General features: G+C 58.5%; 107 protein-coding genes and 4 pseudogenes (2 of these 111 only partly in view). 51 read left to right on the plus strand and 60 right to left on the minus strand.

The window, feature by feature from the left end:
• Both ACYZTW_RS20020 and ACYZTW_RS20025 read left to right on the plus strand, forming a co-directional pair.
• Window positions 1-575: the 3' portion of a DUF6710 family protein gene (locus tag ACYZTW_RS20020; protein ID WP_462001461.1), read on the plus strand. It extends 277 nt beyond the left edge of the window; 575 of the gene's 852 nt are visible here — the last part of the coding sequence; its start codon lies off the left edge, out of view; its stop codon occupies window positions 573-575.
• Between the two features lie 291 nt (window positions 576-866).
• The gene (locus ACYZTW_RS20025) at window positions 867-1,787 is read left to right on the plus strand and encodes a phospholipase C/P1 nuclease family protein (RefSeq protein WP_462001462.1); all 921 of its coding nucleotides are present in this window, start codon (window positions 867-869) and stop codon (window positions 1,785-1,787) included.
• Window positions 1,788-2,320: 533 nt separating this feature from the next.
• On the opposite strand, the gene ACYZTW_RS20030 is transcribed toward ACYZTW_RS20025, so the two are convergent.
• The 4 genes from ACYZTW_RS20030 to ACYZTW_RS20045 all read right to left on the minus strand — a co-directional run bounded on the left by ACYZTW_RS20030 (window position 2,321) and on the right by ACYZTW_RS20045 (window position 10,149).
• The gene (locus tag ACYZTW_RS20030) at window positions 2,321-2,947 is read right to left on the minus strand and encodes a hypothetical protein (protein ID WP_462001463.1); all 627 of its coding nucleotides are present in this window, start codon (window positions 2,945-2,947) and stop codon (window positions 2,321-2,323) included.
• A 57-nt stretch (window positions 2,948-3,004) separates the two neighbouring features.
• Window positions 3,005-6,829, minus strand: a complete 3,825-nt coding sequence (locus tag ACYZTW_RS20035) for a sacsin N-terminal ATP-binding-like domain-containing protein (RefSeq protein WP_462001464.1) — start codon at window positions 6,827-6,829, stop codon at window positions 3,005-3,007.
• A 312-nt stretch (window positions 6,830-7,141) separates the two neighbouring features.
• The gene (locus ACYZTW_RS20040; protein WP_462001465.1) at window positions 7,142-8,452 is read right to left on the minus strand and encodes a hypothetical protein; all 1,311 of its coding nucleotides are present in this window, start codon (window positions 8,450-8,452) and stop codon (window positions 7,142-7,144) included.
• On the minus strand, window positions 8,449-10,149 hold the full coding sequence (locus tag ACYZTW_RS20045) for a serine/threonine-protein kinase (RefSeq protein ID WP_462001466.1): 1,701 nt from the start codon (window positions 10,147-10,149) through the stop codon (window positions 8,449-8,451). Before ACYZTW_RS20045 ends, ACYZTW_RS20040 begins: the two co-directional genes overlap by 4 nt.
• Window positions 10,150-10,609: 460 nt before the next feature.
• Here ACYZTW_RS20045 and ACYZTW_RS20050 point away from each other — a divergent pair, with 460 nt between their 5' ends.
• The 5 genes from ACYZTW_RS20050 (at window position 10,610) to ACYZTW_RS20070 (ending at window position 19,294) form a co-directional block, all read left to right on the plus strand.
• A complete protein-coding gene (locus ACYZTW_RS20050) occupies window positions 10,610-11,125 on the plus strand; it encodes an Hcp family type VI secretion system effector (protein ID WP_007948242.1) in 516 nt (171 codons plus the stop codon).
• 135 nt (window positions 11,126-11,260) lie between these two features.
• Entirely contained in the window at window positions 11,261-13,303 is a 2,043-nt protein-coding gene (locus ACYZTW_RS20055; protein ID WP_462001467.1) for a type VI secretion system Vgr family protein, read from the plus strand.
• Window positions 13,293-14,036 carry a DUF4123 domain-containing protein gene (locus tag ACYZTW_RS20060; RefSeq protein ID WP_462001468.1) on the plus strand — a complete coding sequence of 248 codons (744 nt, stop codon included), beginning with the start codon at window positions 13,293-13,295 and terminating at the stop codon, window positions 14,034-14,036. Before ACYZTW_RS20055 ends, ACYZTW_RS20060 begins: the two co-directional genes overlap by 11 nt.
• Window positions 14,033-18,940, plus strand: a complete 4,908-nt coding sequence (locus tag ACYZTW_RS20065; protein ID WP_462001469.1) for an RHS repeat-associated core domain-containing protein — start codon at window positions 14,033-14,035, stop codon at window positions 18,938-18,940. The genes ACYZTW_RS20060 and ACYZTW_RS20065 overlap by 4 nt, the downstream gene beginning before the upstream one ends.
• A 3-nt stretch (window positions 18,941-18,943) precedes the next feature.
• Window positions 18,944-19,294 (plus strand): hypothetical protein, encoded by a 351-nt coding sequence (locus tag ACYZTW_RS20070; RefSeq protein WP_462001470.1) that lies wholly within the window; start codon window positions 18,944-18,946, stop codon window positions 19,292-19,294.
• Window positions 19,295-19,680: 386 nt separating this feature from the next.
• Here ACYZTW_RS20070 and ACYZTW_RS20075 read toward each other — a convergent pair whose 3' ends face one another.
• Both ACYZTW_RS20075 and ACYZTW_RS20080 read right to left on the minus strand, forming a co-directional pair.
• Window positions 19,681-21,156 carry a hypothetical protein gene (locus ACYZTW_RS20075; protein ID WP_462001471.1) on the minus strand — a complete coding sequence of 492 codons (1,476 nt, stop codon included), beginning with the start codon at window positions 21,154-21,156 and terminating at the stop codon, window positions 19,681-19,683.
• Entirely contained in the window at window positions 21,153-21,488 is a 336-nt protein-coding gene (locus tag ACYZTW_RS20080) for a hypothetical protein (protein ID WP_462001472.1), read from the minus strand. Before ACYZTW_RS20080 ends, ACYZTW_RS20075 begins: the two co-directional genes overlap by 4 nt.
• A 593-nt stretch (window positions 21,489-22,081) precedes the next feature.
• Between ACYZTW_RS20080 and ACYZTW_RS20085 the strand changes: the two genes are divergently transcribed.
• A complete protein-coding gene (locus ACYZTW_RS20085) occupies window positions 22,082-22,561 on the plus strand; it encodes a hypothetical protein (protein ID WP_462001473.1) in 480 nt (159 codons plus the stop codon).
• 182 nt (window positions 22,562-22,743) lie between these two features.
• Here ACYZTW_RS20085 and ACYZTW_RS20090 read toward each other — a convergent pair whose 3' ends face one another.
• The 5 genes from ACYZTW_RS20090 to ACYZTW_RS20110 form a co-directional block, all read right to left on the minus strand.
• Entirely contained in the window at window positions 22,744-23,613 is an 870-nt protein-coding gene (locus tag ACYZTW_RS20090; RefSeq protein WP_462001474.1) for a hypothetical protein, read from the minus strand.
• Window positions 23,614-24,114: 501 nt separating this feature from the next.
• Window positions 24,115-24,441, minus strand: a complete 327-nt coding sequence (locus ACYZTW_RS20095; RefSeq protein WP_462001475.1) for a hypothetical protein — start codon at window positions 24,439-24,441, stop codon at window positions 24,115-24,117.
• 146 nt (window positions 24,442-24,587) lie between these two features.
• Window positions 24,588-25,277 (minus strand): hypothetical protein, encoded by a 690-nt coding sequence (locus ACYZTW_RS20100; protein WP_462001476.1) that lies wholly within the window; start codon window positions 25,275-25,277, stop codon window positions 24,588-24,590.
• Between the two features lie 288 nt (window positions 25,278-25,565).
• Window positions 25,566-25,763 carry a DUF7740 domain-containing protein gene (locus ACYZTW_RS20105; RefSeq protein ID WP_462001477.1) on the minus strand — a complete coding sequence of 66 codons (198 nt, stop codon included), beginning with the start codon at window positions 25,761-25,763 and terminating at the stop codon, window positions 25,566-25,568.
• 221 nt (window positions 25,764-25,984) lie between these two features.
• Window positions 25,985-27,229 (minus strand): tyrosine-type recombinase/integrase, encoded by a 1,245-nt coding sequence (locus ACYZTW_RS20110; protein WP_462001478.1) that lies wholly within the window; start codon window positions 27,227-27,229, stop codon window positions 25,985-25,987.
• A 414-nt stretch (window positions 27,230-27,643) separates the two neighbouring features.
• Here ACYZTW_RS20110 and ACYZTW_RS20115 point away from each other — a divergent pair.
• A pseudogene (locus ACYZTW_RS20115) lies at window positions 27,644-27,739 on the plus strand (DUF4406 domain-containing protein); the annotation flags it as partial.
• Between the two features lie 275 nt (window positions 27,740-28,014).
• Here ACYZTW_RS20115 and ACYZTW_RS20120 read toward each other — a convergent pair.
• On the minus strand, window positions 28,015-29,382 hold the full coding sequence (locus tag ACYZTW_RS20120) for an MFS transporter (protein ID WP_462001479.1): 1,368 nt from the start codon (window positions 29,380-29,382) through the stop codon (window positions 28,015-28,017).
• A 67-nt stretch (window positions 29,383-29,449) separates the two neighbouring features.
• Complete coding sequence (locus ACYZTW_RS20125) at window positions 29,450-30,646, minus strand: fumarylacetoacetate hydrolase family protein (RefSeq protein ID WP_462001480.1); 1,197 nt, start codon at window positions 30,644-30,646, stop codon at window positions 29,450-29,452.
• Between the two features lie 119 nt (window positions 30,647-30,765).
• On the opposite strand from ACYZTW_RS20125, the gene ACYZTW_RS20130 reads away from it, so the two are divergent.
• The 3 genes from ACYZTW_RS20130 to ACYZTW_RS20140 all read left to right on the plus strand — a co-directional run bounded on the left by ACYZTW_RS20130 (window position 30,766) and on the right by ACYZTW_RS20140 (window position 35,092).
• Window positions 30,766-31,725 carry a LysR family transcriptional regulator gene (locus ACYZTW_RS20130; protein ID WP_462001481.1) on the plus strand — a complete coding sequence of 320 codons (960 nt, stop codon included), beginning with the start codon at window positions 30,766-30,768 and terminating at the stop codon, window positions 31,723-31,725.
• 165 nt (window positions 31,726-31,890) lie between these two features.
• A complete protein-coding gene (locus tag ACYZTW_RS20135) occupies window positions 31,891-33,438 on the plus strand; it encodes a UxaA family hydrolase (protein WP_462001482.1) in 1,548 nt (515 codons plus the stop codon).
• A 73-nt stretch (window positions 33,439-33,511) separates the two neighbouring features.
• The gene (locus ACYZTW_RS20140; RefSeq protein ID WP_462001483.1) at window positions 33,512-35,092 is read left to right on the plus strand and encodes an aldehyde dehydrogenase (NADP(+)); all 1,581 of its coding nucleotides are present in this window, start codon (window positions 33,512-33,514) and stop codon (window positions 35,090-35,092) included.
• 88 nt (window positions 35,093-35,180) lie between these two features.
• Here ACYZTW_RS20140 and ACYZTW_RS20145 read toward each other — a convergent pair whose 3' ends face one another.
• Window positions 35,181-35,582, minus strand: a complete 402-nt coding sequence (locus tag ACYZTW_RS20145) for a YfeK family protein (RefSeq protein WP_462001484.1) — start codon at window positions 35,580-35,582, stop codon at window positions 35,181-35,183.
• 600 nt (window positions 35,583-36,182) lie between these two features.
• Between ACYZTW_RS20145 and ACYZTW_RS20150 the strand changes: the two genes are divergently transcribed.
• Together ACYZTW_RS20150 and ACYZTW_RS20155 are read left to right on the plus strand one after the other, a co-directional pair.
• A complete protein-coding gene (locus ACYZTW_RS20150; protein ID WP_462001485.1) occupies window positions 36,183-36,386 on the plus strand; it encodes a hypothetical protein in 204 nt (67 codons plus the stop codon).
• Window positions 36,387-36,518: 132 nt separating this feature from the next.
• Window positions 36,519-37,232 carry a metallophosphoesterase gene (locus ACYZTW_RS20155; RefSeq protein WP_462001486.1) on the plus strand — a complete coding sequence of 238 codons (714 nt, stop codon included), beginning with the start codon at window positions 36,519-36,521 and terminating at the stop codon, window positions 37,230-37,232.
• A 99-nt stretch (window positions 37,233-37,331) separates the two neighbouring features.
• On the opposite strand, the gene ACYZTW_RS20160 is transcribed toward ACYZTW_RS20155, so the two are convergent.
• Window positions 37,332-37,529, minus strand: a complete 198-nt coding sequence (locus ACYZTW_RS20160) for a YbdD/YjiX family protein (protein ID WP_007900300.1) — start codon at window positions 37,527-37,529, stop codon at window positions 37,332-37,334.
• A gap of 14 nt (window positions 37,530-37,543) precedes the next feature.
• A complete protein-coding gene (locus ACYZTW_RS20165) occupies window positions 37,544-39,601 on the minus strand; it encodes a carbon starvation CstA family protein (RefSeq protein ID WP_462001487.1) in 2,058 nt (685 codons plus the stop codon).
• A gap of 436 nt (window positions 39,602-40,037) precedes the next feature.
• Here ACYZTW_RS20165 and ACYZTW_RS20170 point away from each other — a divergent pair, with 436 nt between their 5' ends.
• The 3 genes from ACYZTW_RS20170 (at window position 40,038) to ACYZTW_RS20180 (ending at window position 42,979) form a co-directional block, all read left to right on the plus strand.
• The gene (locus ACYZTW_RS20170) at window positions 40,038-41,405 is read left to right on the plus strand and encodes a cache domain-containing protein (protein ID WP_462001488.1); all 1,368 of its coding nucleotides are present in this window, start codon (window positions 40,038-40,040) and stop codon (window positions 41,403-41,405) included.
• Window positions 41,406-41,438: 33 nt separating this feature from the next.
• Entirely contained in the window at window positions 41,439-42,071 is a 633-nt protein-coding gene (locus ACYZTW_RS20175) for a response regulator (protein ID WP_462001489.1), read from the plus strand.
• A gap of 86 nt (window positions 42,072-42,157) precedes the next feature.
• Window positions 42,158-42,979 (plus strand): DeoR/GlpR family DNA-binding transcription regulator, encoded by an 822-nt coding sequence (locus ACYZTW_RS20180; RefSeq protein ID WP_462001490.1) that lies wholly within the window; start codon window positions 42,158-42,160, stop codon window positions 42,977-42,979.
• Between the two features lie 52 nt (window positions 42,980-43,031).
• Here the strand turns inward: ACYZTW_RS20180 and otnI are convergent, their stop codons facing one another.
• The 5 genes from otnI to ltnD form a co-directional block, all read right to left on the minus strand.
• Entirely contained in the window at window positions 43,032-43,814 is a 783-nt protein-coding gene (gene otnI / locus ACYZTW_RS20185; RefSeq protein WP_462001491.1) for a 2-oxo-tetronate isomerase, read from the minus strand.
• A gap of 109 nt (window positions 43,815-43,923) precedes the next feature.
• Window positions 43,924-45,384, minus strand: a complete 1,461-nt coding sequence (locus ACYZTW_RS20190) for a GntT/GntP/DsdX family permease (protein ID WP_462001492.1) — start codon at window positions 45,382-45,384, stop codon at window positions 43,924-43,926.
• Between the two features lie 189 nt (window positions 45,385-45,573).
• Entirely contained in the window at window positions 45,574-46,212 is a 639-nt protein-coding gene (gene otnC, locus ACYZTW_RS20195) for a 3-oxo-tetronate 4-phosphate decarboxylase (protein ID WP_462001493.1), read from the minus strand.
• Entirely contained in the window at window positions 46,209-47,507 is a 1,299-nt protein-coding gene (otnK, locus tag ACYZTW_RS20200; protein ID WP_462001494.1) for a 3-oxo-tetronate kinase, read from the minus strand. Before otnK ends, otnC begins: the two co-directional genes overlap by 4 nt.
• 27 nt (window positions 47,508-47,534) lie before the next feature.
• The gene (gene ltnD / locus ACYZTW_RS20205) at window positions 47,535-48,440 is read right to left on the minus strand and encodes an L-threonate dehydrogenase (RefSeq protein WP_462001495.1); all 906 of its coding nucleotides are present in this window, start codon (window positions 48,438-48,440) and stop codon (window positions 47,535-47,537) included.
• Window positions 48,441-48,744: 304 nt separating this feature from the next.
• On the opposite strand from ltnD, the gene ACYZTW_RS20210 reads away from it, so the two are divergent.
• The 7 genes from ACYZTW_RS20210 (at window position 48,745) to ACYZTW_RS20240 (ending at window position 54,143) form a co-directional block, all read left to right on the plus strand.
• Complete coding sequence (locus ACYZTW_RS20210; protein ID WP_462001496.1) at window positions 48,745-49,335, plus strand: amino acid synthesis family protein; 591 nt, start codon at window positions 48,745-48,747, stop codon at window positions 49,333-49,335.
• A gap of 43 nt (window positions 49,336-49,378) precedes the next feature.
• Window positions 49,379-50,212, plus strand: coding sequence for an alpha/beta fold hydrolase (locus tag ACYZTW_RS20215; protein WP_462001497.1), 834 nt, complete (start codon window positions 49,379-49,381; stop codon window positions 50,210-50,212).
• Window positions 50,209-51,690, plus strand: coding sequence for an aldehyde dehydrogenase (locus ACYZTW_RS20220; RefSeq protein ID WP_462001498.1), 1,482 nt, complete (start codon window positions 50,209-50,211; stop codon window positions 51,688-51,690). The genes ACYZTW_RS20215 and ACYZTW_RS20220 overlap by 4 nt, the downstream gene beginning before the upstream one ends.
• Before the next feature lie 12 nt (window positions 51,691-51,702).
• Window positions 51,703-52,188 carry a flavin reductase family protein gene (locus tag ACYZTW_RS20225; RefSeq protein ID WP_033057760.1) on the plus strand — a complete coding sequence of 162 codons (486 nt, stop codon included), beginning with the start codon at window positions 51,703-51,705 and terminating at the stop codon, window positions 52,186-52,188.
• A gap of 146 nt (window positions 52,189-52,334) precedes the next feature.
• Window positions 52,335-52,736, plus strand: coding sequence for a carboxymuconolactone decarboxylase family protein (locus tag ACYZTW_RS20230; RefSeq protein WP_462001499.1), 402 nt, complete (start codon window positions 52,335-52,337; stop codon window positions 52,734-52,736).
• 88 nt (window positions 52,737-52,824) lie between these two features.
• Window positions 52,825-53,577 carry a GntR family transcriptional regulator gene (locus tag ACYZTW_RS20235; protein WP_462001500.1) on the plus strand — a complete coding sequence of 251 codons (753 nt, stop codon included), beginning with the start codon at window positions 52,825-52,827 and terminating at the stop codon, window positions 53,575-53,577.
• Window positions 53,578-53,579: 2 nt separating this feature from the next.
• Complete coding sequence (locus ACYZTW_RS20240) at window positions 53,580-54,143, plus strand: NUDIX hydrolase (protein WP_019690464.1); 564 nt, start codon at window positions 53,580-53,582, stop codon at window positions 54,141-54,143.
• A 118-nt stretch (window positions 54,144-54,261) separates the two neighbouring features.
• On the opposite strand, the gene ACYZTW_RS20245 is transcribed toward ACYZTW_RS20240, so the two are convergent.
• Window positions 54,262-54,558, minus strand: a complete 297-nt coding sequence (locus tag ACYZTW_RS20245; RefSeq protein ID WP_462001501.1) for a DUF1330 domain-containing protein — start codon at window positions 54,556-54,558, stop codon at window positions 54,262-54,264.
• A gap of 71 nt (window positions 54,559-54,629) precedes the next feature.
• Between ACYZTW_RS20245 and ribBA the strand changes: the two genes are divergently transcribed.
• From ribBA to ACYZTW_RS20270, 5 genes are all read left to right on the plus strand, one after another.
• Window positions 54,630-55,739, plus strand: coding sequence for a bifunctional 3,4-dihydroxy-2-butanone-4-phosphate synthase/GTP cyclohydrolase II (ribBA, locus tag ACYZTW_RS20250; RefSeq protein WP_462001502.1), 1,110 nt, complete (start codon window positions 54,630-54,632; stop codon window positions 55,737-55,739).
• A 388-nt stretch (window positions 55,740-56,127) separates the two neighbouring features.
• Window positions 56,128-57,153 carry an ABC transporter substrate-binding protein gene (locus ACYZTW_RS20255; RefSeq protein ID WP_129443529.1) on the plus strand — a complete coding sequence of 342 codons (1,026 nt, stop codon included), beginning with the start codon at window positions 56,128-56,130 and terminating at the stop codon, window positions 57,151-57,153.
• Window positions 57,150-58,094 (plus strand): ABC transporter permease, encoded by a 945-nt coding sequence (locus tag ACYZTW_RS20260; protein WP_462001503.1) that lies wholly within the window; start codon window positions 57,150-57,152, stop codon window positions 58,092-58,094. The genes ACYZTW_RS20255 and ACYZTW_RS20260 overlap by 4 nt, the downstream gene beginning before the upstream one ends.
• A gap of 6 nt (window positions 58,095-58,100) precedes the next feature.
• Window positions 58,101-58,910 (plus strand): ABC transporter permease, encoded by an 810-nt coding sequence (locus ACYZTW_RS20265; protein WP_462001504.1) that lies wholly within the window; start codon window positions 58,101-58,103, stop codon window positions 58,908-58,910.
• A gap of 16 nt (window positions 58,911-58,926) precedes the next feature.
• A complete protein-coding gene (locus ACYZTW_RS20270) occupies window positions 58,927-60,081 on the plus strand; it encodes an ABC transporter ATP-binding protein (RefSeq protein WP_462001505.1) in 1,155 nt (384 codons plus the stop codon).
• Window positions 60,082-60,771: 690 nt separating this feature from the next.
• Here the strand turns inward: ACYZTW_RS20270 and ACYZTW_RS20275 are convergent.
• Window positions 60,772-62,178, minus strand: a complete 1,407-nt coding sequence (locus tag ACYZTW_RS20275; protein ID WP_462001506.1) for a purine-cytosine permease family protein — start codon at window positions 62,176-62,178, stop codon at window positions 60,772-60,774.
• 325 nt (window positions 62,179-62,503) lie between these two features.
• On the opposite strand from ACYZTW_RS20275, the gene ACYZTW_RS20280 reads away from it, so the two are divergent.
• The 4 genes from ACYZTW_RS20280 to ACYZTW_RS20295 all read left to right on the plus strand — a co-directional run bounded on the left by ACYZTW_RS20280 (window position 62,504) and on the right by ACYZTW_RS20295 (window position 64,991).
• Window positions 62,504-62,989 carry a flavin reductase family protein gene (locus tag ACYZTW_RS20280; RefSeq protein ID WP_462001507.1) on the plus strand — a complete coding sequence of 162 codons (486 nt, stop codon included), beginning with the start codon at window positions 62,504-62,506 and terminating at the stop codon, window positions 62,987-62,989.
• A 111-nt stretch (window positions 62,990-63,100) separates the two neighbouring features.
• Entirely contained in the window at window positions 63,101-64,144 is a 1,044-nt protein-coding gene (locus ACYZTW_RS20285; RefSeq protein WP_462001508.1) for an LLM class flavin-dependent oxidoreductase, read from the plus strand.
• Window positions 64,145-64,206: 62 nt separating this feature from the next.
• Window positions 64,207-64,359: a hypothetical protein gene (locus ACYZTW_RS20290; protein WP_462001509.1), complete on the plus strand. Its 153-nt coding sequence runs from the start codon at window positions 64,207-64,209 to the stop codon at window positions 64,357-64,359.
• Window positions 64,360-64,451: 92 nt separating this feature from the next.
• Window positions 64,452-64,991: an isochorismatase family protein gene (locus ACYZTW_RS20295; RefSeq protein WP_462001510.1), complete on the plus strand. Its 540-nt coding sequence runs from the start codon at window positions 64,452-64,454 to the stop codon at window positions 64,989-64,991.
• 217 nt (window positions 64,992-65,208) lie between these two features.
• Here the strand turns inward: ACYZTW_RS20295 and ACYZTW_RS20300 are convergent, their stop codons facing one another.
• The 4 genes and pseudogenes from ACYZTW_RS20300 to ACYZTW_RS20315 form a co-directional block, all read right to left on the minus strand.
• A complete protein-coding gene (locus ACYZTW_RS20300; RefSeq protein ID WP_462001511.1) occupies window positions 65,209-66,555 on the minus strand; it encodes a glutamine synthetase family protein in 1,347 nt (448 codons plus the stop codon).
• A gap of 24 nt (window positions 66,556-66,579) precedes the next feature.
• Window positions 66,580-67,134 carry a helix-turn-helix domain-containing protein gene (locus tag ACYZTW_RS20305; protein WP_140682294.1) on the minus strand — a complete coding sequence of 185 codons (555 nt, stop codon included), beginning with the start codon at window positions 67,132-67,134 and terminating at the stop codon, window positions 66,580-66,582.
• A 25-nt stretch (window positions 67,135-67,159) separates the two neighbouring features.
• The gene (locus tag ACYZTW_RS20310; RefSeq protein ID WP_462001512.1) at window positions 67,160-68,449 is read right to left on the minus strand and encodes an NAD(P)/FAD-dependent oxidoreductase; all 1,290 of its coding nucleotides are present in this window, start codon (window positions 68,447-68,449) and stop codon (window positions 67,160-67,162) included.
• A 160-nt stretch (window positions 68,450-68,609) separates the two neighbouring features.
• Window positions 68,610-68,717, minus strand: a pseudogene (locus tag ACYZTW_RS20315) (hypothetical protein); the annotation flags it as partial.
• A gap of 4 nt (window positions 68,718-68,721) precedes the next feature.
• Here ACYZTW_RS20315 and ACYZTW_RS20320 point away from each other — a divergent pair.
• A pseudogene (locus ACYZTW_RS20320) lies at window positions 68,722-68,967 on the plus strand (RrF2 family transcriptional regulator); the annotation flags it as partial.
• Between the two features lie 3 nt (window positions 68,968-68,970).
• Here the strand turns inward: ACYZTW_RS20320 and ACYZTW_RS20325 are convergent.
• Complete coding sequence (locus ACYZTW_RS20325; RefSeq protein WP_462001513.1) at window positions 68,971-69,306, minus strand: hypothetical protein; 336 nt, start codon at window positions 69,304-69,306, stop codon at window positions 68,971-68,973.
• A gap of 70 nt (window positions 69,307-69,376) precedes the next feature.
• Window positions 69,377-69,595: a hypothetical protein gene (locus ACYZTW_RS20330; protein WP_140682288.1), complete on the minus strand. Its 219-nt coding sequence runs from the start codon at window positions 69,593-69,595 to the stop codon at window positions 69,377-69,379.
• 170 nt (window positions 69,596-69,765) lie between these two features.
• Between ACYZTW_RS20330 and ACYZTW_RS20335 the strand changes: the two genes are divergently transcribed.
• A complete protein-coding gene (locus ACYZTW_RS20335; protein ID WP_462001514.1) occupies window positions 69,766-70,005 on the plus strand; it encodes a hypothetical protein in 240 nt (79 codons plus the stop codon).
• 13 nt (window positions 70,006-70,018) lie between these two features.
• Window positions 70,019-70,372 (plus strand): osmotically-inducible lipoprotein OsmE, encoded by a 354-nt coding sequence (gene osmE, locus ACYZTW_RS20340; RefSeq protein ID WP_462001515.1) that lies wholly within the window; start codon window positions 70,019-70,021, stop codon window positions 70,370-70,372.
• Window positions 70,373-70,430: 58 nt separating this feature from the next.
• Here osmE and ACYZTW_RS20345 read toward each other — a convergent pair whose 3' ends face one another.
• Complete coding sequence (locus tag ACYZTW_RS20345) at window positions 70,431-70,634, minus strand: DUF2188 domain-containing protein (RefSeq protein ID WP_462001516.1); 204 nt, start codon at window positions 70,632-70,634, stop codon at window positions 70,431-70,433.
• 211 nt (window positions 70,635-70,845) lie between these two features.
• Between ACYZTW_RS20345 and ACYZTW_RS20350 the strand changes: the two genes are divergently transcribed.
• Window positions 70,846-71,208, plus strand: a complete 363-nt coding sequence (locus tag ACYZTW_RS20350; protein WP_462001517.1) for an NUDIX hydrolase — start codon at window positions 70,846-70,848, stop codon at window positions 71,206-71,208.
• A 5-nt stretch (window positions 71,209-71,213) separates the two neighbouring features.
• On the opposite strand, the gene ACYZTW_RS20355 is transcribed toward ACYZTW_RS20350, so the two are convergent.
• From ACYZTW_RS20355 to ACYZTW_RS20390, 8 genes are all read right to left on the minus strand, one after another.
• Complete coding sequence (locus ACYZTW_RS20355) at window positions 71,214-71,987, minus strand: 1,6-dihydroxycyclohexa-2,4-diene-1-carboxylate dehydrogenase (protein WP_462001518.1); 774 nt, start codon at window positions 71,985-71,987, stop codon at window positions 71,214-71,216.
• Window positions 71,988-72,199: 212 nt separating this feature from the next.
• Window positions 72,200-73,213, minus strand: a complete 1,014-nt coding sequence (gene benC, locus ACYZTW_RS20360; protein WP_129443492.1) for a benzoate 1,2-dioxygenase electron transfer component BenC — start codon at window positions 73,211-73,213, stop codon at window positions 72,200-72,202.
• A 10-nt stretch (window positions 73,214-73,223) separates the two neighbouring features.
• Window positions 73,224-73,712, minus strand: a complete 489-nt coding sequence (gene benB, locus ACYZTW_RS20365) for a benzoate 1,2-dioxygenase small subunit (RefSeq protein ID WP_462001519.1) — start codon at window positions 73,710-73,712, stop codon at window positions 73,224-73,226.
• A complete protein-coding gene (gene benA / locus ACYZTW_RS20370; protein ID WP_462001520.1) occupies window positions 73,709-75,073 on the minus strand; it encodes a benzoate 1,2-dioxygenase large subunit in 1,365 nt (454 codons plus the stop codon). Before benA ends, benB begins: the two co-directional genes overlap by 4 nt.
• A gap of 273 nt (window positions 75,074-75,346) precedes the next feature.
• Window positions 75,347-76,306 (minus strand): AraC family transcriptional regulator, encoded by a 960-nt coding sequence (locus ACYZTW_RS20375; RefSeq protein ID WP_462001521.1) that lies wholly within the window; start codon window positions 76,304-76,306, stop codon window positions 75,347-75,349.
• A 218-nt stretch (window positions 76,307-76,524) separates the two neighbouring features.
• Complete coding sequence (gene catA / locus ACYZTW_RS20380; RefSeq protein WP_008154545.1) at window positions 76,525-77,454, minus strand: catechol 1,2-dioxygenase; 930 nt, start codon at window positions 77,452-77,454, stop codon at window positions 76,525-76,527.
• A 55-nt stretch (window positions 77,455-77,509) separates the two neighbouring features.
• Window positions 77,510-77,800, minus strand: coding sequence for a muconolactone Delta-isomerase (gene catC, locus ACYZTW_RS20385; RefSeq protein WP_462001522.1), 291 nt, complete (start codon window positions 77,798-77,800; stop codon window positions 77,510-77,512).
• 10 nt (window positions 77,801-77,810) lie between these two features.
• Complete coding sequence (locus tag ACYZTW_RS20390; RefSeq protein WP_462001523.1) at window positions 77,811-78,959, minus strand: muconate cycloisomerase family protein; 1,149 nt, start codon at window positions 78,957-78,959, stop codon at window positions 77,811-77,813.
• Window positions 78,960-79,083: 124 nt separating this feature from the next.
• On the opposite strand from ACYZTW_RS20390, the gene ACYZTW_RS20395 reads away from it, so the two are divergent.
• On the plus strand, window positions 79,084-79,968 hold the full coding sequence (locus tag ACYZTW_RS20395; RefSeq protein WP_008154539.1) for a LysR family transcriptional regulator: 885 nt from the start codon (window positions 79,084-79,086) through the stop codon (window positions 79,966-79,968).
• Window positions 79,969-80,135: 167 nt separating this feature from the next.
• Here ACYZTW_RS20395 and ACYZTW_RS20400 read toward each other — a convergent pair whose 3' ends face one another.
• The 5 genes from ACYZTW_RS20400 to ACYZTW_RS20420 all read right to left on the minus strand — a co-directional run bounded on the left by ACYZTW_RS20400 (window position 80,136) and on the right by ACYZTW_RS20420 (window position 84,516).
• The gene (locus tag ACYZTW_RS20400) at window positions 80,136-80,378 is read right to left on the minus strand and encodes a DUF1652 domain-containing protein (protein WP_462001524.1); all 243 of its coding nucleotides are present in this window, start codon (window positions 80,376-80,378) and stop codon (window positions 80,136-80,138) included.
• A 118-nt stretch (window positions 80,379-80,496) separates the two neighbouring features.
• Window positions 80,497-81,396, minus strand: a complete 900-nt coding sequence (locus ACYZTW_RS20405; RefSeq protein WP_462001525.1) for a polysaccharide deacetylase family protein — start codon at window positions 81,394-81,396, stop codon at window positions 80,497-80,499.
• Window positions 81,397-81,544: 148 nt separating this feature from the next.
• Window positions 81,545-81,862, minus strand: coding sequence for an AtuA-related protein (locus ACYZTW_RS20410; protein ID WP_462001526.1), 318 nt, complete (start codon window positions 81,860-81,862; stop codon window positions 81,545-81,547).
• Window positions 81,859-83,223: an acyclic terpene utilization AtuA family protein gene (locus ACYZTW_RS20415; RefSeq protein WP_462001527.1), complete on the minus strand. Its 1,365-nt coding sequence runs from the start codon at window positions 83,221-83,223 to the stop codon at window positions 81,859-81,861. Before ACYZTW_RS20415 ends, ACYZTW_RS20410 begins: the two co-directional genes overlap by 4 nt.
• Window positions 83,224-84,516, minus strand: a complete 1,293-nt coding sequence (locus tag ACYZTW_RS20420) for a CitMHS family transporter (RefSeq protein ID WP_462001528.1) — start codon at window positions 84,514-84,516, stop codon at window positions 83,224-83,226. It abuts the gene before it with no gap.
• Between the two features lie 131 nt (window positions 84,517-84,647).
• Between ACYZTW_RS20420 and ACYZTW_RS20425 the strand changes: the two genes are divergently transcribed.
• The 3 genes from ACYZTW_RS20425 (at window position 84,648) to ACYZTW_RS20435 (ending at window position 87,920) form a co-directional block, all read left to right on the plus strand.
• Window positions 84,648-85,565 (plus strand): LysR family transcriptional regulator, encoded by a 918-nt coding sequence (locus ACYZTW_RS20425; protein WP_462001529.1) that lies wholly within the window; start codon window positions 84,648-84,650, stop codon window positions 85,563-85,565.
• A 188-nt stretch (window positions 85,566-85,753) separates the two neighbouring features.
• Window positions 85,754-86,434 carry an SOS response-associated peptidase gene (locus ACYZTW_RS20430; protein ID WP_462001530.1) on the plus strand — a complete coding sequence of 227 codons (681 nt, stop codon included), beginning with the start codon at window positions 85,754-85,756 and terminating at the stop codon, window positions 86,432-86,434.
• Window positions 86,435-86,588: 154 nt separating this feature from the next.
• Window positions 86,589-87,920: an IS4 family transposase gene (locus tag ACYZTW_RS20435; protein ID WP_462000820.1), complete on the plus strand. Its 1,332-nt coding sequence runs from the start codon at window positions 86,589-86,591 to the stop codon at window positions 87,918-87,920.
• A 46-nt stretch (window positions 87,921-87,966) separates the two neighbouring features.
• Here ACYZTW_RS20435 and ACYZTW_RS20440 read toward each other — a convergent pair whose 3' ends face one another.
• The 3 genes from ACYZTW_RS20440 to ACYZTW_RS20450 are packed head-to-tail and all read right to left on the minus strand — an operon-like array spanning window position 87,967 to window position 89,195.
• Window positions 87,967-88,125, minus strand: coding sequence for a hypothetical protein (locus ACYZTW_RS20440; protein ID WP_462001531.1), 159 nt, complete (start codon window positions 88,123-88,125; stop codon window positions 87,967-87,969).
• A gap of 60 nt (window positions 88,126-88,185) precedes the next feature.
• Window positions 88,186-88,497, minus strand: coding sequence for an AzlD domain-containing protein (locus ACYZTW_RS20445; RefSeq protein WP_415773983.1), 312 nt, complete (start codon window positions 88,495-88,497; stop codon window positions 88,186-88,188).
• Complete coding sequence (locus ACYZTW_RS20450) at window positions 88,497-89,195, minus strand: AzlC family ABC transporter permease (protein ID WP_462001532.1); 699 nt, start codon at window positions 89,193-89,195, stop codon at window positions 88,497-88,499. Before ACYZTW_RS20450 ends, ACYZTW_RS20445 begins: the two co-directional genes overlap by 1 nt.
• 173 nt (window positions 89,196-89,368) lie before the next feature.
• Between ACYZTW_RS20450 and ACYZTW_RS20455 the strand changes: the two genes are divergently transcribed.
• From ACYZTW_RS20455 to ACYZTW_RS20465, 3 genes are all read left to right on the plus strand, one after another.
• Window positions 89,369-90,304, plus strand: coding sequence for a diguanylate cyclase (locus ACYZTW_RS20455; RefSeq protein ID WP_462001533.1), 936 nt, complete (start codon window positions 89,369-89,371; stop codon window positions 90,302-90,304).
• A gap of 102 nt (window positions 90,305-90,406) precedes the next feature.
• Window positions 90,407-90,781: a DUF2784 domain-containing protein gene (locus tag ACYZTW_RS20460; RefSeq protein WP_462001534.1), complete on the plus strand. Its 375-nt coding sequence runs from the start codon at window positions 90,407-90,409 to the stop codon at window positions 90,779-90,781.
• A 22-nt stretch (window positions 90,782-90,803) separates the two neighbouring features.
• Window positions 90,804-91,721: a LysR family transcriptional regulator gene (locus tag ACYZTW_RS20465; protein ID WP_462001535.1), complete on the plus strand. Its 918-nt coding sequence runs from the start codon at window positions 90,804-90,806 to the stop codon at window positions 91,719-91,721.
• A 2-nt stretch (window positions 91,722-91,723) separates the two neighbouring features.
• Here the strand turns inward: ACYZTW_RS20465 and ACYZTW_RS20470 are convergent, their stop codons facing one another.
• The 6 genes from ACYZTW_RS20470 to ACYZTW_RS20495 all read right to left on the minus strand — a co-directional run bounded on the left by ACYZTW_RS20470 (window position 91,724) and on the right by ACYZTW_RS20495 (window position 97,878).
• A complete protein-coding gene (locus ACYZTW_RS20470) occupies window positions 91,724-93,301 on the minus strand; it encodes a sensor domain-containing diguanylate cyclase (protein ID WP_462001536.1) in 1,578 nt (525 codons plus the stop codon).
• Between the two features lie 175 nt (window positions 93,302-93,476).
• Complete coding sequence (locus ACYZTW_RS20475; RefSeq protein WP_462001537.1) at window positions 93,477-94,244, minus strand: ABC transporter ATP-binding protein; 768 nt, start codon at window positions 94,242-94,244, stop codon at window positions 93,477-93,479.
• Between the two features lie 21 nt (window positions 94,245-94,265).
• Complete coding sequence (locus tag ACYZTW_RS20480; protein WP_462001538.1) at window positions 94,266-94,979, minus strand: ABC transporter permease; 714 nt, start codon at window positions 94,977-94,979, stop codon at window positions 94,266-94,268.
• Window positions 94,976-95,665, minus strand: coding sequence for an ABC transporter permease (locus ACYZTW_RS20485; protein ID WP_462001539.1), 690 nt, complete (start codon window positions 95,663-95,665; stop codon window positions 94,976-94,978). The genes ACYZTW_RS20480 and ACYZTW_RS20485 overlap by 4 nt, the downstream gene beginning before the upstream one ends.
• A 208-nt stretch (window positions 95,666-95,873) precedes the next feature.
• Window positions 95,874-96,662: an ABC transporter substrate-binding protein gene (locus tag ACYZTW_RS20490; RefSeq protein WP_462001540.1), complete on the minus strand. Its 789-nt coding sequence runs from the start codon at window positions 96,660-96,662 to the stop codon at window positions 95,874-95,876.
• Between the two features lie 46 nt (window positions 96,663-96,708).
• On the minus strand, window positions 96,709-97,878 hold the full coding sequence (locus ACYZTW_RS20495; RefSeq protein WP_462001541.1) for a M20 aminoacylase family protein: 1,170 nt from the start codon (window positions 97,876-97,878) through the stop codon (window positions 96,709-96,711).
• Window positions 97,879-97,962: 84 nt separating this feature from the next.
• Between ACYZTW_RS20495 and ACYZTW_RS20500 the strand changes: the two genes are divergently transcribed.
• Window positions 97,963-98,952, plus strand: coding sequence for a LysR family transcriptional regulator (locus ACYZTW_RS20500; protein WP_185752768.1), 990 nt, complete (start codon window positions 97,963-97,965; stop codon window positions 98,950-98,952).
• A 229-nt stretch (window positions 98,953-99,181) separates the two neighbouring features.
• Here the strand turns inward: ACYZTW_RS20500 and ACYZTW_RS20505 are convergent, their stop codons facing one another.
• The gene (locus ACYZTW_RS20505; protein WP_462001542.1) at window positions 99,182-99,709 is read right to left on the minus strand and encodes a DUF3087 domain-containing protein; all 528 of its coding nucleotides are present in this window, start codon (window positions 99,707-99,709) and stop codon (window positions 99,182-99,184) included.
• 212 nt (window positions 99,710-99,921) lie between these two features.
• On the opposite strand from ACYZTW_RS20505, the gene ppnN reads away from it, so the two are divergent.
• Complete coding sequence (gene ppnN / locus ACYZTW_RS20510; RefSeq protein ID WP_462001543.1) at window positions 99,922-101,295, plus strand: nucleotide 5'-monophosphate nucleosidase PpnN; 1,374 nt, start codon at window positions 99,922-99,924, stop codon at window positions 101,293-101,295.
• A gap of 90 nt (window positions 101,296-101,385) precedes the next feature.
• On the opposite strand, the gene ACYZTW_RS20515 is transcribed toward ppnN, so the two are convergent.
• From ACYZTW_RS20515 to ACYZTW_RS20530, 4 genes are all read right to left on the minus strand, one after another.
• Entirely contained in the window at window positions 101,386-101,766 is a 381-nt protein-coding gene (locus ACYZTW_RS20515) for a RidA family protein (RefSeq protein WP_462001544.1), read from the minus strand.
• Between the two features lie 95 nt (window positions 101,767-101,861).
• Window positions 101,862-102,254 (minus strand): GFA family protein, encoded by a 393-nt coding sequence (locus tag ACYZTW_RS20520; RefSeq protein WP_462001545.1) that lies wholly within the window; start codon window positions 102,252-102,254, stop codon window positions 101,862-101,864.
• Between the two features lie 74 nt (window positions 102,255-102,328).
• Window positions 102,329-103,066, minus strand: a complete 738-nt coding sequence (locus tag ACYZTW_RS20525) for a hypothetical protein (RefSeq protein ID WP_462001546.1) — start codon at window positions 103,064-103,066, stop codon at window positions 102,329-102,331.
• 1 nt (window position 103,067) lies between these two features.
• Window positions 103,068-103,838 (minus strand): DUF2092 domain-containing protein, encoded by a 771-nt coding sequence (locus tag ACYZTW_RS20530; protein WP_462001547.1) that lies wholly within the window; start codon window positions 103,836-103,838, stop codon window positions 103,068-103,070.
• A gap of 118 nt (window positions 103,839-103,956) precedes the next feature.
• On the opposite strand from ACYZTW_RS20530, the gene ACYZTW_RS20535 reads away from it, so the two are divergent.
• The 4 genes and pseudogenes from ACYZTW_RS20535 to ACYZTW_RS20550 all read left to right on the plus strand — a co-directional run bounded on the left by ACYZTW_RS20535 (window position 103,957) and on the right by ACYZTW_RS20550 (window position 106,290).
• On the plus strand, window positions 103,957-104,358 hold the full coding sequence (locus ACYZTW_RS20535; protein ID WP_462001548.1) for a hypothetical protein: 402 nt from the start codon (window positions 103,957-103,959) through the stop codon (window positions 104,356-104,358).
• A 602-nt stretch (window positions 104,359-104,960) separates the two neighbouring features.
• Window positions 104,961-105,242, plus strand: a complete 282-nt coding sequence (locus tag ACYZTW_RS20540; RefSeq protein WP_462001549.1) for a DUF3303 domain-containing protein — start codon at window positions 104,961-104,963, stop codon at window positions 105,240-105,242.
• A 75-nt stretch (window positions 105,243-105,317) separates the two neighbouring features.
• A pseudogene (locus ACYZTW_RS20545) lies at window positions 105,318-105,569 on the plus strand (outer membrane protein transport protein); the annotation flags it as partial.
• Between the two features lie 46 nt (window positions 105,570-105,615).
• Entirely contained in the window at window positions 105,616-106,290 is a 675-nt protein-coding gene (locus tag ACYZTW_RS20550; RefSeq protein WP_462001550.1) for a DUF3313 domain-containing protein, read from the plus strand.
• A gap of 94 nt (window positions 106,291-106,384) precedes the next feature.
• On the opposite strand, the gene ligD is transcribed toward ACYZTW_RS20550, so the two are convergent.
• Genes ligD through ACYZTW_RS20565 form a run of 3 tightly spaced genes read right to left on the minus strand, consistent with a single transcriptional unit; the run spans window position 106,385 to window position 111,361 of the window.
• Window positions 106,385-108,976, minus strand: coding sequence for a DNA ligase D (gene ligD / locus ACYZTW_RS20555; RefSeq protein WP_462001551.1), 2,592 nt, complete (start codon window positions 108,974-108,976; stop codon window positions 106,385-106,387).
• A complete protein-coding gene (locus ACYZTW_RS20560) occupies window positions 108,973-109,965 on the minus strand; it encodes a methyltransferase (RefSeq protein WP_462001552.1) in 993 nt (330 codons plus the stop codon). Before ACYZTW_RS20560 ends, ligD begins: the two co-directional genes overlap by 4 nt.
• A gap of 10 nt (window positions 109,966-109,975) precedes the next feature.
• Entirely contained in the window at window positions 109,976-111,361 is a 1,386-nt protein-coding gene (locus ACYZTW_RS20565) for an iron-containing redox enzyme family protein (protein ID WP_462001553.1), read from the minus strand.
• 194 nt (window positions 111,362-111,555) lie between these two features.
• On the opposite strand from ACYZTW_RS20565, the gene ACYZTW_RS20570 reads away from it, so the two are divergent.
• Window positions 111,556-111,846: the 5' portion of a cupin domain-containing protein gene (locus ACYZTW_RS20570; protein WP_462001554.1), read on the plus strand. It continues 153 nt past the right edge of the window; 291 of the gene's 444 nt are visible here — the first part of the coding sequence; its start codon is at window positions 111,556-111,558; its stop codon lies beyond the right edge, outside the window.

A 111,846-nucleotide genomic window follows, 5' to 3' on the forward strand; every position in this document is an offset into this window, starting at 1 on the left:
ACGCTTATACCTTCTTCGGCGATTCTGTACGTTCACGGATGTTTACCGCTGACGGTATGGATTTGCGGGGCGTGCGCTTGGAGAGCATGACATTCAGCCTAAGGCTTTCGCGCGACACAGTACTGCCGTGGGCATGGAATGTTGATCGATACATCTCTGCGCTAGCGACGATTGGCTCCAGCAAAACGATTGAAGATGGGCCGAAATGGAACAATGCTCATCAGGGTGCTTGGCGCCAAGACGATAACCACCAAGTCGAGCTTTGGCTGCCATGGGGCATAGGCTTCGTGCATGGAGGCAACCACTCCATCACTGCCGGCATCCTGGCTGGTGAAGGCGAAATCACGCCTGACTATGTGTATGACATGACGTACTTGCTCGATGATCTTCACTGCGACGGGAAGCACTATTTCGATACACGTACTGGAAAAAGAGCGGCAGCAGTCACAGATGTGCGAAAAGCCGCGGTATTTGAGATTGGAAGGATAATGAGGGAAATGAATTTTCCTGCCTTCAAGTCTGAAACCGAACGGGCTTGCGTTCATCCAGATGCCCGGGTTTCGCAGATGGGCTAATGAGACGACTGTGGGTAAACCTGCTTATCTACAGACTCTGCTCCCCATGTTCTATTGGTCGATTTGAACTCGCCTAAACTTTAGGCGGGTTTAGACACACCTTCAAGCCGGCGGATGCTGTCCGTCACTGCACCTTTGGCCGTTTGTCGCTGCTGCTGGTCGCGGCGGGCTCCTCTTGTAACTGCATAGGTTCACTCCTTAATACATGCCCTGAACCACTTAGCTGCTAAATTGCCCTGTGTGCACCTTGAGTGTCCCCGCCATCAAGCAGGTTTTCTAGAGAACAACAGCATGGAAGCCACCCCGATAGGCCGTTCAACCGCAAGCCGTTACCTGGAAGCACTGGGCATATCGCTGCTGTTCACCCCTTCAAGCCCGGCCTTCGCTTTCACCCCCGACCTGCATTCGGCCTACGCGCTGAAATCCACGCAGGCGTATCAGAGCTGCACGGGGGTAAAGCTGCCTGCGCAGTTTGGCAAGGCGTTGGCCGAAGGGACGGATGCAGAGGATTCAAGCCTGCTGACGCTCCATCAGCGCATCACCAACTGGCACTTCTACAACCGCAACAAAATGCTTGAGCCATTCTGGTTCGCCAACCGCAGCCTGGATGTGATTTTTACCAAACGCATTGAGGCGCTGGACGAGCTGCTGGTGAAAACCGATGCCGACCCGGTTGAGGTGTACGAGCAGGCGGGTCGGGTATTGCATTACATTCAGGACATGAGCGTACCTGGCCATGTGGTGCCGGCTTACCACGCCAAGTTGCCGGGCAATCATTCCGATCCGTTTGATGAGTTCGAGAGCATTGAAGCGCAGCCGGTGTTCGGCTTGTCTGACGCGCAATGTCAGGAGCTTCGCGATGAGGTGGGTAAAGCAGACGCCTCCCCTCGGCGCTTTTTGGATGACGCTGCGACAGCAACCTTGCAGGCGATAGAGCAGATAGACGCGGCCGGCAAACCTATCGTTGACGGTGCGTGGAAAGCGTATTGGGTGTATCCCGCCCGAGACACCGATGACGCCCGAAAAGGCTGGGGCGAATACGGTACCTGCGAGTTTTCCAAGGGTGTTGGCAAAGCCGATTGCAAGAGTGAAGAAGAGCTTGTGGCGTTGTTCGAGCAGCAGTCTCAGCAGGCCCAGAAAAATTCGGTGTTGATGCTGTTTTATCTGCAAAAGAGGCTGGCCGAACCTCGCGAAAAAACGCTAGCGCAGTAGCGCCTCAACCCCCACCCTGGGAAAATCAGGAAACCTCCCCCTCGTTGACTCAACTGTTCATCGGTGGTCATATTCGCGCCTGATTCGCCCCCCCCCGCGGCCGTGCTTGGGGTGAAACGGCAAACCTGTGCGTCGTTTCGATGACTAGGCCAGTACTACCACCGTAACCGTAAACGAGCGATGCATTCGACAGACCACTGTGCTTCGGTACAGGAAGGTGAATGCGTCCAACCCGAAGGTGCACGGCCTTCAGCTCGACTGGAACGACCCGGTGCGCTCGCTGAACGTAGAGCTTATCAGGACAAGGCAAGCGCGCTGGGTCTCACGCCAGCCGACATGTCACTGGCGACCCAGACCCGTGATGAACGGCGCAACCTGCTCGCAGTTGCATGAGCACGAGGACCGGATCGACATCGTGGCCCGTGCTGTGCCAAAGGAACGCTTGAAGCTCGACACACTGAAAGACATTCAGTCGTTACTCCGTCCTCCGTCGGTTTTTCGAAACGGACGGAGTACCTCACTGGCCATAGTAGTCAGGTGTTATCGCTTTCACACTCCGCCTTGTCGAACTCGAACTGCAGCGCCTCTGCCCTGCCCACGCCCGTGAGTATTAGGTCGCCTCGCACCCTGACATCGAGCTGGGCAAGAGGATTGAAGATGAAACGGACCCGTAGCTTGCCTGCACCATCTTCCAGACCGGAAACGATAGCCAAGAAGAAGTCTGGATCGGTCCTCGCCGCCTCAACTTCGCTTGCGGTGAGAGTAATATCGTTCGGCACCGCAGAGTCGGAGCTCATCTTTATTTCATAACACTGCCGTAACTCGTCTACCGCATCGACCCCCACTCCCCTCGCGTTGCGAAGGTCGTTGAGTTGCTTTGCATCAAGCTGCAGAGCGCGCCGCACTACGTCAAGCGCCAGTCTCTCGCGGTCACTGGTAGGTGGAAGCACCGTACGCTGCTGCGAAGGCGTATTTTGGCCATTGCTCGAGGCGTTGGGATCGTACTTTCTCTCCGCGGTAGCCTTTCGGCGTGTGGCGAAGACAAGGTCACCCGATGGTTTCGCGCCTTCATTCACAACTGACCCCGCCGAGGGCTCCAAGTCGTCAAGGTCGCGCAGCTTCCGCACATGCACAGAGTACGAGTGAGTATCCGTCTTCATACCAGTTTTCTCGCTTTGGGTTTTACCCTCCTTACGGCGAGACGCCTGCTTCGCGAGCTAATCAAGGCGTTCTTTCCCGTCGCCACGCACAGCCCGAGTATTTGGAAGCACAGGACCTTCCGCGCTCTCGCCAGCTGCAGCGCGAGGCCAGATCGCGGCCCACGCCCACGCAGCCTTCTGGCGATCACCTTCGAACAGAGAGGCAATAGCGGCGCCTGCGCTCTCCGCAGTGCTAATCTCCGAGACACTTCTGACAATCAGACAAAGCGGAGTTCGACTAACATGTGCACGCGCAGGCAACCGAATCTGCGCTGAGGTGACTTCAGCGACGATCGAAAGATTGGGGTCGACCACCACCGGTGCCCCGATAAGTTGGTCCCATTCAATGCTTAGTCCGTCAAGCAGCGCTTGGTCCGCCCTGACGAATTCCTGCCTTAGAAGCGCGACGGCCTTAGCAAAGACAGGCCGAATACTTTCGCCTTCGGCCATCCCGTATGCGGGAATCGACGTCGGCCGGAAGTCCGAAGGTCTAAGTTGAATTACGCCTAGCGGCTCAAGCAGCGGCGAGAGGACGGTGTATGAGGTGAGGCCCGGTCTCCAGACCCTCATTGTGCCTGGTGCACTCGACAGCAGCGCTTCTCCCTCAAGAGCATAGACAGGACGCTCGGTGCTCCACTCTGCGCCAGTCCAAAGCGGCAAACGGCGTAGCGTAGCGCGCATCTGCGAAGACATCTCCAGGACACCATCCGACACAAGAGTAAGTGCGCGGATTACGATGCCCAGGTCCTCCGGTGAAGGTCGCCCGGTGGCGATCTCTCTGAGGACAGAGATAGCATCACTGACAACAGGCAAGTCCACGCCGAGAATAATCCAAAGCGGCTCTAGACCGTCCACATGCGGCGCGAACGCCCTGCGCGTGCCGAAGATAGCCGGGCCGCGCAGCAAGGATTCGGGCGAGTGCCAGGCACCATCCACCAGCAACAGACCAGGAAATCCCGAGCCCGCCCGGAACGCGTTCCTTAACTGACTGTCCGTCATCCTTCCCTCTGGAGCACCACCATTCTTGGCACGGAGCGAGACGGCGAGGAGTTGGTAGATGGCCACCGCGTCCGCCCCAACCGCCGCAGTCACTGGTTCTTTGCGTAAAGCGCGAAGTCGCTCAACTAAGTCTCTCTGCGTCGGTCCGGCCTTAACCCCAAGCGCGGCGAGAATTCCTGATCGCAGGATCTGAGGGTCTAATTTGGCAACGACCGAGGAGCGTTCACTCGCCTTAGGCGGACTTCCCGGCACCTGCATTTGCAAGTCCGATGGACGCTGCAAACCGTTGCCAGCGTCGGGCATCCACTTGATATCGGCGAGCCGTGCTAGCCACGTCGCTCGAACCTCGAGGCCGCGATTCCAATATCCGTTATACGCGTGCGCGGCGAATGCCGTCGCCGAGTCCGAATAGCGTCCCCACGCGCGACTGAGCGTCGCGAGCATCGCAATGCCCCGCTTTCTTCTAGTCTTTGCCGGTGCACGGGCAATGTCTGCAGCGACTACGTCAGCATCTGGTGACCAACGATCATCAAGGAGGTGAGTGTAACGTCCTACTGCTCGAATGCTCTGCAACTGATCCGGCGTGCGCATTGCCGTAAAAATTGGACTCGCCGGTGTTGTGTCGCGAACATAAGGAATGCGCTCGTCTGCCGGGCTGATCAACCGAGGCTCACGCGCAACGCCCCAGGCGGACAAAAGTCGCAGCGCGCCGATCGCTGAGCGTCCTGCTTTCTGTTTCAAAACCTTGGCGTAGTCACCATGCACCCACTTAAGACCAGGCGTATGTCCAGCGGCCTTGGCAAAACTATCTACCTCACGATCAATCACGGCAGGTAAATACATCTCCACTGGGCAAGCCCAGCCGGTAACCCTTTTGCCGTCGGGACTGTACCAAGTCGCTTTCAATTCGATCCGCTGGCCAACCTTATATCCAAGTTCGGTATGTCGTTCGCGCGGTAGCTCAGCCCACGCGTCACGAAGCGCGAGCAGGTCAGCGTCCTTCAGCCTGAGGATAGATGGTGCGTTACCGAGCGTTGATGAGCCTCTCTCAATGATTTCAAAAACGTCGGTCGCTGCATCCCTGTCGTCAAACAATATGCTCAAGACTTCGAGCTTCGATACGAACGCAATAGTCCCAGCGGCATCATCGAAATAGGCAGGGTTTAGCTGACGGGTGAGGCCCAGCCTAGTAGATAGTGACTCCGGCGACGCGGCCTTCACTAAGACCCATACATCGTCCGATGTCGGCCGGGTCGTTGTCGTTCCGTCAGCCAAGAAAAGACTAGGTCGGGAAATGAAGGAATAAAGTTGCCCGTGCCGCTCCGCGATTACCGCGAACTTCACGTACCAATCGACGCCTCGCTCGGGATCGCCATCCACGACCCCAAGCGCATCCTCAACCTCAATGATCTCCGAGCGGTCCAGCTCTCCAAGCACCAAACGCCAACGTTTCAATGAATCCCGAACGATGTAGGGAAGCGCGATTTTACCTTCCGCCAATCGCTCCACATCCTGTTCATTGAGGAGATTCTCGAACTCGTCAGCCTCATAAGCAATTTCAGCGATTGGCGTTGCGCCGGTTTCAATCTGTACGGTTAGGTAATCCCGCAGGATGTCTTGGCAGGCAGCAACGACATGCTTGCGAATTAGTCCTGCAGTCCATCCTTCACCATTCTCTGCATCCGCCATCAGGGGGACGTGATTCCAGGCTGTGACTGTGTCGGATTTGAACGCATAGTGAGCACTCCAAGCCAAGAGCTGACCTAGATCTACGAATCTGTTTCTATTCCAATCATTGTCAAGGAGGTTCGATCTACCGGCATCGGGGTCAAATTGCGCGTTCAACCCAATTGGCAGGCCAGTGAAGGTCGGCAATGGCATGCGGTCGTAAAGCCGCAGAGGCAGGAGCACCCCATCAATCGGAACACAAACGCCGATAGGGGTGGAGGTGCTTGTAGCCTTATTTGAACGGCTCTCCCCGTTTCGAGTAGTACGCCGGGTCGAATATCTGCGGTATGACTGCGTCACGCTGGCAGGCGAAACGACTTTCACGTCCGCAATTTCCACATCAGTAACTGCACCATCGAATTCGATCTGCCCGCTTGGCCTCGAGCTGACCTTAACTGCGAAGATAAGGTCCTGAGAGGGATCGTCAAGGTGGTGGAAGTGGAGCGTACGGATGCTGCGTAAGAAGATGAGGGAGTCGACGTTTAACTCACGAACCGCGTCGATGACATTTTTGCCACTGACTTTTTCCACTAGGGGAATAACAAGCATCGTATCCCGACGATCCGCCTCGTAGATGCCCTGCACGTTAGGATGTGGTTCGACCGATACCGGGCCATCCAGGCCCATCACAAAGTGGAATGGCGAAGCGTGAAGTTGAATCGGGCCGCCAAGTGCTCCTAGGGTGCGTTGGCCGATTCCAAATCGTCCGGCAGCATCGGCGTCGCCTTCCTTGGTCGAGAGCCATGGAAGAAGCATTGCGCCAACATTCGCGAGCGTCACGGGATCGCCATCATGAACAATCAGCAGTTCGGGATGAGATTTGCCCCGATACGCGACGTGCATAATCGAGGCACCGAGATCATCCGCGTTCTGCAAACACTCGATGAGGCCTTGAAAGGGTCGCGGACTGAGAGTGCTTGCTCCCTTGTCGGCTCCCTTCATGCTGGCACGGAATATCGCCGGCTGAGCGGCGATAATCTCGCCGAAGCGATCGGTCGCTGCCCGAGCCCACTCGCGGTTCGGTGATGCAGGGACCCAGTCGCGATTGTCCCAGTCATTCGCAAGCAGATCTGCTGCCGCCCTACCCGCAGCGGTCTCATGGTCGACAATACTCATCGTCTGTTGCCCCTTCACTTCGCATCCCTCTTGGGACAGAGGTATTTCTCTTAAACTCACGGACGGGAAGCGGCAGCGACGGTCAGTTGTCCACCTGAATTTCGGCCAACAACCACATCCTCTATTCGTAGCAAATGGAATATATTCTCCTTCCCCAGTCTTACCGTTGTTAATTTCGGCACTATCTTTGTACATCAAGCTGGTTTAGTAGATAGCGCCACGCCCTACTAGATCTATAGACGCGGGATACGGATCAAGAACTCGACAATTTTCTCAGCCGGAACATCCGATTGAGTATTCTGATCGTCAGCGTTATCGGAGAGGGGCGATGGCGGGATCGATCTCACCGAAGCGAATTTCGACCCAGTCGTCGTTATCTTCCTCCCCCGTCTTGATGATCTCGATCGACTCAGGCAACCGACCTGCCATGAGATTGTGCAAGACAAAGGCCTGCAAGTAGTTCCGCTCCACAGGCAATTTTTGCGCTGCATCGACATCCTTGGCACCATTGTCCTTAAGTGATCGCAGCCCCGCGAAGACCTCCGTAAACTCACGTAGTCCGAGGCGAACCACATTTGATCCTGACAAAGAATAGCCTCCGTGGTGGCCGAGGTTGTAGTCATCTTCGCGAGCACGAAGAGCACCGTTGACGGGCATCATCGTAGGCTTAGGGAAGTGTTCGATCATCTCGTGGAATAAAGTATTCAACTCGGCATACGCGCCACACTCCTCGCGAACAAACAGCTTTGCATCATTCTGCCGCACCGCTGTTGGGTGAGGCCCCCAACCGTGCGGACCTTCACGGACGCTCAGGAGCAGGACGAAATCGATGGATGAAAATTGCCGGAAGAACTCCGCAACGATCTGGCCGGCCGACACTTTGTCCCTGTGCGCCGGTCGATCCGAGAGTGCGACGCAATCACCATCGCCAACAATGACGCCTGTAATGCCGTTTGCGCCACGTAGCTGGTCGGCCTTGGCCTTGAGCGCGCTATAGAGAGGGTTACGATCCTTGATCTTGGGCACATCATAGGCGGCAAAGCCGCCTGAGCTGTAGGGAGACTTCGTCGGATCGATGGTGATGTCCAGACCGACATCGTCATCGTCGATCGCGAGGCGTAGTGGAAGCTTTCCGGCGGAAAGCTGCTCCTGCAGCTGTGGCACGATCGTCTGGCGGACGAATTCCTGCAACTTCCCTCGAGGTGGCAGCAGCAGTCTCGTGCGTGCTCCACGCCTCGTGCTCTCGTACTTAGATCGTACACGCAGATCTAGACCGCCGATGGGCAAATTGAGTTTATTCTTGGCAGCTTCGATCAGATGGCTCAGTTCATGATAGGGGTTGTCCCTGTCGAGACCTTCGTCCGAAACCGCTGTCACATCGGCGTTCAGTCGCAGCGCGCTTTGTTCGAAAAGGATGTCAGGCCGCCGCCCGGATGCCAGAGACACTTCATTTTTAAGTGCGCCGCATTTCGAGAGGCCGTGAAGCACAACCAACTCCCACATCGCCGCAACCCGATCCCTGCCGGCTCGATTGAGGCGCTCCGCCAGCTTGTCGACATCAAGATCCACTATGTCTCGAAGCTCGTCGAGGCGGCGCTGCAGGGCGCGTCTTTGGTAGATCATACCGACAGTCCTGAGCCTGTCGGGTGGCGTTCGGCCAACTCTCTGACGATGCGCTCTGCCTCCTGCGGATTGGCGTAGATAACCTGCTGCTCCAGTGGGCGAAGCTGTTGATCCAGTACAACCCAGCGGGATTCCTCCATCGATTGCTGCTTCAGAATCTCGGAGACGGCAGCAATCGCGGCGAGGGGTACAAGGGCGGTGACAAAGGTCCCGTTCATGATATCGCGCGTCCGCTGGTTTTGAAGGAAGTAATCGAGTCCCCATCGCAACTTGCCGCGTTCCGGCTGTGTCGGATCATAGACAAAGGCCAGAATCGAGCGATTGAGCCGACCAGCTTCGATTGCCGCCGTTTCGAGCGATCCGAAGGGCCTGTTCTCACGGAAGATGTCTGCCTCGGATGGAAGTGCACTGGGATCGCTTAGAGCTGCACGAAGCCGGGCTGCTAGCCAGGCCTTGACCGAGTTCTGAAAAACAGAACCATAGTCCGGCTCAGTAAAATCGGTGCGATAAACGGTCTCGCCCGACATGCGTAAGAGAAACTCATCGCCTGCGGGCACGACCTCATAAGTCACCGACAATATGCGATCGGTCGATCCCTGACGCGACCAAAACAACGTGTTTTGACCGCTCTCACCGCTGACAGCCAAGCCAGTCTGGTTGATCAAGAGATTGCCGCCGATGGATTGCTGTACCTGGTTGAAGACCTGCTCCACCTTCGTCAGCGCATCGTGGAGTGTTGAGATCGTTGTAGTCAGGCGGCGGTTGACAGAAGTATCGAGCACCTCGCGGAGTGCGGCCAAGTCATCGTCCAGCGAAAAGCTTGGTGGTTCAGTTTGCATCATCCTATCCATCCGATAGCGCATCGCTTGCACGGAGGTGAAGCGGTTCACCATACGTGTGGCAAAAGCATCATCGAAGAGAGCGAGGAGTCGTCCTAACCGGGACGATGCGGCGTGCTGGAGCTTTGCCATTGCAGCTGTTCGCTGGTGCGGTAAGCGACCTTCGCTGTCTTCAAGCACATCCGGATGGTCACCGGTCAGCAAATAGAAGAGGATGCCCGCAGCAAAACAGATGTCCGACCTCGGATCCTGTTTCGACAGGCTGCCGGCGGATAGCTCGGGAAGCCGCAGGAATCGGTTGCCAACTTCCTGCCAATGCTCGGTTTGGAAGTCGATATCGGCGAGATCGTGATAGCTGATCCCGAAATCGAGTAACCAGACACGAGCCTCGGAGCCGCCTTCTAGTATGATGTTGTCGGGTTTTACATCGCGATGGACGCACCCCTGCGCATGGCAGGCCTGAAGGATATCGAGCAAGCGTGAGGTGATCTTCACTGCTATCTCGATCGACACCGACACTTGCGACTCACGCCACGACCGCAACGTGGTTCCGACGATGAACTCAGTTACGATGAACGGAGCGAAACCGTCGTCTGCGTGCCGATGCGCGTTGCTCTCGATGAGCCTAGGTATGCCGTGAATACCGAAGCTGTCATAGGCGGTCGCTTCGCGGAAGAAGCGAGCCCGGCGCTCAGCAACATTCTTCGATTTGATGATCTTGAGAAATCCGATTTTGCCGTCGGACCTACGCTGCGCGCGATACACCTCACCTTGACCACCGCCATCTAGTTCCTCAAGCTTCTCCCAGCGCGTCTTCCATGTTGGATTATCGACCCATGATAATTGTGTTTCGGTCATGTTCTGCGGCTTCCTTAGCTACGGGGGTAACATCAACCATTGTGATGCCTTTCCAAAACAGTAACCCGTCCTAGTGGAGGCGGAACAGGCGTCTAGATTTAACGTCACACACCCATTTGCGGCGAGTATAAGCTGATGGCAGCCCCTACAATAGCAAATAGCCTTGATGCGCAAGAAGTTGCGCACCCCTTGTGTCGAATAGCCCTTGCGAGGCGCTGATCGCCCGGCCTGCCAAGCCTTTCAGCCAAGTGCGCAAGAAGTTGCGCAGTGGTGCGCAAGTTCTTGCGCACATTCCTCCGTGTTCTTTGTTGAATCTCTTTTCAACAACCTGAAAAAAACCTCAATAGATTGATTTATATAGCTTTAATCATTTCTGGCACGGACCTTGATAACAGTCAGGCACCCACCGGGCGATACCGCCTCCCGGGCACCCTCACTTTATTCAGCAAGGAGCACATCCATGGCTACACCAGCGTACATGTCCGTCACTGGCGAGAAACAAGGTCTGATCACTGCCGGCGCATTCACCGCCGACTCGGTTGGCAACACCTACCAGGAAGGTCACGAAGACCAGGTCATGGTTCAGGCTTTCAGCCACGACGTGATCATCCCGCGTGACCCGCAGTCCGGCCAGCCAACCGGCCAGCGCGTACACAAGCCAGTCGTGATCACCAAAGTCTACGACAAATCTTCGCCACTGCTGCAAGCCGCCCTGACTTCCGGCGAGCGCATGAGCGAGATCGTTATCCAGTGGTACCGCACTTCGGCTCAAGGTACCCAAGAGCACTACTACACCACCAAACTGGAAGACGCGATCATCGTCGCCATCAACAACAAAATGCACAACTGCCAGGATCCGTCGAACTCGCACTTCACGCACCTGGAAGAAGTGCAATTCACCTACCGCAAAATCACCTGGACCCACGAAGTATCCGGTACTTCGGGTTCCGATGACTGGCGTCTGCCAGTCGCTTAATCGCGGCTGACCGCTTCACGCATCGGCCAGCTCTGCTGGTCGATGTTGTTTACGCCTTTCCAGAATTTTGCGTCTGCTGACCCCTTTTCCTGGGGGCTTTTGGCGAACGCCGCTGCACTGCACGAGGAACAAGGGATGTTCGCGCCGGCCAATCAGACTCACTTTGCCCTGACCATTGAAGGTCTTTCCAGCGACTTTCAAGTCTTTTCGCTGCAAGGTCGGGAAGCCATCAGCCAGCCTTTTGTGTTTGAGGTGGAGCTGGTCAGTGAACAGCCGTCCGTGGACCTTGAGACCCTGCTGCACAAACCGGCCTTCTTGCAGCTCTCGCCTGATGGCAGCGGCATCCATGGCCAGATCTATCGCGCCGCCCAGGGTGATTCCGGCAAACGCCTGACCCGCTACGCGGTGACCCTGCGCCCGCAACTGTCCTACCTCGCGCATCGCATCAACCAACGCATCTTCCAGAACCTTACGGTGCCGAAAATCATCGGCATGGTCCTCGAAGAGCATGGCATCCAGAGCAATGCCTACGAATTCAAAGTCGGGGCGATTTATCCCGAGCGCATCTACTGCGTTCAATACGATGAATCGGACCTGCAATTTGTCCAGCGCCTGTGCGAGGAAGAAGGTATCCACTACCACTTCCAGCACAGCGCCACGGCCCACAAGCTGGTGTTCGGCGATGACCAGACAGTGTTCCCGAAACTCGCCCCCGTGGCCTATCAGCAAGACTCCGGCATGGTCGCCACCGACCCGGTGATCAAGCGCTTCGACCTGCGCCTGGAAACCCGCACCAGCCGCACCACCCGCCGCGACTACGACTTCGAGAAACCGCGCCTGACGCTGGAAAGCGAAAACCGTGGCGACGCCCTGCCCGACCTCGAAGACTACGACTATCCCGGTCGCTTCATCGACCGCGAGCGCGGCAAGCACCTGGCCAAACGCAACCTGGAACGTCACCGCAGCGACTTCCAGCTCGCCGAAGGCAAAAGCGATCAGCCGTTGCTGGTCAGCGGCCACTTCCTGGCCCTGACCCAACACCCGAAAGCCAAATGGAACGACCTGTGGCTGCTCACCGAAGTCCTGCACGAAGGCAAACAGCCGCAAGTGCTGGAAGAATCGGTCACCAGCGACACCACCAGCCTCAAGGGCGATTTTCACCAGGGCTACCGCAACCGCTTTCAGGCGACCCCGTGGGACGTGCCGAACCGCCCGCCCCTGACGCAGAAGAAACCGCGCATCCTCGGTAGCCAAAGCGCCGTGGTCACCGGCCCCAAAGGTGAAGAGATCCACTGCGACCCATACGGCCGCGTCAAAGTGCAATTCCACTGGGACCGCGAAGGCCAGGCCGACGACAAGACCAGTTGCTGGCTGCGCGTCTCCTCCGCCTGGGCCGGCGCCCACTACGGCGGCATCGCCATCCCGCGGATCGGCATGGAAGTGCTCGTCACCTTCCTCGAAGGCGACCCCGACCAACCGCTGATCAGCGACTGCCTGTACCACAAGGAAAACGTCGTCCCCTACCCCCTGCCAGCGAACAAGACCCGCAGCACCTTCAAAACCCTCAGCTCCAAGGGTGGCGGCGGCTTCAACGAACTGCGCATCGAAGACAAAAAGGGCCAGGAACAGATCTTCCTCCACGCCCAGCGCGACTGGGACGAAAACGTCGAACACGACCAGAAAATCCGCGTCGGCAACGAACGCCACGACACCGTCGAGCAAAACAGCTACAGCGAATTCAAGGCCGAAGAACACCACACCGTCTACGCCGACCGCAAAGTCGAGGCCCGCGCCAACGACCACCTCACCGTGGGCGTGAACCAGCACATCAAGATCGGCACCGGGCAATTCATCGACGCAGGCCAGGAAATCCACCTGAGCAGCGGCATGAAAGTCGTGCTTGAAGCGGGCAGCGAACTGACCCTCAAGGGCGGCGGCAGCTTCATCAAGATCGACGCCAGCGGCGTGACCCTGAGCGGACCGGTGATCAACATGAACTCCGGCGGTGGACCGGGCAGCGGAACCGGGGCGGCACCGTTGTTGCCGGGGGTGTTGAAGCAGGCGGATGCGGATAAGGCTGGGGCGGTGTTGACGCCGGCGCAGATCAATACATTGAAGCGCAATGCGCCGTTCTGTGAAGAGTGTGAGAAGTGTAAGGCAGGTGCTTGTGCGATCTGATCTGTTGACTCCGCAGGCGTGGCTTGCTGACAAACCGTTGCAGGCAGGTGAACGTCTTTATTTGATCATCAGCGCCGCCAGCGATGCTGAAGCGCTGAAGACGCTTTATCAGAATGAACCCATGACCCAAGCGACCCCGATCTGGGGCGGAACGCCCTACGCGGGCTGGCAACAGGTCATGCCCTACCTCGTCGAGTTGAAACCCAACTCCGGTTTTCTGCAGTGGATTGCCGAAACGGATGCTGGGGACTGGGGTTGGCTGGCAGTTTCAACCAGTTCGCCGGAGGTGGTGTTCGAACACCTTCGCAGCTTGACCCAAGTACGTATGCCCGACGGGACTGAAGTGTTTTTCCGGTTCTGGGATGGGCGGCATATCTTCCCGATTCTGGAAGGCCTCGGCGATGCCGCCGGTGAAGTGCTGCCGGTGTTTGATCGGTATTTGATTAACGGGAAGCGTCTGGAGGTTGGGCTGCGAGTTGTGCCGCCAGCGAAGGATTGGCCGTGGTGGGAGGTACCGAAGGACTTGCTTGATGGCCTGATGACGAAAAACACGTCCACAGTGGTCGGCAACATGATGCAGTGGCTGAAGGAGGATCACGCTGAGTTGTACTTCTCGCTCCCTGAATCCAACTTGCAGCAAAAAGTGGCGCGCTTTGTAAAACGCACCCCACTCACGGAAGAAAACTACACAGGGCTACTGAAAGCCCACTTGGAAAATGAGGTGACCGTATGAGCATTTTGATGGGTTCCATTGTTGGGAACCTCACGGCGAAACAACCCGACGCTCAGGTCATCATCAGTGATTTCAAGAAGTGTATCGCCGACTATCGCACCCATGCCGAAGCCTGGTATGGCGGTGCGCTCGATGCGGAACAACAGTTTCAGGTCGGTGACGAAGTCGGCACTCAAGACAAAGACAGCAAACAGCAAGTCGACCTTTACGCAAACTGCCCGGCTAACGGCAAACTGAAACTGGTTCATAGTTTCGAATCTGCGCGTTTTGTCCCTATCGGCAATACGCCGGTCCGATTGGTACCCGTGGCTGATGGCAAACTGTTTGGCAAAAATGAAATCGGTCAGGCGATTACCACAACGATCGGTCCCAGCGGGATACTGGAAGTTGCAGGGCTCACACCAAACCAACAGTACAAAATCACCTTTTTCCCGAACCCGACTCCCGCACAAATCGACACCCTGTTCAATTCGTATCAGGGAGTGATCGGTGATCTGAGCGGCTGGCTACAAACCCAGTGGACCACGGATTTTCTGCCGCTCTGGCAGGCTCATAACAGCGCATCCATCCCCGGCCGCGTCTTTCAAGACCTGGAAGCATCCTGGAAAGGCTTCCTGAAAGCGATCATGGGTTTGTGGGGCGACATCAAAAGTCTCTACAACCTGGTCGCGCATCCTCGAGAGAATTACGAAAAGCTGAAGAAATTCTTCACAGAGGAAGAAATCAAGCGCATCTACGACGCCTCGGCGGAAGCGATTCACACTGCCCTGCTGATTGCCAGTGACGAGCCTTTGATGTGGATCTACGTGGCCGCGATCATGGCTTGGGTCAAGATGCTCCCGCCGCAGACCTGCACGGAAGTGCTTTCCGAGCTGACCACTGAAGTTCTGTTGAACATTCTGGTCGGTGTTGTTTTGACTGGTGGCCTCGGCCTGGCAGTACGCGTCGGTACCAAGGCACTCAACGCCACGCAAAACGGTGGCAAGGTGCTGAAGCTGATCGAAGATTTCACCGGCATGCTGATGAAAGTCAGCAAGAAGAACTCCAAGCTCCACGCCGAAGCGGCCAAGCCATTGCTGCTCAACGGTAATTCAGCAATCAATCAAGCACGCAAGGCCAGCGTTGAAATCGCCGCACCCAAGCCTGCGGTAACGGCGACAGCTCCCAAGAAAAAGCCACCGGTTACAGGCGGCAAGGTGGAAACCGACGCGCAGATTCATGCGCGCGGGAAGAAAGAAAACACCACGCGTATCGAACAGCAGGAAAAAATCGATAACGCACCTGCCCAATCCAAAAACCCAGCCGATCAACCCGCACAGTGCGCCAACAAGACCTGCACCAACGGCGAACCCGTTTCAATGGTAACGGGTGAGGAGTTGCTGACCCTTACCGACGGAGAATTGGGCGGGTTGTTACGGCTGGAGTGGACACGTCTGTACCGCAGCAGTGCAGTCGAGATAGATAGTCGTTTAGGCCATGGCTGGAGCCATTCACTGTCCCATCACCTGCAAATGGACGATGAAGGCATACTGTGGACCGACAACGAAAACCGTCAGACCCGCTTCCCGATGCCGAACGCGCAGCGTCCCGCCATCATCAACAGTTTGGCGCAGTCAGCAATCTACTTGGGCGACGCACCCGGTGAGCTGATCCTGAATCAGGCTGGGCAAGGCGACCGCTTTTACCACTTCCGTGCCGGGCGCCTGATTACTATCAGCGATGCCTATGACAACCGGGTACACATCAACTATGACCTGGTTGGCCGCATTCAGCGTATAGACAACGGCGCGGGACGTGCCTTGTTTCTGCGTTATGACGACCGCCACATTTCAGCAATGGACTACCAGCAGCAGCGTCCTGAGTACAACGATCGCGGTGAGCGCCAGGATCCATGGCTGACGATTCAGACGCTGATTACCTACCATTACAACGCACGCAATCAACTCGTGTCGGCTACCAATGCAGCAGGAGAAACCGAGTATTACCGTTACAACGATCAGCATGTAATTCTGGAACGTAAACTGGCCGGAGGCGCCAGCTTCTTCTGGGAATGGGAACGCGAAGGCAAGCTTTCCCGTTGCGTCCGTCACTGGGCAAGCTACTCGCAACTGGAAGCACGTTATGTATGGGACGACAAGGGTACGGTAACTGTCCTTAATGCCGATGGCAGCGAACAGGTGTATGTGCATGACGAGAATGCACGACTGATTAGCGAAACAGGCCCTGATGGTGCGGAAACGCAAAAAGCCTACAACGACGAAGGTCGCCTGATCGCAGAAAAAGACGCACTCGGTGCCGTCACCGAGTACCACTACAATGACGCCGGACGCTTGATGTCCGTTGTCCCTGCTGAAGATGAGGCTACACAATACAACTACTTCGATGGTCAACTCATTGAAGTCAAACGTGGCAGAGCTCGCTGGCAGTACGAGCGTAACCGCCAGGGCGATATCACCCAACAAATCGATCCCCACGGCAACGAAACGCACTACAGCTACGACCGTCAGGGTCGCCTGCTGGAAATCCGCCACCCCGATGGCAGCCGCCATCAACTGGGTTGGAACAACCTCGGTCAACTGCTAGAAGAACGCCTGCCTGACGGCGGCCAGCGCAAATATCGCTACGACGCGTTGGGTCGACAGATCACCCGCCAGGAAGAAACCGGCGCGATCACGCACTATCAATGGGACGCCGCCAATCGCCTCGCACTGGTTACCCTGCCAGGCGGCGCCACCCGAGCGTTTACCTACAACGCCTACGGCAAAGTCACCGCCGAGCGCGATGAATTGGGTCGCATCACCCGCTACGAATATGCCGATGGCCTACACCTCGTCAGCCGCCGGATCAATCCAGACGGCAGCCAGTTGCGCTACCGTTACGACAATTCGCGCCTATTGCTGACCGAGATCGAAAACGAACGTGGCGAGCAGTATCACCTTGATTACTACGCCAATGGCCTGATCCAGCAGGAAACCGGGTTCGACGGTCGTCGCACCGCTTATGAATACGACCTCAATGGTCAATTGCTGAAGAAAACCGAATTCGGTGATGACGGCAGCGAACTGATTACCGCATACCAACGCGACGCAGCTGGCCGCTTGCTGGTGAAAACCCTGGCCGATGGTGAGGAAATTCACTACAGCTACGACGCCTTCGGCCGCCTCGTAAACGTTGACGACGGCCACTGGCCGCTCGCCTACGAATACGACTTGCAGGACCGCCTCATCACCGAACACCAAGGCTGGGGCACGCTGCGCTACGAATACGACACGGTCGGCCAACTCAGCCACTGCCGCCTGCCGGACGGCAGCAAACTCGATTACCACCATCAGCGCGGCGGTCAACTCAGCAGCATCGACCTCAACGGTTCGCGTCTGACCACCCACCAGTTCAGCGCTGGTCAGGAACTACAGCGCCAACAAGGCCTGCTGCTGAGCCAATACCAATACGACGAACAAGGCCGTCTGCAAGCACACAGCGTCAGCCAAAAAGATCGCAACCTGTTCCGCCGTCGCTACGCCTACGACGCTAATGGCAACCTCGCTGGCATCGGCGACAGCCGCAAAGGCAACCGCAGCTTCCACTACGATCCACTTGATCGCCTGATCAACGTTCGCGGCAGCACCCCGGAAAGCTTCGCCCACGATCCGGCCGGTAACTTGCTGGGCCAGGGTGACCAACCCGCCGCGAACCTGGCCAACGTCAAGGGCAACCGTCTCCTGATGCAGGGCGACCGCCACTACGACTACGACGCCTACGGCAACCTAACCCGCGAACGTCGCGGCACCGGGCAGAAACTCGTCACCGAATACCGCTACGACTGCCAGCACCGCTTGATCGGCGCCAGCCTGCCGGGCGGCAGCGTCGCAACCTACAAGTACGACGCCTTCGGCCGCCGTATCGAAAAAACCGTTGACGGCAGCACCACAGAATTCCTGTGGCAAGGCGAACGACTGATGGCGGAAAGCGCTGACAACCGCTATCGAACCTACATCTATGAATCGGACAGCTTCCGCCCGCTGGCCATGCTCGACGGTGAAGGCCCCCTCAAGGCTACACCGTTCTACTACCAACTCGACCACCTAGGCACGCCGCAGGAACTCACCGATTACAGCGGTGAGATCATGTGGTCGGCCAAGTACCGCGCCTACGGCAACCTCGCCGCCCTCGACGTCGCTGAAATCGACAACCCGTTGCGCTTTCAGGGGCAGTACTTCGACGTCGAAACGGGACTGCATTACAACCGGCATCGCTACTACAATCCGGAGACTGGGCGGTTTTTGACGCAGGACCCGATCAAGCTTGCGGGCGGGTTGAACAACTACCAGTACGTGCCTAACCCTACGGGATGGGTGGATCCGTTGGGGTTGGAAGTTTGTCCAGGACAAGGAGGAACGAAACCTGACGCTGCAACCCGAGACACTGCAACTAAACCTGTTGTCGACGAGGGCACACCAGCTGTACCAAGCTACGAGACCCCATACAAACCTTTGAGCGGCCCTCAAAAGAAAGTGCTGCAGGGTAAAGTCGAAAGCAGAACAGCGACCCGGGATGAGGTTGCTCATCTAGATTGGGACAGACGTTTCTCGAACAGGCGCCAAAGAGGTGTCGATCGTTTCTGGTCAGAGGAAAGGAAAAGACTTCGCGGGGGTGAGTCGGGCACAAGGGATTGGAGTCCGGAGCAAGCAGATGACATCATGAAAAACAAGCGCCCGAAATTTGATGACAAAACTATTGAGGGTCATCATATGTACAATGCACTGGATTACCCACAACTGGCTGACAAAGCTTTTAATATCTATCCAGCAACAAGAGATGAGCATCTATATAGATGGCACGGTGGTAGTTTCCAAAACGAGACCAAAGGAAAACCACTTAACCCATTGGTACCCGAGGATTTTTGAGCCATGACTAAGATAAGTATTGCTTCTGCAGCCCCCACTAGCGACCTTGAAGTGGCCAAATTCCTGCACCAACGATTTAAAATGTCGCTGATTGGCTCACAAAAAAAGCTCGCCATGGGCGATAAAGGCTTTTTTTACACGTGTGATCTCTATCAAAATGACCATGTTGAGCGCGACAAGGATATTCGCGACATAATTACTTTCTTCAGTCAAAAGAAACTTTCACTACTGCTCCTGGAAATCGAAGATGAACAGGAATGGGGCGATTTAGATACAAACAACCTTAGTCAGTATTCGATTTCTGAAGTGGAACTTCTAAACGCGCTGGACTCATCTAAAGGACTTTACGAGTAGCAGAACCCATTTCTCATACTTAAATGCCTGACCTGCTTTCGATGAAAAGAGGGTATTTTGCTGACGACGTCAGCAAAATACCCAAACAGTCAGGATCGCTTGGACTGCGCACGGTAATCGAGTTTTACCAGAGGAGCCTCAGTATCGGCTAGCGCGCTGTTGAGGCAAGGGTTATCTGGGGTACCCAGTTAGCGCAACGACCGGTTGAATCCACAGCCAACTGCAGCCATTTGCAACAGACAGCAAACGGCTACCTACGTTAGACCAGCTGCCAAAGAGTCAGCGCGCCGATTGCCGGTCTCAAAGTACTGCCAGCGTACTGCCAGCTTAGCCGGTCGTCGGCTTCCGCCATCGTAGGAAAGCGGAGGCCTGTCCTCAAAAATAAGTCAGACGATCCAAATAGGCTTCTTTCCCGCAAACCGCGTTATGTCGTCCAATGCAAATCGATTGATCCCGCGCGGAGGCTCATGGCCGGCCATGATCATGTCCGACAGCAGGATAATACGCTCCAGATTGATGGCATAGTCGACAAAGTCGTCGGAGAAATGATCGCCACGTAGGACCATCTGAGATACCGGAGAGTGAGGTCTGTCCTCCCAAATTGAAATCCATGCGCCCCCACTTGGACAGGAGATTTGGAAACCACTCATCTCGAGGCGAGTAATCGGCTTGGGTAGCCCCGCTCCCCCCGCCAAGTTAACGTACCGCTCCTGATTAACGAGAATGTTTGGGTCCAAAAGGAATGTCTGCACGAGTAACTCCTGCTGTTCGCAAAAGTTCCTGAATATCTCTGATGCAACGAGCCCAATCCCGCCGTTTTGGCTCTGCTCCAGCCTTGCCCCGTGCAACTTATTGCTGCCCATGGCGTGTTCTACCCCGTCCCGCCAAGAGGGCAAGCCCAATGCCTCGTCCCAGCGGCGCCAGACCGGCACCACGTCATTCGCGATGTCCTCGCCACAACCGCGAGTCTTAAGGAAATTCTCAAGAAGGAGAAAGCGTACATTGGGACAGGCACGGATATTGTCGATCATGAAGTTGCCAAGCGTACACCACAACACAATTGAGACGATCTGATCTAAAACGTTCGGTGATCCATTATTGGAATGTCGCGGCGAGGAAAGCCCGTTCACCAACGCCAGGACGCGACGCCAGAGCTTGGCATAGGAAGCATTGCTTTCCTCGAGCATCGCCCATAAAACTTGGGCACAATCAGCAGATTGAGCGATTCTGATGGATTGCAGCTGCGTCGAAAGTGCAAGAACTTCGAAGAAGTTGCAGGGAGTAAGTTCTGGAGCCGAGGTCTCAACCATCATGCCTTGAGTGAGATCCTTGACCCGATAGTAGGATTGCCGGACCGAGTGAGCTAGGAATGCGATTGCAGCGTTGGGATCAGATTTTTTGAGGCTGATTTCCGCCGAAGAAGTGACTTTGCTGCAGTCTATTTGATTCAAATTCGGCAATTCGACAAAACTAATCCCGGTACCGAGCTCTGCCCGCCATTCCGCAATGCATTTCTGCCTCTCTTGCTCCTCCATTGAGCACCAAGCAGTAACTGGCGCCGGCAACCATTCCCCGGGTAGTTCGTTCAAGAGGCCGAGCAGCGCACACCCATGTATCGCGGCCTGGAGTTTGGCGCGAAATACGAAACTGCCGTATGGACTGATCAGGAAATCGTGGTAGTGACGCACCTCATGTTGCATCACCGACTTCAGCGAAATCACCTTGAGCGATCGGTCCTCAGCATCGTGCAGACGACCGCTAATATAGTCGTCGAGATACGCAAAATCCCTCTCGGAGTGGAGGCGGATGGTCACGCCAAAGAACCGCGGAGCGAACCCGCCGTAATCCTCCGGGAGAATCATTTCTTGGAAGCTTCCAGAGCCGCCAGAAGCCTTTGTATCTGCTCCACCGGCGTGTCTTTGCTTAGAGAGATCGTCACTAGCCCGTACGATGATTTCAGCCGTAAGACCTTCTCATCTTCCGTTCTGATGCTTTGGCTGATCGAATGGATCAATTTTGCCAACTCAAAAACAGAGGCGACGACAGTGACGACAGCACTAATTTCATCCAGACCAAATGCGAACTCAGTTCGATCGACTAGCGAGTCAGCAGGCGTAACTTTCTGCCCCGTCGCCTCCGCAGCTTTGGAGAAGGCATCGGTGACACCCTTCTCGCTTACGACTTGAATGCGCATTTCCCAATCTCCAAATCTTATTAGTCAGTGAAGGGTGGAAACCATTACATTGCCTGATGCAAAGGGTAGAAGGGCGACCCACGCTTGTCGAGGCAGGTCATCGGGATTGAGCCAGTTAACAATGGACACATAGGAATTCTGAGCATTTCTCTTGCGATACGGCCGGCGGACAGGCCTTAGCAAAACCTACCGATGAGGGCACTCTCGCCATTTGTCATTTACTTGAAATGAGGCTTCCCTGCGCCATCGCATATCTGGACAGCGACGCACCGTTTGGCGGGTTCACACTTGGGCCATCTGTGTCGGCCAAAAAAAGGCCACAGTCTTCTCAGTGTCATTTGCTACCCCTCACGACAGGCAGAAATCGGCCAAAAGCAGACCATGGACATGCTGCTGATCCGTCAGTAGTGTGCACACTAGCCATGTCGCTTTTCCTCCTCGACTCATGTTACGTTTCTGGCGCGACACTCCAGCCAAACAAGGAGTTACGCATAGACAAAGAACGCTATCAGATACAATCGACGCAAAACCTACGCCACTTGTATCGTCTACTTATAGTTAGCTTTTCTTGGGTGCTACGTAAGGGGCAGAGAATGAAAAATATTTTCGTGATAGCTGCGCTTTCGGTCATAGGAGGTTGTGCAAACATCAATGTTTCTCAGCCTGTTGTTGCTGAATTTGAAAAAAACAAAACTTATAGCATGAACTATGAGAAGGTCTGGACTCGAGCGGTAGATTGGTTTGCTGATCACAATGTGACAATAGAAAAAATTGAAAAAGACTCGGGCTTGCTAACTGCAAAATATCTAATAGAAACAAACGACAATTATCTTGATTGTGGTCAAATCAAGGCTGTGGGCGTATTGGCTGACCCAAAAATTGAAAGGTATGGATCTCTAAATCTTACTGTGCGTCAAGTAGATGTAAATAGCACCAAGGTAAATGTTAACTTCTTTGGCGAGTTCAAACTTGCGGCTAATGATGCCTGGGACGGCAGATTGGTTACCTCCAATGGCAAGTGCGTTTCCACAGGAAATCTTGAAAAAAGTGTGCTGTCATACATTGGCAGCTAACAAGAGACTGCCGCCGGTGGCGACGGTCAGATGTCGGCTGTGGACTCAACCTGTGGATGCGAGTCGTAGTGCCCAAAATACAAGGGGGTAGTTGTCTAATGAAACAGGCCCCCCATGTTAAGGATCACCTTCCGAGATGTGCTCATCACGCCGGTGACCTACGCCTAAATTTTTGGAGTTGGTTAGAAGCCGTAGCGCTTGTTCCCGCCTGAGGTTATGCAGTAGCGCCCGCCTCGGGGCCCGTAACAGACATTGCCGCCCGCACACGAACATCCCCCGCCACTGTGATAGCCGCCGCTTGACTCAAATTGCTTTTCATAGGCCCGATTTTGGGCTCTTGCCTGCTTGGCAGCTGTCGCCGCTTGGGCGGCCAGGATCACCGCTTGCTTTTTGACTACTGCGAACTGGTCGGCATAGGGGACCATCGCTACTGCGTGGAGAGCCTCAAACTGGGCCACGGCATCCTGAACTCGAATTAACGGCTTATTGGATTCGTATTGCGTGTGCTCCCGGATGGCTAAATCAGCGCCGGCACGAAGGTAAGGGTCCTTGGCATTCGTATTGAAAACGACCTGGTTAGCGAGGGCCTCGAAGTCTTGGGCGGGTAAGGCTGCGTAAAAGTCCAAAATGGGCTTGCCCATATCAACTGCATTGGCCAGCGCTACGCGCATAGTTTCGATCGCGGCTATGGCCTTCAGGACACCACGATCTGAGGCTACCGTGGTGCCGCTAACCACATCCTTAACATAGCGGTCAGAAGCCATCTGGTAATGCGAGACTCTGTCAGTCATCAATCGTTGGGCACCGTCCACAGACTGTACATAGGCATTAGGGCTATCGGATTTTACATAGGCAAAATACTGTGTCCCTCCGTCTCCGTAGCTCCCCAACGTTAGGATTTCCGCGCCTGGCCGAATGTAGTTGGTTTGCGTGGTCCCCAGCTGTTGGTTCTTCTTGGTCATCAATTCACTGACCTTATTGCGTACAAACCAGGAGCACTCCCTAATAGTTGCCCTCGCGGTCGAGCAACTCAATGCATCCAGATTGCTCATATCACATGTCGTTGGGCTGTACTGTGGTCTGCACAAAGTCTTGTACTGCTGATTCTGGCAGCCAGCTAAAAACACAGCTAACACTATGCCGAATATTACTCTCTGGAGCATAACGATCCCTTACCATGTCGCTCGTTGAGCCGGCCATGCGCCAGCAGCGCCTGCTTTATACAGGAACCTAGTCCGCGCCGGCGACGTCCAGCTTGTCGCAACAGAAAGCCACTAATGGAGGGTGGGATGCACAGCTACGCGTTCATCGTCCGCTTATGGCCCAGAGTGTATAAAAACGCTCCGCCAAAATTGAAGTGTGCGCGTCTACGTTAAATCTGAAATTTATCGGCACGTCAGCAGATGTGGATTTCGCGTAGAAGCACGATTTTCAGTCCGATTTTGAGTACCTGTCGCGCTCAAAAACGTTTTTACACAGCCTCGGCCGATTGCTGCCTGTCGCCATCGTCAGCTCAGGGTTAAAAGCTCCATTTGGATCTGTCGCTACGACGACTACTGAACAGGCACCACCGAAACCACTTCGTAATATCTGAATTTTTTCTTTTTAGCATCGTTTTTTGCCTCCTGCTCAGCAACGAGCGTACTCAAAGTGCTTGCCTCATAAACAAGTAGCTCGACGTCACCCTCAAAATCCTTAGAAGCGCGCAATGTCACCCTAAGCGTTGGTGAGAACCGCTTGGTACGAGATTGAGCACGCAGGGATGACTTAGACGTCGGCAAGATCGGATGAGGTGATTTCGGCGCTAATTGAGGATCGGGCCCAGTCAAGGAGCCAAATAGCGACAAGCGCATCTCCTCCTCACTCAATTCTGTGCTCATGTTGTATTTCTCGGTACAGGAATAGGTGGAGTAGAGTGACATTTTACACAGGTCAAACGATAGAAGCCGGTGCCAAATGCACAGAGCAAAAGCACCAATTGCGAGCTGCAAACCTGTGCCACTCCCCCCTCCTCTCAAGATCGCGATTATGCATCACGCGAGTCATCAAAACGTTCGTACTGTTCTCGACTAGCCCCGCTGGCAGCAATCGCACTGAGCAATCGATGCCGTGGATTCCAAATCGTCAAACACCATCCGCTACGCCACTCCTCTCCTAAACTGAAGTACTCGCTCCATGGCTCGCAGCCAGGGGGGAAGTCTTCTGGAGGACTACCCGCCCTATTGGCCTTGATCCAGTTGAACACAACGACATCGTCTCGCTCCTCAAGTCCGAGCACTTCGAGCCAATCGCGGAATAGGTCTTTAGCACAACCTTTTGCCTCATCAAGCGTTGATAAATTCTGCGACTCACGAAAATGGTCATAAAGTCGCAGAGACCCTGGCTCAAAGCCTTCGGTCAACGTCAGACTACGAACCTGCGTCTGGGTCAGAAGAGTGGCTGTGGCCTTTTCCAGATCCCACGTCATGTTTGGTTCCGGGTAGTCAGCATCTGGCAAAGTCTGCACAAGCCTACGATGCCACTCACGCTGGCCTGCCATGATCTGCTGGTAAAGCTCACTCAAGGCTCGTCGATGCACCGCCTCATCAATGTCAACATCCCTATAAGGAACGACGACTACAAACTCGAAAATGCATCCTGCGGCATCCATTCGATCGCGCAATGATTCGATTTTTTCTTGATTAACAACCTTCAACGGGTACGAGTGTTCCATCACCTTGCAGCCCTTCCTTTTTTGCAAAGACAGCTCACCGCCGTCACTGCGCGAACGCCAATATGAAGTCGTTTACGCTAGCAAAAGGATCGAAGGAAAAATGTAGGAGTAGTCAGCAAGGAGCAGAGGATGTGGCGAAAATTGAGGTCACTGATTCCGCCAGTGCTTCAATACAGGAGCGAGTATATTCCGCCTCAGGATAGGAAAATCAATATTTTGATAAGGGAAAATCCGACTCAGTCGGCAACGCTAAGACTAGATAGGACGCTTATGACGCCACGCCACAAGGATTCAGAAGTCATCCAGATTCTCAGCAATAAAGCCCACGAGATGAAGGGGGCTTTTGGCTTCGATCACCTTGTAAATGAGATCGCGTTTGCTGCGCGGAAGTTTCTTCACAACGCTCTTCGCCGAAGCCCTGACAGCCTCGTCCGTTCCATGGATTCGAGCCGCCAGTAGCAGCACTAGTGTTGCGTCAGAGAGGTTCATAGCACGCCCTATAACTCAGAATACCTGTTGACTGCGCCTTTTCGCCGCGAGAGCGAGTTCCAAACCGGGCCTAGAGTACAACTATCCTGCATCGGAAACATCGCTTCCAACCCTACGGATAACGTCCATCCAAGGCACAACCTATGACCACCACATCCCGCGTTGAAAAGGCCGGTAACTATCCCTGCCACGCAACCGGTTATACCTACAGTTTTACGGGCTTATGCGCTCTGCTTCTTATCTTCGACTCCGGTGGCGTATGCGGCCCAGTCACCCATGAGCCGCTGACGCTTTTCAAAAAGGTCCCCACGTCGATAAGCAGCCTCAACGGCACTCTCAACCACGTGAGCCAAAGCTTGCTCACAGACCTCGCGAGGGTGATGAGTTACCTCGCTAGCCCAATCTCTGAAAGTAGAACGAAATCCATGGGTCGTAACATCGTCACGCCCCATGCGACGCAATGCCATCAACATTGCCATGTTGCTCAACGGTCGCTTTCTGCGTGCTCCAGGGAAAAGATAATTGTTGCCTACGATCCGTGGAAGACTCGCAATCAGCTCTGATGCAACACTCGACAAAGGGACTCTGTGCTCTCTACCTGCTTTCATTCTTGATGCGGGAATGGTCCAAACACCGGCGGCCAAATCAACCTCTGCCCATGTAGCACCTAATACTTCGCTCGTTCGGCAAGCTGTCAAGATAGTGAAACGGAGCGCCTTGAAGCTAAGATCTTCTGACTCTCCAATTTTCACCATAAAGTCCGGAAGCTCCGCCCAGGACATTGCTGGGTGATGCTTCACTGTGTGAATTTTTTTTCGAGGAGGAAGGAGCTTATCCAGGTGCCCGCGCCAACGCGCAGGGTTCTCACCATCGCGCAACCCTCTGGCTTTTGCTGCATCGAGCACCAGTTCAATTCGGTTCCGAAGACGGTTGGCTGTTTCAGGTTTCTTTGCCCAAATCGGAGTGAGAATTTTGAGCACATGTTCGATGCCAACCTGGTGCGCAGGAAGGTTTCCAATGACTTTAAATGCATAGGTTGCCAACGTATTTTCCCACTGCTGGGTATGCTTTGGATTTTTCCATCCAGCCCTATGAGTAGCGATGTAGTCAGCAGCTACTTCTTTGAAATTTGTTGCTTTGACTTTGGCTGCCTCTAGAGCTATTCGCTCAGTTTCTTTTTCAGCCTGCTGACGCTCAAGCTCGTCGTCCCGATTTTGGAGAGGATCAATCCCTACCCTGCTTAACCTACGCGCATCTGCAGCTTTATCCCTAGCTGCAGCAAGGCTGACCTCCGGATGCCTGCCAAGTCCCATATCCCGACTTCTGCCGGCCAGTTTGAAACGAAAAATCCAGCTCGCGCTCCCGGTGCGACTAATTTTTAGGTAGAGCCCATCTCCATCATTGGTCAATCCGGGCAATGCTGTTCTGACTATTTTCTCTACTGTTTTCGTCGTAAGTGATGCCATCAACCACCTCCTTCCTGTCAGGATGGAGACGGAATTTAAAGGAACTTCAGCCCATACTCCAGCCCATACCTTGGCATCTGGCTTATAGCGGTTGTGACTGGACGTAAAAAGACTGAAACTGCATTAAATCGTTGTTTTTAATAGTTTTTATTGAGTCGTAATGGACATTAGTGGATGTCAAAATACGCAAATCTGCCAGACATCGCCTCCGCCATATTTGTACCGACAAAGCCCTGATTATTCAGGGCTTTGTCGTTTCTGGGGTTTGGGTGGCGGCTCTTCTTTTTGGGGGCGTTACAAAACTGTCCGGTTTTCCCCATCCTGCGGCGTCCTGCCGATCGTTAAACATCCTTCATGTAACGCGATGGAAGTGGTCGCCCATCGACAACTCGCCGAGATCAACCTGACGGCGGTTCCTGGAACGACTGCATGCGCCGCGACATCGCCTCCCTGATGGACTACGACACCGTGGCCACGCTCCCGGGCTGGGAGCATTCGAAAAGTTCGTAGAGTTTCATGATGGTTCCCAGGCTCGTTTTTTATTGGCAGGTAGCGAAAACGCTTCTTGTAGGACAGAACTCTTGAGCAACACCCGATCGTTGCCGGGTGTTATCGCCAACTCAAGATAGCGGGATGGCTGCGTGGCACCAATTACCAAAGACGAAAGCTGACTTGCGCAAAACCGCACGGATGCCGTCACACCGGCAGGATTAATGGGCAAAAAAAAGCCGAAGCCCTTAAAAGGCTTCGGCTATTTTTATCGGTCTATTGTCGACACTGTGACTTCAAGGATTCGAAGGTGCCTGGGCATTACTCGCCACCCCGTCCAGCGGACCTTGATTGACCTGCCGTTGCCCCTTCGACACGCGTAACGTCCATAGCAGGTAAACCCCTACCAACCCCGCTGCCGACAGCGACAACATCCCTGCCCGTGGATCGGTGAACCAGACCTCCATATTGGCCTTGAGCATGGGCGCGACGAAGCCGCCGATGTTGCCCATGGAACCGATCAGGGCAATACCGCCTGCCGCGGCGACCCCACCGAGGTAGCCGGTCGGCAGCGTCCAGAACAGCGGTTGAACGGTCACGAAACCAGCCGCTGCAAAACAGAAGGCCAGCAGTACCGGCGCAAAACTGTTGAGCAAGGCCGAGGCCGCAATACCCAGGGCTGCCATGCCCAGCATGCACATCGCCATTTTCAGGTGCGCCCCATGCCGGTCGGCATAACGCGTCACAAAGTACATGGCGATGGCGGCGCACAGCCATGGCAATGAAATGAACATGCCCACCTCCAAGCCGACCTTGGTCCCCAGCAGCTCCGCAATTCGGGTTGGCAGATAGAAGATGACTCCGTACACACTGACCTGAACGCTGAAGTAGATCAGGATGAATTTCAGCACTCGCTTGTTGCGAACCAGACCCAGCAGGTTGTTCGGTCCATGAGCCAGTTTGAGCTTGTCTTCCGCCTCGAGCTCCTGGCTCAGGGCGGCTTTCTCCTCGCGGGTCAGCCAAGGGGCCTCCTGTGGCTTACTCTTGAGGTAGAACAGCGCAATGATCCCCACAACCACAGCGGCCAGGCCTTCCACCAGGAACATCCATTGCCAGTTGGTCAGCTTGAACATGCCATGCATTTCCAACAACCAACCCGACAACGGACTGCCTACCATCAAAGCCAGCGGCAGGCCGAAATAGTAAATCCCGATGGCCTGGCCGCGACGCTGGGCCGGAAACCAGTAGGTCAGGTACAGGATGACACCTGGGGAAAAGCCCGCTTCAGCCACGCCGAGCAGAAAACGCAGTACGTAAAACGTTGTTTCATCCCGGGTGAACATCATGGCGGCGGACACCAGCCCCCAGGTGATCATGATCCGGCTGAGCCAGAGCCGTGCGCCGACCCGGTGCAACATCAGGTTGCTGGGGACTTCGAAGATCGCATAACCAATGAAAAAAATACCCGCGCCCAGGGCGAAAGCAGCGTTGCTCAAGCCGATATCGGTTTGCAGTGCTGCCTTGGCGAAGCCGACGTTGGAGCGATCGATCATAGCCAGGGCGAACATCAATGCAAGGAACGGCAACAGCTTCCATCGGCACTTGGCGATGGCGCTCTCGATAGCGGCCGCGTGACCCGGTCTTGTTGTATTTTTGGTCATCATTTTTGTGCCTTATTATTATTGTCCAGCGACCACTGTTTTTATCTGCCAGCAACCTCTGGCAGGCAAATCAGTGGAACGATTTACCTGCCACCAGACCGCGAGCAGCCAGGTTGCCCATCAATGCACGCAGGCCAAACGTCCAGGGTGTGGCTTGATTGCTGTAGGTGACGCGATTGTGCAGCGTGCCCAGCAACGGGCTGCCGATGCTGACGCTATCGCCCTGCTTGTGGGTGAAACCGCTGCCCTGCTCTTCACGATCCTGTGTCGGAGCAAACAGGGTGCCCAGGAACAGCATGAAACCGTCCGGGTACTGGTGATCGCGGCTTATGGTCTGGGCCACCAGTTCCAGCGGGTCCCGACTGATCTGCTCCATCGAACTGCTGCCGCGCATAATGAAGCCGTCATCACCTTCGACGACCAGGTCGACCACACAGCGGCGCACATCATCCAGAGAAAAGCCTTCGTCGAACAGGCGAATAAACGGGCCGATCGCGCAAGACGCATTGTTGTCCTTGGCCTTGCTCAACAGCAATGCGCTGCGGCCTTCGAAGTCGCGCAGATTGACGTCGTTGCCCAGGGTTGCGCCCAGTATCCGGCCATGGCTGTTCACCGCCAGGACGATTTCCGGCTCAGGGTTGTTCCATCTGGACTCGGGATGAATACCGACCTCGTTGCCGCTGCCGACGGAAGCGAGAACCGGCGCCTTGGTGAATATCTCGGCATCAGGGCCGATCCCCACTTCCAGGTATTGCGACCACAACCCCTGCCCGATCAACGCCGCTTTTAGCCGCGCCGCTTCGCTCGAACCCGGTTTGATCGAACGCAAGTTATCGCCGATAGCCGCCTTGACCACGTTGCGCACGCTCTCGGCCTTGACCGCATCACCACCGGCCTGCTCTTCAATCACGCGCTCGATCATACTGGAGGCGAATGTCACACCGGCGGCTTTGATCACTTGCAGGTCAGCCGGTGGCAATAAGAAAGCTTTGGCGGGGTCGGAGCCCACTCCCGTATTGGCCAACAATTCGTCAACACTACCAATGTATCGACCCCGAGCGTTGCGAACAGCTTCGAGCGGTGACGGGCTCTCAAGCAGATCGCTCAATGTCGCAAAGTCCTGCGACACATCAAACACGCCATCGACGCGCAGTACCACCGGCGACGGGCCTGCCGCCTCCCCCGGCACCCAGGCGCGACCGATCAGCGTGCCTTCCAGGCCATCGATAGGGAGGGTGTTTTTACCAGTCAAATTCAGCTTGGGCATATGCAGATCCAGGTCAATTCGATAACGATCGGGCAAAACTAGTGGACTCGGTTGATAAATCCCAATGACATATTTTCAGCATTTGATATCGTTTCGTTATCAACCAGAGTGAGCGCCCTATGGAAAACGATGAGATTTCATACGCCAGCGTCAGCAAATGGCTCAAGATCAAACATTTGATGCTGGTCGATACGCTGGCCAGGACCCGCAACATGCACACCACGGCCGAGCTGATGAATCTGACCCAGCCGGCCATCAGCAAGATGTTGCGCGACATCGAGCTGTTGCTCGGGTTTGCGTTGTTCGAACGGCAGACCCGCAGCATGGTCCTGACCGAGCTCGGCGAGTTCGTGGTCCGCTATGCGCGGATGACCCTGGACGACACGCAATCTTTCGTCGATCAGCTCAATAAGCTGCGCAAAGGTGGACATGGTCATTTGAAAGTCGGCGCGATTTTCGCCGCGACCTCGGTCGTGCTGCCCGAGGCCATCACCCGGATCAAGCTGGACCGCCCGATGCTGTCCATCGAAGTGATCGAGCAAACCAGCAATCAGCTGCTGGAAATGCTCGAGCATAAAAAGCTCGATCTGATCATTGCCCGCTTCACCGATGAACGTTACCAGCAGCCATTCGAATTTCGCGCACTGGGGCCCGAGCCGTTTTGCCTAGTGGTCAACAGCCGCCATCCCTTGGCGCAGTTCGATGAAGTGGCGACTGATCAGCTCGGCGACTGGCCCTGGGTCATGTACCCCTTCAATGCCCCCATACGGCGGCGAATGGAAAAGGCCTTCACCGAGTTCAATGTGCGCACGCCCACCAACACGGTCGAAACCATCTCGATGCCGACCTTCCTGCAACTACTGCAATCGGGACCGATGCTCGCGATGTTGCCCGAGTCCATGGTCCAGTCCCAGGTCCAGAGCGGCTTGCTCAAAGTACTCAACACGCCGTTCAAGGTCGAGCCCCAGGACTACGGCATCATCACGCGCAAGGATGAACCGCTGAGCGAAGCCGCCCGGGAATTCGCCGATACCTTGCTGGAATTCGCCAGGCTGCGACGGGAAGCTGGCGACCGTTGAGCGATGTTTCACTCAAAAAACCCTGAACCAATGAGAAAAGGTTATCGATCAATCCAAAGGTCTCATTAGGCAGCCACGGGCGGAGGCTCTTATAGTGCGGCAACAAAGGTATGGCGCGGCCCGATTGCCAGCGACCTCCCACGCTTCATAGCCAGTGAGTTTCCGATGGAATTGATCATGAAAACCGGTGCAGCCGCCGTCCTGCGCCTCAATCCTCTGGACGATGTATTGATCGCCCGTCGGCCGTTGATCGCGGGTGAAGTACTCGAGCAGGAAGGCGTGACCGTGCGCCAGCCGGTACCCGCCGGCCACAAGATCGCCGCACGCCGTGTCGAAGCCGGCCAGCCCTTGCGTCGTTACGGACAAATCATCGGTTTTTCCACCGGGATTATCGAAGCCGGCGATCACGTGCATGTGCACAACCTGACCATGGGCGATTTCGCCCGTGACTATGCCTTCAGCGTCGATGTGAAACCTGACAAGCCCTTGAACGACGAGCCCGTGTTCATGGGGATCGTGCGCCAGGATGGTCGAGTGGCGACACGCAACTACATCGGCATCCTGACCTCGGTCAATTGCTCGGCCACCGTGGCCCGCGCCGTTGCCGACCACTTCCGCCGGGACATCAATCCTGCCGCGTTACTGGCGTACCCCAACGTCGATGGCGTGGTTGCCCTGACCCATTCCGCCGGTTGCGCCGTGGACCCCGCCGGCGAAGGCCTGGCCTTGCTGCGCCGAACATTGGCCGGCTACGCCACCCATGCCAACTTCGCCGCCGTGCTGGTCATCGGACTGGGCTGCGAAACCAACCAGATCGAAGGACTGCTCAGCACCCAAGGCCTGAGCCGCAGCGATACGCTGCGCACCTTCAGCATCCAGGACAGCGGCGGCACCTCCAAAGCGGTCGCCAGCGGCATCGCCCAGGTCAAGGCGTTGCTTGAGGAGGCCAACCAGGTCAAGCGCGAACCCGTGAGTGCCAGGCATCTCGTGATTGGATTGCAATGTGGCGGCTCGGACGGTTATTCCGGTATCACCGCCAACCCGGCGCTGGGTAATGCCGTGGACCGCCTGGTCGCCTGTGGCGGTACGGCCATCCTTTCCGAAACCCCGGAAATCTATGGTGCCGAACACCTGCTGACCCGCCGGGCGGTCAACCGCGCCGTGGGCGAAAAACTCATCGCCCGTATTCATTGGTGGGAGGCGTATTGCGAGCGCATGGGCGCAGAGCTGAACAACAACCCTTCGGCCGGTAACAAGGTCGGAGGCTTGACCACCATCCTGGAGAAGTCCCTGGGTGCCGTGGCCAAGGCAGGCTCCAGCAATCTGGTCGATGTCTATGAGTATGCCCAAGTGGTCAGCGCCAAAGGTCTGGTGTTCATGGACACCCCCGGCTACGACCCGGTATCGGCTACAGGCCAGGTGGCCGGTGGTGCCAACCTGATTGCCTTCACCACCGGACGTGGCTCTGCCTACGGTTGCGCCCCCACGCCATCGATCAAACTGGCGACCAATACCGCCTTGTGGAATCGCCAGCGCGAAGACATGGACATTAACTGCGGCGAGATCGCTGAAGACACCATGACCATCGAAGAATGCGGTGAAGCCATCTTCAAACTCATGCTGCGCATCGCTTCGGGCGAACGCAGCATGAGCGAGCAGCACGGTTACGGGCAGAACGAATTCGTGCCTTGGCAGATCGGTGCTGTCACCTGACCCCCTGCTCTCCTCCCCTATTGCCCTGAAATCCCCGCAAGGGGGATTCGAACATTCTTTTCTGGAGCCAGAAATGCCCACGATCATCGGCCACAACTACATCGCCGGTCAGCGCAGCGCTGCCGGCAATATCATCGTCAACAGCGTTGATGCCAGCACGGGCGAAGCCTTGCCTCACGATTTTTACCAGGCCACGCAGGAAGAAGTCGATGCCGCTGCCAAGGCTGCCGCCGCCGCTTATCCGGCGTATCGCAGCCTGAGTGCCGAGCGTCGGGCGCAGTTTCTCGATGCGGTGGCCGATGAACTCGACGCCTTGGGCGAGGAGTTCGTCGCCGTGGTCTGCCGCGAAACTGCATTGCCGGCGGCACGCATTCAAGGCGAGCGCGGTCGCACCAGCGGCCAGATGCGCCTGTTCGCCAAAGTGCTGCGTCGCGGTGACTTCTACGGTGCCCGCATCGATCAGGCATTGCCCGAGCGCAAGCCGTTACCGCGTCCGGACTTGCGTCAGTACCGCATCGGTCTCGGACCGGTGGCCGTATTCGGCGCGAGTAACTTTCCCCTGGCGTTTTCCACCGCCGGCGGCGACACCGCTTCAGCATTGGCCGCCGGTTGCCCGGTGGTGTTCAAGGCCCACAGCGGGCACATGGCCACGGCCGAACTGGTTGCCGACGCGATCATCCGCGCGGCAGACAAAACCGGCATGCCGGCCGGCGTGTTCAACATGATCTACGGCAGTGGGGTCGGCGAAGCGCTGGTCAAGCACCCGGCCATTCAGGCGGTTGGCTTTACTGGCTCGCTCAAGGGCGGCCGGGCGTTGTGCGACATGGCCGCCGCACGTCCACAGCCGATTCCGGTGTTTGCCGAGATGTCGAGCATCAACCCGGTGATCGTGTTGCCCCAGGCGTTGGCCGCTCGGGCAGAAACCGTCGCCCGCGACCTGACTGCATCGGTGGTTCAGGGCTGCGGTCAGTTCTGCACCAATCCGGGTCTGGTGATCGGTATTCGTTCGCCGCAGTTCAGCGCGTTTGTGCTGCAGGTGGCCGGGCTGATGGGCGATCAACCGGCGCAAACCATGCTCAACGCCGGGACCTTGAGCAGCTATGGCCAAGGCCTGCAAAAACTCCTCGCCCATCCGGGCATCGAGCACCTGGCCGGTAGCCCGCAGGCAGGGAATCAGGCCCAGCCGCAACTGTTCAAGGCTGATGTCAGCCTGCTGATCGAGGGCGATGAAGTACTGCAAGAGGAAGTGTTTGGCCCGACCACGGTGTTCGTCGAAGTGGCCGATCAGGCACAACTCAGTGCCGCGCTGAATGGCCTGCATGGGCAGCTCACGGCGACCATCATCGGCGACCCGGAGGACTTCACTCAGTTTGGTGAATTGACGGCGTTGCTGGAGCAGAAAGTCGGGCGGATCCTGCTCAATGGTTATCCTACCGGTGTGGAAGTCTGTGATTCGATGGTCCATGGCGGGCCCTATCCGGCGACTTCCGATGCGCGCGGTACGTCGGTGGGTACTCTGGCCATCGACCGCTTCCTGCGCCCGGTGTGTTTCCAGAATTTTCCAGACGCCTTGCTGCCCGATGCCTTGAAAGAGGCCAACCCTCTAAATATCCCTCGTCTGGTTAACGGGCAAACCATCTGTAACCGTCAGTAAAACGCTAGATCAGGGCGTCCTGCCTGTACGACACCCAAAACGAAAAAGCCCGGCAGGTGGGCTGGGCCTTTTCGTTTCGGGGGTAGGCTCAATGGAGCTGGCGCTGTCTCTGTAGCTCTGTCTTCAGCCAGGTGCTCGTCGGCTGGACGCCTGCTGAGCAACGCACTTCATAGGCTTGGCCAGTCATGCTGCTTTTAGTGGCCGCGAGATTGATGAAGTCTTCTGTGCTGCTCACCAGGTTCTTGCCTTCGAGATAATTCAGCTTCTTTTCGAGATGTGCCCGAGCCTGTGGCCCAGGGTATTCACTGCCGTTGCGCACGAACTTACACTCACTGTGCTCCACAAAATCCAGTAAGCCCTTTATCTCTTGGTTTGCCTGTGGCGTGGTTTGAGCCTGTGCACCGCCCGCCACTGCAAAAAGTGCGATAGAAACAGTGATCAGCCATTGGCGGAAAATGGGTCGAGTCACTGCTACTTTCAAAATCCACATGATACTTCCTTGTCCTGAAAGGGGTGACTGTAGCGCGGCGTCGCCCGAGCATGCACTCCCCTGCGCGCAGCGCTCAACGACAACCGGCAGAACGCCGCGTGATGTTCTTCGTTCGAAAGGATCAACCTGCGTAAGAGAAAGGGGATCAATGAGCCCAGTGCCTCGGTGCGCGAGCAGTTGGCCAAAGTCGCAGCTACTTATCCCTGTATCGGCATCAGACTCATTGATCGTTGCCCAGCTCAATGTTGGGCGATTTCCATCTAACCGAATGGAGATGCATTGGCGCGTAAACAGCAGCCATGCACTAATTTTTTAACAAAACAACTTCTCCCCGTCTAATCACCTTTTTCCCCGGCCTTATAGGCTCAGGACATATCCCCATTGAAGCCAGCCCCGATCCTCGGTGACGAAGCCAGAAACGCTCTCGCACCACCATTCGTCGCATCAGAAACGCAGCGCGAATTTATTGACTATGTCTGGCTTAAGGTTTGCACAAGACGCCCGTAGCAGCCCCAGAACGACGTAATTCTGACGCGGCAGCCCTTTAATTAACGCTTAGGACGCCAGCGATGCGCTTGGTCAGTCACCCGGAGATGTAACGTGTCAACTCTCAATGAAATCGCAGCGAACCACGCGAGAATGGCCAAGGCTCTTGTCGAAGAGTCGACCGGGGTGAGTGTGCGCCCCACCCAGATAGTGGATAGTTTTGAAGTCCCATCCATGGATACGCAACACATGCCTCTGCACCTTATCGCCGGCGTGCAGGACAACCCTATCGGGCAAGCGACGGCCTATTCGCTCTGACCGTGCTTGAGCGGGGCAGCCTGCCGGGCAGGCGGTAAAGGACTGCCTGCCGGCGCGCTAACGGTCGAGTACCACTTTCTGGCCTAAACTCAACTGACTAGCCCGTTGGGGAGCTGCCGGAGTGGCATTCCCATGCTCGAAACATTAGAAATGTCGCGCGTTAAGCACTTCGCCGCAAACGTTGCCGGCCGAGATTTCGCGGTGGGTGACATTCATGGCCATTTCACTGGGGTGCAGGCCGCTCTGGATGCAGCCGGGTTCAACCGCTTGGTAGATCGGCTGTTCAGTGTTGGTGATCTGATTGACCGCGGGCCCGAGTGCCGTGACGCGCTCGATTGGCTGGACAAACCATGGTTCCACCCGGTGCGAGGCAACCATGACGACTATGTGGTGGATTTCGATAACTGCGACATCGACAGTTGGATACTCAACGGCGGCTCATGGTTCGTGGGCCTGTCGCTGTTCGAGAAGCAAGCATTCGCGGCGCAGTTCGCCAAGCTCCCTATCGCGATCGAAGTTGAAACAGCATACGGCCTGATCGGCATCGTGCACGCCGATTGTCCATTTCCATCATGGCAGCAACTGCGAAAGGAACTGGAGTCGCCGGAAAGCAACAGGCGTCTGCAGGAGGTGCAGCACTACTGCATGTGGTCACGAAGGCGGATCGATCAGCAGGAGACGCATGGCGTTGAAGGCCTGCGCGCACTGGTCGTGGGGCATACGCCGCTTCATATGCCCATCAGCCTTGGCAATGTGATTCACATCGATACTGGTGGCTGGAGGCCGGACCATGGCTATTTCACCCTGCTGAATCTCGAAACGCTCGAAACCCTCCCCGCAGCCTGACCAAACACGGCTCGACCAACGCCATTCACTCAAAAAAAACCCGGCCTCATCAGCCGGGTTCTTTATTAGCTATTTAAGTGGCATTGCTGCCACCCACCATCAACAGCACTTCGGCCCAGCCTTGCTTCCGTAACGAGCTTCCTGGCGTTCCCGGAAGAACACCTCATAACTCATCACCGGTTTGTCCGGGTGCTTGGTTTGCATATGCTCGACGTAGGTGTCGTAGTCGGGCATCCCGACCATCAGGCGCGCGGCCTGACCGAGGTATTTACCGAGGCGACTCAGGTCATTGAACATGCTGCAATCCTCGATCAAGCGTCCGGCAGAGCCTGGAATGGTGCTTCTTTATCCGTACGTTCTTTGGTGCCCCAGGCGGCGATACCGACCTTGAGCGCAAAGAACAGGATGCTGAAAACCACCAATAAGAACAGCGCCGTCAACGTTGCGTTGGTATAGGCGTTGTAGATCACGTGCTGCATCTGGTCGATGCTCTTGGCTGGCGCGAGGATCTGACCGTTGGCCAGGGCATCGCTGTACTTCTTGGCCAGTGCCAGGAAACCGATCGCCGGGTTGGCGTCGAACAGTTTGATGAAGCCGGCGGTGGTGGTGCAGATCAGCAGCCACACGGCGGGCAGCATGGTGACCCAGACGTAGCGTTGGCGTTTCATTTTGATCAGCACGACGGTTGCCAACATCAGCGCGATACCGGCCAGCATCTGGTTGGAGATACCGAACAATGGCCACAAGGTATTGATGCCACCCAGCGGATCGATCACGCCCTGGTACAGCAGATAACCCCACATTGCCACGCAACCGGCGGTTGCGATCAGGTTGGCGGTCCAGGATTCAGTCCGCCGCAGGGCCGGCACGAAGGAACCGAGCAAGTCCTGCAGCATGAAACGTCCGGCACGGGTGCCGGCATCCACAGCCGTCAGGATAAACAGCGCTTCGAACAGGATCGCGAAGTGGTACCAGAACGCCATGGTGTTTTCACCCGGCAGAAGGTGGTGCAGGATCTGCGCGATACCGACTGCCAGGGTCGGCGCACCGCCGGCACGGGCCAGAATGGTGGTTTCACCGATGTCCTTGGCCACCGCTTGCAGGGCTTCCGGCGTAATTGCAAAGCCCCAGCTGCTGACGGTCTGAGCCACCGAAACAGCATCCGCGCCGACAAGCGCCGCCGGGCTGTTCATGGCGAAGTACACGCCCGGCTCGATCACCGACGCCGCAACCATCGCCATGATGGCCACGAAGGATTCCATCAGCATGCCGCCGTAACCGATGTAACGGGCATGGCCTTCGCTGGCCAGCAACTTCGGCGTGGTGCCGGAAGCAATCAGCGCGTGGAAACCGGAGACCGCGCCACAGGCAATGGTGATGAACAGGAACGGAAACAGACCGCCCTTCCACACAGGCCCAGTACCGTCGACGAACTGGGTCAGTGCCGGCATTTTCAAGTCGGGCATGGTGATCAGGATGCCGATCGCCAAGGCCATGATGGTGCCGATTTTGAGGAAGGTCGACAGGTAGTCCCGCGGCGCCAGAATCAGCCACACCGGCAATACTGCCGCGACGAAACCGTAGCCGATCAGCATCCAGGTGATCTGGATCCCGGTGAAGGTAAAGGCCTTGGCCCAGACCGGATCAGCGGCAATCTGCCCGCCCAGCCAGATCGAACCCAGCAGCAACAGCACGCCGACGATGGAGATTTCACCAATGCGACCCGGACGGATGTAGCGCATGTAGATGCCCATGAACATCGCGATCGGGATGGTCGCCATCACCGTGAAAATGCCCCACGGGCTTTCGGCCAGCGCCTTGACCACGATCAGCGCCAGCACCGCGAGGATGATGATCATGATCAGGAAGCAGCCAAACAGCGCGATGGTGCCGGGGATACGGCCCATTTCTTCGCGGACCATGTCACCCAGGGAACGGCCGTTGCGGCGGGTGGACATGAACAGGACCATGAAGTCCTGAACGGCACCGGCCAGCACCACGCCGGCAATCAGCCACAGCGTACCGGGCAAATAGCCCATCTGCGCCGCCAGGACCGGACCGACCAGCGGCCCCGCGCCAGCGATGGCTGCGAAGTGGTGGCCGAAGAGGACGTGTTTATTGGTCGGTACGTAGTCCAGACCGTCGTTGTTAACGACAGCGGGCGTGGCACGATTGGGGTCGAGTTGCATCACCTTGGTGGCGATGAACAGGCTGTAGTAGCGATAAGCGACGAGATAGATAGCGACTGCTGCGACTACGATCCAGAGGGCGTTGATCGCTTCGCCGCGGCGCAGGGCCACGACACTTAGCGCAAACGCTCCCAGGACAGCCACGGCAAACCAGGCGAGGTGTTTAGCCAGACGGGGCATAGCGTGTCTCCTGCCGACAGCCAGTGGACTGCGGCGGTAATTTTTATAATTGTGTCCGCTGTGCGGAGCTGGCCCAATATCCCCGCATGCCGTCTACAAATAAATCCGCGTTACTACGTACGCGGCGTCTACGTAGTTCTACGTAGACGACACTGATCTTGTTGTGGGAGCGACGGTGCGGCGATCCGACCTGCTCGCGAATGCAATCTGTCATTCAACCTCGATGTCGTCTGATATACCGCCTTCGCGAGCAGGCTCGCTCCCACAGGGGAATGGTGTGCATCTGCAAGAGATTGGTCGGCTGTCAGGCCGCCATCGCGAGCAAGCTCGGCTCCTACAGCCGCAGGTCATTCCGTCCAGCACCGCTACTGGACGCGCGTATCTTTGGCATATGATGCCGGGCCTTCGCCTTCCCTCGGTCCGGTCAGGAGCAGAGATGCAGCTCAAACACAAAATCGTCGCGCTCGGGATTCTGCCGCTGGTGTTGGCCATCGCCGTCATCTGCGCGCTGGTGATTTCCATGAACCGCCAACTGGGTGAACAACAGGCGCAACTGATCGAAGACAGCATTCTGGCGAGCAAGCGCGCAGAACTTAAGAACTACGTCGAAATGGCGCAAAGCCTGATCGAGCCGCTGTACGACGACGGCCACGGTGACGAACACGCACAACAACAAGTGCTGGAAGAACTGCGCAAGCTCAGCTTTGGCATCAATGGCTACTTCTTCGTCTACGACCACGAAGGTCGCAGCCTGATGCACGCGCGCCAGTCAGAGTTGGTGGGCAAATACCTGTGGGACATGAAGGACCCTCACGGTTTACCCGTGATCCAGGCGCTGCTCAAAAGTGCGCAATCGGGCGAAGGCTTTCAACGCTATGCCTGGAACAAACCCTCTTCCGGCCAGGTGACCGACAAGCTCGCCTATGTGGTGATGCTGGATCGTTGGGGCTGGATGCTCGGCACCGGCATCTACCTTGAAGACGTTGAGCGCGCGACCCAACAGGCGCGTGACGAAGTGGCCCAGGGCATTCGTAAAACCATGCTGGCGATTGCCGCAGTGGCCCTTGTGGCGGTGCTGTTTGTCTTCGCCAGCGGCATGACGCTGAACGTCAGCGAGCATCGTCTGGCCGACAAAAAACTTCAGCGCCTGACTCAGCGTATCGTCAGCTTGCAAGAGGAAGAACGATCTCGGGTTTCCCGCGAACTGCACGACGGCATCAGCCAGCTACTGGTCTCCATCAAGTTTCAGTTCGAACTGGCCAGCCATCTGCTCGAGAATGGGCAAGCACACGACAAGGGTTTGAGCACGCTGAAGGACGCCACGGAGCGCTTGGGGGAAGCGATTGGCGAGGTTCGCAGCCTTTCCCACGACCTGCGTTCCTCGCTGCTCGATACCCTGGGCCTGCCGGCCGCGATCGGTCAACTCGCCGCAGAATTCGAGCAACGCAGCGGCCTGGTGGTGACTTACAACGACAACGAATTTGACTGTCATTTGGTCGACGGGGCAGCGGTCTCGCTGTTTCGCATCGTGCAAGAAGGCCTGACTAATATTGAACGACACGCCCAGGCTAAAAACGTCTCCATTACCCTGCACGGGTCCGAAGATTCCATACGGTTGACGGTGGTCGATGACGGTATCGGTTTCAACGTCGCCCAGGTCGAGCGTCGTCATGCGGGCATTGGCCTGCGTAATATTCGTGAGCGTGTCGAGCATTTTGGTGGACGATTCGACCTGATCTCGATGCCGGGAAGAAGTGAGCTGGACGTTATGCTGCCGATGAAAGTGCCCGGCGCAAAACGCTGACTCGCCCCACAACAACAAGAGTGAATACCCGCGATGAACCTGCCCTACCCGATCCGCGTCGCCCTGGTCGACGATCACGCCCTGGTCCGCGACGGGATCAAAGCGCTGCTGGCGGTCATGGCCCCCCTTGAAGTGGTGGGCGAAGCCGAGAGTGGCGCGGACGCCATTGAAATGGTCGGACGCTGCCAGCCGGACCTGTTGTTGGTCGACATTAGCCTGCGGGACATGAACGGGCTTGAACTGACCCGAGTGTTGCGCAGCCAATACCCGTCGCTCAAGGTGCTGGTGCTCAGCATGTACGACAATAATGAGTACGTGAGTGAGTCCGTTCGTGCGGGGGCCAGCGGCTATGTACTGAAGAACTCACCGTCGCGGGAAATCATTGCGGCGATCGAAGCCATCGCCAGTGGCGGCACGTTCTACAGTGCCGAGATCGCCCAGCGGCTCATCGCCGATAAAAGCACCGACAACGAGCTGACACCGCGCGAGAGCCAGGTGTTGTACAAGATGGCTCAGGGGCTGAACAACAAGGAGATGGCCCGCGAACTGGACATCAGCGTTCGCACGGTAGAAACCCATCGCCTGAGCATCCGTCGCAAACTCAACATCGACAAACCGGCGGCCCTGGTGAAATACGCGATCGATCACGGGATCATCTCGCGGTAGCAGGCACTCCTCGTTCCTTTACCGTAGATTCGCTACTATGTTTGCCCGCGTTCCTTGTCTGCGGATTTCTTCATTCTGGAGCCCGAATGCCTAGTCAAAAGGACATCGCCGCCGAAAGCGGCGCACCGATGATTCCTGAACAGCGCCGTGAATTGATGTTGCGGCAGTTGCGCAAACATCAGGTGCTGAGCGTTCATCAATTGATGGACATGTTCGACTGTTCGCACATGACCATACGCCGCGATATCGCGTTGCTTGAACAGGAAGGTCGTGCTTACTCGGTAACAGGTGGGGTGCGAATCGCCAGCCAGCTCCACAGTGAGCCCAGCCATCAATTCAAGGCCGTGGTCGAGTTGCCGCAGAAGCAGGCCATGGCCAAGCTCGCCGCCCGGCTACTGCATGCCGATATGACGATTTACCTGGATGCCGGAACCAGCACGCTGGAAATCGTCCCCTACATCAAGGCGCTGTCCGGTATGACTGTGGTGACCAATGATTTCGGCATTGTCCAGGCACTGATCGAAGCACCCCAAGTCACGGTGATTCACACCGGTGGGCAGCTGGATCACTCCAATCAATCGTGCGTGGGCGGTCTGGCGGTGGCCACCTTGCGGCAGGTCGTCACCGATGTTGCCTTCATCTCCACCAGCTCCTGGGATTTGCGTCGTGGCCTCACCACGCCTTCGGCGCTTAAGGTGGAGGTCAAGCAAGTCGCGATGCAATCGGCCTCGCAAGTGGTGCTGGTGGCCAGCAGTTCGAAGTACGGCACGTTCAGCATGTACCGGATCGCCGGGCTCGAACAATTCGACATCATCCTCAGCGACGACGCGCTGACCCCTGCCGCGGCCGATAGCATCCGCAAGCAAGGTGTCGAGCTGATGCTGCCGTCTGACAATCCCCCGGCCTGAAACAACGGGCTCCTGCCTCCAGCAGAGCCCGTCGCCCTCTTCTCTGTTGCGCTTAGCGTGCCTTCCAGTCCCGCAGCCACTGCAAGCCGGCCGATGTGTTGCCACGCGGCCGGTATTCGCACCCTACCCAGCCGTCATAACCCAACTGGTCGATCAGCTCGAACAGATAGGGATAGTTGACTTCTCCCTGGTCCGGTTCATGTCGGTCCGGCACGCCGGCGATCTGGATGTGGCCGATGCCGTCGAAGTCCCGACGCAGTTTAGTGGCCAGGTCGCCCTCGACGATTTGGCAGTGGTAGCAGTCGAACTGAACCTTCAGGTTACTGGCGCCCACTTCCTTGCAGATGGCCTGGGCCTGATCCTGCCGATTGAGGAAAAAGCCCGGCATGTCCCGCGTATTGATCGGTTCGAGCAATACCGTGACGCCGACCTTGGCCGCTTGGGCGGAGGCATAGGCGAGGTTATCCAGGTAAATGGCGTGATGCCGTGCCCGATCACTCTCGGAAGGCAGCAGGCCGGCCATGACATGGATGCGTGAGTTGCCCAGTACGCTGGCGTATTTCAGGGCGCGATCAAAACCGCTACGAAATTCACTCTCCCGGCCCGGCAACGACACCGTGCCCCGCTCGCCCGCCGTCCAATCACCGGGCGGCGCATTGAACAATGCCTGCACCAGGCCGTTGTCGCTCAAGCGTTGCTTGAGTTCTTCAGCGCTGTAGTCGTAGGGAAACAGATACTCCACCGCGTCGAAACCATCAGCCGCCGCGGCGGCAAAGCGATCCAGAAACGCATGTTCCGGGTAGAGCATGCTGAGGTTGGCAGCAAAATGAGGCATGGTAACTCCTATAGATGGCTTTTGTAGGAGCTGAGTTTGCTCCGGGCGGCGTTCCGACGATGGCGATCTCAAGGACGCCATCGCCGGCAAGCCGTGCTCCTACAGGTCGTTAGACAAACGGCCAGATCAGCAGGGTAATACAGAAACCTAAAGTGCCGAGCAAGGTGGTCAACACCGTCCAGGTGCGCAAGCCGTCGGCCACGTTTAGTCCGGACAACTTGGTGAAGATCCAGTAACCGGCATCATTGATATGGGACATGGCCAACCCGCCACCGCCCATGGCCAGGCACAGCAGGGCCATGTGATTCGGGGTGAGATTGAGGGTCGCAATCAGCGGGCTGATGATGCCGGCAGTGGTCACCAGCGCCACCGTGGTCGAGCCCTGCACCGCACGCAACAGCAGGGTCAGCAGAAAGCCCAGCGCCAGCACCGGCAGACCGGTGGTGCGCAGCATGTCGGAGACCACGGCGCCGATTCCGGTATCCACCAGCACCTTGCCAAACACCCCGCCGGCACCGGCAATCAGGATCACCATGGCCACACCGGGCAAGGCCGAACCAATCACGTCGGACACCTGAGTGCGACTCCAGCCCCGACGCGAACCCAGCAACCAGGCACACAGCAAGGTGTCGATCAGCAACGCCACCAGCGGCGCGCCGAGCACGGTCATGATGCCGCGCAGGGTCGATTCGGCAGGCAGCAACGAGGTGGACAGAGTCCCCAACAGAATCAGAATGATGGGCAGCAGAATCAGGCTGACGATCAGACCAAACCCCGGTGCGGGTGCCGGCGGCAACTTGGAAACGATACTGCTGGTGGACTCTTCCAGGCCCATGTGCGACACGGCCACAGCCGCTCGCTCAGGGCTCTTGTCGTTGCCGTTTGACCAGGCGGCCAGGTCTTCGTTGGTGACATGCGGGCCATAGACCTCCGCACGAATATCGTCGGTCATCGGGTACACCCGACGGGTCATGCGCCCGGCCACGCGGTAGCCGACATAGCAAAGGAACGCGGTGAGCGGCAGACCGAACATCAGCACGCGGCCCAGGTCCGCGCCCAATTGACTGGCAGCGGCCACGGCGCCCGGGTGTGGCGGCAGAAAGGCATGTACGGTCAACAAGGCCGCGCACATCGGCAGCGCAAACACCAACAGCGGCTTGCGCGCACTGCGCGCAATACCATAAGCCAGCGGCATCAGGATGATCACGCCGACCTCGAAGAACACCGGCACCCCGACCATGAAGCCGGCAATCGTCAGCGCCAGCGGTGTGCGCCGATTGCCAAAACGAGTAATCAGGGTCTTGGCCAGCGCCTCGGCACCGCCGGAGAGCTCGATGATCCGCCCGATCATCGCGCCCAGGGCAATGATGATCGCGATATGGCCCAAGGTCTTGCCCATGCCGCCTTCGATGGTGGCGACCAGATCGGCCGGTTTCACCCCGGCCACCAGCGCCACCAGAATGCTCACCAGCATCAAGGCCACGAAGGGCTGGAACTTGTACTTGAGCACCAGGAACAGCAACAGAGCGATCCCGAGCCCCGCGGTAACCAGCAGGATTAACGGGCTCATTTCACACACCCTCCACGCCGGGTGAACGAAAGGGTTCCGCCACTGGATCTGAACATGCCGCAATGAAGATGAGTCATGCCTGGTTTTCCTCTTGTTATTGTATTTTTTGGCAAGCCTCGGCCATCGAGAGTCGCTGCGCGTCTCCCGGTCAGGGCCTGCGTTATCGCTCTGTCGTGTTAAGCCAACGCCTTACCAGTGCGCACCAAAAGTCACTCGCAGCTCGTCCAGCGCCGCTTGATCGAGCGGTTCAGGCTTGGGATGGCTCATCAGCCAGAGCCGCGCGGTTTCCTCGAGTTCCTCCAGGGCGTAACTGGCCCTGGACACCGAACTCTCCCAGACCACCGGGCCAAGCCGTTCGAGCATCACGCCGCGAACACTATTGGCCAGCTGCGCGACTTGCTCGGCAACCTTCGGCGAACCGGGTCGCTGGTAGCCAATCAACGGGATATGCCCGACTTTCATGACCTGATACGGCGTCAGCGGCGGCAGGATGTCGTTCGCCTGCCAGACACCTGCCAGCGTCAACGCCACCAGATGGGTGGAATGGGTATGCACCACACCGCCGACACTCGGGTTGCGGTCGTAGACTTGACGGTGCAGCGCCAGGGTCTTTGAAGGCTTGTCACCGGACACCCATTCGCCGGCCAGGTTGACCTTGGCGATGGTCGCGGGATCGAGGCGCCCGAGGCAGACGTCGGTCGGTGTGATCAACCAGCCATCGTCCAGGCGCGCACTGATATTGCCGGCGCTGCCGACGGTGTAACCGCGCTGGTAAAGGCTGCGGCCAACCTCGCAGATTTCTTCGCGCAGGGCGTTTTCGTTACTCATTGCGCACCTCCGGCTTGGGCGAGTTGGTTCAAGGCTTTGCTGAAGAAATCGCGGCCACCGAAGTTGCCCGATTTGAGTGCCAACGCCAAAGGTTCGTCAGTACTGCTGACGGTCGCCGGCACACCCGGATCGATCTGCGTGCCGATTTGCAGCAGCTGCACGCCCAACGCCTGAACCACAGCGCCCGAGGTTTCTCCGCCGGCGATCACGAAACGGCGCACGCCACTCTGACGCAGACCTTGTGCAATTTCGCCAAAGGCGTTTTCCACCAGACTGCCCGCGTGCTCGACACCCAGTTGCTGTTGCACCGACTTGACCTCATCCGGTGAACTGGTGGCGTAGATCAATACGGTTTGATCGTTATCACGGGCAAAGGTCAAGGCTTGCGCCACCACCGGTTCACCCGCAGCCAAGGCCAACGGATCAATCCGCAGGGCCGGCCGCCCGGCTTCGAGCCAGGCCGCCACTTGTCCATTGGTGGCGATCGACGCACTGCCGGCCAACACCACTTCCCCGCCGAACACCGCCGGGAGTATCGACGCATCGAGGTCGCGCAGCTTGCCGGCACGACGGAAATTTTCCGGCAGGCCCAGGGCCAGGCCCGAACCACCCGTCAACAACGGCAGATCGGCGCAGGCCGTACCGAGGGTGTAAAGGTCGGTATCAGATAGCGCATCAGCAATGGCCATTGCGACACCTTGAGCCCGCAGTTCGGCGATTTTCGCCCGTACGTGCTCGGCCCCTTGGGCAATCGTGTCATAGCGCAACAGGCCGACATTCAGGCCGGTCTGCGATTGCAGCACCCGAACCAGATTGGCGTCGGTCATCGGCGTCAGCGGGTGATGCTGCATGCCCGACTCGCTGAGCAGTTGATCCTGCACAAACAAATGGCCGCGAAAGATCGTCCGGCCATTCTCCGGGAACGCCGGACAGGCCAGGGTGAAGTCGCTACCCAGTGCAGCCAGCAGCGCTTCGCTGACCTGGCCGATATTGCCGGCCGCGGTGGAGTCGAACGTCGAGCAATATTTGAAAAAGATTTGCTCGCAGCCTTGCTCGCGCAGCCAGACCAGTGCGGCGAGGGACTGTTCGACCGCGTCGGCGACCGGCGTGGTACGCGACTTCAGGGCAATGACGATCGCATCGGCGTCGAGCCCGGCGGCAACGTCTGCGCTCGGAATACCGATGCTTTGCACGGTACGCATACCGCCGCGCACCAGCATGTTGGCCAGGTCCGTGGCACCGGTGAAATCGTCGGCGATGCAGCCCAGCAGCGGGCGTGCGGTGGAGGTAGTCATGGGGTGTTCCTCAAACGGGCTCGGGCTTCAAACGGACTGGGGCTTGGCAGTCGGCAATTCGATGCCCGGGAAAATCTTGATCACCGCCGAGTCGTCCTCACGACCGAAGCCGGCACTGGACGCCTGCATGAACATCTGGTGAGCGGTGGCCGACAGCGGCAACGGGAATTTGCTGGCTCGGGCGGTATCCAGCACCAGGCCCAGGTCCTTGACGAAAATATCCACCGCGGACAACGGTGTGTAGTCAGCCTTGAGAATGTGCGGTACGCGGTTTTCGAACATCCAGGAATTACCGGCGCTGTGGGTGATCACCTCATACAACGCATCAGCATCGACCCCTTCACGCAGGCCCAGCGCCATGGCTTCGGCAGAAGCGGCGATATGTACGCCGGCGAGCAGCTGATTGATGATTTTGACCTTCGAACCCAGGCCATGGACGTCACCCAGGCGATACACCTTGCCGGCCATGCCCGCAAGAATCGCTTCGGCTTTGGCATAAGCATCAGCCGGGCCCGACGTCATCATGGTCATCTCGCCGGCGGCGGCCTTGGCAGCGCCACCGGAGATCGGTGCGTCCAGATACAGCAGGCCTTGCTCGGCCAGACGCTGACCCAGGTCCACGGCGTAGGTCGGGGCCACGGTGGCGCAGCCGATCAGCAGACTGCCAGGACGCAACGCGGCCACGGCCCCCTCCTCGCCAAACAATACGGTTTCCGTCTGCTCGGCATTCACCACGACCGTGATGATCACGTCGCACTCGGCGGCCATGTGTGCGGGCGAAGCGCACGCCACGCCGCCCTCGCTGGCGAACTGTTCCGTCACCGCCGCCCGCACATCACAGGCATGCACATTGAAACCGCCGCGCAACAGCGAGCGGGCAATGCCCAGGCCCATCGCGCCCAGACCGACTACACCGACATTCTTGTTATTCATGGGGTACTCCAGAGGAAAGCAACGGCGTCTTTAACGCCAGCAAAGGCGCGTAAAGGTTGAGCAGATAATCCCCCAGTGATCAGAAAATGTGAAGTTATTTTTTAAAATAACATTTTTTAACATCAGCCTTGAATTGCAGCTCGGTTGCATTGACTCGACGGCGTCATTGCCATGTAAAAGCAGCCCTGTGAATTCCCCCCTTTTTATCGCCTTCCGACCAGTAACTCATATCAGGGACTTGTGCTTCAGGTATTATGGTATACCATCAGACGCACAGACACTCTTACCCTACACGGAGCAGCTCATGAGTTTCGAAATCCGCAAGATCGTCAGCTATGTCGAAGAAACCTTTATCGAAGGCGGCAAGGCCACGGATAAGCCAGTGACCATGGTCGGTCTGGCCGTCGTGATGAAAAACCCTTGGCTGGGTCGCGGCTTTGTCGAAGACCTGAAACCGGAAATTCGTGCCAACTGCTCCGACCTCGGTGCGCTGATGGTCGAGCGTCTGGTCGGCATCATCGGCGGTGCAGAGAAGATCGAGGCTTACGGCAAGGCCGCTGTGGTGGGCGCCGACGGTGAAATCGAACACGCCTCCGCCGTCATCCACACCCTGCGCTTTGGCAACCATTACCGCGAAGCGGTGAAAGCCAAGAGCTACCTGAGCTTTACCAACAAGCGCGGCGGCCCGGGCACCTCGATCCAGGTCCCGATGATGCACAAGGACGACGAAGGCCTGCGTTCGCACTACATCACCCTGGAAATGCAAATCGAAGATGCACCGCGTGCCGACGAAATCGTGGTGGTGCTGGGTTGCGCCGATGGCGGCCGCCTGCACCCACGCATCGGCAACCGCTACATCGATCTCGAAGAGCTGGCCGCTGAAAACGCCCAGTAATCAAGGTCGGTAAGAACAACAAAAAGGCATGCAGGAGCGCTCCATGATTCGGCTCACCGCTGAACTCACCCCGGCTGGCACCAGTTACCTGGCGACCGGCCAAGGCCAGCCCGTGGTTTTGATCCACGGCGTGGGCCTGAACAAAGAAATGTGGGGCGGCCAGGTCGTTGGTCTGGCCACGAAGTACCGCGTGATTGCCTACGACATGCTCGGCCACGGCGCCAGCCCGCGCCCGGAAAGCGGCACGCCCCTGCTCGGCTATGCCGACCAGTTGCTTGAGCTGCTCGATCACCTGCAAGTGCCTCAGGCGACGGTGATCGGTTTTTCCATGGGCGGGCTGGTGGCCCGGGCATTTGCCTTGCATTACCCGCAACGCCTGCAAGGCCTGGTGGTACTCAACAGCGTGTTCAATCGCAGCCCCGAACAGCGTGCCGGCGTTATCGCCCGCACCGCTCAAGCGGCCGAGCACGGACCGGATGCCAACGCCGAAGCCGCCCTGTCGCGCTGGTTCAGCCGCGAATATCAGGCGGCTAACCCGGCGCAGATCGCGGCCTTGCGCCAAACCCTGGCAGACAATGACCCACAGGGTTACCTGACCACCTATGAGCTGTTCGCGACCCAGGATATGTACCGCGCTGACGATTTGGCCAGCATTCAGGTTCCGACGCTGATCGCCACCGGTGAACTGGACCCGGGTTCGACACCGGAAATGGCCGAGCAATTGGCCGCACGCATTCCCGGCGCGACAGTTGCCGTGCTCGCCGAGCAGCGGCATATGATGCCCGTAGAATCACCGCGCCTGGTCAACCAGCTGTTGCTGGAGTTTCTCGACACGGCGAACTCCCGACAAAACCAAATAAAGGGGATCGTTGCATGACACTCGCACGCTTCCAGATGTGCATCGGCGGTGAATGGGTCGATGCCCTGTCCGGCAAAACTTTTGAAAGCCTGAACCCGGCGCTTGCCCAAGCCTGGGCCGAATTGCCCGATGCCGACGAAGCCGACGTTGAGCGCGCTGTACAAGCGGCGCAGACGGCCTTCGACAGCCCGGCCTGGCGCGGCTTGACCGCCACCGCCCGCGGCAAACTGTTGCGGCGCCTGGGCGATCTGATCGCTGAAAACAAGGAGCACCTGGCGCAGCTGGAAAGCCGTGACAACGGCAAGCTGATCCGCGAAACCCGTGGGCAGGTCAGCTACTTGCCGGAGTTCTTCCACTACACCGCGGGCCTGGCCGACAAACTCGAAGGCGGCACCCTGCCCCTCGACAAGCCGGACCTGTTTGCCTACACCGTGCACGAAGCCATGGGCGTGGTCGCGGCGATCATTCCGTGGAACAGCCCTCTTTATCTGACCGCGATCAAACTCGCCCCGGCCTTGGCGGCGGGCAACACCATCGTGATCAAACCGTCGGAACACGCTTCGGCGACCATTCTCGAACTGGCGCGTCTGGCGCTGGAAGCCGGCATCCCGCCGGGCGTGGTCAACGTCGTTACCGGCTACGGCCCAAGCACTGGCGCGGCCCTGACCCGCCATCCGCTGATCCGCAAAATCGCCTTTACCGGCGGCGCTGCAACGGCACGGCACGTGGTGCGCAGCAGCGCCGAGAACTTCGCCAAGCTGTCGCTGGAACTGGGCGGCAAATCGCCCAATATCATTTTCGCCGACGCCGACCTCGACAGCGCGATCAATGGCGCGATTGCCGGGATCTACGCGGCCTCCGGGCAGAGCTGCGTCTCCGGCTCGCGATTGTTGGTGCAGGACGAAATCTACGATGAGTTCGTCGATCGTTTGGTCGAACGCGCCAAACGCATCCGCATCGGCAACCCGCAGGAAGACAGCAGCGAAATGGGCCCCATGGCCACTGCGCAACAACTGGCCGTGGTCGAAGGCCTGGTCGCCGATGCCATCGCCGAAGGTGCGCGCCTGCGCCTGGGCGGCAAGCGTCCGCAGAATCTGGGCGAAGGCTGGTTTTATGAGCCGACCTTGTTCGAGTGCGACCGCAACTCGATGAAGATCATGCAGGAAGAAGTGTTCGGTCCGGTGGCCTCGGTCATTCGCTTTAAGGATGAAGCCGAAGCGCTGGCGATTGCCAACGACTCGCAGTTCGGCCTCGCCGCTGGCATCTGGACCCGCGATCTAGGCAGGGCTCATCGCCTGGCCCGGGACGTGCGCTCCGGGATCATCTGGGTCAACACCTACCGCGCCGTGTCGGCCATGGCGCCGATCGGCGGCTTCAAGAACAGCGGCTATGGACGCGAAAGCGGCATCGATTCGGTGCTGGCCTACACCGAGCTGAAAACGGTGTGGATCAACCTTTCCCAGGCGCCAATGCCTGATCCGTTTGTGATGCGCTAGGAGATTGACGAAATGATCGAACCCGGCATTTACAAAGACGTCATGAGCTCGTTCCCTTCCGGGGTCACGGTGGTCACCACCCTGGACCCGGACGGCGGCATCGTCGGCATTACCGCCAGCGCGTTCAGTGCGCTGTCGATCGACCCGGCACTGGTGCTGTTCTGCCCCAACTATGCCTCTGACACGTACCCGATCCTGCGCGACAGCAAGCAGTTCGCGATTCACTTGCTGTCGGCCGACCAAACCGCCGAAGCCTATGCGTTTGCCGGTAAAGGCAAGGACAAGGCCAACGGCATCGACTGGCACTTGAGTGCGCTGGGCAATCCGCTGCTGGGCAACGCCACGGCGATCATCGAGTGCGAACTGTGGCGCGAATACGACGGCGGTGACCACGCGATCATCGTCGGCGCGGTGAAGAACCTGATACTGCCCGAGCAACCGGTGACGCCGATGATCTACCACAAAGGCAAGCTGGGTCCTTTGCCCGCCCTAGCCTGACTGGACTACTCAAAAAACCTGTGGGAGCGAGCCTGCTCGCGAATGCGGTCGCACACTCAACAATGATGCTGGCTGACACACCGCTTTCGTCGGAACGCCGCCCGGAGCAGGCTCGCTCCCACAAGGATTGCAGTCGGAGCATAGTGATGAGCAATGAAAAGTACGAAAAAGGCCTGAAAATCCGCACCCAGGTGCTGGGCGAAGCCTACGTGAAACGCTCCATCGAGAACGCCGACGACTTCACCCGGCCGCTGCAGGAAATGGTCACCGAGTACTGCTGGGGCCATGTCTGGGGCCGTGAGGGTTTATCGCTTAAAGAACGCAGCATGATAAACTTGGCCATGATTTCGGCCCTCAATCGGCCTCACGAACTCAAGCTGCATGTACGCGGTGCCTTGCGTAACGGACTGACTCGTGAACAAATACGCGAAATTCTGCTTCAGGTCGGTATTTATTGCGGTGTCCCCGCTGCCGTAGACAGTTTCCGGCTCGCCCGTGAAGCGTTCGCCGAAGCCGAAGCCGATGCCGATGCCGAGGCCTCCAGTTAACCCTTGGCTGTTTGATCTGACCGAGCACGGAGATTCTTGCGATCGAAGTGCTCTTTTTGCATGGACAGCCACATTCAGAGCGGACCCCATGAAACGCCTGCCACTCGACGACAGCTTCAAGGTCAATCGCAATCCCGTTACCCTGCGCGAAATCGTGCTGGATAAACTGCGAAGCGCCATCATGAACTTCCAGCTCCTGCCGGGAGACCGTCTGGTCGAGCGCGATCTGTGCGATCGCCTGGGCGTCAGCCGCACGTCCGTACGCGAAGCCTTGCGTCACCTGGAATCCGAAGGCCTGGTGGAATTCGCCGACGCCAAGGGCCCACGGGTCGCGATCATCACCCTGGCCGATGCCGGCGATATCTACGAGCTGCGTTGCGTGCTCGAAGGCCTGATCGTCCAGTTGTTCACCCTGCGCGCCAAGGCCAAGGATATCAAGGCCCTGGAAAAAGCCCTCGAGGAAAACCGCAAAGCCCTCAAGGACGGCGAGCTGCAACAGGTCATCGATTCGGTTCAGGGCTTCTACGATGTGCTGCTCGAAGGCTCCGGCAACCATGTTGCGGCGCTGCAATTGCGTCAGTTGCAGGCGCGAATCAGCTACTTGCGGGCGACGTCGGTGTCCCAGGAAAACCGTCGCGGCGCCAGTAATCAGGAAATGGAGCTGATTGTCGAAGCGATCAAGAGCGGCGATCCCCTCGCCGCCCACCAGGCTTGCGTCAACCACGTGCGCGCCGCCGCGGCAGTCGCCCTGGAATACCTCAAGCGCAAGCAGGAAGAGACCGGGGCGATCCCGCAGATCACCCTGCCGATCGCGCTTAAAGAACCGCGCATAGGTCGCTAAACATGTTCAGCCCGAGCTTTTGTCCAAAGTGCGGCGGCAATGACCTCAGGTCTCAGCTGCCGCCGGGCGATACGCACGAGCGCCTGATGTGCCGCGGTTGCGGCTACATCCATTACGTCAATCCGAAGATCATTGCCGGCTGCATCATCGAGCAGGACGGCAAGTATTTGCTGTGTCAGCGCGCCATTCCGCCGCGTCCTGGTACCTGGACGTTGCCGGCAGGCTTCATGGAAGGCGGCGAGACCACCGAGCAGGCTGCGCTGCGCGAAGTCTGGGAAGAGAGCGGCGTGCGTGCGGAAATTCTCTCGCCCTACTCGATCTTCAGCGTGCCGAAGATCAGCGAGGTGTACATCATCTTCCGCGCCATCGCCCTGGAGATCACCGGCCAGTACGGGCCGGAAACACTCGACTACAAATTCTTCGCACCCGAGGACATTCCTTGGGACAGTATCTACTACCCGGCGATCCGGCAGATCCTCGAACGCTATATCGAGGAGCGCCAGGCCGGGGTGTATGGTATTTACATCGGCAACGACGATACCGGCAAGATCCACTTCATTCGCTAGCGATTGGTTTGTGTCCTGCGCCGTGCTTTGCAGGAGCAAGGCTTGCCCGCGATGGCGTCCTTCAAATCGCCATCGTCGGAACGCCGCCCGGAGCTTTGCTCCTACAGGTGTTCCACCTTCACATCGGCGCCACGCCCTCGACAATGATGATCTGAGCCCGAGCCACGCCCTCGCGGTGCCGTTTCGCCTCCTGATATTCCTCCGACTTGTAGCAGGCCAGCGCCTGTTCGTACGAGTCGAACTCAATCACCACGTTGCGCTGCGGCGTGGGCCCGCCTTCCAGCGCTTCGCTGCGCCCGCCCCGGGCCAACATCCGCCCGCCATACAACGCGAAAGCCGCCGGTGCCCGTTGGGTGTATTGGCTGTATTGATCGGGGTCGGTGACATCGACATGAGCAATCCAGTACGCCTTCATAGTGACCTCTTGGTTTATTTTGTATTATGGTATACCACAAAGTATTTCCATCAAACACTGAGAATCCCAGCATGGCCTTCAACAGCATCGAAGAAATCATCGAAGACTATCGACAAGGCAAGATGGTGCTCCTGGTCGATGACGAGGACCGTGAAAACGAAGGCGACCTGCTGCTGGCCGCCGATTGCTGCACGGCCGAGGCCATCAGCTTCATGGCCCGGGAAGCGCGCGGTCTGATCTGCCTGACCTTGACCGACGACCACTGCCAACGCCTCGGGCTGGAACAAATGGTGCCGAGCAATGGCAGCGTGTTCAGCACCGCGTTCACTGTGTCCATCGAGGCCGCCGTCGGCGTGACCACTGGCATCTCCGCCGCCGACCGGGCGCGTACCGTGGCAGCCGCCGTCGCCGTTAATGCCGGGCCCGCCGACCTCGTGCAACCCGGTCACATTTTCCCGCTGCGCGCCAAGGAAGGCGGCGTACTGACCCGCGCCGGTCACACCGAAGCTGGATGCGACCTGGCACGCCTGGCCGGCTTCACCCCGGCCTCGGTGATCGTCGAAGTGATGAACGATGACGGCACCATGGCCCGCCGACCGGACCTGGAAGTGTTCGCGCGCCAGCACGGGATCAAGATCGGCACCATCGCCGACCTGATCCACTACCGCCTCAGCACTGAACACACCGTGGTGCGTATCGGTGAACGTGAATTGCCCACGGTGCATGGCACCTTCCGCCTGATCACCTTTGAAGACCGCATCGAAGGCGGTGTCCACATGGCAATGGTCATGGGCAAATTGCACCGGGACGAACCAATGCTGGTGCGCGTGCATGTGATCGATCCGCTGCGCGATCTGGTGGGTGCCGAATACAGCGGCCCGTCCAACTGGACGTTGTGGGCGGCGTTGCAACGAGTGGCCGAGGAAGGTCGTGGCGTGGTGGTGGTGCTCGCCAATCATGAGTCGTCGCAAGCGCTGCTTGAGCGCGTGCCGCAGCTGACCCAGCCGCCACGGCAGTTCAGCCGTTCGCAGTCACGGATCTATTCGGAAGTCGGCACCGGGGCGCAGATTCTGCAGGATCTTGGCGTGGGCAAACTGCGTCATCTTGGTCCTCCGCTGAAATACGCCGGTTTGACCGGTTACAACCTGGAAGTGGTGGAGAGCATCCCTTTCACTCAGTGATCCCGAGGCGTTCCCCTTTGGTGAGGGGCTTTTGTGGCGAGGGAGCTTGCTCCCGCTGGGCTGCGAAGCGGCCCCTCTCTCTACCTGAAAAGAAGGGGACAACTGCGCAGTCCAGCGGGAGCAAGCTCCCTCGCCACAGATATGTGTTCAGCCAGATAGAAAAAAGCGCTTTTGGCTGATAGCCGGTAAGGCAAAGTGCTTGCACAAAGTTTGGAATACCATAATATGATATTCCATAGACCGAACGACTCAGCCAAGTGCGCCCGCCAGGGAAAGCACTAATAACAGCCCTTGGCACGGTCGCCTTTAGAGGCCGGATGGACCTACTGCTCCCGATAGGCGGGCATTACCAAGCCCGCTCAAAAACACAACAAATGAGGGCGTGAAAATGGTGTTGAACAAACGTGCAACCGCTGTACTGTTCGCGGGTTTACTGGCCACGGCCAGTCACGTGGCAATGGCGGCTGAAAGCGTCAACTTCGTCAGCTGGGGCGGTAGCACCCAGGATGCGCAGAAGCAGGCCTGGGCCGATCCGTTCAGCAAGGCCAGCGGCATCACCGTGGTCCAGGATGGCCCCACCGACTACGGCAAACTCAAAGCCATGGTCGAAAGCGGCAATGTGCAGTGGGACGTGGTCGACGTCGAAGCGGACTTCGCCCTGCGCGCCGCCGCCGAAGGCTTGCTCGAACCCCTCGATTTCTCAGTCATCCAGCGCGATAAAATCGACCCGCGGTTTGTCTCCGATCACGGCGTCGGCTCGTTCTTCTTCTCCTTCGTCCTCGGCTACAACGAAGGCAAGCTCGGCGCCAGCAAACCTCAGGACTGGTCCGCACTGTTTGACACCAAGACCTATCCCGGCAAACGCGCCCTCTACAAATGGCCAAGCCCTGGCGTGCTGGAACTGGCGCTGCTGGCCGATGGCGTAGCCGCCGACAAGCTCTACCCGCTGGACCTGGATCGCGCCTTCAAGAAACTCGACACCATCAAGAAAGACATCGTCTGGTGGGGCGGCGGTGCCCAGTCGCAACAGTTGCTGGCCTCTGGCGAAGCCAGCATGGGGCAGTTCTGGAACGGCCGGATCCACGCCCTGCAAGAAGACGGCGCACCGGTGGGCGTGAGCTGGAAACAGAACCTGGTCATGGCCGACATTCTGGTCGTGCCCAAAGGGACAAAAAACAAGGCCGCGGCCATGAAATTCCTGGCCAACGCCAGCAGTGCCAAAGGACAAGCTGACTTCTCCAACCTGACCGCCTATGCGCCGGTCAACGTTGACAGCGTGGCGCGCCTGGATTCGGTGCTGGCCCCTAACCTGCCGACTGCCTACGCTAAGGATCAGATCACTCTTGATTTCGCGTACTGGGCCAAAAACGGTCCGGCCATCGCGACACGGTGGAACGAATGGCTGGTCAAATGAAAATGACGGCAACCGCGTCCCGCCAACCCACGCAGATCGGGAGCGCCACTGGCGCTACCGGCTCGGCACTCGGCAAGGCGGCTGCGATGAACCAATCCCCTTCCATGGCACAGCGCTGGCGTGGCGCAAGCAACTTGATCCCCGCCCTGCTGTTCCTCGGCCTGTTTTTTCTGGCGCCGCTGATTGGGCTGTTGCTGCGTGGCGTGCTGGAGCCGGTACCGGGGCTGGGCAACTACGAGCAGTTGTTCGCGAACTCGGCGTATGCACGGGTCTTGCTCAACACCTTCTCGGTGGCCGGGCTGGTGACATTGTTCAGCCTGCTGCTCGGCTTTCCATTGGCCTGGGCCATCACCCTGGTGCCCCGTGGCTGGGGTCGCTGGATCCTCAACATCGTGTTGCTGTCGATGTGGACCAGCCTCCTCGCCCGGACCTATTCCTGGCTGGTGTTGCTGCAAGCCTCCGGGGTGATCAACAAGGCGCTGATGGCGATGGGCATCATCGATCAACCGCTGGAAATGGTGCATAACCTCACCGGCGTGGTGATCGGCATGAGCTATATCATGATCCCGTTCATCGTGCTGCCGCTGCAGGCGACCATGCAGGCCATCGACCCGATGATCCTGCAGGCCGGCTCGATCTGCGGCGCGAGCCCCTGGACCAACTTCTTCCGGGTGTTCCTGCCGCTCTGCCGGCCGGGGTTGTTCTCCGGTGGCCTGATGGTGTTCGTGATGTCGCTGGGGTACTACGTCACCCCGGCGCTGCTGGGTGGTGCGCAGAACATGATGCTGCCCGAGTTCATCATTCAGCAGGTGCAGTCGTTCCTCAACTGGGGCCTGGCCAGCGCCGGCGCCGCGTTGCTGATCGTCATTACGCTGGTGTTGTTCTACTTCTACCTGAAGCTTCAGCCGGAATCCCCGGTTGGCGCCAGCAACGCGAGGTAAGCCGTCATGCTCCTGACCCCCAATGCCATGAGCCGACGCATGCGCTTCGGCCTGTACTTCACGACCGGATTGATCGCGTTGTTCCTGTTACTGCCGATCGTATTCATCGTGCTGCTGTCCTTCGGTTCCTCCCAGTGGCTGGTGTTCCCGCCGCCGGGCTGGACGCTGAAATGGTACGGCCAGTTCTTCTCCAACGCCGACTGGATGAATGCGGCAGTGGCCAGCCTCAAAGTCGCGGTGCTGACCACGTTCTTCGCCGTAGCGCTCGGCCTGCCGACCGCTTTTGCACTGGTGCGTGGACGCTTCCCGGGCAGGGAGATGCTTTACGGTCTGTTCACCCTGCCGATGATCGTGCCGCTGGTGATCATCGCGGTGGCGGTGTACGCGCTGTTCCTGAAACTGGGCTACACCGGGACGATGTTCGCCTTCGTGGTCAGTCACGTGATTGTTGCGTTGCCGTTCACCATCATCTCGATCATCAACTCGCTGAAGCTGTTTGATCAGTCCATCGAAGATGCCGCAGTGATCTGTGGCGCCTCGCGCCTGCAGGCGGTGCTCAAGGTGACCTTTCCGGCGATTCGTCCGGGCATGGTGGCCGGCGCGCTGTTTGCGTTTCTGGTGTCCTGGGATGAAGTGGTGCTGAGCGTGATGATGGCCAGCCCGACCCTGCAAACCCTTCCCGTGAAAATGTGGACCACCCTGCGCCAGGACCTGACGCCCGTGATCGCCGTCGCCTCGACGCTGCTGATCGGCCTCTCGGTACTGGTCATGGTGATCGCCGCCGCCCTTCGCCGGCGCAATGAAATCAGCGCCTGAGCGCCAGGAGTACGACATGAGTGCAGTGATCAAAGATTCCGCGCATCAGAACGACCAACCGTTGGTGAGCTTGCGCAACCTGAACAAGTACTACGGTGACTTTGCCGCCGTGGACGACATCTCGCTGGACATCAAGGACGGTGAGTTCCTCACGTTCCTCGGCTCCAGCGGCTCGGGTAAAAGTACAACGCTGTCGATGCTCGCCGGCTTCGAAACCCCAAGCAGCGGCGAGATCCTGGTCAATGGCCAATCGCTGGTCAACGTGCCGCCGCACAAGCGCGACATCGGCATGGTGTTCCAGCGTTATTCGCTATTCCCACACTTGTCGGTACGCGACAACATCGCGTTCCCGCTGGCCATTCGCAAACTGGCCACCGCCGAACGCGAGCGCCGGGTCGATGCCATGCTCAAACTGGTGCAACTGGAACAGTTCGCCCATCGCCGCCCTTCGCAACTGTCTGGCGGCCAGCAGCAACGTGTGGCGATTGCTCGGGCGCTGGTTTATGAACCACGCATTCTGCTGATGGACGAACCCCTCGGTGCGCTGGACAAGAAGCTGCGTGAAGACTTGCAGGATGAGCTGCGCCAGCTGCATCGGCGCCTGGGCATCACCATTGTTTACGTGACCCACGACCAGGAAGAAGCCATGCGTCTGTCCCAGCGCATCGCGATTTTCAGCCACGGCAAAATTGTCGGTTTGGGCAGTGGTTTTGACCTGTACCAGAATCCGCCGAATGCGTTTGTCGCTTCATTTCTCGGCAACTCCAACTTCCTCAAGCTCAAGGCTCAGGGCAATGCGGTCGCTACGTTTGAAGGGCAATCGTTGTCGATTCGACTGACCGCAGGATTGCAAACCGGTCAGGATGTGCTGCTGATGGTGCGCCCCGAAAAGGCTTTGGCATTGAGCGTTGAGCAAGCGGCTCAGGAACCGCTGGCGGCAGGCTGGAATGAAGTCTCGGCGATTGTTGGTGAGGTGCTATTCCTCGGTGAAAGCCAGACCTGCACCGTGATGACTTCGGGCGGTACCTCAATGACCGTCAAGGCGCTCTCCGCCGCCGGCATGCCGCTGAAGACTGGCGACCCGGTGCGCGTACGCTGGGCCACTGCGGATGCTTGCGTGTATACCGAATGGGCTGAGAGTGATCTGAACAAGGCTGCTGGGGCTCATTGATCCCCCGTCGGCCCATGCCAGTGGGCCGTGATTTATCTGTCACCCTCGGGTCGCCGCAACGTCGGGTTGTGGCGGCCTTTTTTTTGCTTTTTGGGTTGGGGGCATATCCATTGTTTTGGTAACGGCGGCTGGCGGTTTCGCTTTTACAGCGAGTCAGTTGGAAAAGCCCCAAGTAACCAAGGGCTCTTGCCCCTGACGTTCGGCCTCTGGGAAAGGGTCAACAGATCAAAATCAAAAGCCAAAGCAACGGCAAGATCAACAGCTTCGCGAGCAAGCCCGCTCCCACATTAAGCAGATCGGCGCACATCTTTTGCTTCTCACCACTCAACAGGCCGAGCGTTAGCTCGCCTGCAGCTTTTGATCTTGATGCACCGCCCTCTCGAGAGGCCGAGTGGAGGTTCTGCGCAGTGGGCAACCCGGCATGGATGCCGGGTTAGCCGCCCCCGGCCATGGATGGCCGATGGCGGCGGGCCCACGGAGCAGGACCGGAGCGAGGGCATGCCGAGCCTAGGCGAGGCACCGAACGTCAGGGGCAAGAGCCCTTGGTTACTTGGGGCTTTTCCAAGTGACCCGCCGTAAGGGCGGAACCCTAAGCCGCCGTTACCGAAGAAACGGATATACACACCACCTCCCGCAAATAAAAATGCCCGGCAGAAGCCGGGCATTCCAGACGCGAACTCAAGTCGGGCGCTAGTTTGTGTAACCCAGTTTCGCTGCCTCACTCTCTTGCGCCTGCCCACGTGTAGCGAGGCAGTAATACAACGGACAAGTCACCACCAACCCCACCAGCCACGACAGATCAGCCCCGTCCACCAGATTGGCATACGGCCCGACATACAACGACGTATTGGCAAACGGCAGTTGCACGATAATCCCGATGAAATACGCAACGATCGCATGCAGATTAAAACGCCCATAAATCCCGCCATCCGCACGGAAGATCGAGGCAATGTCATAACTGCCACGCTTGATCAGGTAGAAATCGATGAGGTTGATCGACGCCCAAGGCACCAACACCAGCAACAGCGCCAGAATCAGCCCGATGAACTGCGAGATGAAATCCGCCGAAGCGCCCAATGCGACAAAACAGCACCCCGCCAGCACGACACTCGACAACACCACGCGCACTTTGATGCTCGGCGTCCACTGGCTGGCGAAGGTCTGGATCGAGGTGATGATCGACAGCACCGCGCCATACAGATTCAAGGCGTTGTGGCTGATGATGTTGAGCAGAAACAGCACCATCAAAATCGGTCCCAGCCAACCGGTGGACTGTTTCACCGCGGCCATCGCCTCAGTGCCTTCCGGTGTGGCCAGCACCGCCACTGCGCCGAAGGTGAACGACAGAATGGTGCCCAGGGTCGCGCCCAGATACGTGGCGAAAAACGGACGGGTAATCCCGATATCCGCCGGCAGGTAACGCGAGTAGTCCGACACATAAGGCGAGAAGCTGATCTGCCAGATGATCCCCAACGACACCGTTGCCAGCCAGCCCGACAGGTTAAAACCGCCGCGAGTGAAGAAGTCCGCCGGCAGGTCATGGGCGAAGATGTAAAGGAAACCGGCCAGCAAGGCACTGCCCATGACCCAGGTCCCGATGCGATTGAGGGTGTGAATGAAGCGGTAACCGATCACCCCGATCGCGGTGGCGCTCAAGGCGCCGATGAGGATGCTCGCCGGCACCGGTACCGAAGGCACGATGCCGACGATCGACTTGCCGGCCAACACGATGTTGGAGATGAAAAAGCCGACGTAGATGATCGCCGCAAAGAACACGATCAGCAGCGCACCATAACGGCCGAACTGGCCGCGGCTCTGCACCATCTGCGGAATCCCCATGCGCGGACCTTGCGCCGACGCCAGGGCAATCACCAGGCCGCCGACCATATGCCCAAGAGCGATTGCCAACAGCCCCCAGAACAGATCGAGGTGGAACACTTGAACCACCATGGCGCCAGTCACGATCGGTAGCGGCGCAATGTTGGTACTGAACCATAAAGTGAAAAGGTCGCGGGCCTTCCCGTGGCGTTCCGCGAGTGGGACGTAATCGACCGTGTGATTCTCGATCAGGGGGTCTTGCCGGGACATCTGGGACATGTGCATGAACTCTAGTTTGTCTGATCTTATAGTTGTACGAAGCCAAACCGGGGGAGCTCTTTGGCCGCCCCTCAGATGCCGGCCATATTATGGTATTCCATCTTTTTAACAAGACTGATCCGGTCTTTTAGCGCCCATCTGCCCCGTAATCCTGGTGCCTCAGCGCCCGCAAAGACTGGCTAAAAGCCCCGTAAACATTGACTTAAAGACCGAAGGCGTACGTTTATCGGTCAGAAAAAAAAGCCCTTGCAAACTATGTATTACGGTATACCATCAGACCTATAAACACATAAAAACCCGCACTACACCGCCAGAGGACCGTCCCATGATCGATGCCACCATCTACAAACAAGTGATGGGTTCGTTTCCTTCCGGGGTGACTGTGATTACCACGCTGGATGACGATGGTCACATCGTCGGCCTGACCGCCAGCGCCTTCAGCTCGCTGTCCATGGACCCGGCCCTGGTGCTGTTCTGCCCCAACTACAGCTCCGATTCCTATCCGGTACTGATCAAGAACAAACGCTTTGCCATTCACGTCCTGTCCGGCGGCCAGCAGAGCGAAGCCTATGCCTTCGCGCGCAAAGGCAAAGACAAAGCGCAAGGCATCGAATGGACCTTGAGCGAACGGGGCAACCCGATTCTGGCCAACGCCACGGCCGTGATCGAATGCGAGCTGTGGCGCGAATACGAAGGAGGCGACCACGCGATCATGGTCGGCGCGGTGAAAAACCTGATCGTGCCCCCGCAGAACGCCGGGCCACTGGTGTATTGCCACGGCAAAATGGGCGCCCTGCCCGTGTTCGCCTGATTCGACAATACTCAGAGATAGTTTGCGCACATTGCGAATGTCGAGACTCCAATAATCAGCCAGCCGACTCCCGATCGACAGGCCAACAACAAAAGATCCGAGGTAAGCGTCATGAAGTTTTCCCTGTTCGTGCACATGGAACGTTGGGACGAAAGCGTCAGCCACCGTCAGCTGTTCGAAGACTTGACCGAACTGACCCTGATGGCCGAAGCCGGTGGTTTCAGCACCGTCTGGATCGGCGAACACCACGCCATGGAATACACCATCTCGCCGAGCCCGATGCCGCTGCTGGCCTACCTGGCCGCCAAAACCACCACCATTCACCTCGGCGCCGGCACCATCATCGCGCCGTTCTGGCACCCATTGCGGGTCGCCGGCGAATGCGCACTGCTGGACGTGATCAGTAACGGTCGCATGGAAGTCGGTCTGGCCCGTGGCGCCTATCAGGTGGAGTTCGACCGCATGGCCGGCGGCATGCCCGCGTCCTCCGGCGGTCAAGCGCTGCGCGAAATGGTTCCGGTGGTGCGCGCCCTGTGGCAAGGCGATTACGCCCACGATGGCGATATCTGGAAATTCCCGACCTCCACCAGCGTGCCGAAGCCGATCCAGAAGCCCAATCCGCCAATGTGGATCGCCGCCCGCGACCCGGACTCGCACAACTTCGCCGTGGCCAACGGCTGCAACGTCATGGTCACGCCGCTGATGAAGGGCGACGAAGAAGTCCTCGACCTGAAGAACAAGTTTCAGACCGCGCTGGATAACAACCCGGACGTACCACGCCCGCAATTGATGGTGCTGCGTCACACCCACGTCCACGCGGCGGATGACCCGGAAGGCTGGAAAGTCGGGGCCAAGGCGATCTCGAAGTTCTATCGCACCTTCGATGCCTGGTTCGGCAACAAGGAAGTGCCGGTCAACGGCTTCCTGGCACCGAGCCCGGAAGAGAAGTTCGCCGAGCGTCCGGAGTTCAAACTGGAGAGCCTGCACAAGACCGCTATGATCGGCACCCCGGAAGAAATCATCCCGCGCATCAAGTACTACCAGGAACTGGGCGTCGACGAGTTCAGCTTCTGGTGCGATAACAGCCTGCCCCACGCGGAGAAGAAAAAATCCCTGGAGCTGTTTATCAAACACGTGGTGCCAGCGTTTCGCTGAGTCCGCTGCCCTGCCCCTCGGACGCGAAGCCGGGGGCTGACTGACGTGTAGGGTCGATTCCAATGATCAATGATCGCCGCCCATCACTCGCCCTTCCCTCCGGAGCCGAGCAGGCTTACCTGCGCGGCGAATGGACCGCTTCGCATCTCCATTTCAAGCGCCTGCGCGCCAGCGTTACCGCCAAGCAGAACGGCTTCTGGCAACTAATTCACTGAGCCCACCCGAACTGGAATTCACGCACCCCACGTCTCGTCATCTCGAGGCGTGCCCGGTGCATTGTGCTTCGGCCCATGATCAGGTTTGCTCAATGAACAATAAAAACGCGCTGTTGATCATCGACATGCAGCAGGAGGACGGTTTCGTCCTGGAAAACCTCGACACGGTGGTAGCCCATACCGCCGCCCTGCTCGAGACCGTCCGCCGTCAGCGGGTGCCTGTTATCTATACCCGTCACATCAATCAGGCCGACGGCAGTGATTTGCCACTCATCGGTAAAACTCAACTATCGAAAATGCTTGCCGATAGTCCGGACAATGCCCCATCGTCTGGGGATCCTGGAGTGTGTAGCAGCGGGTTAAAGCTGATGAAAGATATCTATCTACTGATCGAACACGGCATCGATCAGGGCGAAGTGTATGTACTGGGCTATTTCGATGATGAACGCAAGGCTAAGGAAGTTGCCGAGGAGAAGGAGTGGGAGGCGTATCGCGCCAGCTTGAAAGCCGAGCATGTATGGTCCAGCCACAAGCCGTTGGCCCCAGATAAAACAACTTATCGGCGTTTCTGGATCAAAGCGGTTTCCAGGTTTGAGCGCGTGCCTGTTCCGAGATCCTCGGCGGTCCACTGAAATTGAGCTAGTGCCGAAATTCAGGCAAAAAAAATCCCAGGCAGCTGATGGACGCCTGGGACTCAAAATGCATAAACCGTGGTGGTGAACGCGGGGCGAATATTACTTAATATTTCTGCCTGTAACAAGATATTTTGATTCACCATCCAGTTACTAAAACGTCTAACTCATTAAATATCCACACATTTTTTATGGTCGAACGTCGACAAGGCCTGATTTAGAGGTACCAGCGATACTCCCGCGCACTGATGTCCTGCAGGAATGCCAAATGGTCCTGGCGCTTATTTTCGCAGTAGACATCCACAAACTCAGCCCCCAAACCCTCGCGCAGCTGCGCGTTGTTTTGCATCGAACGCACGGCCTCCAACATCTCCAGCGGGAAGTCGATTCCGCTACCACGATCTTCGTTGAGGGGTGCAATCGGTTCACGACCCACTTCCAGCCCTTGTTCCAGCCCTACCAGAATCGCCGCCAACACGAGATAAGGATTGGCATCCGCGCCCGCCAGGCGATGTTCGATGCGCAGATTTTTAGCGTCCGACTCCGGCACCCGCAGGCAGGCGTCACGATCTTCAAAGCCCCAACTGGCGCGCGTCGCGACATTCACCGTGCCGCTCAAGCGACGCATTGCGTTGTGATTCGGTGCAAAGATCGGCATGCAATGCGGCAACACTTTAAGGCAACCGGCCACCGCATGGCGCAGCGCCTGCTGATCGTTAGCCGCCAACAGGTTGGTTCCCGCTTCGTCGTAAAGGCTCACATGCACATGCATGCCGCTACCGGGGTGCTGCAAGTAAGGTTTGGCCATGAAGCTGGCGCGATGGTTGTGCTTGAGGGCCACGCCCCGTGTGCTGCGGCAGAACAGGGCCGCCCAGTCGGCCGCGCGCAGACCGTCGTCAAGGTGACCAAAATTGATCTCGAACTGGCCCGGGCCCAACTCCGCCGTGATCACCGTGGTATCGATGCCTTGTGCCCGCGCCGTCCCGACCATGTCATCGAGTACCAGTGAAAATCTCGACAGCCGTTCGATGTGCATATTCGGCTGATCATCGGCATCGTCCGTCAGTTGATCGCGAGGGAACTGTGGCAAGCCGTCACGTAATTGGCGATCGAACAGATAGAACTCCAGTTCGAAGGCCACCACGGGAAAAATCCCTTTTCGGCCGAGGCGCTCGAGCACCTGCGCCAACACTTCGCGCGGCTCGAAGACGATGGGCTTTTCAGTACCGCTAGAGGTAATCAGCATCTGCCCCAGCGGTTGTTTTTCCCAGCTCACGGGCTTGAGCGTACCGGGCACCAAGCGGCGCGGAGCATCCGGATCGCCATCGTTAAAACAGTAGTCACCGATTTTGAACAGACCGCCCTGCGTGCCCAGCAACACACAGTTTTGCGGCAGCTTGAGCGCGCTGCCTGCGGCGACCTTCTCGAGCATTTCTATCGGGTAGCGTTTACCGTAAAAATGCCCGGGGATGTCCAGGGAAATCAGGTCAACGTAACGCACCTGTGGGAAGCGCTGACGAAACGCGCGAACCTCAGCAACCAGATCAGAGCAGACAGCATCCATCGTTAGTGTTCCTTGTTGTTTTTATCAGGTGTAAACCCAAAGCACCCGGGTGAGCTGATCCGAGAGGTTGCCGTAGCGACAATGCGTATGACTGGCCAGCTGAAAACTGTCGCCGGTGCGCAATGTCACCGGTTTATCGTCATCCAGCCACAGCGTCAGTTCCCCCTCGAGGACATAGCCACCCTGCTCCGAGCTGTCATTCATGTGCCGATCACCGCTGCTGGCGCCGGGCTCCAGTTGGCTTTCAAGCATTGAAAAGGACGCCCTCATCTTCGGAGAGACGAGGATGTCGGTAATCCCGTCGGCGTAATACAGCGTGCGCCGCTCATCCGGGCGGGTCACCCAAGGCAATGCCATGGGCTTGGGCAGGCTGTAGAAATAGGTAGTCGGCACGCCGAGGGTTTCGCTGATGGCGGTCAAGTCCGCCACCGTGGGACGTGACAGCCCCCGCTCGACTTGCGAGAGAAAGCCGACTGAACGACCGATTTTGTCCGCCAGGTCTTTCAGCGTGTATTTTTTGTGTTTGCGCAGGTCCTGGATCAGGATTGCCAGCGCCGAGATTTCTTCTTGCATGTCCATCTAAAGGCTTCCAGAAGTTGATGCTTCAAAGGCTGTCGCGCAGCCGATACCAGGCTTTGCCTATGGCTTCCAGCGGGGCCGCCATGTATTTGCCACCGGGGAAACTGCCGTTGGTCAAGCCCTGGTACAACGCCAGCTCATCTGGCTGGCCAAGTATCGCGTCGGACACGGCACGCGCCCCGGCCAATGTCGGCAGCACGCCGTGCCCGGAGTAACCCTGTAGCCAGTAGAGATCGCCGCGTCGACCGATGTCAGGCGTGCGCTTGAGGGTCAGATCAATGTGTCCTCCCCAGGCAAAGTCCAGTTCGACGCCCTTGAGCTGGGGAAATACGCGCTCCAGATAGGGCCGTGTCGCGGCGGCGATGTCCTTCGGCATGCCGCCCAGGTAAGTGCAACCACCACCGAACAGCAGGCGGTTGTCCGGCGTGCGGCGGAAATAATCGAGAACAAACTGGTTGTCGGTGACGCACACATTGCCGGGTAGCAACGCGGTCGCCTGTTGCTCTGAAAGTGGCGCGGTGGCCACCTGATAAGTGCCTACCGGCAACACGCAACTCGACAGTTTCGGATCAAGCCGATCAAGGTAGGCGTTGCACGCCAGCACCAGCACGTCAGCGCGAATGCGACCGCGCTCAGTGGTGACCACGTAACGATCGCCTTCTTCGCGATAACTCAGTGCTTTGCTTTGTTCATGAATGCGTCCACCGGCCTGTTCAATCGCAGCGGACAGGCCGAGCGCCAGTTTCAGCGGATTCAAATGCCCGCCTTCGGGATCAAACAGGCCTGCCTGGTAGCGCTCACTGGCGACCCAATCAGGTAACGCCTCGCGCGAAATGAACTGCAAGCCATCGTGGCCCCACTTATGGCTGGCCTCGTGTTGCCAGTCTGTCAGCAGACTCACCCGACGCGGCATCACCGACGTCCAGAGGTGGCCGGGGCGATAGTCACAATCGAAACCATGGCGTGCGGGCAAGTCTCGCAACTCCCGTGCCGCCCAACGCATGCTGTCCCACAACCGGCGCGCTCGCTCATAACCCAGCGCCGCCTCCAACGGCGGCATGTCACACGACCAACCGAGAATGGCCTGACCCCCATTGCGCCCCGACGCGGCCCAGGCCACCCGACTGGCTTCCAGCAACGTCACGCGCTTGCCGGCCAGTGTCAAACGCAACGCCGTATGCAACCCACTGAAGCCAGCCCCAATGATCAACACCTCGGTGTCCTGCTCGCCTTCAAGAACAGCTCGATCCACCAAGCGATCCGCGCAGGTGTGGGCGTAATAGCTGGCGACGTGCTGGGTAGATTGCTGAAACATGCGGGCCTCGTGAATTTTTATACTTATATTTTCATGAAAAAGTACACGTTAAATTTCACAGCCGCAACCGTTCACGGCGCAAAAAAAAATCCCGCCCAAGAGAACCCGGGCGAGATTTTTTCTAAGCAGGCAGCGTTATCGAAGCAACACTGCCGACGTTTCAGGCGACAGGAATCATCGGATCCGCTGAAGCCAGCGCCGTGACACGGTCAGCCGCAGGTGGGTAGATCCACATCGTGTTGATCTGGGTCTTCAGCGCCTTGGCTTCCGCGCCGGCGTGGGCGCCGGCGGGTCACTGCTCGGTGCATGCCGCCATGATGACCGCGCAGAAACGTATGGAAGACGCCCTCGCCCAGCAGACCATTCTTGATCTCGCCAGAAAGGTCGGACGAAAAGCGCCGGCGCAATTCAATGCTCAAGTGGACAACTGGATGAACGATCGTCGGGAAAAGAAAATCAGTGCGAGCACTCAGGCAAGCGACGACCCGACCATCCAGGTGACCGACATCACCGGCTAAACCTTACAGACAATCACGCACGGCCTGACGCAACGCCCCTGATTTCGCCCAAGGCGGCCCCTGATAAAGCGATACGTGACTGCCATCCTTCGATTTCACGATATCCACGATCTCGTCGGCCGTGATGATGCTCGGCGCCGTGATCCTGTAGCCGTTGGAAATCGCCGATTGGGTGGTGCTGGGTATCTCTCGCTGCCACGCCGGCAGAACGCACGCGGCATAGTCTTTTGGCGTCTTGTTGCTGTACTTGCTGAGATTGGGCTCACCTGGCACCAAGGACGCGGGCAACGAACAGCCCGCCAGCAACGCCAACCCGACTCCCCCAATCAATTTGCGCATGACGCTTCCTTATCCCGAAAAAAGGAAATGTAGCGCGTCGCTGTGCAGACATCCATCCGTGGCACTGAACTCAGCAAGGAGCGTTGTGATCGCCGGGATCCGGATACGACCTCTCGTTCAGATAAGTCATCCATCTTTCGTACGCTTCATGCTGCCATTGAGTGACCCGCTCCCATTCCGGGCCGCTCAGCTGATGTGCAGAAATCAGTTTCATCATCTCCGTGGTCGCCGCATCCAGATCAACCATCAGCTCATGGGCATGAAATCTAAAGTCATCAGTAGTCGTCATTTGAGGTTGCCTCACCCTAGGGAAATATCACTACCTCACTACGACATCAGATCTACGGATTCGCGCTCATTTTCCCGACAAAAGGCTGCACCCACGGCCCAGACGAACAAAACGCCCTGACCTGTGAAATGGGACTAAAATTTCGTAGCGGGGATTGGCAGGAGGTCATCATGTGGCTTAACGAATCTGAAAACGAACTTCGGCGTAACCTGCAAGGTGTTGCGTCGGATTTGAGATGGTCAGCGGTAGAGCTTTTGCGCATCGCAGAGCAGCTACGCCTGGCCGGCAATGATGTGGATGCGCAAGCAACCCTAAAACTGTGCGAGTTATTTCAGGGAGATGAAGAACGGCTGAAGGGTTATGCCGAGGAAGTGAAAGCCAAGGTGATCACTCGAACGAAAGCTCATTAGCAGGAGCACTGCCATGCACAAGCCTCTATGCGCGCTGGTCGTTGTACTGGCAGCGTCGGGTGGCTGCAGCACCGAGTCGCGTGTCTATCGGGATCAGCCGTTGGTCGCGAAGGTCGAGGCCGGCATGAGCAAGGATCAAGTCCAGCAGATTGGCGGCCAGCCTTTATCCATAACGGGTCGCACCGTTGAGCCTGGCACGTGCTTTGACTACAAGCTCACGCAGGCCGGCCATCAGCAGACGTACAACGTCAGTTTCGATGGCGGGGGCAAGGTCGACCATACAAGCTTCATGACCTGCGCGGAATGGAGTCACGCGCAGCAAAAAGCCCGAGAGCCTTCCCGCAGCACCGGCGGCGGTGGTTATTAGCCCAAGACTTCAGCGCCTGGCAAAAGAAAAGCCCCGGCGGACCGGGGCTGAAAGTGCACTATTGATCTGACTTATGGCTGCGTGCAGGCCGACTCGCTTTGGCCTTGTAGCCAGGAAGAGAGGCCGCAAAAGCCAGTGCTTCCTCTCTGCTGCCAAAGGCTCCAAGCCGGTCACCTTTGGTGCACACCCGCCACGGGCCGTTGTTCACGCTGAGTACGTCATAACCGTTCATGTGCATTTTGGTCAGCATCGGAACGCTCATAGTCACCTCCATTTCGGCAGTGATGATCCTGGTTTCACCTAGATACCTTACACCCGACCCTCCAGGAAGTGCCGACCAGACGTCGCGCCAGAATGTCGGCATCCGGTTGCACTTTCAACCTCCACCATCACTCCAACCCTTGAGACAGACACCTCGGCTCGAATATTGCATTTTTATGACTATTTTGTGACTAACGGCAATCAGGTAACACATGAAAGTACGCGCGACCGTCATTTGCGAGCAGGACCGGCACATTCTCCTGGTGCGCAAGCCAAGGAGTCGCTGGACGCTGCCCGGCGGAAAGGTTGAGCGCGGTGAAACCATTGCTGAAGCCGCCACGCGAGAGCTTGAGGAGGAGACAGGGCTTGGGGTCGACGGGTTGCTGTACCTGATGGAGTTGCAAACGGGCAGCACCCGACACCATGTGTACGAAGCCTTTGTAGCGAACCCGGATGAAGCCCGCCCGCAAAACGAGATATTCGATTGCATCTGGTATCCACTGGACGCGGTACAGAACCTGGAGACAAGCGACGCCACGCTGAGAATCATCCAAGCGTTTCAGCGTCGCCTGTAAGCTGATCAGCCCTGGTCGCCGCCACCGACCGGCATGATCATGCCGGTGATATAGGACGCTTCGTCGCTGGCCAGAAACAGAATAGCGCTTGCCTGTTCATCCAGCGTGCCGTAGCGCTTCATCAGACTGCTGTCGAGCGTCTGGTCGACAATCTGCTGATACCAGACCTTCTCTTGCTCGCTCTGGTCGGCGCTGTTGCGCGCAATGACCCGCGGCGGTGCTTCGGTGCCACCGGGCGCGGTGGCATTGACCCGAATCCCGCGCCCGGCGGTTTCGAAGGCCAGGCAAGCGGTCAGCGCGTTGACTCCACCCTTCGCCGCACCGTACGGCACGCGATTGACACTGCGCGTGGCGATGGACGAAACGTTGACGATGGCGCCGCTCCCCTGTTCAAGCATGAACGGCAGCGCGGCATGACAGCACCACAGCGTCGGGAACAGCGAACGGCGCACTTCGGCCTCGATCTGCGACGCGTCGTAATGCTCAAAAGGCTTGGCCCAGATCGTCCCGCCCACATTATTGACCAGCACATCCAGACGCCCGAAACGCTCGACGGCGGTTTGCATTACGCGGCTGGATTCACTGTATTGCTCAAGATCGGCGGTCAGCGCCAGCACCTGGCTCACCGCCCCCAACTCCTTCTGCACCTCGAATACCAGCTCGGAGCGATCGACCAGGATCAACCGCGCACCTTCCGCCGCCATGCGTTCAGCAACGCGCCGACCGATGCCTTGGGCAGCGCCGGTGATCAGCGCGACTTTCTCTTTGAATCTGTTCATAAATACCTCGATGCGAAAATCAATTTCGCGGGGAACGGCTATCTGTAGCAGCTGCCGAGCCTGCGAGGCTGCGTTCGGCTGCGAAGCAGCCGTGAGATCAGTGCATGCGGTGCATCAGGAAGACCGTGCACTCAAGTATCACGGCTGCTTCGCTGCCGAACGCAGCCTCGCAGGCTCGGCAGCTGCTACAAAGACGGTGTCGTTGCTGATACTTACGCCGCGCTGGCGGCAAATTTCTCGTAGTAAAAGTTGGTCGGCGCGATGCCTTTTTCACGGATGAACTGACTGACGGCCTCGACCATCGGCGGCGGGCCGCACAGGTAGACATCGACGTCGCCTTCGTTCAAATGCTGCGGCTCGATGTGCTGGGTCACGTAGCCCTTGAGCGGGTGCTGACTGTCCGGGTTGGCGACGCAGGCACTGAAGCTGAAGTTCGGGATTCGCGCGGCGAAGGCTTCGAGTCGATCCATTTCCACCAGATCGAAATCGTTGGTCACGCCGTAGATCAAATGCAGCGGATGCTCACTGCCCTGTTCGGCGATTTTTTCCAGCATCGCCGTGAACGGTGCCAGCCCCGTACCGCCGGCCAGCAGCAACAACGGGCGGCGAATGTCGCGCAGGTAGAAACTGCCCAACGGCCCGGCCAGGCTCATGCTGTCGCCGGCCTTGGCCATGCCGGTGAGGAAGCTGCTCATCAAACCGCCGGGCACGTTGCGGATCAGGAAACTGACCTCGCCGTCCCGCTGCAACGAGCTGAACGAATACGCGCGGGTCTGCTCGCTGCCGGGAATCCCGAGGTTCACGTATTGCCCCGGCAGGAACGCCAGTTTGCTCAGGGCTTCGCCCTTGATCGACAGCGCGATGGTGCTGTCGGACAACTGGCGCACGGCGCTGATGGTGGCGTCATAGCTGGCCTGACGAGTACGGCAGACCTCTGAAGAAGTCGGCACGCGCACCACGCAATCGCTCTGGGCGCGCATCTGGCAGGTCAGGACGAAACCTTGCTCGGCCTCTTCCGCGCTGAGCGCGTCTTCGATGTACTCCTCGCCCAAATCATAACGGCCGGCCTCGGCGAAGCATTTGCAGGTACCGCAAGCGCCGTCGCGGCAATCCAGTGGAATGTTGATGCCTTGGCGATACGCGGCATCGGCCACGGTTTCGCCGGCATTGGCGTCGATGAACCGGGTGACGCCGTCTTCAAAATTGAATGCGATGGAATGAGTCATGACGGCTGCCTCACAGGTGGTAAACATCGATGACCTGGCGAACGTAGTCGTTCTTCAGGATCACTTTCTTGGCCTTGATCAGCGGGTTTTCACCGCGCACATCGAGGGTGTAGAAACTGCTGCCGAAATAGCTGTCGACGGTCTTGTAGCGAAAGCTCAGGGTGTGCCAGTTGAAGCGCACCTTGCAGAAGCCGTCGGCCTGTTCGAGCAGCTCGATGTTGCTGATGTTGTGCGAGGTGCGGGTGTCCGGAATGCTCGCGCTGGAACGCTCGGTCTTGATGCGGAAGACGCGGTCTTCCAGACCGGTGCGGTTGCCGTACCAGATCAGCGAGATTTCCCGCTGCGGGTCTTCGGTCAGCTCGTCGTTGTCGTCCCAGGACGGCATCCAGAACGTGGCATCCGGGGCGTACAACTCCAGCCATTCGTCCCATTGGCGGTCATCGAGGTAGCGTGCTTCGCGGTAGAGAAAATCGCGCACGGCGTCATAGGTAATGGTCATCGCACGGCCTCCACTGCAATCAGTTCGGACTGCTCGGCGGCCAAGGCCTTGAGCATGGTCTGCTGCCAATACTTGTGTTGCAGCACGAACAGGCCCTCGTCTTCGGTGCGCACGCCGCTGAGCAGCGGGTTCAGGTCGATCTCTTTGGCCGTCTCATCGGCGCCTTCGATCCAGTGCTCGGCGCCACGGGACATGTCGTTCCAGGTGGTCACGCTGCCCTGATAACTGGTCTGGCAGGAACGAAACTCTTCCAGGTCGTCTGGAGTGGCCATGCCACTGACGTTGAAGAAGTCTTCGTACTGACGAATCCGGCTCGAACGGGCGTGGTCGCTTTCGCCTTTGGGGGCGATGCAGTAAATGGTGATTTCCGTGCGGTTGACCGAGATCGGCCGGGCGATGCGAATCTGCGAACTGAACTGGTCCATCAGGTACACGTTCGGGTACAGGCACAGGTTGCGCGAGTTCTCGATCATCCAGTCGGCGCGGGCCTTGCCGAAATCCTCTGCCAGTTCATCGCGACGTTCGTACAGCGGGCGATCTTCAGGGTTGGCCCAACGGGTCCAGAGCAGCATGTGACCCTTGTCGAAGGAATAGAAACCGCCGCCCTGTTTGGCCCAACTGCCGGCACTCATGGTCGGGTTGCTATCGCCGGCCTCGCGCTGTTTGCGCTGGTTCTGGGTGGCGGCGTAGTTCCAGTGCACGGAGCTGACGTGGTAACCGTCGGCACCGTTTTCGGCGGTGAGTTTCCAGTTGCCTTCGTAGATGTAGCTGGAGGAACCGCGCAGCACTTCCAGGCCATCGGCGGACTGGTCGACGATCATGTCGATGATCTTCGCCGACTCGCCCAGGTGTTCAACCAGCGGCACGACATCAGCCTTGAGGCTGCCAAACAGGAAGCCGCGATAAGACTCGAAGCGCGCGACTTTGGTCAGATCGTGGGAGCCTTCACAGTTGAAGCTCGCCGGGTAGCCCGCTTCGGCCGGATCCTTGACCTTGAGCAGCTTGCCGGAGTTGTTGAAGGTCCAGCCGTGGAACGGGCAGGTGTACGAACTCTTGTTGCCAGACTTATGCCGGCACAGCGTCGCGCCGCGATGGCTGCAGGCGTTGAGGAACGCATTGAGCTCACCGTCCTTGTTGCGCGCGATGAAGATCGACTGACGCCCCATGGTGGTGGTGTAGAAATCGTTTTTGTTGGGGATCTGGCTTTCGTGGGCCAGGTACAGCCAGTTGCCTTCGAAGATGTGCTGCATCTCGAGATCGAACAGCCGCGAGTCGGTGAACATCTCGCGCTTGCAGCGATAGATGCCCTGTTCTTTGTCATCTTCGAGCAGGGAGTGAAGGTATTCGGGTCGCAGGGACATGGCCGCCGCCTCCATTGTTTTTATTCAGGCAGGGCCATGCTAGGACGGGGGGAAGTGGCGGAATATCCGCTGGGTGCAGACCTGTATCCGTTTACTGCAAACGGCCCACTTCCTGTAGCAGCTGCCGAGCCTGCGAGGCTGCGTTCGAGTGCGAAGCGCTCGCCAAGGAACAATGCGGTCTGCTTGAAATACCGTGCGAGCCATTTTGCGAGTGCTGCGCACTCGAACGCAGCCTCGCAGGCTCGGCAGCTGCTACAGGTGCTTTGCGGTGTTTCAGTGCCGGCGTTTGAGGGTGTCGGACGGCAGTTCGCCAAATTGCTTGCGGTAGCTGTCGGAGAATCGGCCCAGGTGCAGGAAGCCGTAATCCATAGCCACTTCCGTGACATTGCGCACGTTGCAGGTCGGGTCGCTCAGGCAGGCGTTGATGCGCTCAAGGCGTTTTTGCCGGATGTAGTTTTTCGGCGTGGTGCCGGCGTTGCGTTCAAACAATCCGTACAACGACCGCAGACTCATCCGCGCCTGGCGTGCCAGTTCTTCGCTGTCGATGTCTTGTTTGAGATGGCCCGCAATGTAGTCGGCAATCACCTCGAACGTGGCCGTCTGTGAGCCGAGACTGATCCGGCTGACATTGGTCTTCATCAGGCTGAGCATCTTGCTGACGATGATCTGAGCGTAGTGCTCCTGCACCCTGGGAATCTGCTCGGTGGCCTCGGCTTCCTGGCAAATCATCGCCAGCAGACCGACAAAGCCTTCCAGTTCATTGAGCTGATAACGGTTCTCCAGAAACCGCACGCCCTGCCCCGGATACCGCCAGCGCTGTTCATCGCACACGGATTCCAGCAACGGGGTGGGGACTTTCAGGATGAATTTTTCGCAATCGTCAGAGTAGGTCAGGTCCACCGAATCGTCGGGATTGATCAGCAGCAACTCGCCGGGCGCGAAGTAGTGTTCCTGGCCATGACCGCGCCACAGGCAGTTGCCGCGCAGCAACACTTGCAGGTGATAGATGCTTTCCAGGGCACCGGAGGTGACCCGTACGCTGCCGCCATAGCTGATGCGGCACAGGTCGAGGCTGGCAAACTTGCGGTGATTGAGGCTGGCCAGCGGTCGCCCGGCCCGGGGCATCAGAATGCAATGATTACCGACATGCTGATTGACGTAGCCCGACACCGCGTAAGGGTCGGCGTGGTCGAATACGGTGCTGCGCTGACTCAACAGTTGCGCTTGCATCATCAGGTCACTCTCATTGTTGTTATCGATTGCGTCGGGGCATTCTAAGGCACTGCTAGCAACGGAGTGTCAGTTGACCGACGTGCTGCCAGTCGGTTAACCGAATCCCCTTGTGGGAGCGAGCCTGCTCGCGAAAGCGGAGTGTCAGTCAACGTTGATGTTGAAGCTGATGCCCCCTTCGCGAGCAGGCTCGCTCCCACACAGTGGATCCTGTCGCGCGATCAGTCCTCGAGTGCGCGGACCCGTTCGTGGCGTTGCTGCTCGTCGGGTTGTGCGGAGGTCTGCAAGGTGAAATCGAAGTCGATTTCGGCAAAACGGCCGCTCACGCCATGGGCCGCTGCGCGCTGTGGATCATCGCTGAAGGTGATCTTCGCGATCAACTCGTCACGGGTGGCATAGGCGAAATCGTCGTGCAGGTATTGATCACCATCGAGGTTGATCTGGGTGGTCAGGTGACGATGATCCGGCGCGGAAATGAAGAAGTGAATGTGCGCCGGCCGCTGGCCATGACGGCCCAGTTGATCGAGCAGTTGCTGGGTCGGACCGTCCGGCGGGCAGCCATAGCCCGACGGCACGATGCTGCGAAAGCGATAACGACCTTCGGCATCGGTGACGATGCGGCGACGCAGGTTGAACTCCGATTGAGTGGTATCAAAGTAGGAGTAAGTGCCGCCGGTGTTGGCGTGCCAGACATCCACCACCGCGCCGGCCAACGGTTCGCCGGCGGTGTTCTTGACCTGGCCCTGCATGAACAGCACCACACCCGGATCGACGCCGTCATCCAGTCGCGCTTCGCCTTCCGACAGCGGCGCACCCGCCACGTACAGCGGCCCTTCGATGGTCCGCGGTGTGCCGCCGGCCTTGCCGGCCTGCTCGTCTTCGGCGTCCATCAACAGGTCGAGGTAATGCTCCAGACCGAGCCCGGCCACCACCAACCCGGCCTCTTGACGCGCACCCAGCACGTTGAGGTAGTTGACGGCTTTCCAGAACTCTTCCGGGGTTACGGCCAGGTCTTCGATGATGTTCACCGAATCACGCAGGATGCGGTAAACCAGGGCCTTGACCCGCGGGTCGCCGGCGTCGTTGAGCAGACCGCTGGCCTCTTCGAGAAACTTCTGGACACTGGCAGTGTGGGAAATCTTGACGTTCATTTTGGTGGGTTCCTCATCTTGTAATTATTAGCGTAGCGAACTGAACAGGCTGGGCTCAGCGGTCATCCTCGCGGATGGAAGAAGGATGCCGGCACATCGCGTCGACCTCGATCGCCATGTACGGAAACAGCGGCAATTGCATGAGCAGGTCGTGCAGTTCCTGCACGCTGTCGACATCGAAAACGCTGTAATTGGCATAGTGCCCGGCGATGCGCCACAGGTGACGCCACTTGCCTTGCTCTTGCATGCGCTGGGCCAGGGCTTTTTCGTCAGCCTTCAATTTGGCGGCTGCTTGCGGATTCATATCGACCGGCAGGTTCACGGTCATTTTTACGTGGAACAGCATAATGCTCTCCTCAGGCTTGATGAATGGCAGTAGACGTTTTGTCACGACGGAAGAACGCCAGACGTTCTTCATCGAGGCTCAGGCCCAACCCCGGTGTTTTCGGCACGTGCAGCTCAAAATCGCGATAGACCAGCGGTTCGCTGAGAATGTCTTCAGTCAGCAGCAGCGGGCCGAACAGCTCGGTGTCCCACGCCAGTTTGTTCAGCGTGACAAAGGCATGGGCCGAGGCCAGGGTGCCGATGCCACCTTCGAGCATGGTGCCGCCGTACAGGCCGATACCGGCCGCTTCGGCAATCGCAGCGGTTCGCAACACGGCGCGTGGGCCGCCGTTCTTGGCGATCTTCAAGGCAAACACCGAGGCCGCGCCTTCACGAGCCAGGTTGAAGGCATCTTCCACGCATTCGATGGATTCGTCGGCCATGATCGGCGCCGGGCTCATGGCATTCAGGCGCGCCATGCCGGCGCGGTTGTTGCGCGAAATCGGCTGTTCGATCAGGTCGATGCCGTTGCTGCCGAGGATGCGGCAGGCGCGCAACGCGACCGCTTCGTCCCAGGCCTGATTGACATCGACCCGCACGCTGGCGCGGTCGCCCAAGGCTTTCTTGATCGCAATAACGTGGGCCAGGTCGCGATTGACCTCACCAGCACCGATTTTCAGTTTGAAGATCCGATGGCGACGCAGGTCGAGCATTTTTTCCGCTTCGGCGATGTCCTTGTCGGTGTCGCCACTGGCCAGGGTCCACGCCACTGGCAGGGCATCGCGAACGCGGCCGCCCAGCAACTCGCTGACCGGCAGCCCAAGGCGTTTGCCCTGTGCGTCGAGCAAGGCGGTTTCGATACCTGATTTAGCGAAAGTGTTGCCACGGATGCTGCGCTCCAGGCGCAACATCGCGGCATTCACGTTGGAGCTGTCCTGGCCCAGCAGCAGCGGCGCGAAGTGTCGGTCGATGTTGGTCTTGATGCTGTCAGGGCTTTCGTTGCCGTAGGCCAGGCCACCGATGGTGGTGGATTCGCCAATACCTTCAATGCCGTCGGCGCAGCGCACGCGAATGATCACCAGGGTCTGGTTCTGCATGGTGTGCATCGCCAGCTTGTGCGGGCGGATGGTCGGCAGATCGACGATGATCGTCTCGATCGATTCAATGGCAGTTGCAAGCATGTCGATACCCGTCAGGTTCTTAAAGTTCTGGAACCGATTCTGGTACGGCTTTTTTCGGGAAGCCAATATAGAATTGGTCTGACTTGATACCTTTAAGGTATGCAAACTGGTTTCCGGAGGCCCCATGGAACTGCGTCACCTGCGGTATTTTCAGGTGTTGGCTCAAACCCTCAACTTCACCCGTGCCGCCGAGCTTCTGCACATTGCCCAACCACCCCTGAGCCGGCAGATGCAGCAACTGGAGGATGAACTCGGGGTGTTGTTGCTGGAACGCGGGCGGCCGCTGAAGCTGACCGACGCCGGCCGGTTTTTCCATGAACACTCCACCGCCCTGCTCGAGCAACTGAGCAAGGTGTGCGACAACACGCGACGGATCGGTCTGGGTGAAAAGACCTGGCTGGGCATCGGTTTCGCCCCGTCAACGCTTTACGGCGTGCTGCCGGAACTGATTCGCCGTTTGCGCAGCGGCGAGCCCCTGGAACTTGAACTGGGGCTCTCGGAAATGACCACGCTGCAACAAGTGCAGGCGCTCAAGGCCGGGCGTATCGATATCGGTTTCGGCCGAATTCGCATCGATGACCCGGCGATCATCCAGACTGTGTTGACCGAAGATCGGCTGGTCGCCGCCCTGCCCGCCGGCCATCCATTACTGGCCGGGCCGATCAGTCTTCGCGAACTGGCGAAAGAACCCTTCGTGCTGTACCCCGGCAACCCGCGTCCGAGCTACGCCGACCATGTGATCGCGCTATTCGAATCCTATGGCGTGAGCATCCATGTGGCGCAATGGACCAATGAGCTGCAAACAGCTATCGGTCTGGTGGGAGCGGGAATCGGCGTCACCCTGGTGCCGGCCTCGGTGCAATTGCTGCACCGCGACGACATTGGTTTCACGCCGCTGCTGGAAGACAACGCGACCTCGCCGATTATTCTCAGCAGGCGCGTGGGCGACGTATCGCCGGGGTTGAATCATTGCTTGCAGATGATTGATGAACTGCAACCGCGGGCCTGACCCGAATGCCAGCTGCAATGCGATCCGTAGCAGCTGGCGCAGCCTGCGTTCGGCTGCAAAGCAGTCGTAAAACCGGTATCCACGGCTCACCTGAAACACCACAGTGCCTGATTTCACGACTGCTACGCAGCCGAACGCAGGCTTCGCCAGCTGCTACATAGTCCACTTCAACCGGCAAACGCCCGACGACCGGCACGCATTTCAATACGCAACTCGCCAATCAGGTTGGAGATATCGCGAACGGTGGTCAGCCGTGCTGGCGATACTCTGGTGATCAACAGATGAATTCGCCCGGTGGCGGGTTCGTAGACTTTGATCCGTAACGTTCCGTCGGGATTCACCGTGCAGGCACAGGAAAGCGGTTGAAAACCGGACTCAACAATGCGGCAAAGCTCAGGAACTGAAACCATGATTGGCGCCTCCGTGGCAGTTAATCGGATCCAACTTTCTCAGCATAGATGCGCTTTTCCCATCCTGCGCCCGCCAATGCTCAAAAAAATGTTAGCTGTTTCTCACTTTTGAGCCCTTTCAGTGAGCATCCCCATCCCAGATCCAGTTCCAGAGCCCCGGCAATTTAACCGGCTGTGAATTGTCGCGAACAGTACGCGCCATGGCGGCCCGTTGCAGCGCTGCCGTGTCGTCGTAAAACGGCTTTTCTGCGGTTTTCACACCGGTAGCCTGTGCGCTGTCGAGGAGGATTTGCAGGTATTCCCGAGCATGCCGGGCGGTGTAGCGATTGAGGTCGTGGAACGTCACCACCACCGGAATCACCCCGTCCACCACCGGTAACTCGCCAAGGGCGATGCGCTCGCGCACTTCGGACATTGTGCGCAAGAAGTGGGCCCGCCGCCGGGGGCTGGCGTTGAAGCCCCAGATCTTGCCGTCATTGGCGCTCAGATCGGTGAGCAATACGTGCATGCCGTGCTGCTGATAGGCGGTGAAGACCCGTTTGTCGTAGTTCCAGAATGGCGGACGTACCAGGGTCGGCGGCGCGCCGGTGATCGCGGCGATGTCGGCGCTGCCCTTAGTCAGCGACTGCTCCAGCTCCTCCGGACTCAGAGACCGATGATTGGTGTGCGAGTGGGTCGCCGTGTGGAAGCCCAGAATCTGCCCTTCTGCGTGTTCACGGCGCATGACCTCGCGACCGATGTCACTGTTGCCCGCCCGCGGGGCACCGGTCTGCACGAAAAACACCGCTTTGAGGTTCGGTTGCACCGGGTTAGTGGCCAGACTGTCGAGCACCGTCATCGTCGGATTCCAGAAACTCGAAGCGCTGGGACCGTCGTCGAAGGTCAGCAGAAAACGGATCGGTGGTTGCGCGCTCAGACGCTGTTCGGTCTGCGGCGTCATTTCGATGGGGGAAGCGATGCACCCAACCAGCCCTGTGGCGATGATGAGTGCAAAGAGAACCTTGAACCGCTGTTTCATGTTTTGCCTTGGGCCAGACCGTTACGGTCAACACGTCAAAGGGCAAAAATCCTTCGCCCGTTCATCCTTCGTCGGCCCGCAGGTCGCAGCGGACCGAGGTTGGATAAGGGTACACAGTGTTTGGTTCCAGTGCTGCCTCATCGCGCGTTCATAGCTCCAGGTCGAGCAACGCCGCACCCAGCGCTTTGCCGTGGGCATCGAGCGCCAGGGAGCGGGTCACGCCGCCGCGCAGAATGCCCGGCAAGACGAAATTGAGCGCATGGACGTTCGGCAACTCATAGCGTCGCACCGGTGGACTGTGTGGGCCGAGCAGTTCGGCGAAATGTTCGGTCACCCGCTCCACCGTCAGCCACTGACACAGTCGCGGATAGTCTTCGGCACGAAAAGCAATCACCGAGATGTTGGAGGTATCGCCTTTATCGCCCGTTCGAGAGTGGGCCAGTTCACGCAGTTTGATGCGACTCATGCGCGGTCCTCCAAATGAACCTGCAGAGTGACGGCATCGCGCGGCAGCAACAGCGAAGCCACCGCCACCACCTGCCGCACCGACTTGCTGGCCCCACCACCGCCGTAAGGGCCATTGGTGTAGAGGGTTTCCACTTCATTGCCGATCCGCAGCGCTTCGGCGCGATCGGCGCAACGTGCTGCCACTCGCAGGCGCACTTCCCAGGGTTCACTGTCCGTGCGTGAACCCAATTCAGTACCGTGCAAGGCATCGACGCCGATCAACTCAGCGCGGATCTCCTCAAACACCACGCCCGTCAGCTTCAAGCGTTCCAGTACCACATCCCGCGCCAATCGCCCTCGCGCCAACGCGCCCGGCCCGCCATAGGAGATCTGGCCTTCACCGATCCAGCCATCGAGATAACCCACCGAGACTTTCAGTGACGGCGGTCGTGCCCGGCCATCGGCGCCTTGGGCCAACACCCGGTCCGGCCCTTGAGCCGTGAAGGACACACCCGAAAAATCGGCACTGACATCCGGCGTCAGGTAGGCGGCCGGGTCATGCACTTCATAGATCATCTGTTCGGTGCAGGTCGCCGTATCGATGCGTCCGCCAGAGCCGGCGACTTTACTGATCACCGCGCGTCCCGTGGCATCCACCTCGGCCAGTGGGAACCCCAGGCGCGCCAGGTCCGGCACATCCTTGAACCCCGGATCGGCAAAATAGCCACCGCTGATCTGCCCCGCACACTCGAGCAAATGCCCCACTAGCGTGCCGCGCCCCAACAGCGGCCAATCATCCGCCGCCCAGCCGAATTCGAACATCTGTGGTGCAAGGAACAGCGAAGGGTCTGCCACACGGCCGGTGATGATCACATCGGCATCGGCGTGCAATGCGTCGATGATACCTTCCACACCCAGATACGCATTAGCCGAAATGACACGATCACCCAGGGACGCCAACGTGCTGCCGTTATCCAGGGTCTGCGACAGATCGCGCAACAGTGTCGCCAGCACATCGTCACCGGTCAGCGCCGCCACTTTCAGCCCCGACAAACCCAACTGTGCGGCGATCCGTCGGACTTCACGTGCCGCGGCCAGCGGATTGGCCGCGCCCATGTTGGTGATCACCCGCAAACGTCGGCGCTGGCCATCGGCGCCACGACCGACAAAGGGCAGCACGCGGCGCATGCGCTCCCCCAGCAACGGGTCGAAGCCCGCTTCGGGGTCAACCAGCCGCGCTTGCTGTGCCAGGGCAATGGTGCGCTCGGCCAGGCATTCGAACACCAGATAATCCAGCTCACCGAGCTCGGCCAGTTCGATGGCCGGTTCGATGCGGTCGCCGGAGTAACCGGCACCGGAACCGATGCGTAAGGTTTTCATTCAGAAGACTCCAAGAAGCAGCGCTGTCAGGGTCATGAGCACCGAGGCCGCGAACAGAAAAGGGATGGTGAAGCGCTGGTGATCCGCCAGTTCGACCTTGCACAGCCCCACCAGCAGAAAGGTCGCGGGGGTCAACGGGCTGACCGGGAACCCGGTGGTGTGCACCCCCAGCAATGACGCTTGGGCCACTTGCACAGGGTCGACACCCAAGGCCCGGCCGACTTCAGCCACCACCGGCATGATGCCGAAATAGAAGGAGTCGGGATCGAAGAGCAGGCTCAAGGGCATGGAGATAAAGCCCACCACCATCGGAATCAACTTGCCATGCCCGGCGGGAATCTGCGCGACAGCAACCTCGGCCATGGCCTTGAGCATGCCGCTGCCCTGCATGATCCCGGTAAACACACCGGCCGCCAGAAGAATGCTGGCCATGGTCAGCGCCGTTTTCGCATGGGCGTCGATGCGTGCACGTTGGGCATCGACGTTGGGGTAGTTGAGGCACAGAGCGAGCACGGTACCGAGCATGAACATCACCACAGGGTCCACGATCCCGGCAATCATCACGCCCATCACCACCACGGTCAGCACCAGATTGACCCAAAACAGGTGCGGCTTGCGCAGTACGACCTCGGCGTCACTCAGCACCCGTTTCGGCATCACGTCCACCGACGCCCCGGCGCCAAGACCCAAGCGCCGCTCTTCGCGACGACCGAGGAACCAGGCGCAGGTGAAGACGAACCCCAGCCCCACGATCTGCACGGGAATCAGTGGTTGAAACAAGTCGGCCACCGGCACATGCAATGCCGCCGAAGAACGCAAGACCGGGCCGGTCCAGGGCAGGAAATTGACCCCGGCGGCCATGGCCGTGACGCAGGCCAGAATGCGTTTATCCATACCCAGCCGCGTGTACAACGGCAGCATGGCCGGGATGGTCACCAGGAAGGTGACGGCCCCTGAACCGTCCAGATGCACCAGCAACGCCAACAGCGCGGTGCCCATGACAATGCGCGTCGGGCGGGTACCCACTCGGTGCAGGATCCGGTCGATAATCGGGTCCAGCATGCCGGCATCCGTCATTACGCCGAAGAACAGAATCGCGAACACAAACATCCCGACCACGGGGGCGACGTTCTTGATACCGGTGATGATGAAGGCACTGGTCTGCAGACCAAATCCGCCGATCAGTGCGGCGATGATTGGCAGGGCGATCAGCGCAACCAAGGGTGACAGGCGTTTGCTCATGACCGCAGCAAGCAAACAGAGAATGGTAATGACACCGAGTGTGGCAAGCATGGGCAGATCCTGTTCGTCATCTCTGATCGCCTGGGCGAAGAGACGCGCTGTTGTTGTTTTCACCGAGTATTGGAATTGCAGGTAATCTTTGTAAATTGAAATGTTCGGCAGCCAGCATTCGGAAAAACAAAATGAAGAACTCGATCCAACACATCCGCGCCTTTCTGGCCGTCGCACAAACCGGCAGTTTTTCCAGGGCGGCGGTGGCGGTGAACCTCTCGCCTTCGGCGTTGACCGTGCAAATTCAACAACTGGAGGATTGGCTCGGCGTCGCTCTGCTCGAACGCAGCCCACGCCACGTCGGCCTCACCAGCGCCGGGCAAAGTGCATTGCTGCCGATGGAGAAGTTGCTGCTGGACCTTGAAAACATCGTCACCGCCTCGCGGGACCTGGCGTCGTTGCGCCGCGGCGTCGTGACCATCGCCGCCCTGCCCTCGCTGTGCGCCTCAACCCTGCCACCGCTTCTGAAGCAGTTTCGCGAGCAGTTTCCGGGCGTGGAAGTTCGCCTGCGGGACGTCGTCGCCCAACGCATCGACGCGCTGGTACGCGATGGCGAGGTGGATTTTGGCCTCGGCGTCCGGGCACGAATGAGCCATGGGCTGGAATTTCAGGTGGTCATGGAAGATCGGCTATGTCTGTTCATCCCTGTCGATCACCCGCTGGCCAAGCGATGCTCAGTCACCTTGGGCGAGCTGACGGGTCAACCGATCATCCTGACCGGGCGCGACAGCAGCGTGCGCGAATTGGTCGAGCAACTGTTCGCCGACGCACAACTGCCGTTGTCGCCGGGACTGGAAGCCAATTACATGTCGACGGTGCTGGCGCTGGTGCGTCAGGGGCTGGGCATGAGCCTGCTGCCTGAGTCGGCGGACGACGGGCGCGATGACCTGGTCAAAGTGCCGGTGGATCATCCGGGCATCACACGCTCTATCGGCCTGATCACCCGCACGGGTCAGGCCATGGCGCCCGCCGCGCTACGGTTCATCGAGAGGCTGCAAAGCACCTCGACCGGCGTGCAGAAATCCGGGCAAGAAGCGACCCGGCGATGACGCAAAGCTGCACGTTTACTCCGCAATCGCTAGCGACCGCACGTGCTGTTGCTCGACAACCCCTTCCGCTCGGAGGACGCCTTCACCGGAATGAAATGGCATGACCTGAGCAACTAAGCTGAAATCTCCAGCCAGCGCTCTTCAATCAGAGCTCTTCAACCGGAGCTCTTCAATCAGAGAATCAGCCTATGTGCGGACGCCTGTCGCAGTACCGTGGCATTCACGATTTTGTCGCGGTGCTGAGCATCCCCGACGCGTTGATCAACCACGTCGGTGATGAACCGCTGGCCCGCTACAACGCGGCGCCCACCACGCAACTCGCCCTCCTGCATCTGGAGAGCAACGGCTTGCACGCCGACTTTCAGCGCTGGGGATGGCGGCCGCACTGGGCGAAGGATCGGGCGGCACCGATCAATGCACGGGTCGAAAAAGTCGCCCACGGCCCGTTCTTCCGGGCGATCTGGCCGCACCGCGCAATCGTGCCGATCGACAACTGGTTCGAATGGGTCGACGCCGGGGATTCGACGAGGCAACCGTGGCTCATCCGCCGACGGGACCGGGCGCCGATTTTATGCGCGGCGATCGGACAGTTTCCCGGCGCGAGTGGTGAGCCGCGGGCCGACGACGGTTTTGTGATCATCACCGCCGACAGTGCGGGCGGCATGCTCGACATTCATGACCGGCGCCCCGTGGTGCTGTCTGCGCAATTGGCGCGGGAATGGCTTGACCCGGCCACACCTAAAGAACGCGCTGAGCAGATGGCGCTGTTGCAGGGTGAAGTCAGCGAGGTTTTCGAGTGGTACAAGGTGGGCAAAGCGGTGGGCAATTCAAGAAATCAAGGCGCGGCACTGATTGATAAAACACCCTGAACGTATCAATACAGACATAAACGCATTCGATCTGATTTAATAATCGCCCAACGAAAAGCCCCGCTTGATAGCGTAATGCTGTTCACTTAAGCATTTGAGTCCTAGCTGGGCTTATCCGAAAATCCGATGCCAGACCTCTGGCATCGGATTTTTTATGTCTGTTCAACAGGACCTGCTCGACCTCGGCGACCTTTTCAACTTCTGCGACCTGAGCACCTTTACCCAAAACATCCCCATTGAGTGGGTAGCCTCTGCGCTGGATCTTTCCAGTCAGGCCACCATTCGCCGACGTCGCTTGCCTGCTGACCAGGTGCTTTGGCTGGTGCTCGGCATGGCGCTGTTTCGTGACGAACCCGTTCACGAGGTGGCCAGACGCTTGAACATTTGCGCCCAAGGCCTGGCCTCCGACCACCTGTTGGCCCGTAGCGGTGTAACCGAAGCTCGAAAGCGGCTCGGCGCCGATCCTGTTGAGTGGTTGTTCCGCAAGACGGGTACCCAATGGGGTGCAGAGCGCTATAGCGGTGACGCCTGGCACGATCTGCAGGTGTTCGCGGTAGACGGTGCGCTCTTGCGCACTGCGGATACGCCCGAGCTTCGGGATCACTTCGGCTCGGGAAATACTTCGACCGACCGCCAGACACCGTTTCCCATGATGCGTCTTGTGGCGTTGATGAATGTACGCTCGCACTTGATTCTGGATGCGCAATTGAGTCCCTACCGGCGCAGTGAAATGCGCTTGGCCGATGAGTTCCTGCAACAGATCCCCAACCACTCGGTGACGCTGTTCGATAAAGGGTTCTGGGGGGCTGAAATGCTGTCGAGCCTGAGCAAAGCCGGGATCAACCGTCATTGGTTGATCCCGGCCAAAAAAGGCATGGTCTGTGAGGAAGTGGCCCGTTACGGCCAGCACGACCGTTTGGTGCGCATGAAAGTCTCGCCGCAGGCTAGAAAGCGCATTCCGACTCTTCCAACGCACTGGGAAGCCCGCGAAGTCAGCTATGAAATTCAAGGCAAGCTAAAAACCGTCATGACGTCGTTGCCGGCCGATACCTACAACACCAAGGCGGTTGCCAGGCTTTATCAGGAGCGCTGGGAAATTGAATTGGGCTTCAGGGACATCAAGAGCTCGATGCAACAGAACGCAGTGACCTTGCGCAGCAAAAAAGTCGATCTGGTCTATCAGGAGGTATGGGGACTCTTGCTGGCTTACAACGTAATTCGTCGGGAAGCCAGTCAGGCGGCGGTGGCGTTTGGTCGAGCGCCATCGGACATCCGTTTCAAACCGGCCTGCCAGTACATCGCAGTCCAACTGATCGTCATGGCAGCGGCTAACCCGGTTTCAGCGACCGGGAGACGATTGGCAGAGTTGAGGGCAGGTATCGGAGGATTGTTTCTGGACCACCGCCCCAGGCCTTCGAGGCCAAGGACGGTGAAGATCTCAAAGACCCGGTTTCCAGTGGACCGTAAGGCTGCTCCGCTTAAGTGAACAGCATTACGCTTGATAGCGGGGCTTTTTTGTATGTGCAAATCGGTCAAGGCTTCAGCGGACGCTCCTGGTCGCGATCTGACAACTCTTTACCGTCGTCGGGGTGCTTCCAGTCCGGCGTCGAACGCCGCTGCCGCTCGATCTCCTCTTCCGTGGGTTCATCCACCTCTTCATCCGGGTCCGGACGCTTTGGATCATTTGCCATGCTCACCTCTCTTCCTGAAGGGATCTCCATTAAGCGTAGAACAGTTTCGACGGGAACGACTTAGAGCCACCAACGCAGCAAAAAGAAAAACCCCATGCTCAACAACATGCTGAGCAAGGTATTGCGGGTGTAAAGCACCAGCCCCACCGCCACCAGCGAACTGATCAAGTACGGGTTGTCCCACTGCAGATTCAGCTGCTTGTCCGGCATGAACACGATCGGCCCACAGATCGCCGTCAGCATGCCCGGCACCGCAAAACCCAGGAACTGCCGCGCATTACTGCTCAAGCGCAAGGGCAGCCGCGGCTCCAGAAACACATAGCGGTTGAGGAACACCAATAGCCCCATGCCAAAAATAACCGCCCAGACCATCATGTGCGTCCACCGTAGAATTTGTTGCAGATAAAGCCTGCGGTCATGCCCGCCAGCCCCGACAGCACCAGCGCCGAGCCCCATTGCCAGTAGCTGAATAGCACCGAGCAGAACAGCGAAACCGCCACGCACACCACGGTCGGCACGTTACGCACCACCGGGGTGATCAGGGCGATAAAAGTCGCCGCGATGGAGAAATCCAGCCCCAGATGTTCCAGCCCTGGAATGCTGCTGCCCAGCACGATGCCGGCCAGGGTGAAGAGGTTCCAGGCGATGTAAAACGTCAGGCCGACACCCAACGCGTACCAGCGGTTGAACTGTTGTTTGTCATGCTGACTAGTCAGGGCGAACAGCTCATCGGTGAGCAAAAAACCGAGTCCCACACGCCAGCGACCCGGCAACGGCGAAATCACCGAACGCAGGCTCATCCCGTAGAGCAAATGCTGGGAGGTCAGCAGCAGCGTGGTCAGCAGAATCGAAAAGATCCCGGCACCGCCCTTGAGCATGCCGATCGCCACCAGTTGCGCCGCCCCGGCAAACACGATGCCCGACAACCCCTGGCCTTGCAGGGGCGTGAGATTGGCCTCGATGGCCATGGAACCGGCCAGCAGTCCCCAGGGCGCGGTGGCCAGGGACAACGGCATGATCGCCGCAGCGCCGCGAAGAAAGGCACTGCGCGGCATGAGTGAATTGGACATAACGCTCTACAACCAGGGAAAGACCTCAGACTGTGCCAGCAGTCGCGGCCGCTGGCTTGAACAATCTTGCGCACTTGTGCCGCGAACTTGTTCCATTCATCGGCTGCACGCTTGATTCACCACAGTAGTAGCAACATGATGGCACTGCATTTCTCCTTGAGGCCAGGCCCTTCATGAGCTCAATCGAAACCGACAGCGACGTCTACAAAACCCTGCTTGAGTCGACCAAAGCGATTCCATGGCGAATCGACTGGAAGACCATGACCTTCAGCTACATCGGTCCGCAGATCGAGCGTTTGCTGGGCTGGAAACAGGACAGTTGGGTGGGGGTCAATGACTGGGTCGAGCGCATGCACCCGGATGATCGCGACTACGTGGTGGAGTTCTGCGTGTCGCAATCGCGGGCGGGTGTGGATCACGAGGCGGACTATCGGGCACTCACCCACAATGGCGACTATGTGTGGATTCGCGATGTGGTGCACGTGGTGCGCAAGGACGGTGAAGTGGAAGCGCTGGTGGGTTTCATGTTCGACATCAGCGAGCGCAAGAAAACCGAGGAACACCTGAGTCGCCTGCAAAAGCAACTCGAAGAATATTCATTCCAGGATGGGCTGACCGGCATCGCCAACCGGCGCATGTTCGACACCGTGCTGGAGCGTGAATGGAGCAGCGCGCAACGCACGGGATCAGCGCTGTCGCTGCTGATTCTGGATATTGATTACTTCAAACAATTCAACGACCACTACGGGCACATCAAGGGTGACGAATGCTTGCGGCGCGTCGCTCAGACCTTGTCTCTGGCGGCCAATCGGCCACGGGATTTCATCGCGCGGATCGGCGGTGAAGAGTTCGTCTGGCTGCTGCCGGAAACCGATGCCGAATCCGCAAGGCTGGTGGCGCACAAATGCCTGCAGCTGATTCGCCAGCAGCAAATCCCCCACGAGTTTTCCGCGGTATCAACGCTGCTGAGCCTGAGCCTGGGTGTCGGCACCACCACTGCACCGTTGCACGCGACGGCGCTGGAATTCGTCGAACAGGTCGACAAGTTGCTCTACAGAGCCAAGCACAACGGCAGGATGCGTGCGGAGTTGGCTGATTTTCGCGATTGACGAAGGGCGTGCTCGCAGCGCTGAACCGCAAACAATCGATAGAGCGCGAGCAACCCGCCCGAGTACCATGGAACGATTGGCATAACGCGTCAGGGAGTCGACATGCTCTATCGAATCGCCGCCGACGGGCTGGTCCTGTTTCATCTGTTGTTCATTCTGTTCGTGCTGTTCGGCGGGCTGCTGGTGCTCAAATGGCGCCCCCTGGTCTGGTGGCACCTGCCCGCGGCTGCGTGGGGCGTGTCGGTGGAAGTCTTCCACCTGAGCTGCCCGCTGACTCAGTGGGAAAACCTCATGCGCGACGCGGCCGGGCAAACCGGCTATAGCGGCGGTTTCATTGAACAGTACGTGTGGCCGGTCATTTACCCGGCGGGCCTGACACCGGCGATTCAGCTGGGACTGGGCAGCGTGGTGCTGACGATCAACGTGCTGGTCTACTTTAGGTTGATCAGGTTGTGGAGGTTACGTCGAGCCACCTGAACCCGACTCAAGGATTCCGCCCATGCTATCGATTGAAGATCTCACCTTGCTGGAAGCCATCCGGGAAACCGGCAGCCTGTCACGGGCCGCGGCCCACTTGGGCAAGGCGCCCTCGACGGTGTCCTACGCGGCGCGGCAACTGGAGGAACGCTTTGACGCCTTGCTGTTCGACCGCCGTCGCTACCGCTTGCAGCTGACCCCGGCGGGTGAGTTGCTGGTGAACGAGGCGGCGCGACTGATGCAGGACGTCTCGCGGCTGACCCAGCGGGTGCAGCAAGTGGCCAATGGCTGGGAGAGCCGGCTATGGATCGTTACCGATGAGTTGCTCGAATTCGAAGCGTTGATCCCGGTGATTCACGAGTTCGACGCGCTAGAGTCCGGCGTGCCGTTGCGCATCACTCAGGAAGTCCTGAAAGGTGTTTGGGAAGCCCTGCGAGAAGGCCGCGCAGACTTGATCATCGGCGCCACCAACGAGCCACCGGCGATCCCTTCCTTGCGCTGGATGCAACTGGGGGAAATGGAATGGGTGTTCGCGGTTTCGCCCAAGCACCCGCTGGCCAAGGCCCAAGAGCCGATTTCACGCGCCATGGTTGCGCAGCACCGGGCGATTGTCGTGGCCGATTCGTCCAGAGTGACCGAGGGCAGCACCTACGGCGTCTCCGGTGGCCAACCGGTGCTCGCCGTGCCGACCATGCGCGCCAAGATCCTCGCCCAGTGCGACGGATTGGGCGTAGGTTGGTTACCGAAGCATCGGGTCGGCTCGTTACTGAAAAACGGCACGCTGGTTGAAAAACAGATGGCCGACCCACGTGAGCCGAATATCTTGTATGTCGGCTGGCGTGGCGATCACGACGGCCGCGCCCTGGGCTGGTGGCTGGAAAAACTCAAGCAATCGTACCTGTCCACCAAGCTGGTTCAGGGCAGTGACCGGTTTGTTTGAATTCAGTTGGCAATGACGCTCATGTTCCGGCCGCTGACCTTGGCCACGTATAGCGCCTTGTCGGCGGCCCCCACCAGGTCGTTGGGCTGGGCTTGTGACGCCGGATCGTAAGCGGCGACCCCCAGGCTGACCGTCACCGTGCCTTCAGCCCCTTCACTGTGTTGGATGCCGGCCTGCTGAACCGCGCGACGGATTTTTTCCGCCACCAGAAACGCCCCCACATAGTCCGTCCCGGGCAGTACCACCGCAAACTCTTCGCCGCCATAGCGGGCAGCCAGGTCGCCGGGGCGCTTGATGTTGTCCCTGATGATCGTGCTGATGTTGCGCAAACACTCATCACCGGCCACATGGCCGTAAAGATCATTGAAGCTTTTGAAGTGATCGACATCGATCATCAGCAGCGCGAGGTGGGTCTGGTTGCGCCTGGCGCGGCCCATTTCGGCGAGAATGAACAGATCGAACTGACGCCGGTTGGAAAGCCCGGTCAGTGCGTCCTCCAGCGCCAGCAACTCAAGACTTCGGTTGACCTCGATGAGTTTTTCCTGCGCATCCAGCAATACACTCTGCACGTGATTCTGCTGCTTCATGAGGCGAATGAGGCGATAACCGAGGACGCCCAGAAACCCCAGGAACAACGAGACGATGCCGGCACTCAGCAGTGCCTCCTCACGCCAACCTGCCAGAACTTCATCTTTATTCAGCGCAGCAAAGATGATCAGCGGATAACCCTCGACCCTTCGGAATCCGACCACACGCTCGACGCCATCCACATAGGAGGGGACTATTGCCGTGCCTGAATTGCCCTTGGGCAACAGTTGCGTAAACAACGGTCCCTTGGCGACGCTGATGCCGATTTCAGCTTCTTTGAACGGCCGGCGGACGACGATGGTGGCGTCGTCGGCGATCAGGTTAATCACCCCGTTACGGCCCATGTCGATGCTGTCGTAGAGCCCGAGGAAATGGCTGAGATAAATCGTTGCCAACGCCACGCCGGCAAAACGGCCATCCGGATGATTGACGCGGCGGGACACCGTCATGATCCATTCACCGCTCGAACGACTCTTGATCGACGGGCCGATGTGGGGGCCACGGTCGGAATGATTGCGATGGAAGATGAAATACTCACGATCGGCGTTGTTGGCATCCGGCACGACGGCGCCGTTGGAGTTGGCAATCCAGCGCCCTTCTTCGTCATAGATAAACAAGCCATGGATCTGGCTCAGTTCACTGCGCTGGTCCTTGAGCAAACGCTCCAGCCGGGGTAGCCGGGCCTGGTCGATGCCGTCGTTTTCGAGGCGATCCACCAGGGTCAACAGCAGCGTATCGGCTTGCTTGATCGACGCCTGCGCTTGCGAGGCCAGGGTCTGGGCAAGGTTGGACATCGCCACTTCTTTGTCGTGCAGATGGTACTGGCGCGAGTTCCAGGATTCCCAAATCACGATAGCCGTCATGGACAGGCAAACCGCGACCAGCAGAAACACTGCAGAGCGAACCTTGAGCGTTACCCCGACCTGCTCGGCTACCAAGGGAATGCCGTGGCGGGCTTGTTCAATTCGATCTTTAACGGACGGATGACCCATGACGCTCCCTGAATCCTGACCCCATGGCGAATCTTCCCGTTCGCCCTTTTTATAAACCCTGGCGGGTATGAGCCGCCTGGAGTCAGGCGACTATGCCTCATCAAACACCCGTTAGGGTAGATCTACGCGAGAAGTACTCGCACGGCTGACTCGACAAACGGGCGGCGGTTTTGCGTTACTTGAGACTTCCCGCCAGAAACTGCTGCAACCGCTCGCTGCCAGGCCTATCCAGAACAGTAGACGGTGCCCCTTGTTCTTCAACCCGTCCCTGATGCAAAAACATGACGTGGTTCGACACCTGCCGGGCAAACGCCATTTCATGGGTGACCACCACCATTGTCCGGCCCTCTTCGGCCAGCTGCTGCATGACCTTGAGCACCTCGCCCACCAGCTCGGGGTCCAGGGCGGAAGTCGGTTCGTCGAACAGCATCACTTGCGGTTCCATGGCCAGCGCACGAGCGATGGCGACGCGCTGTTGCTGGCCACCAGACAGCTGGACCGGATACTGAGGCTCGACCTTAGCCGGCAGGCCCACCTTGGCGAGGTAGTGCCGTGCCCGCTCCAGAGCCTCCGCCCGACCGACACCCTGCACGCTCATCGGGCACTCGATGATGTTTTCCAGCACCGTCATGTGGCTCCACAGATTGAAGTGCTGGAACACCATCGACAGCTTGCTGCGCATGACCTGCAACTGCGCGGGATCGACCGCACACAAATCCCCCCTTGAATTCTTGCGGGTGAGCAGCTCTTCGGCATTCACGATGATGCGCCCGGCTGACGGTTGTTCGAGATGGTTGATGCAGCGCAAGAAGGTACTTTTTCCCGACCCCGAAGAGCCGATGATGCTGATCACGTCACCCGCCCTGGCCTTCAGTGAGACCCCCTTCAAGACTTCATGGCTGCCGTAGTTTTTATGCACATCTTCAACGATCAATTTATACATTCGAGCATGTCCAGTTAGGGGTCAGTGCGTCCGCGGTTTGAGGTAGCCAAGCCAATGCAATTCACCGCGATGAAACAGCCAGATCAGGAAAAACGCGCTGCCGGCATACAACACTCCGGCGATCCCGAACGCGGCAAAGGATGCATAGGTCGCCGAATTGACATCCCGGGCAATCTTCAGCAAATCGGGGACTGTCGCGGTAAACGCCACCGAGGTGGAATGCAGCATCAGAATCACTTCATTGCTGAAAAACGGCAGGGCCCGGCGCAACGCCGACGGCAAAACGATCCGGCGATAGAGGGTGAACCGGCTCATCCCATAGGCGCTGGCGGCTTCGATTTCGCCATGGGCGGTCGCCCGGATGGAACCGGCGAAAATTTCGGTCATGTAGGCGCAGGTATTGAGCCCGAACGCCAGCACCGTGCAGTTGAACCCATCACGGAAAAACGCGTTGAGAAAGTCCTGGGATCGAACCACATGCAAGCTGTACACCCCGGTGTAAAAAAACAGCAGCTGGATGTACAACGGGGTGCCGCGAAACACGTAGGTGTAGCACCAGACCGGCAGACGGATCAGCGGGTTGCGGCTGACGCGGGCAATCGACAACGGCACCGCGAGCAGGAAGCCCGTCACCACCGAAAGAATGAGCAGCCACAAGGTCACCGCCAGCCCGGAAAAGTGTGGCCCGTCACTCCACAGATACGCCTGCCAGTAATTTTCGAGAATGCCGGTCATAGCGCAGCCTTCCTGACACCCACCGAGTAGCGGTGCTCAAGCCACATCAAGACAACGTTGGACACCGTGGTAATGGCGAGATAAATCAAACCGCCGACCAGCGTGAAATAGAAGAACTGCATGGAGCCCTTGCCCGCATCCTGCGTGGCTTTGATGACATCGGTCAGGCCGATGATCGACACCAGCGCGGTCGACTTGATCAACACCTGCCAGTTATTGCCAATGCCCGGCAGCGCGTGACGGAGCATTTGCGGGAACAGGATTTTGCGAAAGGTTTTGCCACGGGTCATGCCGTAGGCCCTTGCCGCTTCGATCTGGCCAGCCGGGACCGCCTGGAAGGCGCCGCGAAACGTCTCGGTAAAGTAAGCCCCGTAAATGAAGGCCAGGGTGATGACACCGGCCAGAAACGGGTCGATGTCGATCTGAGCGATGCCCAGCCAATCGGTCATCCGGTTGAGCAACATCTGCAGGCTGAAGAACAGCAACAGCATGATCACCAGGTCCGGCATGCTGCGAATCACCGTCGTATAACCGGTGGCCAGCGCTCGCAACAAACGGTTGGAGGACAACTTGGAACTGGCGCCAAGCAGCCCGGCCAGGACCGCGATCAACAATGACCATAACGCCAGTTTGAGGGTGGCCAGGGTGCCCAGCAGGATTTGCGGGCCAAAGCCTTCCAGAAGCATTTCACTCTCCTTGTTCTTATTAGGTTGAGGTGAAGGGATAGAGCAATTGTGGCGAGGGAGCTTGCTCCCGCTGGGCCGCGTAGCGGCCCCAAAAAGAGACTGCTGCGCAGTCTGACGGGAGCAAGCTCCCTCGCCACGGATTCGGTGTCACGCTTAACTGACTGTCGTTTGGCCAGGCGATCTCTTTGCTTCAGGTATCGAAGGGGTATTAATTCGCGCCGTAGACGTCGAAATCGAAGTACTTTTTATTGATCCGTGCGTAAGTACCGTTGGCCAGAATCGTCGCCAGGGCCTTGTTCAAGTCTTCGCGTAACTCGACATCGCTCTTGCGCACGCCGATGCCGTCGCCGACGCCGAAAAAGGCCGGGTCATCCAGGGTCCCGCCGGCAAATTCATAGTCCTTGCCCTGCGCGGTGTTCAGGAATCCGTAGCTTGCCTGGATGGAGCCCTGCAACGAGGCATCGAGCCGGCCCACCACCAGGTCCGCATACACCTGGTCCTGATTTTGATAGGAGAGCACGTCTATGCCCTTCGAACCCCAGACGGCTTTGGCAAACGCCTCCTGAGTCGAACCCTGTTCCACACCAATGCGTTTGCCCTTGAGCGATTCGAGGGTGGGCAGCAGGCCCGATCCACGCTTGACGACCAACCGGGCCGGCGCATTGGAGACCTTGTCGGTGAACGAAATCTGTTCCAGACGCTTGGGCGTCACGGTCATCGAGGACGCCACCGCATCGAACTTGCGCGCCAGCAGCGCCGGGATCATGCCGTCCCAGCTGCTTTCAACCCAAATGCAGCGGGCCTTCAACTCGGCACACAGCGCCTCGGCGATATCGACCCCGAAGCCGGTCAGCGTGCCATCCTGGCTTTTGTATTCCAGCGGTGGGTACGTGGGGTCGACTCCCAGTTTCAGGACTTTGCCAGACCAGTCGGCCGCGCCGACCAGACCAGAGGCCGTCAACAACACCAGTGAAACAGCCGCAATCATCTTGTTCATTATTTTCTTCCTCTCAGACCCGACGTAATGCTCGAAAAAACGCGTCTCAACTCAGAAAACCCTCGACCAACTTGACCCAGTAACTCGCACCGATCGGCAGGCAGGCATCATTGAAGTCGTAGCCGGGGTTGTGCAGCAGGCACCCGCTATCCCCTTCGCCGTTGCCGATCACCAGGTAACTGCCGGGGCATTTTTCCAGGACAAAGGCAAAGTCCTCACTGGCGGTGAAGGGCCGCAGGTCGTCGATCAGTTGCCCTTCTCCCAACCAGTCGCGGGCGATTTTGCGGGCAAAGGCGGTTTGCTCGGGATGGTTAATCAACACCGGATGACAATGCTGATAATCGATGTGGGCCCGGGCGCCAAAACTGGCCGCCTGACCGTTGACCAATTCGGTAATCCTGACTTCGAGCAAGTGGCGAATCTCAGGCGTCAGTGCGCGCACGCTCAGGCTCATCTCGGCGCTGGACGGAATGACGTTCGAAGCGCTTCCGGCATGCATGGAGCCCACCGTGATGATCGCCATGTCCTGCGGATTGACGTTGCGCGAGACGATGCTTTGCAGGGCGATTACGATCGAGGAGCAGACCACCACCGGGTCGACGGCCTTGTGCGGCACCGCGCCATGACCACCGTTGCCGATGATTTTGATGTTCACCGTGTCGGCAGACGCCATGAACGGGCCGCTGTAGAACCCCAGATGCCCGACGGGATAACCCGGTACGTTGTGCATGGCGAATATCGCATCACACGGGAACCGTTCGAGCAGGCCCTCCTCCAGCATTTTCCGGGCACCACCCAGCCCTTCTTCGGCCGGTTGAAAAATCAGATTTACAGTGCCGTTGAACCCCCGGGTCTGTGCCAGGTGTTTAGCCGCCGCCAGTAGCGTTGCCGTGTGACCGTCGTGGCCGCAGGCATGCATGACGCCGTCGATACGGCTGGCATAGGGCAAACCGGTGGTTTCCTGAATCGGCAGTGCATCCATGTCGGCGCGCAAACCAATGGACCGTCCTTCGCCATTTTTCAGGGTGCCTACGACGCCGGTCTTGCCTACACCCGTGCTGACCTCAAACCCCCACTGCGTCAAACATTCTGCAACCCGCTCACTGGTGGCGAATTCTTCAAAGCCCAACTCGGGGTGCGCGTGGAGGCTATGGCGCAACGCGATCATTTCCTCTTGGATGGCTGCAATACCCGGTAAGACTGGGTCGGCGATCATTGTTGTATTCCTCGATAAGACCTGAGCGGTTGCTGAGTCGGATCTTAGGGAACGGGCTCTGGGCTGGGGAGACCCAGTTTGGTTATGATGACAACCCTAGGTTGTCACCAGGGTGAGCAGATGAAACTCCATCAATTACAAGCACTGATTGCCAGCGCCGAAACCGGCAGCATCCGCGCCGCTGCGCGTTCACTGGACATCTCCCAGGCCGCCGTGACCAAAGCATTGCGCGAGCTGGAAACCAGTCAGCAATTACCGCTGTTCACCCGAACCCCCAGCGGCCTGAACTTCACGGAATACGGAAAAGTATTGCTGACCCACGCCCGGCTCGTGATCAAGCAACTGGAGCATGCACAGACCGAACTCGACCACATGCGCGGCAAGGCCCAGGGGCGGCTCTGTGTCGGGGTCACGCCCTGGATCGCCCTGACCTTCTTGCCCGAGGTGGTCCTGGCGTTTCGCGAGCGAATGCCGGAAATCCGCCTGGAGCTGTACGAAAGCCTGATGGCCGTGGCCCAGCCGTTGTTGCGTGATGGCAGCATGGATTTTGCGATTGGCCAGCTGCACCCGGCGCAATCAACCCAGGAATTTGCCTGCGAAACCTTGCTCGATTATCAGACGTCGGTGCTGGTCCGTCAGGGCCATGCTCGGCAGGACGCTCGGTCAATCCATGAGTTGCTGGAGCAGAACTGGACGCTGAACTACGCGCCGGACGGACACGATGGGCTGATGCAGGCGCTGTTCTGGAAACACGGTGCGCAGATCGATGAGAACCGTATCGTTCGGGCCCATTCGCTGGCCATCTTGCAGATGATGGTCGAACGGGCAGACATGTGCACCTGGGGGCCGTCCATCGTGAGCGTTGCCCCGCCCTTCCTCGGCCGAGTGGTTGCCCTGGAGCTGGCCGAGCAGTTCGAACCCAGGCAGCTGAGTATCGTGACCCGCCGCAATGGTTCCCTGAGCAATGCAGCGCTGTGCTTTACCGACTGCCTGTTGCAGGTCATTCGGCGCCATGCCCGTTCGGCCAAAAAGGAAGACAGGGAACTGTTTGAAACCCTGCGTCTGCGAGTTTAAGCGCCATAACACGATCCATGTAGCAGCTGGCGAAGCCTGCGTTCGGTTCGGGCCGCGTTCGGACGCAGCAGTCGTGAAATCAGACGACGCGGTGTTTCAGAAAAACCTCGCACTCAGGTTTTACGACTGCTGCGCAGCCGAACGCAGCCTCGCAAGCTCGACAGCTGCAGGGTTTGCGTTACGGCTGAAATGGCTTAACTGATCGGCATTAGGTTTCTGCCCAGAGGTCTTACCGAGGCATCTGCTTCACGGCCTCGATCCAGGCGGGATTCAATTGCGTCTGTTCGGTGTCGATGCCCAGCGCTTCCATCCGCGCCTTGTGCTGATCCATCTCGCGGGTCAATTGGCTGTGGTCACTGGAGTTGCCGTCCAGCTCGTGCATCTGGCTCAACCCCAGATGGTAGAAACGCAGCAGCTTCATGGCCGTCGGATCCTCCTTCTCCACCGCCGCCGTCACCTGATGCATGACGTTGGTGATGCTCATCAAGCTGCGCTTGAGCTGCCAGCCGTAGACCGCCGGGGCCATCCATGGCTGGGTCCAGAACGTGCCGCGCATCAGCGCCGCCATCAGCAGCACCGCTACAAATACGCCGCCGACGTTAAATCGCAGATTGTCACCGTCGGCTTCACCGAACAGCGCCACCGCCGCGGTGGACAACACCATCGCCAGGGCCAGGAAAATCACGGCTATGATCATCGTGCTGCGTCGCGTCTGGCTTCGATAACGTTCGGGGTTCTGCGGCTGGATTTCGAACATCGCGACAGGGTTCCTCGGGGGCATGGGGTAAAAAGGCTGCGGGGCATTATCGCCTCTGCAGGGGATTTAGCTATGCTGAGGCTCCTTTTCATCTTTTCATCGTCAAACGGGGAAATGGCGATACAGCGCAGTTCGTGCCATCTTCTTTCATGGATACATACTATTCGGATGCCATTTGCCTGTATGAATGCCATCGTTTTAAGGATCATTGAATGACCCAACGACAAGTAATCAACGCCTCGGTCAGCCCAAAAGGCAGCCTGGAAACCCTTTCTCAACGTGAAGTACAGCAACTGAGCGAAGCCGGATCCGGCAGCACCTACACCTTATTCCGCCAGTGCGCCCTGGCCATCCTCAATACCGGCGCCCATGTCGATAACGCCAAAACCATCCTCGAAGCCTACAAGGACTTCGAAATCCGCATTCACCAGCAGGACCGTGGCGTACGCCTTGAACTGCTGAACGCCCCGGCCGACGCCTTCGTTGACGGCGAAATGATCGCCAGCACCCGGGAAATGCTCTTCAGCGCCCTGCGCGACATCGTCTACACCGAAAACGAACTCGACGCCCAGCGCATCGACCTGAGCACCTCCCAGGGCATCAGCGACTACGTATTCCACCTGCTGCGTAACGCCCGCACCTTGCGCCCCGGCGTCGAGCCGAAGATCGTGGTGTGCTGGGGCGGTCACTCGATCAACACCGAAGAATACAAATACACCAAGAAAGTCGGCCATGAACTGGGCCTGCGCAGCCTCGACATCTGCACCGGTTGCGGTCCTGGCGTGATGAAAGGCCCGATGAAAGGCGCGACCATCGCCCACGCCAAGCAGCGTATCCACGGCGGCCGCTACCTCGGTTTGACCGAGCCGGGCATCATCGCCGCCGAAGCGCCGAACCCGATCGTCAACGAACTGGTGATCCTGCCGGACATCGAAAAACGTCTGGAAGCCTTCGTCCGCGTCGGCCACGGCATCATCATTTTCCCGGGCGGCGCCGGCACGGCCGAAGAGTTCCTGTACCTGCTCGGCATCCTGATGCACCCGGACAACGCAGGCCTGCCCTTCCCCGTGGTCCTCACCGGACCGAAACATGCCGCGCCGTATCTGGAGCAACTGGATGCATTTGTCGGCGCCACCTTGGGTGAAGCCGCGAAGCAACACTACGAGATCATCATCGACGACCCGGTAGAAGTCGCGCGTCAAATGACTCAAGGCCTCAAGGCAGTCAAACAGTTCCGCCGCGAGCGCAATGACGCGTTCCATTTCAACTGGCTGCTAAAGATCGACGAAGGCTTCCAGCGTCCGTTCGATCCGACCCACGAAAACATGGCCAACCTGAAACTGAGCCGCAACCTGCCGGCCCACGAATTGGCCGCCAACCTGCGCCGCGCGTTCTCCGGCATCGTCGCCGGCAACGTCAAGGACAAGGGCATCCGCCTGATCGAAGAGCACGGGCCGTACCAGATCCGTGGCGATGCGGCGGTGATGCAACCGCTGGATCAACTGCTCAAGGCCTTCGTCGCCCAGCACCGGATGAAACTGCCGGGCGGCGCGGCGTATGTGCCGTGTTATCAGGTGGTTGCGTAAGGATTATCGTTCCCACGCTCTGCGCGCGGGAACGATCAGCAACGTGAGCTGTAACCTTGCAAGCCGAAGCAAATGCTTCGGCTTGCTGCCTCAGCCCTTGGCCGCCATCGCGGTGACTTCCACGCGCATGCCTTCGACCGCGAGGGAGGCCACGCCAACGGCGGCCCGAACCGGCCATGGCTTGGCGAAGAAGCGCTGATAGACCTCGTTGAAGGCGGCGCGGTCGGCCATGTCGGTAAGGTAAATGGTCAGATGCAGAACCCGGTCCATGGAACTGCCGGCATGTTCCAGCGCAACCTTGAGTGCCTGCAGGGTGCATTCGCTTTGCAGGGTGATGTCGCCCAGTTCCAGGCTGCCGTCGGCGCGAGTGGGAATCTGGGTGGAGACCAGCAGGCCGCCGAAACCGGCGACGTCGGAGGAGATGGATTGCGGATCGGGGTCGGGGAGGAAGGTGAGGTCGTGGTTTGACATGGGGTTCTCTTGCTTGAGGTGGTAATGGGGCCGTCGAGTATAGAGCGGCCAGCCCGACATCGTCAGCGGGCCGGGTCCGGTTCAAGCATCGGCACCTACTCCTCAAAGCGACCCGTGGCGTCACGATCGCGCTCGTATCGTCTGGTGAATGGAAACGGCGGTAACCAGGATTCGCGACGCACGATCCAGCTTTCGTAGGTTGGCATCAGTTGGTCAGGGGCATCCAGGGATCCCAGGTTCACTTCAATTTCGTCGTCGGTGCGCGCAAAAACCGACGAGCCGCAGCGGGGACAGAAAAACCGCCCGGCGTAGTCGCGTGTTTCGCCCTCGATCGTCACCGCATTCTGAGGGAATATCGCGGAAGCATGAAAAAGCGCCCCATGATGCTTGCGGCAGTCGAGACAGTGACAAAGGCCGACCCGATACGGGAGTCCCGACGCTTCAATTCGGACGTCACCACACAGGCACCCCCCCGTGAATCGGTCCATGCTGCGTCTCCTCTGCTAAACGACCTGTGGGTCGAGCGCCCTGTCACCCATGGCACAACCTCTGATACCCCGACTCAAGGCGCATTAACCACGACATAAGTCACATCACTGCCCTGATACTGCGGTTGATACCAGGTTGAACCGCACTGCATGTAAGCCGTGTTGTACTGGATGACTTGCACGCAACTGGGGGGCAATTGCGCTGGCGTGAAGATCGACCCGACCACCGCGGCTGTCACCGCGACCGTTGCGGTGACGGCTGCCGCCGTGGCGATCGGATGGTAGTGATCGTCGTAGCCATAGCGGCCCTGCCCGTCTACGTCGATATCCACGTCGCGGCTGTTGTCGATGTTGACGTTACGGGTGCTGTTGTTGATGTTGGTTCGGTTGCCGACTGTGTTTCCGGTATTGGCCCGATTTCCAGAGTTGACTGTGTTACCGGCATTGGCCCGATTTCCAGAGTTGACTGTGTTACCGGCATTGGCCCGATCTGCAGAATTGACTCTGTTGCCAGTATTGGCCCGATTGCCAGAGTTGACCGTGTTGCCGGCATTGGCCCGATCTCCAGAATTGACTCTGTTGCCGGCATTGACCCGATTCCCCGTATTGGCCTGGGTCGCTCGTTGCGCAGTATTGCCGGTGTTGATGCGCTGAGCCCTTTGGGCCGTAGGCGGTGGCGCACGATTGACCGATGCCCTGGCGTGCCCTTGGGCGCGCTGGGGTCGGGCATCCACATAAGTGACCAGGCTCAGCGTCAGTACCGAGGTGGTTACGAGCGATAACAACAGGCTCCACGACATCGTCCTGTTCATGTCATGCCCCTCCCTGATCACTGGCTTTCTTCAAAGGAATCGCCACATCGCCCTTACCCGGTGCGAAGGTGAAGATCGAGTCCTTGATGCCCGGCTTCAGGTTCCAGCGATACACCGCGCTATATTCCGGAAAACCCGGCTCATCGGTGGTGGTGATCACCAGTTTGCACGGCAGTGGCTTGTCGGATCGGGTGATCCACAACTGCCAGTCAACGCCCTCCTGCCGAAAGGCCAGGTGATCACACAGTTGCCCCTTGATCGTCGACGGGCCGACGTACAGCGCCTCTTTCAGCGCATCGATCTGCGCCTGGTCGCTGCCAAACAGAAACAGGTCCTCCATGGGCACCTGAATCCCGTAATGGTTTTCTATCAAGTGCAGCGTATCGGAGACGTTGGGCGGCGCATCCACGGTGGTGTAGTACTTGAGAAACGGTGAGTACTGGGTCAGTTTCTTGCCGTTGTAGAAGAACTCTCGCGTTCGAACATCGCCTTGCGTCTTGGCATACATCCGATCGCGACCCACCACTTTCAAGACAGTAGAGGCCTCGGTCTTGATCTTCTGGCCAGACTCCAGAACGGTATCCCGGGACACTTCGGCGTCGACCTGAAACGTCGGCAGACTGCGTAGGTAGGTGCCCATATCGATGAGTTTATCGACCACTTGCGGGTTGATCGTCGGGGTGGCGTCCGGTGTTGGTGGATCGTCGGCACGAGCGCCCGGGGCCAGCGCAAGGGTGAACAACAGGCAGAAAACACTCGCATTGGCGTTCATTGATCCTGCTCCTTGGCCTGTGCACGACTTTTAAGCCTAGACCCGGCGTGACCCGTTCGCCAGAAGGGCAAGAAACCCTATGGGCAAACCCGATTGCAGCACTCTATGATTGAACCCCATGACCACCACGCCTCCGATCCGCCAACCCTGCCCACCCGGCGCCTGCGACTGCGGGCGTGACCCGTTGCTGGAAACACCGGGTGCGGACGTGCGCATCCTGTTTCTGACCCGTTCAGAGGAAAAGCGCCTGGTCGAACGCCTGGAAAACCTCCAGAGCCTGAGTGACCTCGAACGTCTGCAACGGCGGATGTATGAGCAGTTGGGCATCCGCGTGGACATCGTCCCCAGTTACAACGAAGTACGCACCATGCGCGGTATCGGTATTAACCTCGGCGAACAACCGGGGCTGTGCCGCAAAACCCGTCAGTCGATCCCGGCCGCGATTCGCCGCTCACTGGAGAAGCGCCCGGAGATTGCCTACGAGCTGCTCAACGCCAACGACCTATTGCGCAATGCGTGAAATCAGCCCCTTGAACATCGTCCTCGAATTCCCCGTCACAGACGAAATACTCCACTGACAAATCCCCAATCTGCCTTAATGCCAGTCAGTTAAGCCGTAACGCGATCCTTGTAGCAGCTGGCGAAGCCTGCGTTCGGTTCGGGCCGCGTTCGGACGCAGCAGTCGTGAAACCTGAGTGCCCGGTGGGTCTGACACACCGCATTATCTGACTTTACGACTGCTGCGTCCGAACGCGGCCCGAACCGAACGCAGGCTTCGCCAGCTGCTACAGGGTATGCGTGCTGCTGAAACTGCTTAACTGACTGGCATTACCAACCTGCCTGGCATTTATTGCGTGCGAATGCCCTGCATGGCCGCGCATCCTGCGCAAACCTGATCGCCGGGTCTGCTGCCTTCCGTGCGCACCTGCAAAATTCGTTGCCATGCAACGAAACAGGATCAGCGGTCATACGCAGAGTCTGGCCCGCTGCTATGCCTTCTCATGGGAGCAATGGTTTCAAGCCAGTCAGGGATAAAGCTGGACACTCAAGCGTGACCGTGGTCCCGGCACCCGCCAGGTGCGCGAAGAGCAACAGGTGCCAATCCGTAGCAGGAGGTGGCAAATGTTATTCATAGTCAGTTGGTCTATCAGTTCGGCAAGTCGTAACAGCGCGATCGAGCGTTTCCTCAAGACCGGGGGGGCTCCACCCGCTGGCGTCAAAATGCTGGGACGCTGGCACGCCGTCGGTGGCGCGACCGGTTTTGGCGTGGCAGAGGCCAGTGATCCGGTAGCGATTCAGAAGTGGGTGCTGGAATGGAGCGACCTCATGACCATGGAGGTCCAGGCGGCACTGACCGATGAACAGATGGCGCCGCTGCTGGCGGCCGCTGTCGGCAAGCAATAGTCGTTGGGGCGGCGAGCAGGGCTCGCCGCCCCATACCTGCGTATCAAGCCTGCCCTTCCAGCGCTTCCAGTACTTGTGGCGTACGACAGCAGCGCCGTTTCGGACGCAAACCGAACTTTTACCGTTCCCATGGGCGAATTCTGGCGCATTGCGGCCGGCCACCTATGCTCTGAGCAAGGTCACCGACATTAATGTCAGCTGGGCCAAGGTCTGGCTGGGAGACATGCCGGTGGACGAGACCAAATCCACGTCTGGCATTCGAACTTCCGGTCAGTTCGACAATGCCTGGATTCAGCCGTGGCCGGCAACATGACCTGGCGTTTCTGAAGCCCTGCTACCGAAAAAACGACTAATCCATGGAGCACACACCACTATGAACTTGTCCCGAAAACTGTTTATTGGCGCTGCGCTGGCCAGCCTGCTGCTCGGCGGTTGCACCTCGAAGGTCACCGAGCGTGAGCAGTATTCCGGCTTCCTGTCCAACTACAACAACTTGCAGCAGGTCACCACCACCAGCGGCGAAACAGCCATGCGCTGGGTGAGTCCGTCCTGGAATCCAGATGCCTACAACACCGTGGCCTTCAACAAGCTGGAGCTCTACCCGGCGCCCCAGCCCAATGAGCGGGTTAACCGGCAAACCCTGGACGAGTTGCAGAGCTACATGACCAGCAAGGCCAAAGGCGTGCTGGGCCAGAAATATCGGGTGGTGTCGAGCGCGAAATCAGCGCCGGCCGGTTCAAAAACCTTGATCATGCGCGCGGCGATCACCGGGGTGAATGCCGAAAACGAAGGCATGAAGTGGTATGAAGTGGTGCCGGTTGCCGCCGTCGTGGGGGGTGTTTCCGCTGCCAGTGGTCATCGCGATCAGGACACCACCCTGTTCATCGAGGCCGAGTTTATCGATGCCAGCAACAACCAGACCGTGGCCAAAGTCGTGCGCAAAGTCTTCGGCAGCACACTGGAAAACGCCAGCCAGAAGATCACCACCAAGGATTTCAAAGTGGCGATCGACAAGCTGACCAGTGATCTACAGGCATTTATCAAATAGTCCGATTGCTTTTTGTAGGAGCACGGCTTGCCGGCGATGGCGCCCTTGAGAACGCCATCGCCGGCAAGCCGTGCTCCCACAAGGGTGTGTATGGCTATTTTTTCATCCCGACCCGCCGCCGCATTTCGGCGGTGATCGACTGCCGGGTTTTCTTCAAATCCTTCCAAGGCTCATCACCGACCTCGGCCAGGCGTTCATGCACAGTGTGCACGTTCCACTGATTGCCACCCTTGAGCTCGCCCACCTCCTCCCGAAAGATCGGCACCGACACCGGCAGCCCTTCGCGGGTGCGCACGGCGTAGGCGCAGATGGTCGTGGCGCCAAGGCCGTTGCGCAGGTAATCGATGAAGATCCGCCCGACCCGGTTCTTCGGTCCCGACACGGCGGAAAAACGCTCCGGCAGCAACTTGGCCATGTGGCTGACAATCGCGTGGCTGAAGTCTTTCACCTCATCCCAGCCCAGCTTGCGGGTCAGTGGCACCACCAGATGAATACCCTTGCCGCCGCTGGTCTTGAGGAACGCCTTGAGCCCCAGTTCATCGAGTACCGAGAGGGTCAGTTGAGTCGCCTCGACCATGCTTTTCCAGGGCAGCGCCGGGTCCGGGTCGAGGTCGAGGACGAAGCGGTCGGGTTTGTCGAGGTTGTCCGAGGTGGCGTTCCAGGTGTGCAGCTCGACGGTGCTCATCTGCACGGCGCCGACCAGGGCTTCGGCGTTGTTGATGATCATCACCGGTTGGCCGGTGAGTGCCTTGTCCAGGGTGGTGATTCCCGGAATGGCCAGGCGCTCGGCGTTCTTCTGGAAAAACAGTTCGCCGGCAATGCCGTCCGGCGCGCGCACCAGCGCCACGGGTCGGTCCTTGAGCTCGGGCAAAATCCATTCGGCGACGCTCGCGTAATACTCCGCCAGTTGCACTTTGGTGGTTCCGCTGCTGGCGTCGATGACCCGGTCCGGGTGAGTGATGCGGACCTTGCCCTCGCCCAGGCCGATTTGTGAGGGTGCGGGCGCAGCTTTCTTTTTGGCAGGGGTGGAAGGTTTTTCGGCAGTGGTTTTTTTCGCGGCTGAAGTCTTCACGGCTTTCGGACGCTCCTCGGTAATGTCTTCGGCAGGTTTGTCGTCACGCAGGCCATGGAACACCGCATGACGGACTGAACCATCTTTGGTCATTTCGGCATAAGCGACCTCTGCCAGCAGCGTGGGCTTGAGCCAGTGCACACCCTTGGCGTCAAAACCGCTCGGCGGGTTGACCACTGAAATCTTTTTGGTCTGCAACGGTTTCAGTTGCTCGTAAATGCGCTTGAGCGTCGTCTCGTTGAACCCCGTTCCGACCTTGCCCGCGTAACGCAACTCACCGCTGTCGCGGTCATGTAAACCCAGCAGCAGCGCACCGAAGGCATTGCGCGAGCCTTTCGGGTCGGTGAAGCCGACGACCACAAATTCCTGCCGATGCTTGCACTTGAGCTTGATCCAGTCGCTGCTGCGTCGCGACACGTAAGGCGAGCCCAAACGCTTGCCGATCAGCCCTTCCATCTGCATTTGGCAGGCGCTGTTGAGCAGGGCTTCCGGTTCTTCACTAAAGGCATCGGAGAAGCGCAGCAGCGGGTCTTTGTTGGGGTTGAGCACGGTCGACAGCGCAACCCTTCGCTCTTCGACCGGCACCTCGCGCAGGTCCACGCCGTTGAGGTAAGGCATGTCGAACAGGTAGTAGACAATGTTGCCGCTGCGGCCCGAGTCGAAGGCATTTTGCAAGGCCTGGAAGTCCGGCACGCCCTGCTCGTCGGCAACCACCATTTCCCCGTCGAGCCAGGCGGATTCGAGACCCAGTGCCGCCAACGCCTCGGCTTGTCTGGGCAGTTTGTGGGTCCAGTCGTGACCGTTGCGGGTGAACAGCTTGATTTCGTCGTGGTCGATGCGCGCCATGATTCGATAGCCATCGAACTTGATCTCATAGCTCCACTCGCCGCCCGGGGCCTTTTCGACCAGCGTCGCCAGTTCCGGTTTGAGCAGCTCCGGCAATTTGGCTTTGCGGGCGCCCGTCAATGGCGCCGACTTTTCCTTGCGCGCCGGGGTGGCGGGTTTTTTGACGGGTTTGGGTTTGGCAGCGGTCTTCGGCTTTTTGGCCACGATGGTCCGATCACTGAGCACGCTGTCGGGTTCGGCGGCGACCACGTCGTAATCGCTTTCGGGTTTGGCCGCGCCGTCCTGATGCTTGATCAGAAACCATTGCTCCTGCTTGCCCGGCATGTGCGTGCGCACCAGGTTCCACAGGCCGCCGAGTTTCTCGCCCTTTAGCTCGAATTTGAGCTTGCCCTTGGCGTACGCCTCGGCCGGATCGTCCTGAGGAATCCACACCCCCCGATCCCAGACAATTACGTCGCCGGCACCGTAATGCCCTTCGGGAATGCTGCCCTCGAAGGTGGCGTAATCAATCGGATGGTCTTCGACGTGGACCGCCAGGCGCTTGACCTTGGGGTCCAGTGACGGGCCTTTGGGCACCGCCCAGCTTTTCAGGGCGCCATCGAGTTCCAGGCGAAAGTCGTAATGCAGGCGCGAGGCGTCGTGCTTCTGGATGCAGAACTGCAAGGCATGGTCTTTCGCGGTTTTTTTGCCCGAACGTTTACCGGCGGCCGGTTCAGAGGTCGCCGAAAAATCGCGCATGCGATTGTAATCGTCCAGGCCCCTGGTCATGGCGCACCGGCTGACGTAACGGTACCCCCGATGCCCGGGCCGATACGCGTGACGATCAATGCGACGACGGCAATGCGTTCCACCCGCTGATAGCCAGGGGTCAACAGTTCTTCACCGAACACGTCAGGGTCGAGTTCGCGGTAAGTCCAGCCTAACATCGGCGATTCCAGATACGGGGTCACCGCATCCAGAAACGGGTCGAGACCATCGATCATCGCCACGCCGGTGTACAGCACCAGGGACCCACCGGGGGCCAATCGATGCAGGGCTTGCTCGACAATGCGCAACGACAATTGCGCGCCGAGCGCCCCGCCGCCATGCCGGTAAGCACGCTCGGCCGGGTCGGCCATGTAGGGCGGATTGGCGACGATCAGGTCGAAGTGGCCGTCGACGTCCTGCAGCACATCGCTGGCCTCGATGCTGACGTTAGCCACCTCGGCGAGCGCGACGTTGACCGCCGTCATGCGTAACGCCAACGGGTTGATGTCCACGGCCAGCACCTCGGCTTCACGGCGGGCGCGGGCAATCACAATCGCTCCGACGCCAGCGCCGCAACCAATGTCCACGGCGCGCCTGATCGGCGCGAAGCTCTGTTGCAGATGGGCGTGAATCAGTTGTGAAAAACGATAAGTGTCGGGTCCGAAGAACACCGCGTCAGCGGCATCAGTGGGGTAACCCGAATGCACGAACAACAGGTCATCGAGGCTTGACCAGCGCACATGACTTTTCAGTCGACCATTGCATTCCTCGAGGACGCCTGCCTGTTGCAACTGCCGCTGCTCATCCACCGACAACAGTCCTGGCTCAAACGGCCGCGACCAGCCGAACACTTCGCGCAGGGTCCGGGCGCTTTGCCCGAAGGAGCGATCATTGACCCGCTGATGGGTCAGCGGCGTTGGCGTGATGAAACGGTAACCGTCGGCCTGCAAGCGGCGCCCCAGTTGCAACAAGGCCAGATCGGGGGCGCTAAGGTGTTCTTCCTGATTCATGACGGGCTCCCTATCGAAAACCGGATTTGAGTTCGATGAACCGTCGCGTGGCCATCAGGCCAGCGGGGTGGGCATGCCGATGGGCAGACAACCACGGAATCAAGACCTGCATCTGCTCGTCGGCGGCAAGCCCTTTAAGTGTAGCGTGCAGGCTTTGGACATCCGGGTCATTGACGGGCACGGGTGGTTCGGTCGCGGCACTGCTACCGCGTCGAACCGCGGCCGGCGCTCGCTCAGGTCGCCAGTCTCCGGCAATCCAGTCGTGCAGCAGTTGTTTTTCGTAGGGGCTGAACACCCCGAACATGGCCGCGCCGTCGCCCTCGACCAATTGCCAGAAACGGCTGGCTTGCGGGTCCTGGTGACGCTTGATCCAGCCCTTGTTTTCCATCGCGATGACGAAGCCTGGCAACTGCTCCGGCGACGACAACCATTGATTGACGGTCTTGCCTTCGAACCGGCAGTAGTCGGAATGCATGTGCTGACCAAACGGACGCTTGCGTTCAAGCATGTTCAGCAACTCGCCGTACAGGTCGAACGACTCGATGATCGCGCGACTGCCCTGCCCCAGATCGTTGAGCCGATAACCCAACGCCACCCTGCGCAGAAAGTCTTCACGGTCGCCTTCCACCGGCAACAATTGCAGCACCGACTGCACGGCCTTTTGCGCGTGGCCGGTGCTGGCATTGTCGATGGTCACGTGCAGGGTGAAGTAATACGGATCGATGCCCAGCTCGCTGAGTTCATAGGCGCTGACCAGCAAATGCAGCGGCAGTTGTTCATAACCGAGGTTGTAGCCGATCACTTCCGGCAAAAAGTCGTCGCTGCAATAACCCAGCGCCAATTGCACCGCGCCTTGCAAGTAACGCTCGTCCGGGATGAACGCGTTGTCCAGCAAGCCATGTTCGGCGAGCAGCTTGCGGTAAATCACCACATGATTTTGCGCCGGGTTGCCGTCGCCCAGCTCTTCCAGATAGGTGCAAATCAGCCCTTCAAAACGCGGGTCATGCCAGTGCCGCAGCAGCCCATACAGCCACGCACCGTCCACGAGTTTGGTCGGGGCAACGGCTTGCAGGAAATACAACGCGTGCGCCTTGTTGGTGAAGAACTGTCGCGGCCCGCCGTCCTTGCGCGTTTGCAGGTAGTCGGCGTATTGGCGAGCCACGTCGGCGCAGTGCTGTTCGACAAAGGTTTGCAGTGCCGACAGGTCTCGCGGCATGTCCTCGGGCAGGTCCGTTGCCTGCGCAAGTTGAGCCTCGAGAAAGGTTTTACCGAGTGCGCGCTGGTGTTCGATATCGTCGCTCAGCAATAACTGTTCGTAGATAGTTTTTATGCTGCCGGCGGTCAGGATCGTGCGTTCGTGAGCCGGCTGGGATTCAAGTCGTATCAGGGCAGTCATGGGCGTGTCTCTCGGTCTGAGGCCAGTGGCAGGACGCTGAATCAGCACGTCTCTACATCAGCAGAGCGACACCCCCGGAAGAAAATTCCATCGGCGTTGAAATCCCCCGGACAGACGGGCTTGTGACGCGGCACCCGGCGCCAGATCAAGTGAATATACTCAGCGGGTGTGGACTCACCCTTCGGAGAGCAATCATGCGAACGGTTCATGTCATCGAGCCCGAAAAAAAACCCGACCCGGTCAGTGTCGTGGGTGAGGCCATCACCATTCTTGCGGGCGGGGATCTGAGTAAACCTTTTGAAATGCATATCCAGGAAGGCGTGCAAGGCGGCGGGCCGCCTGCGCACTTTCACCCTTGGGACGAAGCGTTCTACGTCATTGACGGGCAGGTGGAAGTGACGGTTGCGGGCAAGGCCACCACCGTTTTCCCCGGGGGTTATGTGCATATTCCCGGTGGGACTGTTCATGCTTACAAGAACATCAGC

The sequence above is a fragment of the Pseudomonas sp. LB3P25 genome, from assembly GCF_054897985.1.

Coding starts and splice junctions, on each gene's coding strand:
- ACYZTW_RS20025 (WP_462001462.1), top strand. CDS start 867: ATGGAAGCCACCCCGATAGGCCGTTCAACCGCAAGCCGTTACCTGGAA.
- ACYZTW_RS20030 (WP_462001463.1), bottom strand. CDS start 2,947: ATGAAGACGGATACTCACTCGTACTCTGTGCATGTGCGGAAGCTGCGC.
- ACYZTW_RS20035 (WP_462001464.1), bottom strand. CDS start 6,829: ATGAGTATTGTCGACCATGAGACCGCTGCGGGTAGGGCGGCAGCAGAT.
- ACYZTW_RS20040 (WP_462001465.1), bottom strand. CDS start 8,452: ATGATCTACCAAAGACGCGCCCTGCAGCGCCGCCTCGACGAGCTTCGA.
- ACYZTW_RS20045 (WP_462001466.1), bottom strand. CDS start 10,149: ATGACCGAAACACAATTATCATGGGTCGATAATCCAACATGGAAGACG.
- ACYZTW_RS20050 (WP_007948242.1), top strand. CDS start 10,610: ATGGCTACACCAGCGTACATGTCCGTCACTGGCGAGAAACAAGGTCTG.
- ACYZTW_RS20055 (WP_462001467.1), top strand. CDS start 11,261: ATGTTCGCGCCGGCCAATCAGACTCACTTTGCCCTGACCATTGAAGGT.
- ACYZTW_RS20065 (WP_462001469.1), top strand. CDS start 14,033: ATGAGCATTTTGATGGGTTCCATTGTTGGGAACCTCACGGCGAAACAA.
- ACYZTW_RS20070 (WP_462001470.1), top strand. CDS start 18,944: ATGACTAAGATAAGTATTGCTTCTGCAGCCCCCACTAGCGACCTTGAA.
- ACYZTW_RS20075 (WP_462001471.1), bottom strand. CDS start 21,156: ATGATTCTCCCGGAGGATTACGGCGGGTTCGCTCCGCGGTTCTTTGGC.
- ACYZTW_RS20080 (WP_462001472.1), bottom strand. CDS start 21,488: ATGCGCATTCAAGTCGTAAGCGAGAAGGGTGTCACCGATGCCTTCTCC.
- ACYZTW_RS20085 (WP_462001473.1), top strand. CDS start 22,082: ATGAAAAATATTTTCGTGATAGCTGCGCTTTCGGTCATAGGAGGTTGT.
- ACYZTW_RS20090 (WP_462001474.1), bottom strand. CDS start 23,613: ATGAGCAATCTGGATGCATTGAGTTGCTCGACCGCGAGGGCAACTATT.
- ACYZTW_RS20095 (WP_462001475.1), bottom strand. CDS start 24,441: ATGAGCACAGAATTGAGTGAGGAGGAGATGCGCTTGTCGCTATTTGGC.
- ACYZTW_RS20105 (WP_462001477.1), bottom strand. CDS start 25,763: ATGAACCTCTCTGACGCAACACTAGTGCTGCTACTGGCGGCTCGAATC.
- ACYZTW_RS20110 (WP_462001478.1), bottom strand. CDS start 27,229: ATGGCATCACTTACGACGAAAACAGTAGAGAAAATAGTCAGAACAGCA.
- ACYZTW_RS20120 (WP_462001479.1), bottom strand. CDS start 29,382: ATGATGACCAAAAATACAACAAGACCGGGTCACGCGGCCGCTATCGAG.
- ACYZTW_RS20125 (WP_462001480.1), bottom strand. CDS start 30,646: ATGCCCAAGCTGAATTTGACTGGTAAAAACACCCTCCCTATCGATGGC.
- ACYZTW_RS20130 (WP_462001481.1), top strand. CDS start 30,766: ATGGAAAACGATGAGATTTCATACGCCAGCGTCAGCAAATGGCTCAAG.
- ACYZTW_RS20135 (WP_462001482.1), top strand. CDS start 31,891: ATGGAATTGATCATGAAAACCGGTGCAGCCGCCGTCCTGCGCCTCAAT.
- ACYZTW_RS20140 (WP_462001483.1), top strand. CDS start 33,512: ATGCCCACGATCATCGGCCACAACTACATCGCCGGTCAGCGCAGCGCT.
- ACYZTW_RS20145 (WP_462001484.1), bottom strand. CDS start 35,582: ATGTGGATTTTGAAAGTAGCAGTGACTCGACCCATTTTCCGCCAATGG.
- ACYZTW_RS20155 (WP_462001486.1), top strand. CDS start 36,519: ATGCTCGAAACATTAGAAATGTCGCGCGTTAAGCACTTCGCCGCAAAC.
- ACYZTW_RS20160 (WP_007900300.1), bottom strand. CDS start 37,529: ATGTTCAATGACCTGAGTCGCCTCGGTAAATACCTCGGTCAGGCCGCG.
- ACYZTW_RS20165 (WP_462001487.1), bottom strand. CDS start 39,601: ATGCCCCGTCTGGCTAAACACCTCGCCTGGTTTGCCGTGGCTGTCCTG.
- ACYZTW_RS20170 (WP_462001488.1), top strand. CDS start 40,038: ATGCAGCTCAAACACAAAATCGTCGCGCTCGGGATTCTGCCGCTGGTG.
- ACYZTW_RS20175 (WP_462001489.1), top strand. CDS start 41,439: ATGAACCTGCCCTACCCGATCCGCGTCGCCCTGGTCGACGATCACGCC.
- ACYZTW_RS20180 (WP_462001490.1), top strand. CDS start 42,158: ATGCCTAGTCAAAAGGACATCGCCGCCGAAAGCGGCGCACCGATGATT.
- otnI (WP_462001491.1), bottom strand. CDS start 43,814: ATGCCTCATTTTGCTGCCAACCTCAGCATGCTCTACCCGGAACATGCG.
- ACYZTW_RS20190 (WP_462001492.1), bottom strand. CDS start 45,384: ATGAGCCCGTTAATCCTGCTGGTTACCGCGGGGCTCGGGATCGCTCTG.
- otnC (WP_462001493.1), bottom strand. CDS start 46,212: ATGAGTAACGAAAACGCCCTGCGCGAAGAAATCTGCGAGGTTGGCCGC.
- otnK (WP_462001494.1), bottom strand. CDS start 47,507: ATGACTACCTCCACCGCACGCCCGCTGCTGGGCTGCATCGCCGACGAT.
- ltnD (WP_462001495.1), bottom strand. CDS start 48,440: ATGAATAACAAGAATGTCGGTGTAGTCGGTCTGGGCGCGATGGGCCTG.
- ACYZTW_RS20210 (WP_462001496.1), top strand. CDS start 48,745: ATGAGTTTCGAAATCCGCAAGATCGTCAGCTATGTCGAAGAAACCTTT.
- ACYZTW_RS20215 (WP_462001497.1), top strand. CDS start 49,379: ATGATTCGGCTCACCGCTGAACTCACCCCGGCTGGCACCAGTTACCTG.
- ACYZTW_RS20220 (WP_462001498.1), top strand. CDS start 50,209: ATGACACTCGCACGCTTCCAGATGTGCATCGGCGGTGAATGGGTCGAT.
- ACYZTW_RS20225 (WP_033057760.1), top strand. CDS start 51,703: ATGATCGAACCCGGCATTTACAAAGACGTCATGAGCTCGTTCCCTTCC.
- ACYZTW_RS20230 (WP_462001499.1), top strand. CDS start 52,335: ATGAGCAATGAAAAGTACGAAAAAGGCCTGAAAATCCGCACCCAGGTG.
- ACYZTW_RS20235 (WP_462001500.1), top strand. CDS start 52,825: ATGAAACGCCTGCCACTCGACGACAGCTTCAAGGTCAATCGCAATCCC.
- ACYZTW_RS20240 (WP_019690464.1), top strand. CDS start 53,580: ATGTTCAGCCCGAGCTTTTGTCCAAAGTGCGGCGGCAATGACCTCAGG.
- ACYZTW_RS20245 (WP_462001501.1), bottom strand. CDS start 54,558: ATGAAGGCGTACTGGATTGCTCATGTCGATGTCACCGACCCCGATCAA.
- ribBA (WP_462001502.1), top strand. CDS start 54,630: ATGGCCTTCAACAGCATCGAAGAAATCATCGAAGACTATCGACAAGGC.
- ACYZTW_RS20255 (WP_129443529.1), top strand. CDS start 56,128: ATGGTGTTGAACAAACGTGCAACCGCTGTACTGTTCGCGGGTTTACTG.
- ACYZTW_RS20260 (WP_462001503.1), top strand. CDS start 57,150: ATGAAAATGACGGCAACCGCGTCCCGCCAACCCACGCAGATCGGGAGC.
- ACYZTW_RS20265 (WP_462001504.1), top strand. CDS start 58,101: ATGCTCCTGACCCCCAATGCCATGAGCCGACGCATGCGCTTCGGCCTG.
- ACYZTW_RS20270 (WP_462001505.1), top strand. CDS start 58,927: ATGAGTGCAGTGATCAAAGATTCCGCGCATCAGAACGACCAACCGTTG.
- ACYZTW_RS20275 (WP_462001506.1), bottom strand. CDS start 62,178: ATGTCCCAGATGTCCCGGCAAGACCCCCTGATCGAGAATCACACGGTC.
- ACYZTW_RS20280 (WP_462001507.1), top strand. CDS start 62,504: ATGATCGATGCCACCATCTACAAACAAGTGATGGGTTCGTTTCCTTCC.
- ACYZTW_RS20285 (WP_462001508.1), top strand. CDS start 63,101: ATGAAGTTTTCCCTGTTCGTGCACATGGAACGTTGGGACGAAAGCGTC.
- ACYZTW_RS20290 (WP_462001509.1), top strand. CDS start 64,207: ATGATCAATGATCGCCGCCCATCACTCGCCCTTCCCTCCGGAGCCGAG.
- ACYZTW_RS20295 (WP_462001510.1), top strand. CDS start 64,452: ATGAACAATAAAAACGCGCTGTTGATCATCGACATGCAGCAGGAGGAC.
- ACYZTW_RS20300 (WP_462001511.1), bottom strand. CDS start 66,555: ATGGATGCTGTCTGCTCTGATCTGGTTGCTGAGGTTCGCGCGTTTCGT.
- ACYZTW_RS20305 (WP_140682294.1), bottom strand. CDS start 67,134: ATGGACATGCAAGAAGAAATCTCGGCGCTGGCAATCCTGATCCAGGAC.
- ACYZTW_RS20310 (WP_462001512.1), bottom strand. CDS start 68,449: ATGTTTCAGCAATCTACCCAGCACGTCGCCAGCTATTACGCCCACACC.
- ACYZTW_RS20325 (WP_462001513.1), bottom strand. CDS start 69,306: ATGCGCAAATTGATTGGGGGAGTCGGGTTGGCGTTGCTGGCGGGCTGT.
- ACYZTW_RS20330 (WP_140682288.1), bottom strand. CDS start 69,595: ATGACGACTACTGATGACTTTAGATTTCATGCCCATGAGCTGATGGTT.
- ACYZTW_RS20335 (WP_462001514.1), top strand. CDS start 69,766: ATGTGGCTTAACGAATCTGAAAACGAACTTCGGCGTAACCTGCAAGGT.
- osmE (WP_462001515.1), top strand. CDS start 70,019: ATGCACAAGCCTCTATGCGCGCTGGTCGTTGTACTGGCAGCGTCGGGT.
- ACYZTW_RS20345 (WP_462001516.1), bottom strand. CDS start 70,634: ATGAGCGTTCCGATGCTGACCAAAATGCACATGAACGGTTATGACGTA.
- ACYZTW_RS20350 (WP_462001517.1), top strand. CDS start 70,846: ATGAAAGTACGCGCGACCGTCATTTGCGAGCAGGACCGGCACATTCTC.
- ACYZTW_RS20355 (WP_462001518.1), bottom strand. CDS start 71,987: ATGAACAGATTCAAAGAGAAAGTCGCGCTGATCACCGGCGCTGCCCAA.
- benC (WP_129443492.1), bottom strand. CDS start 73,213: ATGACTCATTCCATCGCATTCAATTTTGAAGACGGCGTCACCCGGTTC.
- benB (WP_462001519.1), bottom strand. CDS start 73,712: ATGACCATTACCTATGACGCCGTGCGCGATTTTCTCTACCGCGAAGCA.
- benA (WP_462001520.1), bottom strand. CDS start 75,073: ATGTCCCTGCGACCCGAATACCTTCACTCCCTGCTCGAAGATGACAAA.
- ACYZTW_RS20375 (WP_462001521.1), bottom strand. CDS start 76,306: ATGATGCAAGCGCAACTGTTGAGTCAGCGCAGCACCGTATTCGACCAC.
- catA (WP_008154545.1), bottom strand. CDS start 77,454: ATGAACGTCAAGATTTCCCACACTGCCAGTGTCCAGAAGTTTCTCGAA.
- catC (WP_462001522.1), bottom strand. CDS start 77,800: ATGCTGTTCCACGTAAAAATGACCGTGAACCTGCCGGTCGATATGAAT.
- ACYZTW_RS20390 (WP_462001523.1), bottom strand. CDS start 78,959: ATGCTTGCAACTGCCATTGAATCGATCGAGACGATCATCGTCGATCTG.
- ACYZTW_RS20395 (WP_008154539.1), top strand. CDS start 79,084: ATGGAACTGCGTCACCTGCGGTATTTTCAGGTGTTGGCTCAAACCCTC.
- ACYZTW_RS20400 (WP_462001524.1), bottom strand. CDS start 80,378: ATGGTTTCAGTTCCTGAGCTTTGCCGCATTGTTGAGTCCGGTTTTCAA.
- ACYZTW_RS20405 (WP_462001525.1), bottom strand. CDS start 81,396: ATGAAACAGCGGTTCAAGGTTCTCTTTGCACTCATCATCGCCACAGGG.
- ACYZTW_RS20410 (WP_462001526.1), bottom strand. CDS start 81,862: ATGAGTCGCATCAAACTGCGTGAACTGGCCCACTCTCGAACGGGCGAT.
- ACYZTW_RS20415 (WP_462001527.1), bottom strand. CDS start 83,223: ATGAAAACCTTACGCATCGGTTCCGGTGCCGGTTACTCCGGCGACCGC.
- ACYZTW_RS20420 (WP_462001528.1), bottom strand. CDS start 84,516: ATGCTTGCCACACTCGGTGTCATTACCATTCTCTGTTTGCTTGCTGCG.
- ACYZTW_RS20425 (WP_462001529.1), top strand. CDS start 84,648: ATGAAGAACTCGATCCAACACATCCGCGCCTTTCTGGCCGTCGCACAA.
- ACYZTW_RS20430 (WP_462001530.1), top strand. CDS start 85,754: ATGTGCGGACGCCTGTCGCAGTACCGTGGCATTCACGATTTTGTCGCG.
- ACYZTW_RS20435 (WP_462000820.1), top strand. CDS start 86,589: ATGTCTGTTCAACAGGACCTGCTCGACCTCGGCGACCTTTTCAACTTC.
- ACYZTW_RS20440 (WP_462001531.1), bottom strand. CDS start 88,125: ATGGCAAATGATCCAAAGCGTCCGGACCCGGATGAAGAGGTGGATGAA.
- ACYZTW_RS20445 (WP_415773983.1), bottom strand. CDS start 88,497: ATGGTCTGGGCGGTTATTTTTGGCATGGGGCTATTGGTGTTCCTCAAC.
- ACYZTW_RS20450 (WP_462001532.1), bottom strand. CDS start 89,195: ATGTCCAATTCACTCATGCCGCGCAGTGCCTTTCTTCGCGGCGCTGCG.
- ACYZTW_RS20455 (WP_462001533.1), top strand. CDS start 89,369: ATGAGCTCAATCGAAACCGACAGCGACGTCTACAAAACCCTGCTTGAG.
- ACYZTW_RS20460 (WP_462001534.1), top strand. CDS start 90,407: ATGCTCTATCGAATCGCCGCCGACGGGCTGGTCCTGTTTCATCTGTTG.
- ACYZTW_RS20465 (WP_462001535.1), top strand. CDS start 90,804: ATGCTATCGATTGAAGATCTCACCTTGCTGGAAGCCATCCGGGAAACC.
- ACYZTW_RS20470 (WP_462001536.1), bottom strand. CDS start 93,301: ATGGGTCATCCGTCCGTTAAAGATCGAATTGAACAAGCCCGCCACGGC.
- ACYZTW_RS20475 (WP_462001537.1), bottom strand. CDS start 94,244: ATGTATAAATTGATCGTTGAAGATGTGCATAAAAACTACGGCAGCCAT.
- ACYZTW_RS20480 (WP_462001538.1), bottom strand. CDS start 94,979: ATGACCGGCATTCTCGAAAATTACTGGCAGGCGTATCTGTGGAGTGAC.
- ACYZTW_RS20485 (WP_462001539.1), bottom strand. CDS start 95,665: ATGCTTCTGGAAGGCTTTGGCCCGCAAATCCTGCTGGGCACCCTGGCC.
- ACYZTW_RS20490 (WP_462001540.1), bottom strand. CDS start 96,662: ATGAACAAGATGATTGCGGCTGTTTCACTGGTGTTGTTGACGGCCTCT.
- ACYZTW_RS20495 (WP_462001541.1), bottom strand. CDS start 97,878: ATGATCGCCGACCCAGTCTTACCGGGTATTGCAGCCATCCAAGAGGAA.
- ACYZTW_RS20500 (WP_185752768.1), top strand. CDS start 97,963: ATGATGACAACCCTAGGTTGTCACCAGGGTGAGCAGATGAAACTCCAT.
- ACYZTW_RS20505 (WP_462001542.1), bottom strand. CDS start 99,709: ATGTTCGAAATCCAGCCGCAGAACCCCGAACGTTATCGAAGCCAGACG.
- ppnN (WP_462001543.1), top strand. CDS start 99,922: ATGACCCAACGACAAGTAATCAACGCCTCGGTCAGCCCAAAAGGCAGC.
- ACYZTW_RS20515 (WP_462001544.1), bottom strand. CDS start 101,766: ATGTCAAACCACGACCTCACCTTCCTCCCCGACCCCGATCCGCAATCC.
- ACYZTW_RS20520 (WP_462001545.1), bottom strand. CDS start 102,254: ATGGACCGATTCACGGGGGGGTGCCTGTGTGGTGACGTCCGAATTGAA.
- ACYZTW_RS20525 (WP_462001546.1), bottom strand. CDS start 103,066: ATGAACAGGACGATGTCGTGGAGCCTGTTGTTATCGCTCGTAACCACC.
- ACYZTW_RS20530 (WP_462001547.1), bottom strand. CDS start 103,838: ATGAACGCCAATGCGAGTGTTTTCTGCCTGTTGTTCACCCTTGCGCTG.
- ACYZTW_RS20535 (WP_462001548.1), top strand. CDS start 103,957: ATGACCACCACGCCTCCGATCCGCCAACCCTGCCCACCCGGCGCCTGC.
- ACYZTW_RS20540 (WP_462001549.1), top strand. CDS start 104,961: ATGTTATTCATAGTCAGTTGGTCTATCAGTTCGGCAAGTCGTAACAGC.
- ACYZTW_RS20550 (WP_462001550.1), top strand. CDS start 105,616: ATGAACTTGTCCCGAAAACTGTTTATTGGCGCTGCGCTGGCCAGCCTG.
- ligD (WP_462001551.1), bottom strand. CDS start 108,976: ATGACCAGGGGCCTGGACGATTACAATCGCATGCGCGATTTTTCGGCG.
- ACYZTW_RS20560 (WP_462001552.1), bottom strand. CDS start 109,965: ATGAATCAGGAAGAACACCTTAGCGCCCCCGATCTGGCCTTGTTGCAA.
- ACYZTW_RS20565 (WP_462001553.1), bottom strand. CDS start 111,361: ATGACTGCCCTGATACGACTTGAATCCCAGCCGGCTCACGAACGCACG.